This window comes from Streptomyces sp. NPDC054786, assembly GCF_053611685.1.
In genome coordinates this window covers 1-115,343 of the sequence record NZ_JBSHAW010000004.1, presented here as the reverse complement: position 1 = coordinate 115,343, position 115,343 = coordinate 1, and the positions used below count along the sequence as shown (strand labels likewise).

Annotated in this window: 101 protein-coding genes, 4 pseudogenes and 1 riboswitch (1 of these 106 running past the window's edge); of the genes and pseudogenes, 57 read left to right on the top strand and 48 right to left on the bottom strand. The window is 69.8% G+C overall.

Going from position 1 to position 115,343, the window contains the following annotated elements:
• Positions 1-21: the final stretch of a methyltransferase domain-containing protein gene (locus tag ACWGI6_RS05290; protein ID WP_453266227.1), read on the top strand. The gene continues 789 nt to the left of window position 1, outside the view; 21 of the gene's 810 nt are visible here — the last part of the coding sequence; the start codon falls outside the window, past its left edge; its stop codon occupies positions 19-21.
• Positions 22-31: 10 nt separating this feature from the next.
• On the opposite strand, the gene ACWGI6_RS05285 is transcribed toward ACWGI6_RS05290, so the two are convergent.
• On the bottom strand, positions 32-1,288 hold the full coding sequence (locus ACWGI6_RS05285) for an MFS transporter (RefSeq protein ID WP_453266226.1): 1,257 nt from the start codon (positions 1,286-1,288) through the stop codon (positions 32-34).
• A 58-nt stretch (positions 1,289-1,346) separates the two neighbouring features.
• Between ACWGI6_RS05285 and ACWGI6_RS05280 the strand changes: the two genes are divergently transcribed.
• Positions 1,347-2,405: an ArsR family transcriptional regulator gene (locus ACWGI6_RS05280; RefSeq protein WP_453266225.1), complete on the top strand. Its 1,059-nt coding sequence runs from the start codon at positions 1,347-1,349 to the stop codon at positions 2,403-2,405.
• Positions 2,406-2,618: 213 nt separating this feature from the next.
• Positions 2,619-3,563 carry an aminoglycoside phosphotransferase family protein gene (locus ACWGI6_RS05275; RefSeq protein WP_453266224.1) on the top strand — a complete coding sequence of 315 codons (945 nt, stop codon included), beginning with the start codon at positions 2,619-2,621 and terminating at the stop codon, positions 3,561-3,563.
• 436 nt (positions 3,564-3,999) lie between these two features.
• Here ACWGI6_RS05275 and ACWGI6_RS05270 read toward each other — a convergent pair whose 3' ends face one another.
• The 3 genes from ACWGI6_RS05270 to ACWGI6_RS05260 all read right to left on the bottom strand — a co-directional run bounded on the left by ACWGI6_RS05270 (position 4,000) and on the right by ACWGI6_RS05260 (position 7,158).
• Positions 4,000-4,311, bottom strand: a complete 312-nt coding sequence (locus tag ACWGI6_RS05270) for an SCO3870 family protein (RefSeq protein ID WP_453266223.1) — start codon at positions 4,309-4,311, stop codon at positions 4,000-4,002.
• A gap of 143 nt (positions 4,312-4,454) precedes the next feature.
• Positions 4,455-6,767, bottom strand: a complete 2,313-nt coding sequence (locus tag ACWGI6_RS05265) for a N,N-dimethylformamidase beta subunit family domain-containing protein (RefSeq protein ID WP_453266222.1) — start codon at positions 6,765-6,767, stop codon at positions 4,455-4,457.
• A gap of 13 nt (positions 6,768-6,780) precedes the next feature.
• Entirely contained in the window at positions 6,781-7,158 is a 378-nt protein-coding gene (locus tag ACWGI6_RS05260; protein WP_453266221.1) for a hypothetical protein, read from the bottom strand.
• Positions 7,159-7,674: 516 nt separating this feature from the next.
• On the opposite strand from ACWGI6_RS05260, the gene ACWGI6_RS05255 reads away from it, so the two are divergent.
• Positions 7,675-8,214 (top strand): hypothetical protein, encoded by a 540-nt coding sequence (locus ACWGI6_RS05255; protein WP_453266220.1) that lies wholly within the window; start codon positions 7,675-7,677, stop codon positions 8,212-8,214.
• Positions 8,215-8,359: 145 nt separating this feature from the next.
• On the opposite strand, the pseudogene ACWGI6_RS05250 reads toward ACWGI6_RS05255, so the two are convergent.
• Positions 8,360-8,542, bottom strand: a pseudogene (locus ACWGI6_RS05250) (EstA family serine hydrolase); the annotation flags it as partial.
• A 199-nt stretch (positions 8,543-8,741) separates the two neighbouring features.
• Here ACWGI6_RS05250 and cpt point away from each other — a divergent pair.
• Positions 8,742-9,275 carry a chloramphenicol phosphotransferase CPT gene (gene cpt, locus ACWGI6_RS05245; protein ID WP_453266219.1) on the top strand — a complete coding sequence of 178 codons (534 nt, stop codon included), beginning with the start codon at positions 8,742-8,744 and terminating at the stop codon, positions 9,273-9,275.
• A 450-nt stretch (positions 9,276-9,725) separates the two neighbouring features.
• Here the strand turns inward: cpt and rph are convergent, their stop codons facing one another.
• A complete protein-coding gene (gene rph / locus ACWGI6_RS05240; RefSeq protein WP_453266218.1) occupies positions 9,726-12,332 on the bottom strand; it encodes a rifamycin-inactivating phosphotransferase in 2,607 nt (868 codons plus the stop codon).
• A gap of 795 nt (positions 12,333-13,127) precedes the next feature.
• Between rph and ACWGI6_RS05235 the strand changes: the two genes are divergently transcribed.
• From ACWGI6_RS05235 to ACWGI6_RS05220, 4 genes are all read left to right on the top strand, one after another.
• Positions 13,128-14,210 carry an alpha/beta fold hydrolase gene (locus tag ACWGI6_RS05235; protein ID WP_453266217.1) on the top strand — a complete coding sequence of 361 codons (1,083 nt, stop codon included), beginning with the start codon at positions 13,128-13,130 and terminating at the stop codon, positions 14,208-14,210.
• A 265-nt stretch (positions 14,211-14,475) separates the two neighbouring features.
• Positions 14,476-15,189, top strand: coding sequence for an SDR family NAD(P)-dependent oxidoreductase (locus tag ACWGI6_RS05230; protein WP_453266216.1), 714 nt, complete (start codon positions 14,476-14,478; stop codon positions 15,187-15,189).
• 66 nt (positions 15,190-15,255) lie between these two features.
• Positions 15,256-15,627, top strand: coding sequence for an SgcJ/EcaC family oxidoreductase (locus ACWGI6_RS05225; RefSeq protein ID WP_453266215.1), 372 nt, complete (start codon positions 15,256-15,258; stop codon positions 15,625-15,627).
• A 186-nt stretch (positions 15,628-15,813) separates the two neighbouring features.
• Positions 15,814-16,104 carry a muconolactone Delta-isomerase family protein gene (locus ACWGI6_RS05220; protein ID WP_453266214.1) on the top strand — a complete coding sequence of 97 codons (291 nt, stop codon included), beginning with the start codon at positions 15,814-15,816 and terminating at the stop codon, positions 16,102-16,104.
• A gap of 71 nt (positions 16,105-16,175) precedes the next feature.
• Here the strand turns inward: ACWGI6_RS05220 and ACWGI6_RS05215 are convergent, their stop codons facing one another.
• Positions 16,176-17,354 carry an ABC transporter substrate-binding protein gene (locus ACWGI6_RS05215; RefSeq protein ID WP_453266314.1) on the bottom strand — a complete coding sequence of 393 codons (1,179 nt, stop codon included), beginning with the start codon at positions 17,352-17,354 and terminating at the stop codon, positions 16,176-16,178.
• Positions 17,355-17,731: 377 nt separating this feature from the next.
• On the bottom strand, positions 17,732-20,422 hold the full coding sequence (locus ACWGI6_RS05210; protein WP_453266213.1) for a SpoIIE family protein phosphatase: 2,691 nt from the start codon (positions 20,420-20,422) through the stop codon (positions 17,732-17,734).
• Between the two features lie 828 nt (positions 20,423-21,250).
• Between ACWGI6_RS05210 and ACWGI6_RS05205 the strand changes: the two genes are divergently transcribed.
• Positions 21,251-22,675, top strand: coding sequence for a histidine kinase (locus ACWGI6_RS05205; RefSeq protein ID WP_453266212.1), 1,425 nt, complete (start codon positions 21,251-21,253; stop codon positions 22,673-22,675).
• Complete coding sequence (locus ACWGI6_RS05200) at positions 22,672-23,328, top strand: response regulator transcription factor (protein ID WP_393904606.1); 657 nt, start codon at positions 22,672-22,674, stop codon at positions 23,326-23,328. Before ACWGI6_RS05205 ends, ACWGI6_RS05200 begins: the two co-directional genes overlap by 4 nt.
• Positions 23,329-23,330: 2 nt before the next feature.
• Here the strand turns inward: ACWGI6_RS05200 and ACWGI6_RS05195 are convergent, their stop codons facing one another.
• The 8 genes from ACWGI6_RS05195 to fae form a co-directional block, all read right to left on the bottom strand.
• On the bottom strand, positions 23,331-24,137 hold the full coding sequence (locus ACWGI6_RS05195; RefSeq protein ID WP_453266211.1) for an ABC transporter permease: 807 nt from the start codon (positions 24,135-24,137) through the stop codon (positions 23,331-23,333).
• 47 nt (positions 24,138-24,184) lie between these two features.
• On the bottom strand, positions 24,185-25,096 hold the full coding sequence (locus ACWGI6_RS05190; RefSeq protein WP_453266313.1) for an ABC transporter ATP-binding protein: 912 nt from the start codon (positions 25,094-25,096) through the stop codon (positions 24,185-24,187).
• A gap of 569 nt (positions 25,097-25,665) precedes the next feature.
• Entirely contained in the window at positions 25,666-27,000 is a 1,335-nt protein-coding gene (gene thiI, locus ACWGI6_RS05185; RefSeq protein ID WP_453266210.1) for a tRNA uracil 4-sulfurtransferase ThiI, read from the bottom strand.
• Positions 27,001-27,153: 153 nt separating this feature from the next.
• Positions 27,154-27,372, bottom strand: a riboswitch (cobalamin riboswitch).
• A 175-nt stretch (positions 27,373-27,547) separates the two neighbouring features.
• Complete coding sequence (locus tag ACWGI6_RS05180; RefSeq protein ID WP_453266209.1) at positions 27,548-28,717, bottom strand: iron-containing alcohol dehydrogenase family protein; 1,170 nt, start codon at positions 28,715-28,717, stop codon at positions 27,548-27,550.
• Between the two features lie 65 nt (positions 28,718-28,782).
• Entirely contained in the window at positions 28,783-29,718 is a 936-nt protein-coding gene (locus ACWGI6_RS05175) for an NAD(P)-dependent oxidoreductase (RefSeq protein WP_453266208.1), read from the bottom strand.
• 112 nt (positions 29,719-29,830) lie between these two features.
• Positions 29,831-31,354 carry an aldehyde dehydrogenase gene (locus ACWGI6_RS05170; RefSeq protein ID WP_453266207.1) on the bottom strand — a complete coding sequence of 508 codons (1,524 nt, stop codon included), beginning with the start codon at positions 31,352-31,354 and terminating at the stop codon, positions 29,831-29,833.
• Entirely contained in the window at positions 31,351-32,463 is a 1,113-nt protein-coding gene (locus tag ACWGI6_RS05165) for a mandelate racemase/muconate lactonizing enzyme family protein (RefSeq protein WP_453266206.1), read from the bottom strand. The genes ACWGI6_RS05170 and ACWGI6_RS05165 overlap by 4 nt, the downstream gene beginning before the upstream one ends.
• The gene (gene fae, locus ACWGI6_RS05160; RefSeq protein WP_453266205.1) at positions 32,460-32,999 is read right to left on the bottom strand and encodes a formaldehyde-activating enzyme; all 540 of its coding nucleotides are present in this window, start codon (positions 32,997-32,999) and stop codon (positions 32,460-32,462) included. The genes ACWGI6_RS05165 and fae overlap by 4 nt, the downstream gene beginning before the upstream one ends.
• A 310-nt stretch (positions 33,000-33,309) precedes the next feature.
• Here fae and ACWGI6_RS05155 point away from each other — a divergent pair, with 310 nt between their 5' ends.
• The 3 genes from ACWGI6_RS05155 (at position 33,310) to ACWGI6_RS05145 (ending at position 37,294) form a co-directional block, all read left to right on the top strand.
• A complete protein-coding gene (locus ACWGI6_RS05155; RefSeq protein WP_453266204.1) occupies positions 33,310-34,110 on the top strand; it encodes an IclR family transcriptional regulator in 801 nt (266 codons plus the stop codon).
• A 214-nt stretch (positions 34,111-34,324) separates the two neighbouring features.
• Positions 34,325-35,803 carry an NAD-dependent succinate-semialdehyde dehydrogenase gene (locus ACWGI6_RS05150; RefSeq protein ID WP_453266203.1) on the top strand — a complete coding sequence of 493 codons (1,479 nt, stop codon included), beginning with the start codon at positions 34,325-34,327 and terminating at the stop codon, positions 35,801-35,803.
• Positions 35,804-35,917: 114 nt separating this feature from the next.
• Positions 35,918-37,294, top strand: coding sequence for an MFS transporter (locus ACWGI6_RS05145; RefSeq protein WP_453266202.1), 1,377 nt, complete (start codon positions 35,918-35,920; stop codon positions 37,292-37,294).
• 159 nt (positions 37,295-37,453) lie between these two features.
• Here ACWGI6_RS05145 and ACWGI6_RS05140 read toward each other — a convergent pair whose 3' ends face one another.
• The 5 genes from ACWGI6_RS05140 to ACWGI6_RS05120 form a co-directional block, all read right to left on the bottom strand.
• Positions 37,454-38,095, bottom strand: a complete 642-nt coding sequence (locus ACWGI6_RS05140; protein WP_453266201.1) for a hypothetical protein — start codon at positions 38,093-38,095, stop codon at positions 37,454-37,456.
• A gap of 323 nt (positions 38,096-38,418) precedes the next feature.
• A complete protein-coding gene (locus tag ACWGI6_RS05135; RefSeq protein ID WP_453266312.1) occupies positions 38,419-39,801 on the bottom strand; it encodes an alpha/beta fold hydrolase in 1,383 nt (460 codons plus the stop codon).
• Between the two features lie 706 nt (positions 39,802-40,507).
• The gene (locus tag ACWGI6_RS05130) at positions 40,508-41,275 is read right to left on the bottom strand and encodes a hypothetical protein (RefSeq protein WP_453266200.1); all 768 of its coding nucleotides are present in this window, start codon (positions 41,273-41,275) and stop codon (positions 40,508-40,510) included.
• A 159-nt stretch (positions 41,276-41,434) separates the two neighbouring features.
• Entirely contained in the window at positions 41,435-41,668 is a 234-nt protein-coding gene (locus ACWGI6_RS05125) for a hypothetical protein (RefSeq protein WP_393904622.1), read from the bottom strand.
• A 279-nt stretch (positions 41,669-41,947) separates the two neighbouring features.
• On the bottom strand, positions 41,948-42,316 hold the full coding sequence (locus tag ACWGI6_RS05120) for a nitrilase-related carbon-nitrogen hydrolase (protein ID WP_453266199.1): 369 nt from the start codon (positions 42,314-42,316) through the stop codon (positions 41,948-41,950).
• Between the two features lie 268 nt (positions 42,317-42,584).
• Here ACWGI6_RS05120 and ACWGI6_RS05115 point away from each other — a divergent pair, with 268 nt between their 5' ends.
• Genes ACWGI6_RS05115 through ACWGI6_RS05100 form a run of 4 tightly spaced genes read left to right on the top strand, consistent with a single transcriptional unit; the run spans position 42,585 to position 46,991 of the window.
• Positions 42,585-42,938 carry a hypothetical protein gene (locus ACWGI6_RS05115; protein WP_453266198.1) on the top strand — a complete coding sequence of 118 codons (354 nt, stop codon included), beginning with the start codon at positions 42,585-42,587 and terminating at the stop codon, positions 42,936-42,938.
• On the top strand, positions 42,938-43,600 hold the full coding sequence (locus tag ACWGI6_RS05110) for an ABC transporter ATP-binding protein (RefSeq protein ID WP_453266197.1): 663 nt from the start codon (positions 42,938-42,940) through the stop codon (positions 43,598-43,600). The genes ACWGI6_RS05115 and ACWGI6_RS05110 overlap by 1 nt, the downstream gene beginning before the upstream one ends.
• The gene (locus ACWGI6_RS05105; RefSeq protein WP_453266311.1) at positions 43,600-44,349 is read left to right on the top strand and encodes an ABC transporter ATP-binding protein; all 750 of its coding nucleotides are present in this window, start codon (positions 43,600-43,602) and stop codon (positions 44,347-44,349) included. Before ACWGI6_RS05110 ends, ACWGI6_RS05105 begins: the two co-directional genes overlap by 1 nt.
• A complete protein-coding gene (locus tag ACWGI6_RS05100; RefSeq protein WP_453266196.1) occupies positions 44,346-46,991 on the top strand; it encodes an FtsX-like permease family protein in 2,646 nt (881 codons plus the stop codon). Before ACWGI6_RS05105 ends, ACWGI6_RS05100 begins: the two co-directional genes overlap by 4 nt.
• A 72-nt stretch (positions 46,992-47,063) precedes the next feature.
• On the opposite strand, the gene ACWGI6_RS05095 is transcribed toward ACWGI6_RS05100, so the two are convergent.
• Both ACWGI6_RS05095 and ACWGI6_RS05090 read right to left on the bottom strand, forming a co-directional pair.
• Positions 47,064-48,383, bottom strand: coding sequence for a HAMP domain-containing sensor histidine kinase (locus ACWGI6_RS05095; protein ID WP_453266195.1), 1,320 nt, complete (start codon positions 48,381-48,383; stop codon positions 47,064-47,066).
• Between the two features lie 2 nt (positions 48,384-48,385).
• On the bottom strand, positions 48,386-49,069 hold the full coding sequence (locus ACWGI6_RS05090) for a response regulator transcription factor (protein ID WP_453266194.1): 684 nt from the start codon (positions 49,067-49,069) through the stop codon (positions 48,386-48,388).
• 145 nt (positions 49,070-49,214) lie between these two features.
• On the opposite strand from ACWGI6_RS05090, the gene ACWGI6_RS05085 reads away from it, so the two are divergent.
• The 10 genes from ACWGI6_RS05085 (at position 49,215) to ACWGI6_RS05040 (ending at position 62,757) form a co-directional block, all read left to right on the top strand.
• A complete protein-coding gene (locus ACWGI6_RS05085; RefSeq protein ID WP_453266193.1) occupies positions 49,215-50,057 on the top strand; it encodes a COG4705 family protein in 843 nt (280 codons plus the stop codon).
• A gap of 257 nt (positions 50,058-50,314) precedes the next feature.
• A complete protein-coding gene (locus ACWGI6_RS05080) occupies positions 50,315-51,193 on the top strand; it encodes a COG4705 family protein (protein ID WP_453266192.1) in 879 nt (292 codons plus the stop codon).
• 311 nt (positions 51,194-51,504) lie between these two features.
• The gene (locus tag ACWGI6_RS05075) at positions 51,505-51,942 is read left to right on the top strand and encodes a hypothetical protein (protein ID WP_453266191.1); all 438 of its coding nucleotides are present in this window, start codon (positions 51,505-51,507) and stop codon (positions 51,940-51,942) included.
• Positions 51,939-53,120, top strand: coding sequence for a glycosyltransferase family 4 protein (locus tag ACWGI6_RS05070; protein ID WP_453266190.1), 1,182 nt, complete (start codon positions 51,939-51,941; stop codon positions 53,118-53,120). The genes ACWGI6_RS05075 and ACWGI6_RS05070 overlap by 4 nt, the downstream gene beginning before the upstream one ends.
• A gap of 29 nt (positions 53,121-53,149) precedes the next feature.
• Positions 53,150-53,533, top strand: a complete 384-nt coding sequence (locus ACWGI6_RS05065; protein ID WP_453266189.1) for a BlaI/MecI/CopY family transcriptional regulator — start codon at positions 53,150-53,152, stop codon at positions 53,531-53,533.
• A complete protein-coding gene (locus ACWGI6_RS05060; protein ID WP_453266188.1) occupies positions 53,530-54,426 on the top strand; it encodes a M56 family metallopeptidase in 897 nt (298 codons plus the stop codon). Before ACWGI6_RS05065 ends, ACWGI6_RS05060 begins: the two co-directional genes overlap by 4 nt.
• Positions 54,427-54,862: 436 nt before the next feature.
• Complete coding sequence (locus ACWGI6_RS05055) at positions 54,863-55,534, top strand: response regulator transcription factor (protein ID WP_453266187.1); 672 nt, start codon at positions 54,863-54,865, stop codon at positions 55,532-55,534.
• Entirely contained in the window at positions 55,531-56,898 is a 1,368-nt protein-coding gene (locus ACWGI6_RS05050; RefSeq protein WP_453266186.1) for an ATP-binding protein, read from the top strand. Before ACWGI6_RS05055 ends, ACWGI6_RS05050 begins: the two co-directional genes overlap by 4 nt.
• 263 nt (positions 56,899-57,161) lie before the next feature.
• Positions 57,162-60,536 (top strand): pyruvate carboxylase, encoded by a 3,375-nt coding sequence (locus ACWGI6_RS05045; protein ID WP_453266185.1) that lies wholly within the window; start codon positions 57,162-57,164, stop codon positions 60,534-60,536.
• A gap of 640 nt (positions 60,537-61,176) precedes the next feature.
• On the top strand, positions 61,177-62,757 hold the full coding sequence (locus ACWGI6_RS05040; RefSeq protein ID WP_453266184.1) for an alpha/beta hydrolase: 1,581 nt from the start codon (positions 61,177-61,179) through the stop codon (positions 62,755-62,757).
• Between the two features lie 211 nt (positions 62,758-62,968).
• Here the strand turns inward: ACWGI6_RS05040 and ACWGI6_RS05035 are convergent, their stop codons facing one another.
• On the bottom strand, positions 62,969-63,394 hold the full coding sequence (locus tag ACWGI6_RS05035) for a pyridoxamine 5'-phosphate oxidase family protein (RefSeq protein WP_453266183.1): 426 nt from the start codon (positions 63,392-63,394) through the stop codon (positions 62,969-62,971).
• Between the two features lie 588 nt (positions 63,395-63,982).
• On the opposite strand from ACWGI6_RS05035, the gene ACWGI6_RS05030 reads away from it, so the two are divergent.
• Together ACWGI6_RS05030 and ACWGI6_RS05025 are read left to right on the top strand one after the other, a co-directional pair.
• Positions 63,983-64,672, top strand: a complete 690-nt coding sequence (locus ACWGI6_RS05030; RefSeq protein ID WP_453266182.1) for a M24 family metallopeptidase — start codon at positions 63,983-63,985, stop codon at positions 64,670-64,672.
• A 20-nt stretch (positions 64,673-64,692) separates the two neighbouring features.
• Positions 64,693-64,839, top strand: a complete 147-nt coding sequence (locus tag ACWGI6_RS05025) for a hypothetical protein (RefSeq protein ID WP_453266181.1) — start codon at positions 64,693-64,695, stop codon at positions 64,837-64,839.
• A 72-nt stretch (positions 64,840-64,911) separates the two neighbouring features.
• On the opposite strand, the gene ACWGI6_RS05020 is transcribed toward ACWGI6_RS05025, so the two are convergent.
• On the bottom strand, positions 64,912-66,369 hold the full coding sequence (locus ACWGI6_RS05020; protein WP_453266180.1) for an ATP-binding protein: 1,458 nt from the start codon (positions 66,367-66,369) through the stop codon (positions 64,912-64,914).
• Positions 66,366-68,042, bottom strand: a complete 1,677-nt coding sequence (locus tag ACWGI6_RS05015; RefSeq protein WP_453266310.1) for an FAD-dependent oxidoreductase — start codon at positions 68,040-68,042, stop codon at positions 66,366-66,368. Before ACWGI6_RS05015 ends, ACWGI6_RS05020 begins: the two co-directional genes overlap by 4 nt.
• A 774-nt stretch (positions 68,043-68,816) precedes the next feature.
• On the opposite strand from ACWGI6_RS05015, the gene ACWGI6_RS05010 reads away from it, so the two are divergent.
• Entirely contained in the window at positions 68,817-69,080 is a 264-nt protein-coding gene (locus ACWGI6_RS05010) for a hypothetical protein (protein ID WP_453266179.1), read from the top strand.
• 475 nt (positions 69,081-69,555) lie between these two features.
• On the top strand, positions 69,556-71,136 hold the full coding sequence (locus tag ACWGI6_RS05005) for an alpha/beta hydrolase (RefSeq protein WP_453266178.1): 1,581 nt from the start codon (positions 69,556-69,558) through the stop codon (positions 71,134-71,136).
• A gap of 256 nt (positions 71,137-71,392) precedes the next feature.
• Here the strand turns inward: ACWGI6_RS05005 and ACWGI6_RS05000 are convergent, their stop codons facing one another.
• Complete coding sequence (locus tag ACWGI6_RS05000; RefSeq protein ID WP_453266177.1) at positions 71,393-71,845, bottom strand: VOC family protein; 453 nt, start codon at positions 71,843-71,845, stop codon at positions 71,393-71,395.
• A gap of 568 nt (positions 71,846-72,413) precedes the next feature.
• On the opposite strand from ACWGI6_RS05000, the gene ACWGI6_RS04995 reads away from it, so the two are divergent.
• The gene (locus ACWGI6_RS04995; RefSeq protein ID WP_453266176.1) at positions 72,414-73,091 is read left to right on the top strand and encodes an HdeD family acid-resistance protein; all 678 of its coding nucleotides are present in this window, start codon (positions 72,414-72,416) and stop codon (positions 73,089-73,091) included.
• 303 nt (positions 73,092-73,394) lie between these two features.
• Here the strand turns inward: ACWGI6_RS04995 and ACWGI6_RS04990 are convergent, their stop codons facing one another.
• Complete coding sequence (locus ACWGI6_RS04990) at positions 73,395-73,889, bottom strand: N-acetyltransferase (protein WP_453266175.1); 495 nt, start codon at positions 73,887-73,889, stop codon at positions 73,395-73,397.
• Between the two features lie 134 nt (positions 73,890-74,023).
• Entirely contained in the window at positions 74,024-74,692 is a 669-nt protein-coding gene (locus tag ACWGI6_RS04985; protein WP_453266174.1) for an ABC transporter substrate-binding protein, read from the bottom strand.
• 810 nt (positions 74,693-75,502) lie between these two features.
• On the opposite strand from ACWGI6_RS04985, the gene ACWGI6_RS04980 reads away from it, so the two are divergent.
• From ACWGI6_RS04980 to ACWGI6_RS04970, 3 genes are all read left to right on the top strand, one after another.
• Entirely contained in the window at positions 75,503-75,844 is a 342-nt protein-coding gene (locus tag ACWGI6_RS04980; RefSeq protein ID WP_453266173.1) for a DUF6191 domain-containing protein, read from the top strand.
• Positions 75,841-76,395 (top strand): DUF3995 domain-containing protein, encoded by a 555-nt coding sequence (locus ACWGI6_RS04975; protein ID WP_453266172.1) that lies wholly within the window; start codon positions 75,841-75,843, stop codon positions 76,393-76,395. Before ACWGI6_RS04980 ends, ACWGI6_RS04975 begins: the two co-directional genes overlap by 4 nt.
• A 192-nt stretch (positions 76,396-76,587) precedes the next feature.
• Positions 76,588-77,331: a class I SAM-dependent DNA methyltransferase gene (locus tag ACWGI6_RS04970; protein WP_453266171.1), complete on the top strand. Its 744-nt coding sequence runs from the start codon at positions 76,588-76,590 to the stop codon at positions 77,329-77,331.
• Positions 77,332-78,032: 701 nt separating this feature from the next.
• Here the strand turns inward: ACWGI6_RS04970 and ACWGI6_RS04965 are convergent.
• Both ACWGI6_RS04965 and ACWGI6_RS04960 read right to left on the bottom strand, forming a co-directional pair.
• On the bottom strand, positions 78,033-79,289 hold the full coding sequence (locus ACWGI6_RS04965) for an MFS transporter (protein ID WP_453266170.1): 1,257 nt from the start codon (positions 79,287-79,289) through the stop codon (positions 78,033-78,035).
• Positions 79,270-79,893 carry a mycothiol-dependent nitroreductase Rv2466c family protein gene (locus ACWGI6_RS04960; RefSeq protein ID WP_453266169.1) on the bottom strand — a complete coding sequence of 208 codons (624 nt, stop codon included), beginning with the start codon at positions 79,891-79,893 and terminating at the stop codon, positions 79,270-79,272. The genes ACWGI6_RS04965 and ACWGI6_RS04960 overlap by 20 nt, the downstream gene beginning before the upstream one ends.
• A gap of 40 nt (positions 79,894-79,933) precedes the next feature.
• Here ACWGI6_RS04960 and ACWGI6_RS04955 point away from each other — a divergent pair, with 40 nt between their 5' ends.
• From ACWGI6_RS04955 to ACWGI6_RS04930, 6 genes are all read left to right on the top strand, one after another.
• Positions 79,934-80,482 carry a MarR family winged helix-turn-helix transcriptional regulator gene (locus ACWGI6_RS04955; protein WP_453266168.1) on the top strand — a complete coding sequence of 183 codons (549 nt, stop codon included), beginning with the start codon at positions 79,934-79,936 and terminating at the stop codon, positions 80,480-80,482.
• 266 nt (positions 80,483-80,748) lie between these two features.
• The gene (locus tag ACWGI6_RS04950; protein WP_453266309.1) at positions 80,749-81,393 is read left to right on the top strand and encodes a DNA alkylation repair protein; all 645 of its coding nucleotides are present in this window, start codon (positions 80,749-80,751) and stop codon (positions 81,391-81,393) included.
• Positions 81,394-82,029: 636 nt separating this feature from the next.
• On the top strand, positions 82,030-83,325 hold the full coding sequence (locus ACWGI6_RS04945; protein WP_453266167.1) for an ABC transporter substrate-binding protein: 1,296 nt from the start codon (positions 82,030-82,032) through the stop codon (positions 83,323-83,325).
• Entirely contained in the window at positions 83,325-84,314 is a 990-nt protein-coding gene (locus tag ACWGI6_RS04940) for a carbohydrate ABC transporter permease (RefSeq protein ID WP_453266166.1), read from the top strand. The genes ACWGI6_RS04945 and ACWGI6_RS04940 overlap by 1 nt, the downstream gene beginning before the upstream one ends.
• Positions 84,307-85,176 (top strand): carbohydrate ABC transporter permease, encoded by an 870-nt coding sequence (locus ACWGI6_RS04935; RefSeq protein WP_453266165.1) that lies wholly within the window; start codon positions 84,307-84,309, stop codon positions 85,174-85,176. The genes ACWGI6_RS04940 and ACWGI6_RS04935 overlap by 8 nt, the downstream gene beginning before the upstream one ends.
• Before the next feature lie 6 nt (positions 85,177-85,182).
• A complete protein-coding gene (locus tag ACWGI6_RS04930; RefSeq protein ID WP_453266164.1) occupies positions 85,183-86,409 on the top strand; it encodes a Gfo/Idh/MocA family protein in 1,227 nt (408 codons plus the stop codon).
• Positions 86,410-86,473: 64 nt separating this feature from the next.
• On the opposite strand, the gene ACWGI6_RS04925 is transcribed toward ACWGI6_RS04930, so the two are convergent.
• Positions 86,474-86,974: a GNAT family N-acetyltransferase gene (locus tag ACWGI6_RS04925; protein ID WP_453266163.1), complete on the bottom strand. Its 501-nt coding sequence runs from the start codon at positions 86,972-86,974 to the stop codon at positions 86,474-86,476.
• Here ACWGI6_RS04925 and ACWGI6_RS04920 point away from each other — a divergent pair.
• Positions 86,855-87,238, top strand: a complete 384-nt coding sequence (locus ACWGI6_RS04920; protein WP_453266162.1) for a VOC family protein — start codon at positions 86,855-86,857, stop codon at positions 87,236-87,238. The genes ACWGI6_RS04925 and ACWGI6_RS04920 overlap by 120 nt on opposite strands.
• 448 nt (positions 87,239-87,686) lie before the next feature.
• Entirely contained in the window at positions 87,687-88,346 is a 660-nt protein-coding gene (locus tag ACWGI6_RS04915; protein WP_453266161.1) for a YceI family protein, read from the top strand.
• A gap of 251 nt (positions 88,347-88,597) precedes the next feature.
• On the opposite strand, the gene ACWGI6_RS04910 is transcribed toward ACWGI6_RS04915, so the two are convergent.
• From ACWGI6_RS04910 to ACWGI6_RS04890, 5 genes and pseudogenes are all read right to left on the bottom strand, one after another.
• On the bottom strand, positions 88,598-89,926 hold the full coding sequence (locus ACWGI6_RS04910) for a protein-L-isoaspartate O-methyltransferase (RefSeq protein ID WP_453266160.1): 1,329 nt from the start codon (positions 89,924-89,926) through the stop codon (positions 88,598-88,600).
• Positions 89,923-90,870, bottom strand: a complete 948-nt coding sequence (locus ACWGI6_RS04905; protein ID WP_453266159.1) for an NUDIX domain-containing protein — start codon at positions 90,868-90,870, stop codon at positions 89,923-89,925. Before ACWGI6_RS04905 ends, ACWGI6_RS04910 begins: the two co-directional genes overlap by 4 nt.
• Positions 90,867-92,885 carry an ABC transporter ATP-binding protein gene (locus ACWGI6_RS04900; protein WP_453266158.1) on the bottom strand — a complete coding sequence of 673 codons (2,019 nt, stop codon included), beginning with the start codon at positions 92,883-92,885 and terminating at the stop codon, positions 90,867-90,869. Before ACWGI6_RS04900 ends, ACWGI6_RS04905 begins: the two co-directional genes overlap by 4 nt.
• Before the next feature lie 698 nt (positions 92,886-93,583).
• Positions 93,584-94,756, bottom strand: coding sequence for an FAD-dependent oxidoreductase (locus ACWGI6_RS04895; RefSeq protein WP_453266157.1), 1,173 nt, complete (start codon positions 94,754-94,756; stop codon positions 93,584-93,586).
• A 112-nt stretch (positions 94,757-94,868) separates the two neighbouring features.
• Positions 94,869-95,079 (bottom strand): annotated as a pseudogene (locus ACWGI6_RS04890) (transposase family protein); the annotation flags it as partial.
• A gap of 162 nt (positions 95,080-95,241) precedes the next feature.
• Here ACWGI6_RS04890 and ACWGI6_RS04885 point away from each other — a divergent pair.
• Positions 95,242-95,370, top strand: coding sequence for an LPFR motif small protein (locus ACWGI6_RS04885; RefSeq protein WP_268240241.1), 129 nt, complete (start codon positions 95,242-95,244; stop codon positions 95,368-95,370).
• 151 nt (positions 95,371-95,521) lie between these two features.
• On the opposite strand, the gene amaP is transcribed toward ACWGI6_RS04885, so the two are convergent.
• From amaP to ACWGI6_RS04860, 5 genes are all read right to left on the bottom strand, one after another.
• Positions 95,522-96,118, bottom strand: a complete 597-nt coding sequence (gene amaP, locus ACWGI6_RS04880) for an alkaline shock response membrane anchor protein AmaP (RefSeq protein ID WP_453266156.1) — start codon at positions 96,116-96,118, stop codon at positions 95,522-95,524.
• Between the two features lie 42 nt (positions 96,119-96,160).
• Positions 96,161-96,571, bottom strand: coding sequence for a DUF6286 domain-containing protein (locus tag ACWGI6_RS04875; RefSeq protein WP_453266155.1), 411 nt, complete (start codon positions 96,569-96,571; stop codon positions 96,161-96,163).
• A gap of 287 nt (positions 96,572-96,858) precedes the next feature.
• Positions 96,859-97,161, bottom strand: a complete 303-nt coding sequence (locus ACWGI6_RS04870) for an Asp23/Gls24 family envelope stress response protein (RefSeq protein ID WP_453266154.1) — start codon at positions 97,159-97,161, stop codon at positions 96,859-96,861.
• Positions 97,162-97,271: 110 nt separating this feature from the next.
• The gene (locus tag ACWGI6_RS04865; RefSeq protein ID WP_453266153.1) at positions 97,272-97,532 is read right to left on the bottom strand and encodes a hypothetical protein; all 261 of its coding nucleotides are present in this window, start codon (positions 97,530-97,532) and stop codon (positions 97,272-97,274) included.
• Between the two features lie 74 nt (positions 97,533-97,606).
• Complete coding sequence (locus ACWGI6_RS04860; RefSeq protein ID WP_453266152.1) at positions 97,607-98,086, bottom strand: Asp23/Gls24 family envelope stress response protein; 480 nt, start codon at positions 98,084-98,086, stop codon at positions 97,607-97,609.
• Between the two features lie 301 nt (positions 98,087-98,387).
• Here ACWGI6_RS04860 and ACWGI6_RS04855 point away from each other — a divergent pair, with 301 nt between their 5' ends.
• From ACWGI6_RS04855 to ACWGI6_RS04830, 6 genes are all read left to right on the top strand, one after another.
• Complete coding sequence (locus tag ACWGI6_RS04855; RefSeq protein WP_453266151.1) at positions 98,388-98,924, top strand: RNA polymerase sigma factor; 537 nt, start codon at positions 98,388-98,390, stop codon at positions 98,922-98,924.
• Positions 98,915-99,571 (top strand): hypothetical protein, encoded by a 657-nt coding sequence (locus ACWGI6_RS04850; protein ID WP_453266150.1) that lies wholly within the window; start codon positions 98,915-98,917, stop codon positions 99,569-99,571. The genes ACWGI6_RS04855 and ACWGI6_RS04850 overlap by 10 nt, the downstream gene beginning before the upstream one ends.
• Positions 99,568-99,984 carry a hypothetical protein gene (locus ACWGI6_RS04845; protein ID WP_453266149.1) on the top strand — a complete coding sequence of 139 codons (417 nt, stop codon included), beginning with the start codon at positions 99,568-99,570 and terminating at the stop codon, positions 99,982-99,984. Before ACWGI6_RS04850 ends, ACWGI6_RS04845 begins: the two co-directional genes overlap by 4 nt.
• 300 nt (positions 99,985-100,284) lie before the next feature.
• Complete coding sequence (locus ACWGI6_RS04840; RefSeq protein ID WP_453266148.1) at positions 100,285-100,929, top strand: ABC transporter ATP-binding protein; 645 nt, start codon at positions 100,285-100,287, stop codon at positions 100,927-100,929.
• Entirely contained in the window at positions 100,926-101,798 is an 873-nt protein-coding gene (locus tag ACWGI6_RS04835; RefSeq protein ID WP_453266147.1) for a metal ABC transporter permease, read from the top strand. The genes ACWGI6_RS04840 and ACWGI6_RS04835 overlap by 4 nt, the downstream gene beginning before the upstream one ends.
• Positions 101,747-102,571, top strand: a complete 825-nt coding sequence (locus ACWGI6_RS04830) for an ABC transporter substrate-binding protein (protein WP_453266146.1) — start codon at positions 101,747-101,749, stop codon at positions 102,569-102,571. The genes ACWGI6_RS04835 and ACWGI6_RS04830 overlap by 52 nt, the downstream gene beginning before the upstream one ends.
• Before the next feature lie 57 nt (positions 102,572-102,628).
• Here the strand turns inward: ACWGI6_RS04830 and ACWGI6_RS04825 are convergent, their stop codons facing one another.
• Complete coding sequence (locus ACWGI6_RS04825; protein ID WP_453266145.1) at positions 102,629-104,329, bottom strand: class I adenylate-forming enzyme family protein; 1,701 nt, start codon at positions 104,327-104,329, stop codon at positions 102,629-102,631.
• A complete protein-coding gene (locus ACWGI6_RS04820; protein WP_453266308.1) occupies positions 104,326-106,122 on the bottom strand; it encodes a CoA transferase in 1,797 nt (598 codons plus the stop codon). Before ACWGI6_RS04820 ends, ACWGI6_RS04825 begins: the two co-directional genes overlap by 4 nt.
• A gap of 167 nt (positions 106,123-106,289) precedes the next feature.
• Here ACWGI6_RS04820 and ACWGI6_RS04815 point away from each other — a divergent pair, with 167 nt between their 5' ends.
• Entirely contained in the window at positions 106,290-107,498 is a 1,209-nt protein-coding gene (locus ACWGI6_RS04815; protein WP_453266307.1) for an acyl-CoA dehydrogenase family protein, read from the top strand.
• Between the two features lie 54 nt (positions 107,499-107,552).
• Here ACWGI6_RS04815 and ACWGI6_RS04810 read toward each other — a convergent pair whose 3' ends face one another.
• Together ACWGI6_RS04810 and ACWGI6_RS04805 are read right to left on the bottom strand one after the other, a co-directional pair.
• Positions 107,553-108,632, bottom strand: coding sequence for a sugar ABC transporter permease (locus tag ACWGI6_RS04810; protein ID WP_453266144.1), 1,080 nt, complete (start codon positions 108,630-108,632; stop codon positions 107,553-107,555).
• Entirely contained in the window at positions 108,629-109,801 is a 1,173-nt protein-coding gene (locus ACWGI6_RS04805) for an MFS transporter (protein ID WP_453266306.1), read from the bottom strand. Before ACWGI6_RS04805 ends, ACWGI6_RS04810 begins: the two co-directional genes overlap by 4 nt.
• 463 nt (positions 109,802-110,264) lie before the next feature.
• Between ACWGI6_RS04805 and ACWGI6_RS04800 the strand changes: the two genes are divergently transcribed.
• The 3 genes and pseudogenes from ACWGI6_RS04800 to ACWGI6_RS04790 all read left to right on the top strand — a co-directional run.
• Positions 110,265-110,987, top strand: coding sequence for a hypothetical protein (locus ACWGI6_RS04800; RefSeq protein WP_453266143.1), 723 nt, complete (start codon positions 110,265-110,267; stop codon positions 110,985-110,987).
• A gap of 372 nt (positions 110,988-111,359) precedes the next feature.
• A complete protein-coding gene (locus ACWGI6_RS04795; RefSeq protein ID WP_453266142.1) occupies positions 111,360-111,980 on the top strand; it encodes a sigma-70 family RNA polymerase sigma factor in 621 nt (206 codons plus the stop codon).
• Between the two features lie 2 nt (positions 111,981-111,982).
• A pseudogene (locus ACWGI6_RS04790) lies at positions 111,983-112,285 on the top strand (transposase family protein); the annotation flags it as partial.
• A 66-nt stretch (positions 112,286-112,351) separates the two neighbouring features.
• Here ACWGI6_RS04790 and ACWGI6_RS04785 read toward each other — a convergent pair.
• Complete coding sequence (locus ACWGI6_RS04785; RefSeq protein WP_453266141.1) at positions 112,352-112,780, bottom strand: VOC family protein; 429 nt, start codon at positions 112,778-112,780, stop codon at positions 112,352-112,354.
• 230 nt (positions 112,781-113,010) lie between these two features.
• Between ACWGI6_RS04785 and ACWGI6_RS04780 the strand changes: the two are divergent.
• Positions 113,011-113,151: pseudogene (locus ACWGI6_RS04780) on the top strand (flavin reductase family protein); the annotation flags it as partial.
• 183 nt (positions 113,152-113,334) lie between these two features.
• On the opposite strand, the gene ACWGI6_RS04775 reads toward ACWGI6_RS04780, so the two are convergent.
• The gene (locus ACWGI6_RS04775; RefSeq protein WP_453266140.1) at positions 113,335-114,393 is read right to left on the bottom strand and encodes a PucR family transcriptional regulator; all 1,059 of its coding nucleotides are present in this window, start codon (positions 114,391-114,393) and stop codon (positions 113,335-113,337) included.
• Positions 114,394-114,642: 249 nt separating this feature from the next.
• Here ACWGI6_RS04775 and ACWGI6_RS04770 point away from each other — a divergent pair, with 249 nt between their 5' ends.
• Complete coding sequence (locus ACWGI6_RS04770) at positions 114,643-115,152, top strand: hypothetical protein (protein WP_453266139.1); 510 nt, start codon at positions 114,643-114,645, stop codon at positions 115,150-115,152.
• Positions 115,153-115,343 lie beyond the last annotated feature (191 nt).

Here is a 115,343-nt window from a genome sequence, read left to right as displayed (position 1 = left end):
CCCTTGGAAGACAGCCCGTAGGACCGGTCCGTCATCCCCCGGCTGCTTCGGGAGCCTTGCCGGAAACCGTCACGTCAGGCGCTTCGGCCTGGGCGTGCGGGAGCCGACGGACTGCGGTGGATGCCAGGGGCAGGACGGCCGCGACGGCGTAGATGATGCCCGCGGTGGTGGTCACCCGGAAGCCGCCGAACGTCTGGGCAAGGGGACTGACGCAGAGCTGGCCGATCGGGATCGTCAGGTAGGACAGCAGATCGTTGCAGGACGAGACACGTGACAGTACGTGCGTGGGAACGTGCTCCTGCAGCGAGGTGTCCCAGCCGATGCCCGTGAGGGAGGAGCCCAGCCCGGCAAGGAAGGCTCCGGCGATCAGCCAGGGGGCGTTGAGGTGCGCGCCCAGCACGAGCAGGGGCAGGGCGCCGAGCGTGCTCGCCAGCTGCCCCAGACGGAGCAGGTGCGTCACCGTCAGCCGGTACATCAGCACACTCATCACCAGCAGGCCGATGGCGCGGGCGCTGAGCACCAATCCCCATGTCGCCTCGCCGCTGCTCTGCCGGGTGAGCGCGGGTCCCAGGATCTGCCAAGTGCCGGTCTGCACCAGGTTGATCACACAGAAGGACACGGCGCCCCTCCAGACCCAGGGGATACGGCGGAACTCGGTCCAGCCCTCGCGGATGCCGGTCAGCAGGGCAGTGGGCCGGGTCCTGGCTGCCGTGGCGGCGACGGCCAGGCGGGTGAGGCATCCCGCCGCCAGAAGGTAGGTCAACGCATCGAAGGCGAGGGCCGGGCCGCTGCCGGAAGCCACGACGAGGAGGCCCGACAGGCTCGGCCCGAGAACCTTCGTGGCATTGCGTACCGACCCCAGCAGCGCGTTCGCCTGCCGGAGCTGCGTCCTGTCGACGAGCTGGGGCACGACACCGCGCAATGCCGGTGTGGTGAACGCGGCGAGGACGCCGCCCATGGCTTCCAGCGCGGCCACGAGGGGCAGCGAGTAGTGGCCGGTCAGCAGGAGCCCAGCGGTGCCGCCCTGGGCGAGCGCACAGCCCAGATTGGCGGCCACCAGCACCGTCCGGCGCGGGAACCGGTCGGAAGCGGCTCCTCCTACCAGAAGAAAGACCAGCAGGGGCGCCATGCGGGCAGCGAGGACGATGCCGAGATCGCCGGTATTGCCCGAGGCGTCCAGGACAGCGAAGGCCAACGCGACCGGTGCCATGGAGCTGCCGAGCAGGGACACCAGTTGCCCGGTGAAGAACCAGCGGAAGTCTGCCTGTTTCAGGAGAGAGGAGTGCACCGGCAAGACTCTCCGGGCGCTTCGAGGCGGACACTATCGTTTCGGCAGGAGGCGAAAGATGACGATGTTGCGCTTGAGTACGACGGCCCTGTCGCGGTCCAGGTTCGCGCTGTCTCCACTGGCCGAGACACTGGGCACGATGATCGTGTTGGGCAAGCCGTGCTCCGACCCATGGCTGGCCACCTGGCACACCCGCCACCGGGACGCATTCATGGCCACTCTCGATGCGGACCCCTTCGCCAAGGGCATGGTCCACTTGTTCGGCTCGACCAAGTGGCTGCCCGAGTTCGTAGCGATCCCCCCGTCGGGCGGTATGCGCACCACTCTCACCAGCGAGCTCAAGGACGTCGCCCGGGTACCCGACGCGGACATCCGCGCGGGGCTGGAGAAATCAGTAGCGCACAGCTGGAAGCGTCACGACCTGAGCTGGCTGTCCGGGCGAGGGTGGGCAGCCAGGACAGCAGACCTGCTCCATGCGGTGTGGAAATCCCATGTCTCCCCGGACTGGACGCGCCGCCGGGCACTGCTCGAACGCGATGTCACCTACCGGGCGGGATTGCTGGCCGCCCACGGCTGGCCCCGTGCCCTGGAGCACATGAGCCGCCGAAGCGCCTGGGTCGGTGCCGACGCGATCCGCTTCAGCGGCCGGCCCGGTCCGGACCGCATCATCGGCGACGAAGGAATGTTGTTCGTCCCCGTGAGCGTGTCGAGCGGTACCTGGCTGTGCGCGACGCCGGAAGGCCGGTACGCACAGGTCTACCCGGCCCGCGGGTCTGCCGCAAGGCCCTTGCCCGGAAGGCCGGTTCACGCCCTGGCGCGGCTGATCGGCACCGGCCGCGCAGCCATCCTCCTCGAACTCCAACACCCCGCAACCAGCAGCGAACTCGCCGCACAACTCCATCAGTCGCTCGGCACCATCGGCGGCCACCTGGCCGTACTACGCGACGCGGACCTGATCAGTGGGACACGAGTCGGCCGTCGCGTGGTCTACCGGCGCACCGAAGCAGGCGATCTTCTCGTCCGACCTCACGAAGCGGCGGGTTCCGGACAGTTGCCCAAGGCCCGCCTCCCCAAAGTTGACGGGACCAGTCCGGCTCCCGACACAGCGGCCCAATGATCGCCGTCGAGAGGGTCACCCACGCACGGTGGCGCCGAGGCGCCTGGTGGAACAGACGGCCGACTCGGGGCAGGGTGAGGCCACGACCTTGTGAAGTGCAGAGCGGGCGGTGCGGAGGACACCGTACGCTCGCACGACGGCGGCCCGAGGGTCTTGATGACGAGGACGGTCAGGCACGCCGGCATCCTCACACCGTTGCTATTCGGGAGCGTCGTGGACTTCAGCCGACCGCAGTCCCAGGTCCAAGTGCCGGCGGCCCTGACCGCCTCCCAGAACGGCGATGCCTGGCGAGCATGGACCGCTGCCCTGCCGACTCTGGCCGAGGAGTTCTTGGACCGCTGGAGTCTGCGACTGGATGGCCCGCCCGCGCACGGAGCCGTCGCACTCGTACTGCCTGTTCTCCAGGCGGACGGCTCGCCCGCGGTACTCAAGCTCCAGCCCGTCGATGAGGAGACACAAGGCGAGCCGCTCGCCCTGCGCGTCTGGGGCACCCGCCACGCGGTCGAACTACTGAACTGCGCCCCGGACTCCGGGGCCATGCTTCTGGAACGTCTCGATGCGACTCGGAGCCTTGCGACGGTGCCCGACGGCACGGCGGCTCTTGAGCACCTTTCCGGGCTGCTGGCGCACCTGGTCGCCGTTCCGGCCCCCGCCGGCCTGCGGCCATTGGCCGATATCGCCCGGGCCATGCTCGACCGGGTTCCCACGTACTGCCGCTCTCTGGCGGACTCCTCCGAGCGCCGACTGCTGGCTACGTGCGCGGCCGCGGTGCGGGAACTACTGGACGAGCCCGGCGACCGGCTTCTGCACTGGGATCTGCACTACGACAACGTTCTCGCCCCTCTTCCGTCCTCACAGGTCTCGGGACGGGCACCCTGGCTCGCCATCGACCCCAAACCCCTTGCCGGCGACCCCGGCTTCGAACTGCTGCCTGCATTGCGAAACCGGTGGGACGACGTGATCGGCACCGCGGACGTGCCGCGGGCCGTACGCCATCGCTTCCACCTCATGACAGAAGTCGTCTGTCTGGACCGCGAGCGGGCCGCCGGATGGACACTCGGCCGCGTCCTGCAGAACTGCCTCTGGGACATCGAGGACGGCGCGGTCACCCTCCAGCCCGAGCAGACAGCCATCGCCCACGCGCTACTCGGCTCCTGACTGTTGCGGCCTCGGGCCACCGGGCCAGTCGGCTCTGGTACTTCAACGAGCGTGCTCGTGCGTTCTACCGAGCCGTAGGCTTCAGCCCAACGGACGTGCTCCTGGATCAGCAGCTCTGACTTCGAAGCTGCGCGCCGCGGAGAACCTCTTGCGCACGGTGGGGGCGGAGGCTCCGGTGGCCGCTGAGGTGATCACGAGATGACGGAGAAGGGCATGCAGCCGTATGCCGAGCTGCCCACCGTCACCGAAGCATTTGCCTGGCCGGCGGTCACGGCCGGGCCGCAGAAGGGCCACGGCCTCGCCGCGCAGCTCGCCGCGACCGAGGCCCGCCGCAGGCAGTACCCCGGCCGGACCACGACCCCCGAACGGCCGCGTCCCCGAACGGTGAGGGGCGCCAGGACGTCAGCCCTGGCGCCCGTCACCGTGCCCGAAGAACTCAGCTTGAGTGTGTCCCGCGAGCACGGAACCACGTCACCACAGTCATGATCGCGGTGAAGTACATCATGGTGGCCGTGAAGGTCACGTCCCTGACGTACGGCTCGTAGCCTTGTGTGCGCAACTGGATCGCGAGGAACCCAAGCGCCGTCGCGAGCCCCGCGAGCGCCATGGTCAGGGCGCCGAATGGGACCTTTTTCATTCCATTTCCTCCAAGCAGTGAAACAACCTGGTCACCGACGACCCTACGTGTCCCGGCCGTCAACTGGCCCCCATCCGGCCCGAATAGCGTCACACCCTGGTGCTGGTTCACGCGTGCTTGCCCTGGCGCACCTTCACGAGGGGCAAGCACGGTGATGGTGGCGGGGAGGCCGAGCTTTCCGTGATCCAAGCCGGCCCCGACACGGTTGTTCCGACCTCCCACCGGTGAGCGTGCCGCCTCGGTTTGCCGAGGCGTCAGGAGGTCCGGGTGGCTTGCGTCGACTGCTTCTCCGAGCCGGCTCCGAGTGGTGCGGGTTCGTCGGACAGGAAGCGGTTCAGTACGTTCGCCACCAGTTGCGACACATTGTTGTCGTAGTGGTTGTGCGACAGCGAACCGCAGTAGGCGATCGAGCCGGCCGACCATACGCCGCCGCCGTTGGGGGTGGGGAAGTACACCATGTCGGCACGTACGCGCGGGTCTTCGGTTCCGCCCGTGCCCGGGGCGTTGAAGTACAGCTCCTCCAGTACTTCGAGGTAGATGTCGGTGTGGTCCTGCGACGCGGCCGCGATCACCGTCTCGGGGGGCGTGCCGAGTTCGGCGCTGTAGATGTCGAGTTCCAGGCCTGAAGCGCCGTCCCCGACGAGCCCGAAGTCGCCGAGGTTCCCGTTCTCCTCGATGCCCTCGAACATCCAGGAGGCACCGTTGAGGCTGTCCGGAGTCTGCCGGTAGTAGGTCGAGACGTCGAAGCCTTGTGCCACGAATCCGACACCGACGAGGCGCTGTGGGGCTCGTCCTCGATGCCGCCACAAGGTGCCGTACTCCCCGGTGAACGAGAGGTGGAACTCACCGGGTTTGCAGCGCCACGCGTTCGAGCCGTGTCCCTTGCGGACCTCAATGATGTTCTTGTTCTCAGGGTCGTAGTTGATGACCCAGTAGAACCCGTTGGCGCCGAGATACATCATGCGGCCACCGGTGTCGAGGTAGCCGTTCAGGGCGTCGAGCATCTGCTCCGAGTAGTACTCGGGATGGGACCCGGTGAGGACCACACGGTAGGGCTTGAGCGCGCTCACACCTTCGTGGTGCAGGTCCTCATCGGTCATGACATCGAAGTCGTACCCCTTCTCGATCAGCCAGTCGATGAGGTGCAGGTCCGCGTTGAACTGCCATAGCGACGGGGAGAGCCAATGCCGGTATCCCGGGCGCATGTTGAGGACGGGGCGCAGACGGGTCGAGTAGGCCACCCCGGAGCCGTCGCTGTGGGCGTCATACGTCGAGCGTCCGAACTCGCGGCGCTCACTGAGCACGATGTTCTGCTGTTGAAGGACGGGTGCTCGCGCGATGAGCATCTGGGCGAGCGGGGTCGAGAGGGCGACGTGGTCGTTGGCGTAGGCCATATAGCTCGCCGTCGGCGCCAGAAAGCAGACCTTCTTCTCCTGGCCTTCGCGGGGACGCACATAGAACGGTACGTAGTCGGTGTCGCCGTCGGCGCGCAACCGAGCCGCGTACAGGCCGGAGGGAAGGTCTTCCGGGACGGTCAGTGTGAAGCTGACTCGCCACCTGGCGTCGTCGAGATCGTCGTCGTGGAAGTGGATGGCGCCGTACTGCTCCGGCGCGTGGATGAAGTTCTGCTCACGCGCCTGCCAGTTGTAGCCGGTGACCGCTCTGGTGGGCACGTTGACCGTACGGCCGTGCAGTCGGTTCGGGGAGACGTCGGTGATGGTGCGGGTGCCCCGGATACCGGAGTCGGTGATCTCCTCCTGGAAGTTCCACGCCGCCGCCAGTGCCGCCCCGCGGGGCGCGTCGACCTGCGAGACGATCTGTTGCGGGGAGAGGGCTTCGCGGTGCATGCGCGGACGGTCCAGTTTGCCGTTGTAGTGGCCTGCGACCACGACGCCGATGAGTTCGTCGGTCAGCGCCTCCACGTATCCGGCCATCACCAACGGAACGTCGTTGTCCGAGGCCGGCGTGACCTGAGACCGCCCGGTGACCACCGCGGTGGTGGACTCCAGCGACGACGCGAGGGTGAACCGCCCGTTGGCCGGGGTCACGAACGGCTCCTGGCGGAGCTGGATCTCGCCGTCGGTGTTCACCGATCCGGACGCGAGGTACCAGGTGCCCGCGAGCAGCGGCTTGCCGGAGGTGACCTTCTGTACTTCGCCGGAGCCGTCGCCGAGCCAGAGCTGCAGACAGCCGTCGTCGCCGATGAACAGGCCGTAACCGGACTGCCTGCCTTCGTGCCACTTGGTGACCAGACCTTGGACCCCCTTGTGCGGGGTGGTGGGGGCGAGGAACACCTGCAGTGTGAGGGGCGCGTCCGTCTGAAGCGTTGGGTGATTGCCCACGAGTATGTGCGAGCCGGCGTGGACGCGTTGGACCCGGCCGGGGAAGTCGGCGTCGACCTCGGTGTGCACGGGCTCGATCTTGAAACCCGGACCGTCGGGATGGGTGTCCCCGTGGATCAGCTTGACGATGTCCGCGTGGTACCGCTCGGCGTCGCAGCTGACGAGGAAGTCCACCCGTTGGCCGGGGCGGATGCTCAGTTGCTCGCTATAGCCGACGACCTTCATCGGAACTCATCCCTCACTCCGTGAGCAGCCCGGCGTCGCGCAGACGCTTGAGGAAAAGTGCATGCTCCGCCTCGTATCGGTCAGGGAACGCCTCGTCGAGGAGTTGCGGCGGCAGGCCGTCGCGGAGCACTGCGATGCGCCACTCCTCGTGCGGTTTGGTGCAGACCAGGATGTATTTGCCGGTCATCTCGAAGTGGTGCCTGCGCAGATAGGTGAGGACCCGCTCAAGGTCGTCACTGTGCTTGCCGATCGGGCGGCGTCGATGCTCCTCGACGATCTCCGGCCTGACGCGCGGCTTGATCTCGGTCTCGAAGAGGTGATTCTCGACTTGGCGGTAAACGGCATGTTCGCGTGCGTTCTGCTCGTCGAGCGAGGGGAGAACAACGCTCATCGATTCCTCCCGGAGGTGCAGAGCGATCGATCGAGTGCGGGAGGCCGACAGCCTCCACGGTGGGCCGCGACCCTGGTCGGGCGGTCGCGAGGCGTCCGTGTGCGAACAGCGCCCGCCCGACGCATCCGTCTACTCGGCGCATCCGCCTCGACACACGGCGCTCGTCGTGGGGCAGAACACCGGCACTACCCACCAGTGTGTTGGGTGCCCCGGCATGACGCACCTTGTCCACGTCCCGGGGACCACCGGCTGTGCGCGTGAGGACCACCCCCTGTGCGCACGGCGCAACGATGCTGGTTGAGCAGGACGACGTCCCGTGCGGCACAGACTCTCTGGCCTGCGGCAACGCCACTCGCAATCTGACTATGTACACGTTTCGCCCGTCCGGGTCGACTGTGGTGCAGAAGAACCCCGACCGTCCGCCGATCCCTTCGGCCACTCGCCCGGACACCTAGGGTGCGATCAGCCCCGGGGGCGGAAGTCGGCCCGCCGGGCCTGCCTGAAATGGAGCGCGACGTGACATTCTCGCCCCTGGTTCGAAAAGGGATCTGGATCGCACCCCTTCTGCTGGCGACTGTGGGTATCGGCGTCGCCGTCGTCGTAGGCATTGCGGATGCCAGCAGCACGACACGGACCGAGCGGGCCGCCCCCGACAGTCCGTTGCTTGCCGAGATTGCCGAGCAGATCGCGTTGCCGGCGCGGACCTGGACGGCGTCGGGTATCCACACGGCCAAGGGATATACGACCGAGGCGGCCGAGACCATCAACGTCCAGGGCATGACGGCCGACTGCGACAACATCAACCTGAACAGGAAGCTGGCCGCCGACTACCGCAGGGATGTGTTCGGTCCTGGCATGAAGGGGTTCTTCTACAAGTGCCAAAAGGTCGGCCCGGACACCAACAAGTACTGGTTCACCATCAGTTCCGCGGACCGTACCCAGATTGACAAGCTCTGCGAGCCGAGCACCAAGTACCCGGTCGTCCACGACGAGCAGCACCACACCTACTGGATCGACAAGCCGTTCACCTGCACCAGCCGGGCCGAACCTTCGTAGGGCGTCTCGACGCCCGATCAGCCTGGTGCTGCGGCAGAAGACTCTCGGCTGGGGCCAGGCCCCCGGTTCGGCTGCCCAGCAGGCGGGTGAAAACCTGCAACCTGCCTGCTGGGCGGACGATCACGGTGCTGCTCCTCCTGCCGCGTTATGCGGTCGCGGCCTCGTAGACCGCCTTCGACAGACGGGCGTTCTCCGGCGCCGCGCCGCCCGGGAAGGCGAACCGGCGGCGTGTGTAGCCGTATGCGAGCCCCGAGCGCGCGTCGCCGAAGGCGAGCGAGCCGGCCGCGCCGCTGTGGCCGAAGGCGTTCGCGCCGAGCGCAGGGAAGAACGTGCTGACGGCCGGGACGTTGCCGCTGAGTGTGCCAGGACTGTGACGGCAGCTGGGACGTTCAATCAACGGGCGGGTCTGACGGCACGGTTGAGCCGAGACGTTGCCGTGACCGGAAAGGTTCACCGGGCTGTGGCAGTAGCGCAGTGTCAGCTGAAATTCGGTTCGTGCTGTGTGGCAGGCGCTCTATTGTGGCGCGGTGACGACTCAGATGATCATTCTCAACGGTGGGTCCAGCTCGGGGAAGTCCGGGATCGTACGGTGCCTACAGGCCGTACTGCCGGATCCGTGGCTGGCGTTCGGGGTCGATTCGCTCATCGACGCGATGCCGGCGAAGATGCAGATGTCGGACCAGGGGATCGAGTTCGACGCGGACGGCGGGGTGAGCGTCGGGGAGGACTTCCGGGTGCTGGAGGCAGCCTGGATGGAAGGCGTCGTGGCGATGGCCCGTGCAGGCGCCCGGGTCATCATTGATGAGGTTTTCCTCGGCGGAGCGGCGTCCCAGCAGCGGTGGCAGAAGGCTCTTGGCGGGTTGGCCGTGCTGTGGGTCGGCGTCAGGTGTGAGAGTGCGGTAGCCGCCGACCGTGAGGTCGCACGGGGAGATCGGGTCCAGGGAATGGCCGCCTCGCAGGCACATCGGGTTCACGAGGGCGTGATCTATGACCTGGAGGTGGACACCACGCACACCGAGTCCCTGGTGTGTGCGCGAACCATCGCCGCACAGGTCGGCTGATCGACGGATCCGCTCCCAGCCGCCTGGCCTGCAACTGCACTGGCGCAGGTCATCGCGGTCAGTATCCGGAGCGCCTGTGGACATGTTGGTGGGTCCTCGGCCGCGCACGCGGACGACGGGTGTGTGCCCGACGCGGCCCCGGCGGACCCACCGTCGTCAGGCGAACGACTCCGACAGCGCCCCATCAAGTTCAGTGGTGCTTCAAGCCTCGGGCTTTCACGAGGGGCGCTGTCCGGTAGGTGTCCGAGAACGTAGAAAGTGCCTCCGAGCTGCAACGATAGGACGTGCTGAGGGTCCTGTACGTGGTAGCGGAAGAGGCACTTCCCAGGTGACGAACAGTTACGGGCCGGGTCCGCGTGTCCGCGTTGCGGGCGGCGGTCGTGGGGTGGTCATCAACTGCTTGGCGTTGTTCAGTCGGAAGCTACGGATGGGGCTTCTCGGTGTGGTCGGTCAAGGCAGGATCTCGATGTACCCGTCGGTTCCGTGCACGCGGATCCGCTGCCCGTCGCGGATCAGCCGGGTGGCCTGCTCCACGCCCACGACGGCCGGCAAGCCGTACTCCCGGGCGATCACTGCGCCATGGGTCATCAGGCCGCCCACCTCCGTCACCAGGCCCGCGATTCCGACGAACAGCGGCGACCAGCTGGGGTCCGTGAAGGTCGTGACCAGGATGTCGCCCGCTTCGAGATCGGCCTCCGCCATGTCAAGGATGACGCGGGCCCTTCCTTCGATGGTCCCGGCGGAAACCGGTAGGCCGGTCAGGGCGCCGGCCGGCACGTCGTCGCGCCGGTACGCCCCGGTGACGGCCTCACCATCCGATGTGAGCACCCGGGGCGGTGTGAGCGCGTGGTACGACCGGAACGCGTCCTTGCGCTGCTGGATGAGCCGGTCATCCACCTGATTCGAGCGCACGACGTCGTGGAGTTCCTGGAACGTGAGGTAGAAGATGTCCTCCTTCTCAGGAAGCACGCCTGCCTGCACGAGGCGCTCGGCCTCCTTCAGCAGGGCCTGCTTGTAGACGAAGTAGCGGCTGACGATGCCGTACTTCGGGTACTCCCGGTACCCGATGAAGGTTCTGACCCGGTCGATCATCCGCTTGGCCTCGTCGGCTTTCCGGTCCCCGTCCGGCAGGGCCCGCAAGCGTGACAGCACGTCCTGTTCCTTCTTCTGCGCCTTCTGCCGCCCTTGCTCGAAGCGCCGCTCGGCGGCGCCCGGTTCGAAGTTCCTGACGTTGTCGAGGATCACGGGCACCAGCGTGGTGGGGCGCTCGCGCCAACGCGGCCTCGTGATGTCGATCTCGCCGACGCAGCGCATGCCGTACCGGTCGAGGTAGGCCTCGATGGCGTCGCGCGCTGCGGTCCCGCCCGCGCGCTTCGCCAGCTCGTCCAGGAAGGCCGGGTATTCGACGCCCTCGACGCCCTGCAGGAACGCCACCACCTCCGACTGCGGGCGGATCACGTCCGCGACGTCAAGCAGTGCCAGTCCCATCTCCGACGTGACGTCGCCGGGGGCGGACAGCGTGAGCGTGTCAGCCGCGTTCTTCTCGCCCAGCCACTCCAGCAGCTTGTCGTTGAGCCACCACGTGGCCTCCATCCCCGCCATGATCGCCTGAAGGTTCAGCGGATCACTGAGGACTCTCTTGTGCTCCTCGAAGGCCGCCAGCAGGAAGTCGAACAGTGCCGGTCCGGTCTTCGTCCGGATGTCGCGCTCCAGGGCGGCGATGGACACCCGGCTGCGCTCGATCAGCTCGGTGACGATGGCCGGATCGGTCTCGGTCGGGGCGGGCGCACCGCCGGCCGGCGGCCCGCCGGGACCCGTGTCCGGGAGCGACGGGACGAAATCGTCACGGTCGAGGACGGTCTCCAGGGCGTCCCTGACCAGCGGATCGCCTCTCCCCATGAGCTCCAGGAGGCCGGCGCGGCTCGCGGGCGAGGACAGGCGCCGGGTGACGTCGACGAACAGCCTCCCGCCGGCCGTGTGCATCGGCACCATGGCCGTCAGCTGCCACACGGAGAGCCCGAGGGGCTTCATGGGGTCGGTCATCATCTGCTGGTGGCCGACGGAGACGTAGAGGTGATTCTCCTGGTCGCCGGCCTCCGGGATGGGGAACAGCGTCGTGATCGGCCGGCTCTGAACGATCTGGAAGCCGTCATCGGCCAGGCACCATTCGATGTCCTGCGGGCGGCCGAAGTGCGCTTCGATCCGCCGCCCGAGCTGCACGAGCCGCACGACCTGCGCATCCGTCAGCGCCGGCCGTTCCTGCCGCTGCGAGTCGATCGCCACTTCCTGCGTACCGCCGGCCGGCAGGGCGTGCACGGCACGCTGTTTGGCGGCGATCGCCTTGGCGACGACCTCGCCGTGTCGCACCGTGAAGACGTCCGGGTTCACCAGGCCGGAGACCAGGGCCTCGCCGAGGCCGAAGCCGGCGTCCACGGTGGCGACCTTCCGGTTGCCCGTGACGGGGTCGGCCGTGAACAGGATGCCGGCCGCATGCGGGAACACCATCTGCTGCACGACCACGGCCATCTGGACCGTACGGTGGTCGATGCCGTTCCGCTGGCGGTAGGTCACGGCCCGCTCGGTGAACAGCGAGGCCCAGCACCGGCTGACGTGCTGGAGGATCGCCGTCGGCCCCACGACGTTCAGGTACGTGTCCTGCTGGCCGGCGAAGGAGGCCGTCGGCAGGTCCTCTGCCGTCGCGCTGGACCGGACGGCGTAGGCGGCTTGCTCGCCGAGCTGGGCGAGCGCGCGGGTGATCGCCGCCGCGAGATCGCCCGGGATGGCAATCCCTTCGATGGTCCGGCGAATCTGCGCGCTGAGCGTGCGGATCGCCTCCCGGTCGTCCGGGTTCAAGCGCGACAGCTGATCGAGCCGATCGTCGATCGACGGCGCTTCCGCCATGATCCGCCGGAAGGCGTCCGTCGTCACGCAAAAGCCACCCGGCACGCGGATGCCTTCGATCCGCGACAGCCCGCCCAGGTGCGCGCCCTTACCGCCAACGACCGCGACCTGCGTCTCGTCAACCTCTTGAAGACCCAACACGTACTGCTCGATCACTGCGATACCTCCGAGGCAGCCGTGCTCCGCCCCACTGCGGTGGCCGATCGAATCACCGGCGCCTCCAGCCCTGCCGAACCTCTTGCCGGGCACGTCCTCATCCCTGGCTGCCTTCCCTCCGACGAGCCGGCCGGCCACACCGCCCAGCCGGGCGGCGCGCACACCCGCCGCACCTCCGCCCCGAGCGCCTGCCACCGCACTGCCGGTCCCACCCCTGATTCGACGTCACCGCGTCCCCCATACGTCGACAACAACACACGCACGTACTGCCCCCATTTCCGCAGGTTGTGGCCTCGGCCGACGATTCTGCGCCCCGACCCGGGCCTTGCCGCAAGCCCCCCAGTGCGCTATAGCTTGGTAGTGGCAGGGAGAGAGATCTCCTTGCCTTTGCTTTTTGGCGTCCGCTGGAACGGACAAGCTTCTCGCGAAGCGGTGGCGCGCCGCGTACGGGTACGCGGCGTTGGCCCAGGCGGATGTCCCGTCGGCCTGCGGATGCAGCCGCGGAACCAGGCGTTCTTTCCCTTGTCGGCAAGGCCGAACACCGTCGAGCGCGCCGCCATCTCCCGGAGGTCGTCGCGCCACGCGAGTGCTGGGCGAAGCTCCGACAGCCGGGCCACGATCTGGGCGGGGTGGCGCGGGGCCGTTCGCTTGGATGCCGGCCGATGTGAGCAACGGATGGCCTGGCATTCGCGTGATCGGCGAGGTGAGGGGTGCCGGACCGGGTAGGGGATTTTGTGTATTCACCCATGACGAACCCGGGTTCCTGGTGGCCGCGGCTTCACGGGAAGATTTCAGATGATCAGCAGGCGAACCTTCGGAAAGGCCCTCGGTACGGGAGCGGTGGTGGCTTCAGCTGCCGGCCTTTCCTGGGCATGCTCGAAGGCCGTGCCCAATGACAACGATCAGGGTCCGCCGACGATCGCCCAAGGAAGGGAAGAGCCGGGGAAGGAATCGCCTTTCGGCACATTGAAGCAGGTCAGGGCCGGCGTCCTCAATGTTGGATACGCTGAGGCAGGGCCGGCCCATGGTCCCGCGGTCATTCTGCTGCACGGCTGGCCTTACGACATCCACAGCTATGCCGCTGTCGCGCCTTTGCTGGCGGCGAAGGGCTACCGCGTCATCGTCCCGTATCTGCGTGGCCATGGCACGACGCGTTTTCTTTCGAGCAAGACGTTCCGCAACGCACAGCAGTCGGTATTCGCTCTCGACATCATCGCTTTGATGGACGCATTGCGGATCGACAAGGCGATCCTCGCCGGCTACGACTGGGGATCACGGACGGCGGACATCATCGCGGCACTCTGGCCGGAGCGGGTCAAGGGCCTGGTCTCCGTGACCGGCTATCTGATCACGAACCGTGAAGCCAATAAGAAGCCGTTGCCGCCGAAGGCCGAATGGGCGTGGTGGTATCAGTTCTACTTCGCCACGGAAAGAGGCCGGCTCGGCCTGGAGCAGAACCGGCATGACCTTGCGAAGTTGATCTGGAAGTTCAACTCACCTACCTGGAATTTTGATGCTGCCACATTCGATCGCACCGCGGCAGCATTCAGCAATCCCGATTACGTCAGCATCGTGATCCACAATTATCGCTGGCGGCTGAGCCTGGCCCAGGGCGACCCACGGTACGACGGCCTCGAAAGGCGCCTGGCCCAAGGCCCTGTCATCACCGTGCCCACCCTCACCCTTGATGGCGCGGCAGATCCCTTCACGCCTGCGGGCGGCGGCTCCTCCTATCGCGACAAATTCACCGGCCGATACGCGCACCGCACTCTGCAGGGCATTGGCCACAATGTGCCCCAGGAAGCCCCCAGAGCCTTCGCGCAGGCCGTCGTGGACGTCGACCATTTCCGCGCACCCGAGCGGAATCCCGCCAAGTGACACGCCGGCCTCTTCTGAACCGCAAATCCACCCACGGCACCTGAATGGGCGTGGCAATCCGCCCAACTGCTCCTCCACGGGCGCGCGTTCGGCGCAGACCGGGAAGGCTGGCCTACATCTCGCCCGTGCTGCGAAGGAGAGCTGCTGTGATGTCGTCCCTCGCCAGAACGGGTGCCGCCCTTACGCTCGGCCTCATCAGCGCCGCCGGCGGCATCGTGGGAGCGGGACTCACCGCGGCCGGCCGCAAACTGTCGGCCTTCCTCCTGTGAAGACCGTACAGAAGGCCGCCGTCATCACCGGTGCTTCCCACGGTATCGGGGCCGCGCTCGTCACCGCGTACCGCGCGCTCGGGTACGGGGTCGTCGCGATCTCTCGCACCATCGGCGAATCCAGCGACGCCGGGATACTGGCCGTCCGCGGAGACGTGGCCGAGCAGGGCGTCGGCGCCCGGGTCGTAGAGGCGGCCCTGGCGCGCTTCGGCCGGATCGACACACTGATCAACAACGCCGGAACCTTCCTCGCCAAGCCGTTCACCGACTACACCGACGAGGACTACGACGCCATGACCGGGGTGAACCTGCGCGGATTCTTCGAGCTCTCCCGCAGCGCCGTCGCCGCCATGCTCGCGCGGGATGGCGGGGGCCATCTGGTGAACCTCTCCACCAGCCTGGTCGACCACGCCGACTCGCAGCAGCCGTCGGCGCTCGCGTCGCTGACCAAAGGCGGGCTGAACGCGGTCACCAAGGCACTGGCGATCGAGTACGCGGGGCGCGGCATCAGGGTCAACACCGTCGCGCTGGGCATCATCCGCACGCCGATGCACCCGGCCGCGACGTACGAGGGCCTCGCCGCGTTGCACCCGCTCGGCCGGACGGGCGAGGTCGACGACGTCGTCGACGCGATCGTCTACCTCGAGAACGCCTCGTTCGTCACCGGAGAGATCCTGCACGTCGACGGCGGCCAGAGCGCGGGGCGTTGAGCATGCGAGGGCCAACGCCGGCTCGCGGCGCGTGACCGATGCCCGATCCGTCATCAGGGAGGTTCGATGAACAGCACGGCAGACAGCGAGGGGATCCTGCGTGGCGTCCTCGACCGGTGGAAAGCAGCCGTTGACGCACATGAGCCCCAGCGCGTCGCTTCCCTCTTCACCGAGGACGCGATTTTCCAAGGACTGCACCCCTACAGTGTCGGACGGCAGGGCGTCGCCGACTACTACGCGTCCCAACCCCGCGGGATGACGGCCGCTTATCGGATCCTCGAAACGAGACAGCTCGCCGACGACCTCGTGCTGGGGTACCTCAGCGTCGACTTCTCCTTCACCGACCGGCCCACACTCAGCGTCCGTCTCAGCACGCTGTTGAAGCGCGCGACCGACGGCTGGTACATCAGCCACTACCAGGTTTCCCGTCTCGACTGAATTCGGTAGCAGTGCTTCGTCAGGCGCTGGATCTGCTTCTTCCGAGGGAGCGGCCGCAGGTGGGGCAGGTGCCGGTCCACTCTGTGTCGCGCGCCCGGCGCGGCGCGCCCGCACGTCATCATCCACACGCTGCGGCCGACGCTAGGGTGTGCGGTATCGGGGCTGACGTGATGAGAAGAGCCGCTCATGGAGTTCCTGGTCGACATGGTGACCACCGTTCCGGAGGGCACGTCGAAGGAGGCCGTGGAGGAGATCCGGACCCGGGAAGCGGTACGGTCGGCGGAATTGGTTGCGCAGGGAAGCCTGGTGCGACTGTGGCGTCCGCCGCATGCCACGGGTGAATGGCGCACCTGGGGTCTCTTCAGCGCGGACGACGCGGAGCAGTTGGAGCGGGTGCTCGCGTCGATGCCCCTGCGGGTGTGGCGGCACGACACGGTGACGCCGCTGTCCCCGCACCCGAATGACCCGGGCCATTAGAGGCCAGCTCGTGTGGCGAGCCGGCAGTAGCAGATGAGGGTGCGGGCGGCCGAGTGGCCGGCGCTGACGGGTCAGCTGCCGACGGCCTTGGCCCAGTTCTTCCGCACGGTGCGCAGGGCCTTGGCGAGCTGGGCCTCGTTCGGGAACTGTGGTGTGCCCTCGACTGTCGGCAGCCGGGCGGCCAGGGCCTTGTTGAGTGTGCCGTTCTTCGCCATGGCGGCCAACAGTACCGGGCGGGCGTAGTCCACGAGGCGGAGGTTCTGGCCTTCCGGACTGAAGAGGTACTCCTCCCACAGTCGTGCCGCGGCCGGGTGGGGGGCGTCCTTGTTGATCGCCTGCGCGTAGTACTGCGAGAAGCTGCCGTCGAAGGGAATGGAGACCTTCCAGTGCACGCCCGTCCCGTGGAGCTGGTCGATGTGTTCCAGGTTGAGGTAGTCCCACTCGATGCTGATCGGTGTCTTGCCCTTGGCGATCGCGGCCGGGTTGGGGTCGGCCCGGTTGTAGTTGCCGACCTTGTCGAGCCGGGCGAAGAAGTCGATGCCCGGCTGGATGTTGTCGAACGACCCTCCGTTGGCGAGCGCCGCCGCGTACACGGCGGCGAAGGCCGATCCCGCGCTCGTGGGTTCGCCGTGCATCGCGACCATGCCCTTGTACGCCGGCTGGAGCAGATCTGCGAAGGCGTCGGGGCAGGTCCGGACGCGGGCGTCGTCGCAGCCGATGGAGATGTAGCCGCCGTAGTTGTTGTACCAGCGGGCCTTGGAGTCCTTCTGCTCCGGTGGGATCTGGTCGAACTGCGCGACCCGGTAGGGGGCCAGCAGGTTCTGCCGCGCCGCGGACTGGGCGAAGGAATCCCCGATGTCGAGCACGTCGGGGGCGCGTTTCTGGCCACGGTAGCGCTTCGCCGCATCGATCTCCTGGCGGCTGTGGCCATACGGATTGTCGACGACGACCTTGATGCCGTACTTCTTCTCGAAGCCGTCGATCAGCCCGCCGTAGCTGGCCCACTGGCGCGGCAGCGCGATCGTGTTGAGCCTGCCCTCCTTCTTCGCCGCCTTGATCAGCGCAGCCGTCCCGCCCACCTCCGCGGCGGACCCGGCCCGGGAGGGCGCGACCGGCCGAGTGGTTCTCCCTTCCTCGCACCCACCGAGACCGAGCGTCGCAAGGCCGAGACAGCACAGGAGAGCGCCTGCGCGGACCCGATGATGTGTAGTCACGGCGCCTCCAACAGGGCCAGGTGGGGGAGCGGTCAGCCGGGCGGGTGGCGGACGCGGACCAGGGCAAGCCATGACACGGTGCGGTCGCATGGCCCGTACAGCGGCCCCGTCGCCAAGGACGGCGCCCGCCAGGAGGTGGGGCGGAACGCCGACGGCCTCGCAGGCTCACCGAGCGGACGTCCTCGGCACTCCCGCAGGGCCGCCGACGCCTGCCACGTGGGCGGTCCTGGCGCCACCCCGTCGCGACGGGTCACCGCCCAAGCTTCTCTCAAAATGGTCCAAACCAGCGTACTCCGCGCCATTGCGCGCCTCTGGCAGGACGGTGATCGGGCCAGGTCATAGCGGCGAGTAGGCACCACGCGCGTAGGGAGGCACCACGCTCGGCCCCGGGCGCGGGGCACCGGGCCGCGGCCTCACCACTCCCCGCCCTGCTCCCAATGGTTCAGGAGATGCTCCCGCAGCTCCTCTTCCGAGGTCACGGCGTCGGGGCCGACCGGCTGAGCGGCCCAGATCGTCTTGCCCCTGGGGGAGTAGCGGGTGCCCCAGTGTTCGGCGAACTGCGCGACGAGGAAGAGGCCGCGGCCGTCCTCGTCGGTGGCCTTCGCCTGGCGGATGTGCGGGGAGGTGCTGCTGCCGTCGGAGACCTCCGAGATCAGGGTGCTGCGGGTGTGCAGGAGCCGCACGTGGATGGGCTCGACGCCATAGCGAATGGCGTTGGTGATCAGTTCGCTGAGGATGAGCTCGGTGCCGTAGGCGATGTGCTGCAGACCCCAGTCCGTCAACTGGCGGACGCAGGCGTTGCGGACCGGGCCCACCGCTGCCGGGTCGCGGGGCACGTCCCACTCGGCGACATGGGCCGGGTCCAGCCGCCGGAGCCGGGCCACCAGCAGCGCGACGTCGTCGGTGGACCTGGCGGGCAGCAGCGTTTGCAAGACGGTGGCGCAGGTGTCCTCCGGCGTACGGTCCGGTCCGGTGAGGGCCGCATGCAGTGCTTCCAGTCCCGCGTCCACGTCGCGGCTGCGGTTCTCGACCAGCCCGTCTGTGTAGAGCACCAGCCGGGAGCCCTCCGGCAGCGACAGCTCAGCGGTTTCGAAGGGCAGGCCGGTGCCCAGACCCAGCGGCGGGGAGACCGGCGGGTGCAGGAACTCCACGCTCCCGTCCGGGTAGGCCACGGCCGGCGGCAGATGGCCGGCCGTGGCCGCGGTGACCTGCCCGGAGACGGAGTCATAAACGACGTACAGACAGGTGGCGCCCGTGATGGTCGGTCCCTCATCGGTGTCCTCGGCCTGGACGTCGAGGTGGGTCACCAGCTCGTCCAGGTGGCCCAGCAGCTCGTCGGGGGAGAGGTCCAGGGCCGAGAAGTTGTGCACGGCGATGCGCAGCCGGCCCATGGTGGCCGCCGCGTGCAGACCGTGTCCGACCACGTCGCCGACGACCAGCGCCACCCGGGCGCCGGGCAGCGGGATGACGTCGAACCAGTCCCCGCCCACTCCCGCCTGGGCGGGGAGATAGCGGTGCGCCACCTCCAGGGCGTCCTGGTCGGGCAGGCTGCGGGGCATCAGGCTGCGCTGGAGCGTCATCGCCATCGTGCGCTCGCGGGTGTAGCGCCGGGCGTTGTCGATCCCCACCGCGGCCCGCCCCGCCAGTTCCTCGGCGAAGGACAGGTCCTCGTCGTCGAACGGAGGGGAGCTCCCCGACCGCCAGAAGTCAACCAGTCCCAGCACCACCCCCCGGGCGCGCAGCGGTACGACCGCCAAGGAGTGCACCCCGTGGTCCAGGATGCGTCGGGCGCGTTCCGGGTCCTGGGACCGCCAGGCGGGAGAGCCGGCCAGCTCTGGCTCCACCACGGAGCGGACCTGGTCCATACTCGCCGCCATCGGGGTGCCCGGGGCGAAGCGGATCAGCTCGCCGACGGGGTAGAGCGGATGGTCCGGCGCCAGGCCGGCGATGGCGGTCCGGCGCAGCTCGGTACCCGACACGGCAGGCTCCTCGCCCTTCAGGACCGGGTCCAGCAGCTCGACGGTGACGATGTCGGCGAACCGGGGGACCGCCACCTGCGCCAGTTCCTCGGCAGTGCGCACGACATTCAGCGTGGAGCCGATCCGTACCCCAGCGTCGTAGAGGAGTCTCAACCGCTCCCGCGCCACCTCGGCGCGCCCCGACAGCCACCTCAGTTCGGTGGTGTCGCGCAGGGTCACCACGCTTCCCTGGTGGGATCCGTAGGGGGTGGTGGACCGCTTGTTGACGGCGAGCAGTCTGTCCTGGGCCAGGTGCACCTCGTCGGTGGCGCTCCGGTCCGACGCCAGCAGTTCGGCGGTGCGGTGGTCCAGCCCCAGGTCGCCGACATGGCGTCCCTCCGCGTCCGCCGGCAGGTCCAGCAGCCGCCGTGCCTCGTCATTGGCCAGCAGCAGCCGCCCGTCGCGGCCGACGATGAGGACGCCCTCCCGTACCGCGTGCAGGACCGCATCGTGATGCTCGTACATCCGGGTCATCTCGGCCGGTCCCAGACCGTGGGTCTGCCGGCGCAGCCGACGGCTCACCAGCCCCGCACCGCCTCCGGCGAGTGCCAGGGCCCCGACTGCGATGCCCAGGAAGATGGGCAGCTGCCGGTTGACCGATTTCTGCACCTTCTCCACCGTGACCGGTGCGGCGACGATGGCGACGACCTTGCCCGAGGAGTCCTTGACGGGGGCCGCAGAGATCACGGAGAGGCCCAGGGCGCCCTGGAAGGTCCTGGTGAAGGGCTTGCCCCGGGCGGCGTCGGCATACGGGCCGATGACGTGCTTGCCGATCTGCCCCGGGTCGCTGTGAGTGAGGGTGATCCCGTCGAGCTTGTAGACGATGATGGCGTCGACGCCCGAGGCCTTCCGGGCCGCCTCGGCGAGCGGCTGGAGCTTCGCGGTCGGATTGTCGCTGTTCAGCGCCTGCTGGAGCCCCCAGGAGTGCGCGAAGGACTCAGCGGCGGCGATCGTCCGGTGCCGGGCGTCGGCCATGGTGTCCCGCCGGGTCTGGACGACGAGGGCCACCACTGCTGCCGCGACGAGCAGCACCACGAGCACCAGCTGGAGGAGGAAGACCTCCCGGGCGACGCTGCGCGTGGTCAACGAGCTCCGTATGCGCTGGGGATCTCCGGCCCCCGCAGGGCGTTCGTCCTGTCGGTCGCCGGTGTCGTTTCCGGCAGGGGTAACGCCCGGAGAGACGGAACGGCCGGGCGCGCGGCTCAGCCAACGCCGGAAACGACCCGAATTTCCGCTCATGGTTCATATTTACCCTGGTTTGCCGGGGTGCTGGCAAGGCGTGCTACGGCAGCTGCCGCGCGGGCCGACGAGGGGCCGCCGGGTTGCGTCAGTACCGGCCCTCGCCGCGCGACGGCGTACGGGGGCCGGGGGCCGGGCCGAGATCACCAGGGTCGAGGCGGGCCGGCCGAAGCGGTCGGCGGCCTGCTCGTGGGAGACGCTCGCGACCGGCAGGCCCAGGCGCCGGCCGATGACCACGGCGATGTCGCGAACGGGTATGCCCTCCTCGCCCGTCCCGTGCCACCGGCTGCCCGGGGGCCCCGACTCCCGCCAGCCGGAACAGGGGCGCGGCGTCCAGCCGGTGTACTGCCGGCCAGCGGTTGGAGCCGTCGCCCGGATAGGCCGAAACGCCCTTCTCGTGTGCGAGGTTGATCAGACTCGGAACGAAGGCGTGATCGCCCTCGCCGTGCACCGACGGGGGCAGCCGCACTGCCGACACGCGGATGCCTCGCTCGGCGAACGTCAGGGCCACTTCCGAAACGCGGGGCAGGTCAGGGGTGGGCACGGCCGCGTCCTCCTCCGTCACCAGACGCCCCGGCGCGACGACGCTCCCGGACGGGGTACACACCAGGTCGGTGCCGTCGTTGTACCCGCCGGTACGTCGATCGGCTGATGCAGTGATGGCTGGTTTGCTGCATGCTGAGCCATCGACCACCGAGCAATTGGTTGAGCACTGAAACACCCACGGGTGACCAGGCGGGCAGGGGCAGGGCACCGGCTCCCACCGCTGGTGACAGCCCCCTCACACCGCTGGAGGATGGAGCCGCCATGCGACTTCGCGATGTCGCACGGGCCGAGCCGCGTGTTCCAGGACCGTCTCCAGCCCTGCCAACCTCGCCCACCAGGGCGCCCCGCCCTGTGACCGCCGATGGGCGTCGACGATTCCCGGCGTTCATTCCGGCGCGGCCGTTCTGGTGGGAGAACCGCCGGGGCATGGCCTTCGACGTCCTGGTCGCGCTCGGCTGTGCCCTGTTCCCCACCGTCCTCGTAGACGTCCAGGAGAGCTATCCGCTCGGGCTTCCCGCACCGGTCTACTTCGCGCTGGCGGCCTTGACCGGGCTGGCGATGGTGGTGCGGCGGCGCTGGCCGGTGGGGCTGTGCGTCGCCGTGATCCTGGCCATACCCGCCGAGATCTGCTTCCCGGCGCTTCCCGTCTGCCTGTACTCCCTGGCGAAATACGGCCGCAGTCGACGCGCCCTGGCTGTGCTGTCCACCGTTGCCACCGCCGCCACTGCCGGCTACGTACTCCTCACCGACAAGCGCGAGTTCAGCGTCGAAGAACTGGTGTCCGGCATACCGCTCATGGGCTTCCTCATGGTCGTGCCCGTCCTGTCCGGCATGTACGCGGGGGCGCGGCGGATGGTGGTGGAGAACCTGCGTGAGAAGGCCGAACGCCTGGAACGTGAACAGCACTTGCTGGCCTCGCAGACCCGGATGGAAGAGCGGGCACGGATCGCGCGGGAGATGCATGACGTGGTCGCCCATCGGGTCAGCCTGATGGTCATCCACTCCGGCGCCCTGGAAGTCGGCACGGCGCATGGCGAGCACACCACCCAGGCCCGGCTCATCGGCGAGATCGGCCGACAGGCTCTGGACGAGCTGCGCCAGGTACTCGGCGTACTGCGGGTCGACGAAGGCGAGGAGCCCGCACCACGCGCGCCGCAGCCGACCCTGAACGACCTGTCCAGGCTGGTCGACCAGTCGCGCGCGGCCGGCATGCGGATCGAACTGGCCACGTCCGGCCCCTGCCGGCCGCTGGACACGACGGCCGAGCGCACCGCGTACCGGCTGGTCCAGGAAGCGCTGACCAACGTACACAAGCACGCGGGGACCGCCGCCACCCGCATCCAGCTGCGGTATGTGCCCGATGAGCTGCACATCACCGTGGACAATGAGATGCCCACCGCGCCGTCGACCGCACGTCTGCCCAGTGGCGGCCACGGCCTGGTAGGGCTCCGCGAACGCGTCACCGTCCTGGGCGGAACGTTCGAGGCCGGCCCCACACCCGACGGCGGATTCCGGGTCTCGGCCGTGATACCCACGAGGGAAGAAGCACCATGAGCATTCGCGTCCTGCTGGCCGACGACGAGGACCTGGTCCGGTCCGGCTTGAGCATGATCCTGCAGGCCGACCCCGGGATCAGCATGGTGGCCGAGGCGAGCAACGGGGTGGAGGCCGTGCACCTGACCCGCATGCACCGGCCCGACGTGGTGCTCATGGACATCCGTATGCCGGTCATGGACGGACTGGCCGCGACCGTGGAGATCAACCAGCTGCCCCACCCGCCCAAGGTGGCGGTGCTCACCACCTTCGATCTCGACGAGTACGTGCACGCGGCCCTGGAGGCGGGAGCGATGGGCTTCCTGCTCAAGAACACCCCGCCCCGCGATCTCGCCCGCGCGGTCCGGACCGTCCACGACGGGGATGCCATGCTGGCCCCTTCGGTGACCCGGCGGCTGATCTCCAACTTCTCCGCCCGCGGCACGTCGAGGGCCACCGCCGCGCGCCGCCGCACATCCGCCCTGACGGAACGCGAAGGCGAGGTGCTGCGCCTGGTCGGCGAGGGCATGTCCAACGCCGAGATAGGCGCCTGCCTGCACATGAGCGAGTCCACCGTGAAGACCCATATGAGTCGGCTTCTCGCGAAACTTGAGTGCACCAACCGCGTCCAGGCCGCGATTCTTGCCCACGATGCCGGCCTCCTTGAGGCGTAGCGTCAGGCGTCCCGCTTGTCCAGCAGATACACGGCTCCCGCCATCGCGACCGCAGCCCAGGCGCACAGCACCCCGAAACCGGCCCACGGGCCGAGGCCGCCCAGCATCGGGCCGGGCTGCATGATCGCCCAACCGGCGCTGCCGGGCGCGAGGCTGCCGGGCAGGAGATGCGCAAGATCGCTGAGCGCCGGGGCGGACGCGAGCCCCGGCACAACGAAGATGAGCGTGAACATCACGACGATGCCGCCGACGGTGTTCCGGAGTATGGCGCCGACGGCCAGCGAGAGCACGGACAGCACACTCAGGTAGAGCCCGCCCCCGAGAACCGCCCGGACGACTGCCGGATCCGTGACCGAGCCGGAAACAGCGGGCGCGGACGCGTACTCGATGCCGAAGGAGACGATGCTCAGCAGCATCCCGGTGATCAGCACCAGCGCGGCCATGACCAGGGTCTTGGCCGCGAGCCACGGCCCGCGCCGCGGTACGGCCGTCAACGAGGTGCGGATCATCCCGGTGCTGTATTCGCTGCCGATGGTTGTCACCGCCAGGACCATGACGGCGAGTTGGCCGACGCCGAAGCCCATGTGACTGTTGATCACCAGTCGGCCGATGGGCTGGGGACCCTCCTTGTCGATCGCCGTTGCCACGATGACGGCGATACCGACAGCCACCGCAGCGGTGGCGAGCAGGCAGCACACGGTGGCACGGACGGTGCGGAACTTGGCCCACTCGGACCGGAGCAGGTGGGCGAACACGGGCTCGGTGGGAACGTCGGAACGGCGCTCGGCCGCGGGGATGGTCACGGACATGGGGATACCTCCTGGGTCGGGATGGGGCTGCGGCTCGGAACTCAGACCTACGGCAGCGACTCGGTGCGGTACTCCACGCTGTCCTCGGTGAGCTGCATGAACGCCGTCTCCAGCGAAACGCGTTGCTGCGACAGCTCGTGCAGGGCGGCCCCGCACTCCGCCGCGGCCTCCGAGACCTGGACCTGGTCCAGGCCGGTGACCAGAAGCGCGCCTTCGTCATCCGCGGTGACCTGCCCGCCGGCTGCCCGGAGCCGTCCGGCCAGCTGGATGGCCTGCGGGGAGCGCACCTTGACCATGTTGCGTGAACTGCCCGCGATGAATTCGCGCACGCCGGTGTCGGCGATCAGCTTCCCCCGGCCGATCACGACAAGATGGTCGGCCGTCACCTCCATCTCGCTCATCAGATGGCTGGACACGAACACGGTGCGGCCCTCGGCCGCGAGCCCTCTCATCAGGTTGCGGATCCAGCGGACGCCTTCGGGGTCGAGACCGTTGACCGGCTCGTCAAAGAGCAGCACCTGTGGATCACCGAGAAGAGCTGCAGCGATCCCGAGCCGCTGTCCCATCCCCAGCGAGAAGCCGCCCACCCGCTTGTGCGCCACCTTCGCGAGGCCGGCGATCTCCAGGACCTCCGCCACCCGCCGGCGGCCGATCCCATTGCTGTACGCAAGACCCAGCAGATGCCCGTACGCACTGCGCCCGGGATGGACGGCCTTGGCCTCGAGCACGGCACCGACCTCGTGCATAGGGTGACGCAACTGGTGGAAGGGCGTGCCATTGACCAGCGCACTGCCTGACCCCGGGCGGTCCAGGCCCAGAAACATCCGCATCGTCGTGGACTTGCCCGCCCCGTTCGGGCCCAGGAAACCGGTCACCCGGCCGGCCCGGACCGCGAAGGACAGGTCGTCCACCGCCGGCTTCGCCCCAAATCGTTTGGTCAGCCCCCTGGCCTCCAACACCCCTACGCTCACGAGCACGCTCCGTTCCCGCACAACTGCCATGGTCTTCCCGGTCCTGAGCACCGTACGGACGCAGCCCGGCCCAGCGGGACGCCAGAAAGTCGGAACTCCAGCACCTCCATCGTCCCGATGCGTGACCCGCCCACTGCGACCATCGACCGACAACCGGGTACATCGATCGGACCGGCGAGGGCGAGGTGGCGCGCGCAGGCTTCACGCTGCCGTTCGTCAGTCTGCGCACACGGACAGGCTCGGCCACCGCACCTCCAGCAATCGGAGCGGGCCTCACCGCACATCCAACCGCCACGACCACCAAATTCCGGCGAACCTATGCGGTCACAGCACTAGCAGGACTCCGGTGGAACGGCACCCGCCGACGGTCCGGGAGCGTCGGCGCGCAGCAGGCAGGCATCCATGATCCAGCCATGACGCTCCCGGGACGCGGCACGCAACTCCAGCACCCGGTCGGCAACTTCGGCCGGCGGGCCGGAGACCGGCGGCCAGCGTCACATGCGCCGGATCCCCCGAGCCGATCCCGATCACGAGGATCCGTCGACGGTCCTCTCCGGTCATGAGGACACCGCCCCGGACGGCCTCGACGCACACACGGCCGGACCAGGGCGGCCGGGCGCGGGGCCGCCGTCAGGGCTGTCCGCGCCGGGCTCCGTCTCTCCGTCGGTCTCACCCGGGTACATGACCTGGACGTCGCGCAGCAGACTGTCCACCACGTCGTCCAGGTCGAGGCGCTTCTCCACCGAACGCAGGTCGGTCAGTCCGGCCCGGAGGGAGACCCGGGACGGTGCGAGGAGCTTGCAGCAGTCCTCGTCCGGCAGCACGGAGATCTCCGCGGTGCCGATGGACCGGGCCTCGTCGATGATCTCCTGTTTCTCCCAGCCGACCAGCGGCCGCAGCACCGGCAGGGCGGCGGCCTCGTCGACGGCGGCCATGTTCGCCAGGGTCTGGCTGGCCACCTGTCCCAGGCTGTCACCCGTCACCAGGGCCTCCGCTCGGGTCCGGCCCGCCAGCGCGGAGGCGGCACGGACCATCAGCCGTCGTTGCGCGACGACCTGGAGCCTGCCGGCCCCCGCGATGGCCAGTTGCTTCTGGGCGTGGCCGAGCGCGATGACATGCAGCCGCCCACCGGGCTGGTAGCGGTTGAGTTCCCGGGCGAGGGCGTAAGCCTTGTACACGGAAGCGGCGTTCGTGTACGGAGCGCCGGTGAAGTGGACGAAGTCGCAACTCAGTCCGCGACGCATCGCCCGGTAGGCCGCCACCGGCGAGTCGTACCCGCCGGAGAGCAGCACCAGGGCACGTCCGCCGGAACCGACGGGGAGTCCGCCAGGCCCCTGGTGACGGATCCAGGAGAGATAGCTCTCCTTGCGGTCGATCTCGACCGAGACCCGCACGTCCGGGCTGGTGAGGTTCACCGGCACGGGCCCCAGGGCCTCCTGGACGCGTGCCCCGAGAAAGCGCTCGAACTGCGACGAGGTCATCTCGAAGGTCTTGTCCCGGCGCTTGACCCGCACGGCGAAAGTGATTCCGGGTCGCTCGGCACGGGCGCCGGCCAGCGCTTCCACGGCTGCCTCGGTGAGGTCCGTAACGGTGCTCGGGACGCGCAGGGCGGGCTCCACCGAGTTGAACCCGATCACCCGTCGGGCGCGCTCCACGAGGACATCCAGAGGGACCTCGCCGCCGAGCACGGTCACGCTCTGGCCGGACTTGATCCACGTGGAGCCGCCGACGTCCCGCAGCGCGCGGCGGAGGTTGTCGTGCAGCCGCTCGGTGAACAGGTGCCGATTGCGGCCCTTGAGGAAGATCTCACCATGCTTGAGCAGGACACAGGGCCCGCTCGGGCGGGGCGTACTGGGGGAAGGGACGGAGGGAACGCTCGCTTCGCCGGGCACGAAACTCTCCTTCGCGAGTCGTCGTGAGGACCGGTGCCGGGCCGCGAACGGGATGCGGGCCCGCCCCGCGCACCACGGGCACGGTGGGGTGAAACGCACCACTCGCTCGGCGGTCCCGCTACCGGGTCGCCATGGAGGCGTGCGTGGTGATCGCACCGCGCACGAGCAGTGGCAGGTCTTCGGACTCGTGGGCACATCCCGGAGGACGGGACGCCTACTGGCCGTCGCTTCCCAGGTCACACGCGGACCCAGTGCTTCATGACGGCGGTCGTTCCCACTCACCGCTGCGAGGCAGTCCCGGACTTCCACCGGGTTCCCTCTTGCGACACCCCGTCTGGCGGGCGGGGTGAACCAGCTGCGGGTCCAGGGTAGACAAGGTGGCGCGCGGCCCGTGAACGAGGCGCAGCTCGACCGGCCCCAACCGTCGACCGGCGCGAGCCGTGCCGCCCCCTTGTCCGAGGAACAGCGAGGGGGCGGGGTCGCGCCGCGGGCCTCGCAGCCCGGGGACGAAACTCCGCATCCGCCTCCCGCGATCCCGCGCCGCCCGTCAGTACACCCGGGTGAGGATCTCCAGCACCTCCGCCTCGCTCGGCAGCAGCGGAGCGTTCTTGGTCACCGCGTCCGCGACCGCTCCCGCGGCGATGGCCGGCAGCATTGCGCGGTCGGCGCCCAGTTCGCGCAGGGGCCGCTTGAGGTCCAGTGTTCCGGAGATCTCGCGCACGGCCTGCACCGTGGCCCGTGCCCAGTCGCCGTCCGCGGGCGGGGTGCGGCGCATGGCCCGTCCCACCTGCTCGAACGCGTCCCGGGCCGCCGGAGCGCTGAACACCATGACCTCCTCCAGTACGGCGGCCAGGGCTACTCCGTGCGGGGTTCCGGTGTGAGCGGTGAGCGCGTGGCCGATTCCGTGGACGAGGCCGAGTCCGGAGAGGGTGAGGGCCTGGCCGGCGAGGTGGGCACCCAGCATCAGTGCGGCGCGGGCGTCGAGGTCCGAGCCGTCCCGGTACGCAGTGGGCAGCGCGCCGCTCACCATCGTCACGGCCTGCGTGGCGTAGGCGACGGAGACCGGGTTCGCGCCGCGTGAGGCCAGCGACTCGATGCCGTGGACGAGTGCGTCGATGCCGGTGGCGGCGGTGGCCGGGGCGGGCAGACCGAGCGTCAACTCAGGGTCCAGCAGGGCGATTCGGGGCTTCACGGAAGGGTGACCGAGGTACACCTTGCGGCAGGCTTCGGCGTCCTCGATCACCCCGAAGCCGTTGGTCTCCGCCCCCGTGCCGGACGTGGTGGGGATCGCGATGAGCGGGAGTCCGTCGGCCGCTTCCCATAGACGGCCGGCGTCGGCGGCTACCGCGTCCGGATTGCCGACGAGCAGGGAGATGCCCTTCGCCGCGTCGAGAACGGAGCCGCCGCCGAGTGCGACCACCGCGGCCGGGCCGAAGGCGCGAGCCCGCCTGGCGCCCGCGTCGACGTCGCCGGTGGAGGGGTTGGGCGCCACCTCGTCGTGAACGGCGTACTCGATCCCGCCGGAGTCGAGGATCTTCAGGACGCGTTCGACGACGCCCGCTGCGCGCAGACCCCGGTCGGTGACGACGAAGGCGCGGTGCCGGCCCGTGGTCGTGATCAGCTCGGGGAGCCGGCCGATGTGTCCGGGCCCGAACTCGATGCGGCAGATGGGGTCGATGCTCAGCGGCGCGAGGCTGTCGCGCTGAGGAGAGGCCATGGGTGCGGCTCCTGAGGTGGGTGAGTGTGAGCGTGGGAGCGTGTCCGGCGGTGCCTTCCGGCGGCTCAGAGCACCAGTGCCGCGTCGTCCAGCGCGGCGGCCGGATTCGGCAGACGGAACTCCCGGCCGGCGAGGGACTCGTAGAGGCGGACGGGGCTCATCTCGCCCGCGAGGTCGCCGTGCTCGGCCTTGGCGCGGCGGTAGATCTGCTCGACCAGGGCCGACAGCTCGGTGGACACACCCAGGTCCCGGCCGAGGTCGATGGCGAGCCCCAGGTCCTTGCAGGCGAGTGCCATCGCGAACGAGTCGTCGTAGTCACCGTCGGCGAGCACGCACATGATGTCGCTCTCCAGGAAGTTCGAGGCGGCCGGGCTGGCGAGCAGCGAGCTGCGCAGCACCCCCAGGTCGACGCCCGCCTTCACGCCCATGGCGAGCACCTCGGAGGTGGCGACCAGATGGCTGAACCACAACAGGTTGATCATGAGCTTGACGCTGTATCCGGCGCCGATCGGGCCGACGTGCAGGATCCGGTCGGGGTCACCCATGGCTTCGAGGACCGGCAGCGCGATCCGGAAGTCGTCGTCCGCGCCACCGGCGAAGATCTGCAGCATGCCGGCCTCGGCGCCCCGGGCCATCCCGCTGACCGGCGCGTCGAGTCGGCGCACGCCCCGGGCATCGAGGACCTCGGCGGCTACTCGTTCGGCGGCCGCGGGCGTCGACGTCGACATGTCGATCCACAGCGCGCCCGGCGCCAGCGCCTGCGCCGCACCGCCGCGCAGCAGCACCTCCTCGACGATCCGCGGGTTGGGCAGCATGGTGAGCAGCAGCTCCGCGCCCTCGGCGCAGGCGGCGGGGGAGTCGGCCCAGGTGGCGCCGAGCGCGAGATGTTCGGCGGCCGCCTCGGGCCGGGTGTCGTGCACGGTGACCAGGTGTCCCGCGTGAATCAGATGGCGGGCCATGTGGCGACCCATATTGCCCAGGCCGATGAAACCGATCCTCATCGTTGTCCTCGCTGCGGTGAGAAGAGAAGAAGGGAGAAGAGAGAAGGAGGGAGAGGGGAGAAGGGGGGCGGCGAAAGGGGAAAGAGGGGGTGGGAGGGAGAGGGGCCCGTGTTCAGTCCCCGAGGTTGATCCAGGTGGTTTTGAGTGCGGTGTACGCGTCCAGCGCGTGCAGGGACTTGTCGCGGCCCGCGCCGGTGGCCTTGAAGCCGCCGAAGGGAGTGATGACGTCGCTGGCATCGAAGGTGTTGATCCAGACGGTGCCGGCCCGAAGGCGCCTGGCCGTGCGGTGGGCGACGGCGATGTCCCGCGTCCAGACCGAGGCGACGAGTCCGAAGTCCGTCTGGTTGGCGAGGCGTACGCCCTCGTCGACGTCTCCGTCGTAGGTCACCACGGCGAGGACCGGGCCGAAGATCTCCTCCTGGCCGACGGCGGAGGTGTTCGCCACCCCGTTCAGCACGGTCGGTTCGATGTAGCTGCCGCCGGACTCGGTGAGGGTGCGTCCGCCGCCGAGGAGGACGGTCGCGCCGTCCTCCCTGCCGCGTGCGATATAGCCGAGGATCTTGGCCAGCTGGTCCTCGTCGACGATCGGGCCCATGACGGTGGCCGGGTCGAGCGGGTCGCCGACCCGGAAGGTTGCGGCGGTGATCCGGCGAACGGCCTCCAGGAGCCGTTCCTTCACGGAGGCGTGTACGACGACCCGGGAACCCGCGTTGCAGGTCTGGCCCGCGTTGTAGAAGATCCCCCAGGCCACGGCGGAGGCGGCGGCCTCGATGTCGGCGTCCGCCAGGACGAGCTGCGGGGACTTGCCGCCGGCCTCGACGGCGACCTGCTTGCCGTTGGACTCGCCCGCGTACACCTGGAAGAGCCGCGCCACCTCCGCCGAGCCGGTGAAGGCGATCTTGTCGACCTCGGGGTGACGGCCGAGCGCCTGCCCCGCCACCTCGCCCCGCCCGGGGATCACGTTGAACACGCCGTCGGGCAGTCCGGCCTCGCTGCCGAGCGCGGCCAGGCGCAGGGCGGCCAGCGAGGTCTGTTCGGCGGGCTTCAGAACGACGCTGTTGCCGGTGGCGAGCGCCGGGCCCAGCTTCCAACTGGCGATCAGCAGCGCGTAGTTCCACGGAACGACCGCGCCGACCACGCCCAGCGGTTCCCGGGTGATCAGCGCGAGCGCGTCACCGGGAGTCGGCGCCACCTCGTCGTATGTCTTGTCGATGGCCTCCGCGTACCAGGCGATGGTCTCGGCCGCCTGGTTCACGTCGATCCGCACCGACTCGGTGATGGGCTTGCCCATCTCCAAGGTGTCGAGAAGGGCCAGTTCCTCGGCGTTCGCGCGGATGAGTTCGGCCCAGCGCAGCAGGACGCGCTTGCGCTCCCTGGGGGCGAGGTCGCGCCAGCGTCCGTCCTCGAAGGCCGCGCGGGCGGAACGCACCGCCCGGTCGACGTCCTCGGCGGACGCGGCCTGCACCTCGGCGAGCAGCGCGCCGTCGCGCGGCGAGACGCTCGGGAAGGTGTCGTCGGACGTGGCGTCGGTGAAGGCGCCGTCGATGAACGGCCGCGTCTCGAACCTGAGCTTGTCCGCGGCGGCCCGCCACTCGTCGTACGACCGGTGCAGCAATTCCTCGATGGTGCAGGTCACGTGAGCCTCCAGTGGTCGATCGCTTCCTCGTCGAGCTCGATGCCGAGACCGGGCTTGTCCGGCACTTCGAGATCGCCCTCGGCGTTCACCCGCACCGGCTCGGCGAGCATGAAATCGCGGCGCTCGGGGGTCCAGCCGGGCGGGTCGTAGGGGAACTCGAAGAAGGGGCCGCCGCCGACGCCCGCCGAGACCTGCAGATTGGCCAGGACGCCGATGCCGTTGGTCCAGCTGTGCGGGGTGAACTGACGGTGCTTCAGTTGGGCGAGTTCGGCCAGGGTGCGGGCGCGGTACATGCCGATCGCGAGCACCACGTCCATCTGGTAGATGTCGAGGGCGTCCTCTTCGAGGTAGCGCAGCAGCTCGGTGGGGGAGTGGTGCATCTCGCCGGCGGCGATGCGCACCCCCGGATTCTCGGCCCGCAGCCGCTTGAAGCCTTCGAGGTCGGCGTAGGGCAGCGGCTCCTCGACCCAGAACACATCGAGTTCGGCGAGGCGCGCGATGACCTTGTGGGTCTTGGCGAGGTCGGAGGCGGGGGCGGTGTCCCCCGCCATCCGCCAGGACTGGTTGAGGTCGACCATGATCTCGAAGCCGGTGCCCAGCTCCTCCCGGACGGCCCGGACCGCCGCGACGCCCTCGTCGACGCGGTTCCGGTCGATCCGGATCTTCATGGCCCGGAAGCCGGCCTCGCGTACCTTCAGCGCCGTCGCCACGCGCTCCTCGGGGGACTTGAGCTCCCCGCACGACGCATACGCCGGCAGCCGCTTCGCCGCATTGCCGAACAGCTCCGCGACCGGGCGGCCGTGCACCTTGCCGATGATGTCCCACAGCGCCGCCTCCAGCGGCCAGTAGGGGGCGCCGTGGAAGTTGGCCGTCTCGATCGCCCGGACGTGCCGGGTGATGTCGAGCGGGTCCTCGCCGACGAACAGGTGCTTGTACGTGTCGAAACCGTCCATGAGGTCGCCGGAACCGATGCCGGTGATCCCCTCGTCGGTGTGCACCCGGACGAGGGTGGCGTCGAAGTGCCGGCGTGGTTCGGGATCCCAGGCGGCGCGGAAGGGCGGGTCCAGCTCCAGACGCAGCCGGTCCAGGGTGATGTCAGTGATCTTCATCGGGCGAGCACCTCGGGAGTGGGCGTGTAGAAGGGGTTCTCCGGGCCCTTCACCGCCGCGGCCAGCACATCTGCGACGGACGGCGCGCCGGTCACCGCGGCCCGCACCGCGCCGTATCCCGCGGCGCGCTGGTTGCGGAACGAGACGTCGAGGTCGTCGACCGCCGGGTTGACCCACACCGCGGCGACGATCAGCAGGTCGTCGGCCGTCTCGGCGGGGATCAGGCCCTCCTCGACGGCGTCCATGACCCCGCGCGCCAGTCCCGCCTGGGCGGAACCCCAGGTCGCGCGCTGGTGCAGCTCGCCCCCGGCGACGGCCTTGTTCACGAACAGCGTCTGCGGCTTGACCGGGACCGACGGCCGCACGACGGTCATGAACGGGACGTGTCCGGCGCTCGGGGTGGCCAGCGCCGTCGCCCAGGCCGTTTCGACCGGGCCGCCCTTGCGGCCGATCACGACGTTCGTGTGCGCGGCGTTGGCACCGTCACCGACGAAGGATTCGCCGATCAGTGCGGTCGCGGCAAAGGGGGAGGGCATCGGAACTCCTGGACCTCGGGAAGGGGCGTCATCGAGTGACCGGCGGGAAACTCGAATGAACGGCAATGAACGGCAATGCGTGGTGAGGAAAAGCGAGAGCGGCGAGAAAATCGCCTGAAAGGGCTGTTACTCGGGTGAACGAGATGAACCTCGCTTCCTACGCAGTTCATCCGGCCCGATGCGGCGAATCTAGGTCCGCCACCACCCCCTCGCAAGGCCGCAGGGCGAATCGAAATGCCGGTTGCTCTCATGACAACTCCGGCCTTGACCTGGGGCTTCCGCGTACGGACCGGTGCCTAGGATGGCGCGCGTGACGGACACCCCCTCGCCGGCCCCCGCGACCCCACGCGGACACGGCCTGCGCCGCGACATCGACCTGCTGGAAACCCTCGCCTCCGACGAGGCACAGAACGCAGGCGGCCTCGGCGTCGTACGCCTCGCCCAACTGGTGGGACGCGAGAAGACCCAGGTCTCCCGCGCGCTCAAAGCCCTCGCCGCCGAGGGCATCGTCGAACGCGACCCGGACACCCTGGAGTACCGACTCGGCTGGCGACTCTTCTCGCTGGTGGCCCGGACCTCGGAAAGCCGCCTGGTGCGCATGGCCGAGCCGCTCATGCACGCGCTGTCGGCGGACCTGGAGGAGACCAGCCACCTGTGCGTACTCAGCGACCGCGAAGTGCTCACCCTGCTGTCGGTCTCCGGGCACTCCTTCCGGGTACACGGGTGGGAGGGCCGCGGGGTACCTGCCTGGCAGACCTCGGCCGGCCGGGTACTGCTCGCCGACGCCACCCCCGACGAGCTGTACGTCCGCTTCGGCACGAGCGGAGAGATGCCCGTCCCCGACCTGTGGGCCCTGATCCAGGAGGCCAAGAGGCAGGGTTATGCGCGAGTGAGCGAGGAGTTCGAGGCCGGCCTGGTCGGCGTCTCGGCGCCGGTACGGGACTTCCGGGGCCGGGTGGTCGCGGCCCTCAACATCTCCGCGCCCGGGCCCCGGCTCGGCGACCGCCTCGACGAAGCCGGCCGCACGACGGCCAGGGCGGCGGCCCGGGTCTCCGCCCTCCTCGGCTGGGAACCACGCCGCACGGCGACCCCCAGGGCGCGGCTGACCTGAGCTCTCCTCCCCCCACGGTCCTCCGCTCCGCGTGGGCGCGGGCTCGCCGTCGGCTTGCTCCCCCATGGGCCGTACTCCCGCGGGCGACCTGGGAGTTGCCCTGACAGCAACCCCCATTGCGATCCGGGAAGCGGCCTTGTCGCCCGTGTGACCCGCTCGTAAATTCGCCGCGAACCGGACGAGCCCGGTTTCGGAACGGAGAAAAGAGCAGCTCATGAACCTCGTCGGCATCGACACCCTCGCCAAAGCACCGCTCGCCGCAGGCGATGTGTTCGTCGGCGGCTGCTGGCGCGCCGCATCGGACGATCGGACCTTCCCCCTGTACGACCCGGCGACCGGTGACCTGGTCCGCGAGGTGTCCGCGGCGAGTGCGGACGACGCTCTCGCCGCGGTCGAGGCGGCCACGGCGGCCGCGGCCGGCTGGCGTGCCACACCGGCCCGGCGCCGTTCCGAAATCCTGTATGAGACGTTCCGGCTGATGCGCGAGCACACCGACACGCTCGCCCGGCTGATCGTGCTGGAGAACGGCAAGGCATACCGGGACGCGGCGGCCGAGGTCGGCTACGCGGCCGAGTTCTTCCGCTGGTTCGCCGAGGAGGCCGTACGGATCGGCTCCTCGTTCGGCGACGCGCCCGGCGGCGGCTACCGCCACGTCGTGCGCAAGCATCCCGTCGGCGTCACCGCCTTCGTCACGCCCTGGAACTTCCCCGCCGCGATGGCCACCCGCAAGATCGCCCCGGCGCTCGCGGCGGGCTGCCCCGTGCTCCTCAAGCCCGCCCCGGACACCCCGCTCACCGCCCTCGCGGTGGCCGCGCTGCTCACCGAGGCCGGCCTGCCCGACGGCCTGCTCAACGTCCTGCCGACCGACCGCGCCCCCGAGGTCGTGACCGCCTGGCTCGACGACGAGCGCGTCCGCAAGTTCTCCTTCACCGGCTCCACCGCCACCGGCAAGCTCCTCCTGGAACAGGCCGCGCAGCACATCGTCAACGTCACCATGGAGCTCGGCGGCAACGCGCCCTTCATCGTCTGCGAGGACGCCGACATCGACGCCGCCGTGCGCGGTGCGATGGACGCCAAGATGCGCGGTGGCGGCGAGGTCTGCATCGCCGCCAACCGCTTCTACGTCCATGCCTCCGTCGCGGCCGAGTTCACCGAGAAGTTCGGCGCGGCCATGACCGAGGCGCGCACCGGACCCGGCCTGGAGGACGGCGTCACCCTAGGCCCCATGATCAATGAGGCGGCCGTCGAGAAGATCCGTTCCCTCGTCGACGACGCGCTCGCGCGTGGCGCGCAGGTCGCCGCGCGCGGCACGATCCCCGACGGGCCCGGCCACTTCCACCCGGCGACGGTCCTGACCGACGTACCCGATGACGCCCGCATCCTCCATGAGGAGGTCTTCGGGCCCGTCGCGCCGCTGACCACCTTCACCGACGAGGACGAGATGCTGGCCCGCGCCAACGCGACGGTGCACGGCCTCGCCTCGTACGTCTACTCCCGCGACGTGGCCCGGGCACTGCGCATCGCCGAGCATCTGGAGGCCGGCATGGTCGGCCTCAACCGGGGCCTGCTCTCCGACCCCGCGGCGCCGTTCGGCGGCGTCAAGCAGTCGGGCCTGGGCAGAGAAGGCGGCCGCGAGGGCATCGAGGCATTCCTGGAGACCCAGTACGTCGCCCTCGACTGGCCCACCGGCTGACCCCTTCCCCGCCCGTTTCCTCTCCCTCTTCTCCTTGAGCTCTTCCCCGCTGTGCTCCGCCGCGGGCCGCGGCGCGCCCCGGCCTGTCCCGACACCGAAAGACAAGGACCGCACATGGCAACGACGCCTGCGACCGAGCACCACCAGCCCGGCGCCCCACCGGCCCCCGGCGGCGCCACCCAGCGCCAACGACGCCTCGTGCAGACCAAGTTGAAGCTCGCCACGCAGATCGGCCAGGGCATCGACGGCTACATCATCGGCGGCATCGGCATGGCGATGGCCGCGCTCACCGCCGACCTCCACCTCTCCCCACTGATGCAGGGACTGGTCGGCGCCGCTCCGCTGATCGGCATCTTCGTCGGCGGCCCGCTGTTCGGACGGCTCGCCGACCACTTCGGGCGACGGCCGGTATTCCTCGTCGACATGCTGATCTTCCTGATCGGGTCGGTGCTCCAGTTCTTCGTCACCGACGGTCTCCAGCTCTTCCTCATCCGGCTGCTGATGGGTGTGGCGATCGGCGGCGAGTACGCGATCGGCGCGCCACTGCTGTCCGAGTACGCCCCGCGGCAGGGCCGCGGCCGGCTGCTGGCCAGTCTGGAGATCAGCTGGTACGTGGGCTATGCGCTGGCGACGGTGGTCGGTGCCCTGTTCGCGGACGTCGCGGGCGGCTGGCGCTGGTCGCTGGCCAGCAGCGCGGTCATCGCCGCGGTGTGCGTGGCGCTGCGCGGCGGTATCCCGGAGTCGGCGCGCTGGCTGCTGAGCAAGGGGCGCCGGGAGGAGGCCGAGGCGCTGATCACCAAGTACGGCATCGAGATCGACATCACGGCCGAGCTCGACGAGCGCGCCCAGGGCCAAGGCCAACGGGACGGCTTCCGCGCCCTGTTCAGCCGCCGTCACCTGCGCAGCACCGTCTTCGCGAGCGTCTTCTGGGCCGCCCTCGTGCTGCCGTACTTCGCCATCGGCACGTTCTGGACCCAGGTCTTCGAGGCGCTTCACATGGGCGACAACGCGGTCGCGGCGCTGCTGGTCTACTCCTTCACCGCCGTGGCGGGGGTGACGGCGGGATGCCTGGTCGTGGACCGCATCGGCCGGCGCAAGCTGCTGATTCCGCCGTTCTGGATCACCGCGGTCTGCCTGGCCCTGGTCGCCGTGTGGCCGTCCTCCACCCCCGTCATCGTCGTCGGCTTCCTCTTCTTCATCTTCCTCAACGCCGCCTCCAGCGCGCTGACCGCGGTCTATCCGCTGGAGGTGTTCCCCACCTCCCTGCGCACCACGGGCGTCGGCTTCGCCACCGCCATGAGCCGGGTCGGCGCCGCCGTCGGCACCTTCCTGCTGCCGATGGGCCTGGACCGTTTCGGTGCGGAGTTCGTGCTCCTGGTCGGCGCGGGTGTGCTCGCACTCGGCGGCCTGGTATCGCAGTTCCTGGCCCCGGAGACCACGGACATGGACCTGGCCCGCGCGGCCCGCGCAGCCCGCGAGGGCGCGGTGTGAGCTTTCCGCTGCTCACCACGGTCGGCGCATGACCGTGGTGAGCACGTCGGCACCAAGGCTCAGCAGCAGCTCGGCGTGCAGCCGGTGGTGGACAGTCCGCCCCTCCCGCTGCGAGGCCCCCCCCGACCCTCGATATTCGCGTCACCATAGGGGCGGCGCTCATTTCCTGCGGCTTGACTCAAGGTATTCGAAGGACCGCTCGTCCATGGCCTGCTCCCGTGCGTCCCACGAGTAGACCCGGCGGATGTCATAACCCTTGTCGGCCGGCTCCCGCACGATGACGTCACGTCCCGACAATTCCACCGACAGCGGGCGCTCGGCCTGGTCGAGGATCAGGCTGACCTGGCCATCCTTGACGGTAAAGCCCCACAGGAACAGAAAGTAACGCCCCGATGTGATGCCGAGCAGCAATTCGTCCTTACCGTCGCCGTTCATGTCCCGGTACTGCGGCTTCTGGACGGGGCACGGTTTCTGCCCGGCGGTCTTGCAGTCCTTGATCTTCTTGTCGGTGCCCTCTTCGTCGAGTGGGCTGGTCATCGTGGTGAGCCGGGCCTTGGCGAGGGCGAGCGCCGAGACCTGGTGGATGTCGCCGGACGGCACGCGCGGCACCCCGCGCACGGGTGACGGCACACCGTCCGAGATCTTCGCATTGGGCTCGGCGAGCGGTGGCGGGGGCTTGCTGGGGGCCCACAACTGCCTGGGGGCCGAAAGGGGCGGCGTCGTTCCCGCGCTCTTGGGCTCACCGCCGCCGGCGCAACCGGTCAGCAGCAGCAAGACAGGCGCCATGGCGAAGGCGAGCACCGGCAGCGCCGCCCTGGCGCGCCCCGCGGAGGCCGGCAGAGGGCGAGGCGCCGGCACGTCATTTCCAGTCAGGGCGGGGGGCGGTTTCACAACGCACATGATGCTGTCTGTCCTGCGTGTGCGGCAATCCATCGGTGCTCTCACGGCGTGCGGTCGGGGCAGAGGCAGTGCGGCCGCACGGCGAGGCGGCCCCCGGCCACGGAGTGGCGCATTGCGATCATTTGATCGACCTGTGACAACCCGCCGGAATCCGGCTCCGCCCGGTGTTCCGCCGCGGAGGCGGCGCTGAGGAGGCCGGAGTGTGGCGGGGGAGTCCCACATCATCACTTCTGAGATGCGGGGCAGCCGGCATCAGGTCGCGGCAATGAGCCATGGACCAGGTAGCGGTTTACCGCGTTTATGGTGCACTTGGTGCCGATGGCGCCGTGCCCCCATCCGCCAAAGCTGAGCAGTCGGGTCTTCTTTTGCGCTTGCCTTTGTACGTTGAGGGCCCAGGCGTACCCGGTTACGGGGTCGTGGCGGGCGTTGGCCAGCAGAATGACGGGTGCGTGGGGGCCGACGCGCAGGGGGTGCTGCGGATTGTTGGCGTGCTTCGGCCATCCGACGCAGCTCAGGATGGCTTTGCGCATTTCGGGAGAGGTGCGCGCATGCGGCGCGGCTGCTCTCTCGGCACGAACGAGGGCGTGGAGTTCCCGGTAGTCGCTTATCCGCGTCTGCCAGTCCTGGCAGAACACGGCGTCTCTGCCGGGGGGTTCGGTTCCGGAGGTCTGACTGGTGCGGGGTGTGTCCCCCTGCGAATGCGGTCGGCCGATCCGCAATGTGGTCAGCCACTTGGCGAGCTGAGACCGCTCCGGTGGGCCGGAGCTGAAGGCGTCGTAGGCCCGGCTGGTGATGTCGTCGGCGGAGACCGGGGCGTTGGACTCGTACAGCGCGCCGCGGTCGGCTGCTGCCAGCAGACGGTCCCAGCGGAGCAGGACGTTCTGGCCATGGAGCGCGCACGTCGGCGTGGTCTTGCACCACCGGACGAATTCCTTCAGAGAATCTTCGACCGAAGCCGCTGCGGAGACAGCCAAGTCCTTTGTCTGCAGGCTGTGGTCCATGTTGCTGTCGAGGACCATGCTCCGGATATGTCCGCCAAAGCTCTCCGCGTACTGTTGGCCGATGAGCGTGCCGTAGGAATGGCCGAAGTAGTTGATCTTCTCCTCGCCGAGCGCGGCACGGAGCGCGTCCATGTCCCGGACGACGTTGAGGGTGTCGGCGTGGTCGAAGAGCGGACCGCTGTGCTTGCGGCAGTCCTGGCGGAGTTCACGGTGGTAGGAAACGAGTCGTTCGAATTCGCGCTGGTTGCGTGGCAATCCACGCGGGGGATTGTCGACCAGTCGTTTCGAGCACTTGACTGGATGACTCTTGCCTATCCCGCGTGGGTCAAACCCGACAATGTCGAAGCGCTCCCTGAGCTCGGCGGGAAATTGGCTGTCCAGCGCCATGTTGACGCCGGATCCTCCGGGCCCGCCGGGGTTGACCAGCAGAACCCCGATGCGTTTGGCCGGGTTGGTGGCCTTTCTTCTGGCTACCTCCAGCTTGAACGTCTCGCCAGGGGCGGCCCAGTTGACCGGGAGAGGCAGCGTGCCGCACTGAGCATGACGGTTTCCCGCGCAAGGCCGCCAGGTTATGCCGGCACTTGCCTGACCCCGTTCCGGAAGCATGGGAAGCGCGAGGAGTGCGGCGGCGCAGGCCGGGATTGCCCAGGTACCCCAGCGTTTCCATGACCTTCTGCGCCGATGTGTGTTTCTCATGACTGACAGGAAGATTTTCTTGTTCCTTTCCCTCGGGCGTCGACCGCTTGACCCGAACTCCACAAAGACAGAGTCGAGGGCGATGAAGCGGGTGTTGCCCTCGCCGTAGACGTGCGTCAGCCCGTCGCGCGGGCGGCGACACCGGAGAGAGCCCTAAGGCCGGCGGCAAGGGTGGTGGGCTGCGTCATAAGTGCTCCTGGAAGAGGTGCGAAACTCCCCACCATCGTGGCTGCGAGACACCCCCGAATCCGTCGCCCTCAGGTCGGGAAAGCGCCGCCTGCCCCATGGCAGACCCGCCGCAGTCGCGTCGCCCTCACGGACCACGGCCCCTCTGCCCAAAGGCAGAGCCGACAGCTCTGCCCGCGGGAGAGAGCCAACGCCGTGAAGTTCCGAGGAAGGCGGTATCGGTTCAGCCGACGTGAGCCCAAGAGAGAGCTCCAGCAATGGATGACGCCGAACCCCCTTCCACGGCCGGACGGTGCCCGCTCCGGGGACGATGAAGGCGCAGCAGACCTTCCACCCAGCCTCGGGTCGGGCGCGCCGACGACCGAGGCGTGCGTCGGTGCGTCCGTGCGTCCGTGCGTCCGTGCGTCCGTGGAGATGTTCAGGGAACGGTCTATTCGCCGTCCCACTGCACCGCGGTCAGGACGGCTCCGCCGTGCCGACGTGCGTAGCGGCAACTCACGGGGAGGTCGAACAGCACCTCGGCAACTCCGGCGACCGGTCGCAGGTCCGCGAGGAGAGCGTCGTCCGGCAAACCGGCCGCCGCGTCTCGCAGCACCGGGTCGTCGGCCGACCTGGCCTCGTTCGCACGGACGGGTGTGACCGGTACCGGATCCCCTGCGGGCTCCCACCACCGGTCGGTGAACGCCATCCCGAAGGCATTGGTGTCCTCCGTGCCTGCCTCCGCAACGGCTTGGTGCACGCAGTCCCCCAACCGTTGGAGCCAGTCGGGCAGCGAAAGCGCCAGCCGGCGGGTGTCGGTGTCGTCCCAGAACTGGAAGACCGGGCCCCAGTCACCGGTGTCCCGGTCGACATCGACATAACAGTGTCCGTCGCCGTGGTCCAGGTGGACGAACCAGTGACTGCCCGGGCCACCGGCGTGCTCCAGGTACCAGCTGACGTCGTGCCCGAGGTACTCACCGTTGTTGAAGGATTCGGTGAAGTCGACGTGCTCGGCCGAGGTATGTCCGTTCACCACGGAACGACGCACGGTGATCCGGATGCCGCCGACGGAGCGGAACAGCACGCGCATCTCTGGCGGCACCGGAACCGGCCAGGAGTCCATCCGGGCGTCGTCGATCCCGGGATCCAGCCGCACCAACCCACCCGAGACGTCCGGCAGTTGGCGCAACCGAGCCACCACCGCGTCGATGTCCGTCATCGCAGGTCCCCCCTCCGTGCCACGGCAGGACTCTACCGACCGGGCCGGGCCCGGTGGCCGCAGGGGACCCGACGAGAGCGGATGACCGTGACGAGGGAATGACCGTGGCGAGGGAATGACCGTGACGAGGGAATGAGCGCGACCGTGGGGGGCCGGTGATTACGAGGTGTATGTGCAGCCATGCTCGCTGTAATACCACTCGTACTGGCCCATCACCCATGGGTCCGCCGTGATCGTGAAGGTGCCGCGCGGAGCGGGACAGTGGAACGTCGTGGTGACGGTGTCACGGCCCGGCGGAGGCCCCGGCGACGCGGGGGCCGCGGAGGCGATGCCGGCGCCTCCGGCGCCGAACAGTGCAGTGACGAACGCTATCGCGATGATCTTCTTCATCATGTCTTGTCTCCCACCAGTTCCATCGCGTGCGGGAACTGCCTCTGAGGACGATACACGCAACCACCCATTTCGGAAGAAGAGGAAAAAATCCCCCGCCGTCCGGGACAGGTGCGCAGGCCAGGACGCTGCCGGGCCTGCGGGCCGGAGCGAGGCCGGGCCCTGAAGCGGTTCCTGGCGACGACGGGCCGATAGTGAACGGATCACTGTTTCCATGGACCCGGCCGCGTGCGCTCGCCGCGCGGCCTGGGTGCGTCCAGCGGCGAGCGCGGCTCGCACCGATCACCCCGTCCGGCCGCTGCCTACCGGGCAGGGGGTGCGGGGATGGCGAGGACACGGTCCCGGAGGACCGGCAGCTCTTCCCGGATCGCCCCCACCACGTCCATCGACGTCCGCCGTGAGAACTTCCTCGCCCTCGCCGGCCTCGGCGAGCACCGTGCCCCACGGGTCGACGATCAGGCTGCCGCCGGCCTGCTTCATCTCGCTGTGCGTGCCGTCGGCGCAGCAGGCCAGGACGACGGCCTGCTCCTCTGTTAACCGGGCGCTAACCGTGCACAGCGGAGGCCCTGGCCGGGCCCCTCCTAGCGTCGAGGTGTGGGGGAAACCTGCGGCGGCGACCGGCCGCCGCCCTCGCCGGGAGGTGTCGACCATGCGTCGTCCGTTCGCCGCCGCGGCGGCTGCCCTGCTGCTCGTTTCCGGTGCCGCGGCCGGGGCGGCGGCCTGTTCGTCCCCGGCGTCGTCTTCGCACAATCCGCCAGGTGCGGCTGCGCCGGCCGCCACGACGCCTTCACCAGCCGACTCGAATCCTCCGGGCGACATCCCTGACACCCAGGTGTACGTGCCGTGGTCTCCGCCCGGCGGGGGGTTCACGGTCAAGGTGCCGGAGGGGTGGGGGCGGACCACCCGAGGCGCGGCGACGGTGTTCAGCGACAAGTTCAACAGCGTCACGGTGGAGCGCGTCCACCGGGCGAGCGCCCCGACGGTGAACTCCGTGCGCAGCAAGGACATCCCGGCGATCCGCGCCGCGAGCACGCACTTCTCGCTGGTCAAGGTGGTCGAGGTACAGCGCGGGGGCGGCAGGGCGGTGCTGGCCGAGTACCGCGCCGACTCCGCTCCTGACCAGGTAACCGGCAAGCGGGTCCCCCTGGACGTGCAGCGGTACGAGTTCTATCAGCCGGGCAAGGGGGCGGCCCTGCTGACGCTGTCCGGCGCGGTGGGCGCCGACAACGTGGACCCCTGGCGGACCGTCACGGACAGCTTCCGGTGGTCGTGATGGCTCTCACCGTGCTCACTGCCCATTCCCTGTACCGCTTCTTCCGGGCCGGCGAGGAGGAGACCTTTGCGCTCCGAGGCGTCGGGCTGGAGGTCCGCTGCGGTGAGACCGTGGCAGTGACCGGGCCGTCCGGTTCGGGCAAGACGACCCTGCTCAACTGCCTGGCGGGTCTCGACGAGCCGGACGGCGGCACGGTGCGAGTCGCCGGCGAACGGCTCAGCCACCGCCCCGAACGCGAGCGGGGACGCATCCGGGCGCACCGCATCGGCGTGCTGTTGCAGTCGGGCAATCTGCTGGACCACCTCAGCGTGCGGGACAACATCGCGCTCGTGCAGCGGCTCGCGCCCGCCCGGACCCGTATGGCGCCGCAGGAACTCCTCGACCGGGTGGGTATCGGCCGGCGCTCAGGGGCCCTGCCAGGTGAGCTGTCCGGAGGGGAGGCGGCCCGCGCAGGTCTGGCCGTCGCGCTGGCGAACACCCCGGATGTGCTGCTCGCCGACGAGCCGACCGGCGAGGTGGACGCGGGGACCGAACGGCGACTGCTGGACCTGCTGCGCGAGCGCGCCGCCGACGGAGCCGCTGTCGTCGTGGTCACCCACAGCCGCGCTGTGGCGGGGGCCGCCGACCGCGTGCTGCGGCTGCGCGACGGGAAGTGGGCGTGATGGACGCGCAGGAGACGCTCGGCACCACGGCCCCCCGGAACACCGGTACACCGCTGGTCCGTTGTGAGAACGTGGCCCGGACCTACGGCAGGGGCCCCGGCGCCGTGGTCGCCGTCCACGGCCTGAACTGCTGCGTCCCGCCCGGTGCCCGGATTGCGGTGGTGGGCCCTTCGGGGTCGGGCAAGTCCACGATGCTGCACCTGATGGCGGGCCTGGACCAGCCCACCACCGGCCGGGTGTGCCACCCCGCCCTCGACGGCGGGCCAGGCGACACGGGAAGCTTCGCCCGGTACATCGGTGTCGTCTTCCAGGGGCCGAGCCTGCTGCCCCCGCTCACGGCAGCCGAGAACGTCGCACTCCCGCTGCAGATTGACGGTGTACCGGAGGACGAGGCGGATGGCCGGGCGCGGGCGGCGCTGGCGAGCCTGGAGCTGGAGGCGCTCGCGCAGCGGCTGCCGGACGAGCTGTCGGCGGGACAGGCCCAGCGCGTCGCGGTGGCCAGAGTGCTGGCGCGCCGGCCCCGGCTGGTGCTGGCTGACGAGCCCACCGGGCAACTGGACCGGGAGACCGGCCGCCAGGTGCTGTCGGTGCTGCTGGGCGCGGCCGCGCGGCTGCGCGCCGCAGTACTGGTGACCACTCATGATCCGCGCATCGCCCGTGAGTTGGAGGTCCGCTGGTACATGACCGACGGGCGCCTGATCCAGCCGGAGAAGGACCCGGGGACGGGGCGAAGGAGCGGGCAGCCATGATCAGGATCTGGCTGGCCGGGCTGCTGCGACGCCGCGGCGGACGGCTCTTCGGGGTCGCGGCCGGGGTCGCCATGGCGGTGGCGCTGCTGGCGGCGCTCGGCGGCTTCCTCGGGGCAACCCAGGCGACCATGACCGCGCAGTCGGTACACGGAGTCGTCGTTGACTGGCAGGTACAGGCGGCGAACGGAGCCGACGCCCGGCAGGTGCTGTCCGCCGTGCGACACACTCCGGGCACCCGGGCCGCGCTACCGGTCGGCTACGCCCGGACCAGCGGTCTGGGCGCCAGCGCCGGCGGCACCTCGCAGACCACCGGACCTGGCGCCGTACTGAGCGTGCCGGCCGGATACCGCTCGGCGTTCCCGGGCGAGATCCGGGTGCTGGCCGGACGCGGCGACGGAGTGCTGCTGGCCCAGCAGACCGCCGCGAACCTGCACGCGGCGCCAGGTGACACGGTGGCCGTCGGGCGCGCGGGACTGCCACCGGTGAAGGTGCGGGTGGACGGGGTGGTGGACCTGCCGCAGGCCGACTCGCTGTTCCAGAAGGTCGGCGCACCGCCGCAGTCGCAGCCCACGGCGCCCCCGGACAATGTCGTCCTGTTGCCGCCCGCCCGCTGGCAGGCGGCCTTCGGCCCGCTGGCCAAGCTCCACCCCGACCTTGTTCATCAGCAGGTCCACGCACGGCGCAGCCACGCCCTGCCGCCGGACCCGGCCGCTGCCTACGCTGCGGCGACCGGCAGTGCCCACCACATGGACCTGCAGCTGGCGGGCACCGGCCAGGTCGGCGACAACCTGAGCGCGGTGCTGGACGCGGCCCGCTCGGACGCGCTGTACGCGCAGCTGCTGTTCCTGTTCCTCGGGGTCCCCGGTGCGGTGCTGGCCGGAGCGCTCACGGCGGCGGTCGCCGGAGCGGGGGCCACCCGGCGGCGCCGGGAGCAGGCCCTCTTGCGCACCCGTGGCGCCTCCGCGGGGCGGCTGCTGGCCCTCGCGGCCGTGGAGGCCGGGGTGGTGGCCGTCGCCGGTGGGGCCGCGGGACTGACAGTGGCGGCGCTGCTGGCGCGTACGGTTTTCGGCACGACGGGTAGCTTCACCGTCGGTTGGGCGCTTGCGGCGCTCGCAGTGGGCGCGGTGATCGCCGGTACGACCGTGCTGTTGCCGGCGCGCCGCGACATCAGGGCCGCCACGATCGTGGCCGGCCGGGCGACGGGGGAGCGGCGCCGGGTGCCGCGCGCCGCATGGTGGGTACTGGCCGCCGGGCTGCTGGCCGGCGCGCTGGCGGTCTTCCAGATCACCAGCCGTACGAACTACGCCTTGGTCCTCGCGCCCGAAGGCACGCCCACGCTGTCGGTGGACTACTGGGCGTTCGCCGGCCCGGCCCTGCTGTGGACCGGCGGGGCGCTGCTGACCTGGCTGCTGATGGACCTGCTGCTGCGGCGGGGCCGGCCGGTGCTGGCCCGTCTGCTGCGGCCGGCGACCGGGGCGCTGTCCGGTACCGTCGCGGCCAGCCTGTCCCGGCAACGGGGCACCGTGCTGCGGGCCGTGGTGCTGCTCGCCCTGGCCATCGCCTTCGCCGCCTCGACCGCCGTGTTCAACTCCACCTACAGCCAGCAGGCCGGGGTCGACGCGGTGCTCACCAATGGCGCCGACGTCACCGTCACCGAGTCGCCCGGCACCACCACGGGCGCGGCCGACGCGGTGCGGGTGGCGGGGCTGCCCGGCGTGCGCAGTGTGGAGCCGCTCCAGCACCGCTTCGCGTACGTCGGCCCCGACCTCCAGGACCTGTACGGGGTGCGGCCGTCCACCGTCGTCGGCGCGGGCCGGCTCCAGGACGCGTACTTCTCCGGAGGGACCGCCGGGCAGCTGATGGACCGGCTGCGGCGGCAGCCCGACGGGCTCCTGGTCAGCGTGGAGACCGCCAACGACTTCCAGCTGCAGCCCGGCGACCGGGTCCAGCTGCGCCTGCAGGACAGCCGCACCCACCAGCTGCGGCCGGTGACGTTCCGGTTCGTGGGCGTCGCCAAGGAGTTCCCGACCGCCCCCAAGGACAGCTTCCTGGTGGCCAACGCCTCCTACGTGGCCCGGACGACCGGCAGCGGCGCGGTCGGCACCCTGCTCGTCAACACCGGTGGTGCCAACCAGGGCGTCGTGGCGCGGCACGTGCGGTCCGTGCTCGGCCCGGCCGCCCACGTCACCGACCTGCCGACCGCCCGGACCGTGACCGGCTCCAGCCTCACCGCGGTGGACCTGGGCGGGCTGACCCGGGTGGAGCTGGGGTTCGCGCTGGTGCTGGGCGCGGCGGCCGGCGGCCTGGTGCTCGCTCTCGGGCTCACCGAACGGCGGCGCACGCTGGCGCTGGCGTCCGTATTGGGCGCTCGGGGGCGGCAGTTGTCCGGATTCGTGTGGAGCGAGGCCGTGCTGGTGGCGGTGGCCGGTGCGGCCGGCGGGGTGCTGCTCGGCTGGTCGCTGTCCCAGGTGCTGGTCAAAGTTCTGTCCGGGGTGTTCGACCCGCCGCCGGCGGCGCTCGCCGTGCCGTGGGGTTACCTGGGCGCGCTCGCCGCGGCCGTCGCGGCAGCGCTGGCCCTGGCGGCGTGGACCGCGGTGCGCCACGCCCGGCGCCCCCCGCTCACCGAGCTGCGGGAGCTGTGAGCCGGGCTTCCGGGTACCGGACGCGAACAGGAAGCCGGCGGGGAGCGGACGGACGGTGAGGGCGTTGGCGCGTCATGGTTCCGGCTCCTCGCGTGCGCCGGCGATGAGCCAGGTGAAGCGGGGGTGCGGCGCTCGCCTGGAGACGATGAGGCGCCCGCCTTCTGCGTCCACCAGGGACCGGGCGAGCGCCAGCCCGATCCGATGGCCGCTGTCGTGGCCGCGACCGGTGTCGCCGTACCGCCGGGCAAAGACGTCTTCGCCCGCGGGAAGGCCGGGGCCCTCGTCCGCCACGTCCACGGCGACCACCCCGGTGGCGTCCCGGGCGGTGACGGTCACAGCGCCGACGCCGTGGTTGAGCGCGTTGGAGAGCAGGACGTCCAGGACCTGGCGCCCGGCACGGGCCGAGCCGACCGCCTCGGGCAGCTGCTCGACGACGGTGATCCGCAGCGGCCGTCCGGCGGCCGCCAGCTCGCCATGCCAGCGCCGTTCGGCGTCCGCGAGCAACTCCCGCACGTCGAGCGGTGCCTGCTCGGGCACGTCCCGGGCCAGGGCGAGCAGATCGTCGACCGTGGTCTCCATGGCGGTGAGCGAGTCCAAGGCGGCGTGCAGGGCGGCGCGCGGGTCCGCGGACGCCTCGCCGTCCGCGGCAAGCGCGCTCTCCAGCTCCAGCCGCACCCGTGTCAGCGCTGTGCGCAGCTGGTGCGAGGCGTCCGCGCTGAAGGCCCGCTCCCGCCGCAGCAGTCCCTCGATGCGTTCGGCGGCCCGGTTGAGCGCGGTCGCGACGGCGTCGGCCTCCGGCAGGCCGGACGGGCCTGCCCGGGCAGCCAGGTCTCCGGTCTCCAGCCGGCCGGCGGTCCGCGCCAGCGATTCCAGGGGGCGGGCCAGCCGTCTGCTGGATCGGGTGCCCAGCACCGCTCCCACGCCGACTGCGACCGCGGCGAGCGCGAGCATCGCCACCCAGGTCAGCACGGCCCGCTGGAGCGGTCGGGCGGCCGGTGAGCTGGCCCGCACCACGGCCCGGACCCGCTCGCCCGAACCCACCGGTACCGCCACCACCAGCCGGTTGCCCAGCCGCTGCGCGGAGACCCGGCCCGCCAGCGCGTCGCGCACCGAGCTGTCCCCGCCCGCCGGCCCCGATCCGGTCACCAGGCGCGCGCCGTCGTCGTAGACGCCGATCCAGGTATCGGATTCGACGGGCGGCAACTCCATGGGATCGCGGGGATGCCGTACGTCCGCCGGGACGGTCACGGCCACCCGTTGGGCCAGTTGTTGAAGTTCGCGCGTCTCGTCCTGCCGGTAGAGCCGAAGCGTCGCCACGGCCAGAGGTACGGAGAACAGCACCACCGCGCACACCACCGCGATGACCACCGCGCGGAGGATCCGGCGGCGCACGGTCAGGGCTCCTTGGGTGGTTCGAGCCGGTAGCCGAAGTGCCGCAGGGTCGCGATCCGCACCCGGTCACCGAGCTTGTGGCGCAGCGCGGCCACGTGGACGTCGAGCGTCTTGGTGGGACCGAACCAGTTCTCGTCCCATACGTCGCTCATCAGGTCTTCCCGGCTCACCGCGCGGCCGGCCGAGACGGCCAGCCGGACCAGCAGGTCGAACTCCTTGGGCCGCAGCTCCACCTCGCCGGCCGGGGTGAGGCAGCGCCGGGCGGCGCGGTCGATCAGCAGGGTGCCGTAGCGGATCCGGCTCGCGCCGTCCGACCGGCCCGGACCGGCGCGCCGCAGATGGGCGGCGATCCGAGCCTGCAACTCGGCGAGCCGGAACGGCTTGGTCAGGTAGTCGTCGGCGCCCGATTCCAGCGCCTCGATCACGTCCATCTCGCCGGTGCGCGCGGTCAGCACGACGAGCACCGCGCCGGGCAGCAACTCCCGCATGGCGCGGCACAGCTCGAAGCCGTCCACGTCCGGCAGCCCGAGATCCAGCAGCACCAGATCGGCCGGCCCGTGCCTGGCACGGGCCAGCGCCGAAGCTCCGTCGGGGCACCAGTCGCATTCATGGCCTTGGGCGCGCAGCGTCGCCGCGAGCCGGCCTCCGATGGCGTCGTCGTCCTCGACGATCACGATGCGCGCCACGTCATCACGCTAGCCGGAGGTGGGGCCGCGGACGACCCGGCGAGGTGGGCACGGCAGCCATGATCCCGCCCGATGCGGCGCGGCACAGTGCGGCGCGGTGCGTGCTCAGGATGCGTTCAGGTTGCTGATGGCACGGTCGGGCACCATGACAGCTGATATCCCTGGGGCAGTCGAGGCGCACGAGGCGTCCGGCACTGCTTCCGCCCCCACTGGCCGGCGCCTCCGCTGGAACAAGGTTCCCGAAGTCACGGCGTACTTCTGGGTCATCAAAATTCTCTGCACCACCGTCGGCGAGACCGCGGCCGACCTGCTCAACGCGAAGCTCGGCCTGGGCCTGACGGGTGTGTCGCTGCTGATGAGCGTCCTGCTCGTCGCGGTCTTGGTGGCGCAGTTCCGCACCCGCGCCTACCGGCCCGGTATCTATTGGCTCGCCGTGGCGCTGATCAGCGTGGTGGGCACGCTGATCAGCGACAACCTCACCGACAATCTGGGCGTACCGCTGGAGACCAGCACGGTGGCCTTCGGGGTGGCCCTCGTCGTGGTGTTCGTGGCCTGGTACCGCAGTGAGCGGACCCTGTCCATCCACCATGTCGACACCACCCGCCGCGAGTCCTTCTACTGGCTCGCCGTGCTGTTCACCTTCGCCCTGGGCACCGCCGCCGGTGACCTGGTCGCCGAGCGCATGGACCTCGGGTACTGGCTCTCCGCCGGCCTGTTCGCCCTGGGGATCGCCGCGGTTGCCGTGGCGCACTTCGCCCTTGGTCTGGACGCGGTGTGGAGCTTCTGGATCGCCTACATCCTGACCCGGCCGCTGGGCGCTTCGATCGGCGACTACCTGTCCCAGCCGACTTCGGACGGCGGGCTCGGCCTGGGCACGGTGATCACCAGCGTGCTGTTCCTCACCGTCATCCTCGGCCTGGTGGTGTTCTTGACGGTCACCCGGCGAGACGTCTCCGAGCCGGAACGGCTCACCGCACGGGCGAGCTGAGCGCGGGCTCGCCCCGAACGACGGCCGGTCCCCGGGTTCCGGGGGCCGGCTTTCACCCGTCCGGGGGTGCTTCGTGGGTGCGGTCGGTGGCGTTCAGGATGTGTTCAGGCTGCGGCTGGGAGCGTTGGGCGGCGTGCGGCGTCATCGCTGAGCGCGGTGTACCTCGTACTCGCCATTTGCCACCATTGTGCGTACTCCGCAGGGCCCCACGGCACGACGTGTGGCGATGCGGAGGCGCCTCCCAGGAGGGATCGACCTTGCCTGAGCCCGAAGTCCTGACCGACATGGACGTCGCCGGTACCGACAGGTACGTGCTGCGGAAGCTCCCCGAGGTCACACTGGCCTTCTGGGTCATGAAGATCGCCGCGACGACCCTCGGCGAGACGGCCGGTGACCTCTTTGCCCAGACCCTCAAGCTCGGCTACTTCCTGACCACCATCGCGCTGTTCCTGATCTTCGTGGTCACGCTGGTCGTGCAGCTCCGGTCGCGGCGCTACAACCCCTTCTTCTACTGGACGGTCATCCTGTCCACGAGCATGGCGGGCACCACGATGTCCGACTTCATGAACCGGGACGCCAGCGCCAAGTTCCTCACCGACGGCGCGAAGTCGCTCGGCTGGGGACCGCAGGGCCTGGGGCTGGGCTACCCCACAGGGGCCGCCATTCTGATCTCGCTGCTGCTCGCCATCTTCGTCATCTGGAAGCGCACCGGCCTGACGTTCGCCATCCGCGACATCGTCACCTTCCGCGCGGAGGCCCTCTTCTGGGCGGCGATCCTCGTGTCGAACACGCTCGGCACCTCGATGGGCGACTTCCTCTCCGACAGCTCCGGGCTCGGATACGCGGGCGGCGCCCTGCTCGTCACCGGTGTGCTCGCCGTACTCGTCGTCCTGATGCGGGTGCCGGCCGTGCCGAACGTGGTGCTGTTCTGGATCGCCTTCGTGCTCACCCGGCCCCTCGGGGCGACCGCCGGCGACTTCCTCACCAAGCCGCTCGCCAAGGGCGGTCTCGACCTCGGCACGGCGGGTTCTTCGGCGGTGCTCCTGGCGGTGCTCATCGGCCTCATGGGTTATGCCCACGTACAGGAGCGCAGGACCGCGGTCCCCCAGGACAAGACCCTCACGGGTGTTTCCTGAGCATCACCGGGACAGGCGCGGTGTCCGCAGCTGTCCCGCCTGGGGGCGTCGGGCGGGACAGAGGCATCCGGCGGGCAGGCTGACCACGAAGCGCGTGCCCGGGGTGTGCCCGGCGTCATGGGTCACTTCACCGCCGGCGGAGCCCTCCTCCCCACATCGGCCCGCCCCCGCACGCCCGTCCTCTCGGTGCCCCGTCCCGGCCTTCCCGCTCTCCCACCGGAGGTGATCGACCTCTCCCCTCTTCCTGCACTACAACATGTAGGGTTTAGGGACCCTACGGGCTGTAGGGCGGATTGTGGGAGGTGCTTTTGGTGGACGGGGCGAATGCCGTCTTCATACCCGCGCAGGCGGAAGTGGAGGAAGTCTGGCCGCGCGACGGCCAGATCCTCATCCGCGGAATGGTGGCGGGCGGGGGCTCGCGGGAAGACGGGACGCTGGTCGTCCGCTCCCGGGAATCCACAGGCAGCGAACTGCGTCTGTCGACCGCTGGTACGGGCGGCCGGTTCGGGGCGTCCATCGGCCTCGACGAGCTGGCCGCGGCCTGCTCCGGAGCCGAGCAGACCTGGGATCTGTATCTGAAGCTTCCCGGCCGGGCCGAGATCCTGCGGCTGGGGCGCCACCTGGACGACATCGTGGGGAAGAAGAAGATCTTCACCTACCCGGCCCAGGCGGTGGCGGGCATGTGGATCGAGCCGTACTACACGGTGAAGGACAACCTGTCGGTCGTCTGCCGTCGGGAGGCACCATGAAGATCCGCTTCCTGCTGCTCAACGCCTACACCGTCGGCGGCACCGTACGGACGGTGATCAGTCAGGCGAACGCCCTGGTCGCCGCCGGCCATGAGGTGGAAGTCGTCAGCGTGTGGCGCCGCCGGGAGACTCCGGTCTTCGCCCTCGACCGCCGCGTGCGCCTGCGCCCGCTGCTCGACGTATCCGCTGCCGCGCCCACCTGGCGCCGGCGTTGGGAGTCACTGGCCATGCGGGGGCCAAGTCGCCTGGTGCCGAAGGCGGAAGTGCGCTACCACCGGTTCAACCGGCTCACGGACCGCCGCATCGTGCGCTATCTCCAGTCGCTGGAGGACGGGATAGTCGTCGGGACCCGGCCGGCCTTGAATCTGCTGATCGCGCGGTATGCGCCGGAGGGCGTGGCGAGGGTGGCGCAGGAACATCTGCACTACGCGCACCACAAGCCCGAGCTCGCCGATGCCATCCGGGAGTTCTACCCGCAGCTGGACGCGGTCACGGTGCTCACCGATGCCGATGAGCGCGCCTACCGTTCGGCGCTGACCGTGTCCGATGTGCGGATCGCGCGCATACCCAACCCGCTCCACGGCGCCACGGCCCAGCGTTCGACCCTGCGTCGGCCGGTGGTGGTCGCGGCCGGGCGGCTGGTCAGGTCCAAGGGGTTCGACCAGATGATCACTGCCTTCGACGAGGTCGCCCGCGAGCATCCCGACTGGCAGCTGCGGATCTTCGGCTCGGGGCCGGAGAAGCAGCGGCTGCGCGACCTCATCCACGCCCGCCACCTGTACAACCACGTCTACTTGATGGGCGCCACCACGCATCTGGACGAGGAACTCGCCAAGGCCTCGCTGTTCGTCCTGAGCTCCCGGCACGAAGGCTTCGGAATGGTCCTCGCCGAGGCGATGAGCCATGGCGTGCCGGTGATCAGCTATGACTGCCCGCAGGGTCCGAGGGAGATCATCACCGACGGCGAGGACGGCCTGCTCGTCGCCCCGGACGACACCGGCGGCCTCGCTGCCGCCATGACCCGGTTGATCGAGGACGAGCCGCTGCGCGACAAGTTGGGCGAACGGGCCGTCGTCTCCGCCCGCCGCTACGACATGGATCTTCTCCGGCCTCGATGGGAGCGGCTCTTCGCCGAGTTGCTCGATGCCAAGCACGGTTCCGAACTGCTCGTCGCCTGAGCGCCCCTACGCGCCGTAAGGTGGGGGTCATGGTTCCCGGCAATTCCCGTGGCGAAGGCGAACGCCGCAGCTCTGGTGAGCTGGAGAGCGAGGTCCTCGCCGCGCTGTGGGCGTCCGAGCGGCCGATGACCCCCACCGAGGTCCAGACGGACATCGGCGGACTCGCCTACAACACGGTGCACACCATCCTCAAGCGCCTGTACGACAAGGGCCTGGTCGTGCGCGGTGCCGACGGCCGGCGAGGGGCGTACCGTCCGGCCAAGAACGCGGCGCAGCTGACGGCCGAGGTGATGCATCAGGCCCTGGACCGCGGCCCCGACCCCATCGCCGCGCTCCAGCAGTTCGTGACCGGACTCAGCCCGGCGGAGGAACGGGCGCTGCGGGAACTTCTCGGCGGGGGCAGCGACACATGAGGGTCGATGTGTACGTGCCCCTGGTCCTCGCGGTGCTGCTGGCCGTGGCGGCTCCGGGGGTGGGCCGGGTGCTCGCCCCCGCCTACGCGGCACGGGCCCTGGTCATCACCGGTGGGGTGACGGCAGCGGCCTCGGTGTGGGCGCTGATGCTGCTGGGCGGCACGCTCCTGGACGACGCGCCGCCAGTGATAGCCGAGGCGCAGGAGGACCGCCTGCACATCCCCGAGCCCGTCCCGGAGGTCATCGCCGTACTGGCCATCGCCCTGCTCGTATGGGGCGCGTACCGAGCCCACCGGGTCCTACGGGCCCATCGCGCCACCCTGCGGAACCTGAAGCGACTGCGCGAGACGCATCCCGCGGACAGTGAGCTCATCGTCATCACCTCCAGCACCCCCCAGGCGTTCGCGCTGCCCGGCACGGACGGCCGGATCGTGGTCACCTCCGCCATGCTCGCGGGCCTGGACGCGCACGAGCGCCGGGTCCTGCTCGCCCACGAGCGCGCCCATCTGCGGCACCGGCACGACCGGCTCCGGCTGGTCGCCGACCTCGCCGCGGCCGTGGTCCCGGTGCTCATACCCCTGCGGGAAACGGTCACCTTCCTGCTGGAGAGGTGGGCGGACGAGGACGCGGCCGAGACCGGCGCCGGACGCGAGACCACGGCCCGGGCCGTCGCCCGCGCCGCGCTGCTCTCCCACCGCAGCCGTCTCTCCTCCGCGCTGCACCTCTCCCAACTGGCCGTCACCCGACGCGTCGCGGCCCTCCAGGCCGCACCCCTTCCCCGCGCCCGGCTGCTGGCCGTCGCGGTACTCGCCTCGGCGATCCTCCCCGCCGTCGGAGCCGCCGACGCGACCAGCGACTTCCTCCACTTCCTGGGGAGCGCCCTCACGCCTTAGGGCCCGACAAGGTCTGGTGAGCCGCGAGCGAGCCGGGCGCGGCTACCTCTACTGACCGGTGCGTGACGAGGCCGGACACGCCGCAGCCGGTATGCACGACCTGTTGGAGCAGGGCGGAGACCGCGCGGTATTCCGGCTGACTCATGTCCGCTGGCCGAGTGTTCCCCATGCGTCATGCCCTGTCCGCGCTCGTTGCGGCCGGGCACGCGCGGTGTGGCGATGAGCCGGCTGCCGATCATCGGGGCGTCCTCGATGACCATGAGGTGTGCCACCGATCACGCGACCGCGGGCCCGTTGAGCGGGCCCGGGCTCTGCGCCCCTCCCTCCGCTCCCCGCCGCGCGAGACCGGGCCGGACCTGAACGGAACCTGAACGCGTCCACCGATGCCCTCGTCCTCGTTCACGGGGGCGGGGCGGGCCGGGGTAATACTGGCGAGGTGACCGCTGCCCGCATTCTGATCGTCGAGGACGACCACGGCCTGCGCGACGTCCTCGCGCGCGGCCTGCGCGAGGAGGACTTCGACGTCGTGACCGCCACTGACGGTGCCGCGGCGCTGCGCCGCGTCGACGCGGCGGTGGACGCGGTGGTACTCGACATCGGGCTGCCGGATTCCGACGGACGGGATGTCTGCCAGGCGATGCGCGGTGCGGGCATCACGGCACCGGTGATCTTCCTGACCGCCCGCGGCAATCTCACCGACCGGCTCGCCGGGTTCGCCTCGGGCGGCGATGACTACCTCCCCAAGCCGTTCCATCTGAGTGAGCTGGCGGCCCGGATCCGGGCGGTCCTGCGCCGCGGGGGCAGCGGCAACGCGCTCGCCGACAGTGCGGGCGCGCTGCGTCTGGACCCAGTACGGCACGAGCTGACGGTGCACGGCGAGGCGGTCCCGCTGACCCCTACGGAGTTCCGGCTGCTGGCCTGTCTCATGGCGGACCCGGGAGCCGTGGTACGCCGCAAGGCGCTGGTGCGGGCGGGCTGGCCGGAGGGGGCGCAGGTCAGTGACAACACCCTGGACCAGTACCTGGCACGGCTGCGGCGCAAGCTGCGCGAGGCGGACAGCCCGCACGGCATCAGCACCGCACGCGGCGTCGGCTACCGCTTCTCATGAAACGCATTCCCGGGAAACGCTTCCCCGCCCCACGCACCCTGCGTGGCCGGCTGGCGCTGATGGCGCTGGCCACCGGCGCGCTGTGGGTCGCCGTGCTGACGACGGTGTTCAATCTGGCCCTCGACAAGCGGCTGCACGAGCAGGCCGACGACGTGCTCCGTACCCGGGCGGAGGCGGTGGCGGCCACCGTGGAGGCACGGCCCGGCGGGCGGCTGCTCGTCCACGAGCCCGCGCAGGACCAGGCATTGGACACCGGCGTGTGGATCTTCCAGGGCAACCGCGCGATCGAGAAGCCGCCCGGCGTGCCTGCCGGTCTGCAACGGCAGGCGGCGCTGCTGGCGGGCCACGGCGAGGCGTTTGCCGAGACCGGCGGGCCCGGAGCGACCCGGCTCTATGCCTTCCCGGTCAAGGCCCCCGACGGCCGCCGGCAGGCGGGCACCGTGGTCTCGTCCGTGATCCTCGACCCGTATCGCAGTACAGCGGAGGCCGCCCTGGCCGGGTCGATCGCGCTGGCGGCGCTGCTGCTGGGCACCATCTATCTGCTGACCCGGCTCGTGGTGCGCCGGGCCCTGCGGCCCGTCGCCGCCATGAGTGACCAGGCCGCGCGGTGGAGTGCGGCCGGAGCCCCGGAACGCTTCGGCGCCGTCGGCCGCCCCGACGAGCTCGCTTCCTTCGCTACCAGTCTCGACGCCCTGCTGGACCGGCTCGCCGCCGTGTTGCGACATGAGCAGCAGCAGGCCGCCGAGCTGTCCCACGAGCTGCGGACGCCGTTGGCGCGGATCACCGCGGAAGCCGACTGGCTGACCCGCCGTCCGCGCGATGCGGACGAACAGGCGGCCTCCCACGAAGCCATCGCGGGCGCCGCCGCCACCATGCAGCAGATCTGCGACACCCTGCTCTCCGAGGTCCGGACGCGCAGCTCACAGACCCCCGGGCGCTGCCGTTTCCCCGACCTGGCGCACCAGTTGGCCGAGCGCATCGCCGCCGCACACCCCGGTGCCCCCACGGTCGGCGTGGTCGGTGAGGCGGTGGACATCGGTGTCTCGCCCGCCGTCGCCGAGCGGATTCTGATGCCGCTGCTGGACAACGCCCTCCGGTATGCCGAGCACTCGGTCACCCTCGCCTGCACCGCGGCGGCCGGTGCGGTCACGGTGGAAGTCAGCGACGACGGGCCCGGTGTGCCCGAGGAGTTCGTCGCCTCGCTCTTCGAGCCCGGCCGTCGTGCGCGGCCCGAGGACGGACACGACGGCGCGGGGCTCGGCCTGGCGCTTGCCCGGCGTCTGGCCCGCGCGGCCGGCGGCGACATCACCCTGGCCGGCGGCGGGCCCGGGGCACGCTTCACCGTTACTCTTCCCGCGGGCTGACCGCTCCGGCTCGCTGGTGGTACCGCGCTCACCACACCTGCAGTCTTAGCGGGCTGACCGGTGTTTCTGCAGTTCAGAGGGGTTCGGAGGGCGACACCGGTGGGCAGGTGTCGGCGTCTTTCCACACCTCTGGCAGGGTGCATGCTGACCCATTGCTGAGATACATGGCGCCTGGTCAGGTAACAAGTCACTACGGGTCCGGCGTCTGATCTGCCCGTAGCGGACACCATGGTGTCCGCTACGGCAGGCTGAAGGGATCGAGAATGTTCCGCAAGGTACTGGTCGCCAATCGTGGTGAGATCGCGATTCGCGCATTCCGTGCCAGCTACGAGCTGGGCGCGAAAACCGCTGCCGTCTTCCCGCACGAGGACCGCAATTCACTGCACCGGCTGAAGGCCGACGAGGCACATGAGATCGGCGAGCCGGGACACCCGGTGCGTGCCTACCTCTCCGTGGAGGAGATCGTCCGTGCCGCGCGCAGGGCGGGAGCGGACGCGGTGTACCCGGGCTATGGGTTCCTGTCCGAGAACCCCGAGCTGGCGCGTGCGTGCGAGGAGGCGGGCATCACGTTCGTCGGGCCGGGCACGGACACGCTCGAACTGACCGGGAACAAGGCCCGCGCGGTGGCCGCCGCGCGCGCGGCCGGCGTACCGGTGCTCGGTTCCTCGGAGCCCTCCACCGACGTGGACGAACTGGTACGTGCCGCCGAGGACATCGGCTTTCCCGTGTTCGTCAAGGCGGTCGCCGGCGGCGGAGGGCGCGGTATGCGGCGCGTCGAGGACCCCGACATGCTGCGCGAGTCCATCGAGGCGGCGGCCCGCGAGGCCGCGTCCGCGTTCGGCGATCCCACCGTCTTCCTGGAGAAAGCCGTCGTCGACCCCCGCCACATCGAGGTGCAGATCCTCGCCGACGGGCACGGCAATGTCATCCACCTCTTCGAGCGCGACTGCTCGCTTCAACGCCGGCACCAGAAGGTGATCGAACTCGCGCCCGCGCCGAATCTCGACCCGGCACTGCGCGAGCGGATCTGCGCCGACGCCGTGACGTTCGCCCGGCAGATCGGCTACCGCAACGCGGGCACCGTGGAGTTCCTCCTCGACCGCGACGGGAACCACGTCTTCATCGAGATGAACCCGCGCATCCAGGTCGAGCACACGGTGACCGAGGAGGTCACCGACGTCGACCTCGTGCAGGCGCAGCTGCGTATCGCCGCAGGTGAGACGCTGCCCGATCTCGGTCTCACGCAGGACACGGTCGTCCTGCACGGCGCCGCGCTGCAGTGCCGTATCACCACCGAGGACCCCGCCAACGGCTTCCGCCCGGACACCGGCAGGATCAGCGCCTACCGGTCGCCGGGCGGCTCGGGGATCCGGCTGGACGGCGGCACCACGCACGCCGGTACGGAGATCAGCGCGCACTTCGATTCGATGCTGGTCAAACTCACCTGCCGGGGACGGGACTTCAGCACCGCCATCGGCCGGGCCCGGCGCGCGGTGGCCGAGTTCCGCATCCGCGGTGTCGCCACGAACATCCCGTTCCTGCAAGCCGTGCTCGACGACCCGGACTTCCGGGCCGGGCGGGTCACCACGTCGTTCATCGAAGAGCGCCCGCACCTGCTCACCGCGCGCCACTCCGCCGACCGCGGCACGAAGCTGCTCACCTACCTCGCGGACGTGACGGTGAACAAGCCGCACGGCGCACGGCCCGAACTGATCGACCCGATCACCAAACTGCCACCCCTGCCCGCCACCGAACCGCCCGCCGGCTCCCGGCAGCGGCTTGCCGAGCTCGGCCCGGAACGGTTCGCCCGGTGGCTGCGTGAGTCACCGGTCATCGGAGTCACCGACACCACTTTCCGGGACGCCCATCAGTCGCTGCTCGCCACCCGGGTCCGTACCAGGGACATGCTCGCCGTGGCCCCGCTGGTGGCACGGACGGTGCCGCAACTGCTGTCACTGGAGTGCTGGGGCGGCGCCACCTACGACGTCGCGCTCCGCTTCCTCGCCGAGGACCCCTGGGAGCGCCTGGCCGCACTCCGTGAAGCCGTACCGAACATCTGCCTGCAGATGCTGCTGCGCGGCCGCAACACCGTGGGCTACACGCCGTACCCGACCGAGATGACCGACGCCTTCGTGCAGGAGGCCACGGCCACCGGTATCGACATCTTCCGGATCTTCGACGCGCTCAACGACGTCGGGCAGATGCGGCCCGCCATCGATGCTGTACGGGAGACCGGAAAGGCCGTCGCCGAGGTCGCCCTGTGCTACACCTCCGACCTGTCCGACCCGTCCGAGCGGCTGTACACCCTGGACTACTACCTCCGCCTGGCCGAGCAGATCGTGGAGGCCGGCGCTCATGTCCTGGCCATCAAGGACATGGCGGGGCTGCTGCGGGCGCCTGCCGCCGAGACGCTCGTATCAGCCCTGCGGCGCGAGTTCGACCTGCCGGTGCACCTGCACACCCATGACACCGCGGGCGGCCAGCTGGCCACCTACCTCGCCGCGATCCGGGCCGGCGCGGACGCGGTGGACGGTGCGGTGGCGTCCATGGCCGGCACCACCTCGCAGCCTTCGCTGTCGGCGATCGTGGCCGCGACCGATCACTCCGCACGGCCCACCGGGCTGGATCTGAAGGCGATCGGGGACCTGGAACCGTACTGGGAGAGCGTCCGCAGGATCTATGCGCCGTTCGAGGCGGGCCTGGCCTCGCCGACCGGCCGCGTGTACCACCACGAAATCCCGGGCGGGCAGCTCTCCAACCTGCGTACGCAGGCAGTCGCGCTCGGCCTGGGGGACCGCTTCGAGGAGATCGAGGCGATGTACGCCGCCGCCGACCGGATTCTCGGCCGTCTGGTGAAGGTGACCCCGTCGTCCAAGGTGGTCGGGGACCTGGCTCTGCACCTGGTGGGCGCCGGGGTGAAGCCGGAGGACTTCGAGGCGACGCCGAACGAGTTCGACATCCCCGATTCCGTCATCGGTTTCCTGCGCGGCGAGTTGGGCAACCCGCCCGGCGGGTGGCCCGAGCCGTTCCGCGCCATGGCGCTGGAAGGCCGCGCCGAACCCAGGCCCGTGCAGGAACTGACCGCGGAGGACCAGACGGGACTGGAGAAGGACCGGCGCGCGACGCTCAACCGGCTGCTGTTCCCCGGTCCGGCGCGCGACTTCGAGACACACCGCCAGGCCTACGGCGATACGAGCGTGCTGGACAGCAAGGACTTCTTCTACGGGCTGCGTTCCGGGACGGAGTACGCCGTCGACCTCGAGCCGGGCGTACGGCTCCTGATCGAGCTGGAGGCCGTTGGCGAGGCCGACGAACGCGGCATGCGCACCGTGGTGTCCACCCTGAACGGCCAGCTGCGGCCGATCCAGGTTCGCGACACCGCAGCGGCCGCCGACGTACCGGTGACGGAGAAGGCCGACCGGGGCAACCCCGGCCATGTCGCCGCGCCGTTCGCCGGAGTGGTGACGCTCGCGGTGGCCGAGGGCGACGAGGTGGAGGCCGGCACCACAGTGGCCACCATCGAGGCGATGAAGATGGAAGCCGCGATCACCGCCCCGAAGACCGGGCGGGTGGCCAGGCTGGCCATCAACCAGATCCAACAGGTGGAGGGAGGCGATCTCCTCGTCGACATCGCGTGAATCGCCTCTCGCCGCGGCGGTCGCTCAGCCGAGCTGACGCGCTTCCGTAAGGGACTCCGGCGCACGGAGATCAGAGGCGCTCGGCCGACACCGAAGAGCGGTCGATGAGCGTCGGCGTCCTGCCGGACTCGCCAGGTCATGGCTCGCCGCCCGGGAGCAAGACGTACCGTGACGGGCCCCGCCGTCCATCACTGCGGCGGCGGGGTATCCGGCACACGGCACCTCGGCAGGCCTCGCCTGTGGTGGCAGCCGGGCCGCCCCGCCGGGCGGGGAGCCTGCGGCGATCTGTTGCCTGCAGACGGGCGGCGCCAGAGGGCGGGCCGGCTCGAAGCACCACCGGATCACCCGGTGAGTGCAACCCGACACTCACCGTGTTCCTGGTTCGTGGCAAACCACACCATTGTCACCCAGCTCCTTGCCGCTGCTGGATGCCGTCCCGCCCTTCCGTGGCCGCGCGGTCGGCCACGAGGCAGAGCGGTCTCGCTCTTCGCCGACCGTGGCATCGCCCCGAATGACGTCGATGCGTGTTCGCCCGCCGACGCTGCGTATGTCTCATGCCCGATTGTGACGGGGCCAACTGCGGGATGGCGACGCCTGTGCGCATGCTTCCCGGCGGAGTAGCGAGAGAGCGAGAACGGCGATGTCCAAACCCCGCAAGTCCATGGCCTTGACCACCGGTGTCCTGGCCACCACCACGTTGGTGGTGGCGGTCTGCGGCGTCAGCGGCGCCGCCGCGTCCCAGCCCGACGACGCCAAGGGCAGGAACACATCCGTCCCGGTGCTGCCCGCGCGCTTCACACAGCAGAAGGTCCAGTGGACGGCCTGCGGCGCGGATGTCACCCCCAAGGCCGTGCCCGGCGCGGAGTGCGGCTGGGTGACGGTGCCTGTGGACTACGCCGCCCCGGACGGGAAGACCGTCAAACTGCGTGTGTCGCGGGTGCAGGCCAAGGACCACAGTCATCGACTGGGGTCACTGCTCTTCAACCCAGGCGGGCCCGGCGCGGGCGGTGCGGCCGACGTGGCCGACGGAAACTGGCAGGCCGGCAAACAGGCGCGGGCCCGCTACGACCTGGTCGGCTTCGACCCTCGAGGCATAGCCGGGTCCGGGCAGATCAAGTGCCCCGACGGCGTGGCACAGGAGCCCGAGAATCCGCCGCGTACCGAAGCGGAGGCCAAGAAGGCGTTCGCCGACGCGACCAAGCGTGCCCAGGCTTGCCGGCGGGCGAGCGGCGCGGTTCTCGGGCACATGGACAGCGTGAGCGTCGCGCGCGACCTGGACGTGCTGCGTACGGTCCTGGGCGACACCAAGTTGAATTACACCGGCTTCTCCTACGGCACCTTCATCGGCCAGCAGTACATGAAGCTGTTTCCCGGCAAGGTGGGCCGGATGGTGCTCGACGGTGTCGTCAACCCCGCCGCCGACATGCAGCAGGTCGCCCGCCGCGACGTCAAGACGTCCGATGACGCGATGCGTCGATACGCCCAGGACCTCGTCGCGCGCCGGGACGACCGTCTGGGAGCCACGGCCGAGGAGATTCTGCGGAGGCTCACCACGTTCGCCAAGAAACTGGCACAGAAGCCACTGCGAGGCGCCGACGGTGAGAAATTCACCGACGCCACCCTGTCCACGTATCTGGACACGGCCGTGACGGCCGAAGAGAACTGGAAGCCACTGACCAAGGCGCTGGTAGCCGCCATGGACGGGGACGGGGCCGCCTTCGACCGCTTCGAGGCCGGGACGGCCGGCGGGAGCGGTGGCGAGAACCCGACGCCGCAGGAGGAACGGACCGAGGAGAACGAGTCGATGAGCATGCCGGCGGTGCTGTGCCTGGACTCCCCGTCCGCTCCGAAGTCCCCGAAGCAGATGCTCGACACCGCCGACGCGTTCGCCAAGCAGTCGCCGCTCTTCGGGCGCTCCTACGCCTGGCAGATGATCGACTGCGCGACCTGGCCGATCGCCCCCACCGGTGGGGCCGAGCCGATCAAGGCATCCGGGGCGGCGCCGGTGCTGCTGGTGTCGTACACCGACGATGCGCACACTCCGCTGGAGAACGCGCAGGCGGTGCAGCGGCAGTTGGATCACAGCTCGCTGCTCGTACGCAAGGGCGAGGGGCACGGGGCGTACGGCTCGGAGCATCCGTCCACGTGCACCGACCGTGCCGTCGACAGATATCTGGTCGGGGGAAAGCTGCCGGGCAAGACTGCCAACTGCCCGCGCTGACACCTGCAGGCCTGCGAAGTTCTGACGAAAGCGGTAGCGGGTCGCTGACGTCAGCCCAGGTGAGCGAGTCCAGCTACAGCCCCAGGAGTTCAAGCGGATCGCCGAGCTGTCCGTGCTGATCTGCGGGCCCGCCCGGTCGCCCGGATCCGCACGAACCTCGGGATCCGGTGCCGGTTCCGGCAGGGCGACCTGGGCCCGGGTGTCATTGCGATCAGGAGGACCCCAGGTCGGCGGACAACCAGTGTTCCGGCTGCAGGTAGATGGCGATATGCTCACCGAGCTGGGTGCGGTCGTACTCGACGAAGTCGGCGACCTTGTCCTGTGGGAGGTACCGCGCGGCCATCTCCCAGGATCGCTCGCGGCTGTCTGATTCCGTCCTGGTGACCGGTCCCTCCACCGACACGTAACGCACTGTCGGCTCGGTCCGCTGCACCATCAGACTGAAGCGCCCTGCAGAGCGAATTGCTCGCGCTTTCCGAGAATCAGGCCCGGTACGCACCCACAGTTCGCCGCCGGGCGTGTAGTGATACCAGATGGGCACTGTCAGCGGTGCGCGGTCTGGCCGCTCGACCACCGACAGCGCACCGATGTGAGGTTCCGCCAGAAACTGTTCTCGTTCTCGCATCGATAGCGTCATGTGCCCGACCGTAACCCGACCGACCGCTCACAGAAAGGCAGAAACAGGGAATGTCGAGGCCGGACGAGCCGGCGAACAGTGGGCGCCTGCGGACCACCATGGACATCACGAGGACAACGAACATCGCCCCGACTCTTCTTCCGGTACCTATCTTTGCGGTCACGAAGTAACCCCTACTCCCTCTCGACGAAAAGCGGCGGAGCGCCGCGTGCGCCTCACCGGCGGCACAATGGGATGCACGCCGGTTTGGCATGCCGTAATAGAGCAGCAGCAGCTCCCAGGCAGACAAGGAAAGACTGCAAACTTCGTGGTCGTTCTCACCAACTGCCGCCACACCCACGAGCCTTACACCGACGACCACGAAGTTCTGGCACGGACAGAACGGCACCGGCAAACGGGGAGCGCGACATTACCGTGAGAAGGCGGCCCTTCCACCGCAGCGCCAGGCCCTCGCAGCGCCGGACACCGTCCCAGGCCGTGGAACAGGCCCGGCACCTGCTCGCACGCCACCGCGCCGGCCCATACCTGCGGCCGACCCGCGGTAATCCGCTTCGCCGTCCTCGACGCAGGAGCCTTAGATTTTGTCGCATGACGAATGAACCCGTACGCGCCGAGCGGCTGCTGGAAGCCCAGGCCAAGGCCGAGGCACTGTTCCATGAGATCGCGGCCCGCGGCCTGGTGGCCTCCGGCGAGAGCGAGCGTGCAGTCAGCGACCGCATCCGCGACCTGGCGAACGACATGTTCGGCACCACCCGCCACTGGCACAAACGGATCATCCGCTCCGGACCCAACACCCTCCAGCCGTACCGGGAGAACCCACCGAACCGCACCATCGGCACCGACGACATCGCCTTCGCCGACTTCGGCCCGATTTTCGAGGAGTACGAAGCCGACTTCGGCCGCACCTACGTCCTGGGCGACGACCCCGCCAAACACCGCCTCCGGGACACCCTTCCGCAGGTCTTCGCGGCAGGACGCCAAGCCTTCGAGGCAGCCCCGGACATCACCGGCAAGCAGCTGTACGCCGAGGTCGAACACCTCGCCGTCGAAGCCGGCTGGACCCTGGGAGGGTGGCACGCGGGACACCTGGTCGGCGAATTCCCCCACGAGACGATCGACGGCGCCGACATCGAGTCCTACATCGCCCCGGGCAACGACACCCCGCTGCGCCGTACCGACAAGGCCGGCCGGCGGTGCCACTGGATCCTGGAGATCCACCTCATCGACACAGAACGAGAAATCGGCGGCTTCTACGAGCAGCTGCTGGACCTCGGCTGACGCACCATCTGCTCGGCCCGGTGGTCTGGGACGGCCTCACCGCGCGTGCCGTCGGCGGTCACGGATCCGCGTTCCTGCACGGCGCGGCCCTCGCCGACGCGCTCGCCGCCGTACCGTCCGAGTGGCGGCCGGGGGAGCCGGTGCCGCTGATCCTTCCGGCAGGGTGAGCGGTGGCCGGTCGGTGGTCGACTTTGTGCGGTGGGGTGGAGGGGCCGAGGGCTCGATTCCGTTCGGGGAACTCAGGACGGCTCCTCTGGGGCATGGGGGTCGGCGGAGGCCAGCGGAAGACGTACCTGGAAGCGGGTGTCGCCGGGGACGGAGTGGAACCGCAGGTCCCCTTTGTGTTTGTTGACGATGATGCGCCATGAGATGTCCAAGCCGAGACCCGTGCCCTCACCCATCGGTTTGGTGGTGAAGAACGGGTCGAAGACGCGGTCGCGGATCTCCGCGGGGATTCCGGGACCGGTGTCGCAGAACTCGACGAGCAGATGGTCTCCCTCGCGTGCGGTTCGTACGGTCAACGTGCCGTCGGCGCCTGTGCTGTCCATCGCCGAGACGGCGTTGTCGATCAGATTCGTCCAGACCTGGTTGAGCTCGCTGGGGTAGGCCGGGATCTTCGGCAGGCTGCGGTCGTAGTCCTTGACGACGGTGATGTGGGGACCGATCTTCGCGGAGACCATCAGCAGTGTGCTGTCCAGCAGTTCATGCACGTTTGCGACCTGGTAGGGCGCTCGGTCGATTTGTGAGTACTGCTTGGCCGCGGTGACGAGGGCCGAGACGCGGGTGGTCGAGTCCTCGATCTCGTTCATCAACAGTTCGGTCTCGACGGTGTAGTTGAGCCACCGCATGGCACCTTCGAGGGTGTCCCCGTCCACGGCTGCGGCGATCTGGTCCAGCCAGTCGGTGTCGAGGCCGGCCTGTACGAAGGTCGGCGCGAGCTGCCATCCGTCCCCGATGCCGTGGTCGTCCAGCCAGTCGGAGATGGTGTCCTCCCGGTCCGAGGCTTCCAGCGGGCTGAGGGTGGTGGCCTTGGCGACGCGCTCGGCCGTGCGTTCTTGGACCTCGATGAGCGTCTCCAGGCTGTCGCGCCGGTACGGGCGTGCCGCGATGATGCCGAGCTTGTGCCGCATCCCGGCCACACGCTCGCGGAGCGCGGACGTTGCTCGCACGGCCGCGGTGGCGGGGTTGTTCAGCTCATGGGTCAGCCCTGCGGACAGCGACCCGAGAGCCAGGAGCCGTTCTCGCTGGCCGACGGCCTCCTGGGTGCTCTTCGCGCCGAAAAAGAGGCCTTCCAGCAGGTGCACGGCCATGGGAAACCACTCGCGCATGATCGCGGCGAACGTCTCCGCGGGCAGCAGGAAAAAGCGTGAGGGCTCGGTGACACGCAAGGAGCTGTTGTACACCTGCCGCAGGCGGTCACCCAGGTAGGCCTGGAAGGCACCCGCGTACACTCCGCGGCTGGAGCTCCGGGTGATCTCCACGTCGTAGTCCCCGATCCGGCGCGAGAGAACGACGGTCCCTTCGAGCAGCACGTAGAAGCATGTGGCGTCGTCGCCCTCCCCGTACACGGGCCCGGGTTCGAACTCCTCCACACGGCCCTCGCGGCAGAGCAGGGCGATCTGGTCGGGGGCCAGCTTCTCGAACAGGAACAGCGAACCGAGTTCCTCCTGACTGCATGGCATCGGCCGGCTGCTCATGACTGCTCCAGATATCGATGGGCGAGCATGACCGCCATGGCTCCCTCTCCTACGGCGGAAGCGACACGCTTGGCGGACTCGGCGCGGGCGTCTCCGGCCACGAACACGCCCGGGACGTTTGTTTCCAAGTGGTAGGGCGGCCGGTCCAACTCCCAGCCGGCCGGCGGGCGCCCGTCCGCGGTCAGATCGGGGCCGGTCAGGATGAACCCGCGGGAGTCCCGGAGCACCGTGCCCTCCAGCCAGTCGGTCAACGGAGCTGCGCCGATGAAGACGAACATCCACTGGGTGTCGACGAGTTCGGTGTGGCCGGTCGCCGTGTCGCGCAGGGTGATCTGTTCCAGTTGACGCGAGCCGTGGGCGGCGTCGACGACCGTGTTGGTGCGCACGGAGATCGTGGCCGTCTCGTCGACCTGCTGGATGAGGTAGTGCGACATCGAAGTGGACAAGGACGGTTTACGCACCAGTACGGTGACCGACTTGGCGCTCCGGGCCAGGTATATCGCGGCCTGGCCGGCGGAGTTCGCGCCGCCGACGATGTAGACGTCATGGCCTTGGCACGCGGCCGCTTCGGTCAGGGCCGAGCCGTAGAACACTCCGCAGCCGGTCAACTCGGTCACGTGGGGCGCATCCAGTTGCCGGTACGACACGCCGGTCGCGAGAATCACGGAGTGCGCGGCGACAGCGGAACCGTCCGAGAACCGGACGACGCGCGACGCACCATTGATCTCCAGCCCGGTGACCTCGCGCGCGGTCAGTATCTCGGCACCGAACTTCGCCGCCTGACGCCGGGCCCGGTCGGTGAGCTGCGCCCCGGACACTCCGTCCGGAAAGCCGAGATAGTTCTCGATGCGCGAGCTCTGACCCGCCTGGCCTCCGGTCGCGGAGCGTTCCACGAGGACCGTCCGCAGGCCCTCGGAGGCTCCGTACACCGCCGCACCCAAACCGGCTGGTCCGCCCCCGATGACGACGAGGTCGTAGAAGTCGGTTGCCGGGTTCGTCGCGAGGCCGACCCGCGCGGCGAGCTCCCGGTCCTCGGGCTCGATGAGAGCCGTGCCGTCCGGAGTGATCACCAGCGGGAGCCGCAGGCCCTCCTGGCCCGCGGCACACAGCAGCCGCCGGCCTTCCGGCTCGTCGGACGAGTACCAGCGGTACGGCACCTGGTTGCGGGCCAGGAACTCCCGTACCGCCGACGAACGCGCCGACCAGCGGTGTCCGACGACCTTGGTGATGGCCACCGGCTGACGGTCGGTGGCCCGCCAGGCCTGCAGCAGATCGTCGAGGACGGGATAGAGCTTCTCCTCGGGGGGCTCCCAGGGCTTGAGGAGGTAGTGGTCGAGGTCGACGACATTGATCGCGTCGATGGCCGCGCTGGTGTCCGCGTACGCGGTCAGCAGCACCCGCCGGGCGCCGGGGTAGATGTCGAGAGCCTGCTCAAGGAACTCGATGCCGTTCATCTTCGGCATCCGGTAGTCGGCCACGATCACCGCGACGGGGCCGCCGCGCAGCTTCAGCTCGCGCAGGGCGGCAAGGGCGGACTCGCCGGACTCCGCGCGCACGATCCGGTACGACTCTCCATAGTGTCGCCGCAGATCGCGGGCGACAGCACGTGATACGCCCGGGTCGTCGTCCACAGTCAGGATGACGGTCCGCGCCGGACTGGCGGCCTGATCCATAGACATCCCGTCCCCGGGTCGATCGCCCTTCCGCACCGCTTTCACGTGCCTGTCTGGCACGCCAGTGCGCCAGCAATGCCCATCCTATGGGTGAATATCATGCTTTGCTACGCAAGATCAGGAGTACGGCTCCTTGCCGATGGCTGCCGGGATCGCTCCCGCCGCGCGGCGCCATGACGGCGATCGCCGTGCGGCCGCATCCACATCGCCGCGTCACCGGCCCGGTCGGCGCCATGCCCGCCCGGCGAACGGTTCCAGCGGCGCGGCAACCGAGTCTTCGGCAGTCGCGGTCCGGCGCGGTCCCCATGCACGGACGGTCGGTGAGCCGGGCGGCAGCGCTACCCCTGACCAGGCAAAACGCATGAAGGATCACAAGAAGGGGGATCGGAACGGGCTGTGACGGACGGGTGGCGGACAGTCCACCTGCTGCGGGCGGTGCCGTCACGTCTCCTCGACATCCACGAGCGGGTTGATCACCAACGTCCTCCGGAACTCACCGACGAACGCTGTTTCCGCAGACCCGCCCCGTCCGGCTTGAGCTACTCAACGGTGACGATCACTCAGCGGCGGTGAACCTGCGGTACCGCCCGGTCACGACCAGCTGATGGCGCGATTACTCAAGCTTCGATGGCACTGGTCAAGGTTCGATGGCACACAGCATCAGACCCACCTGGCCCGCCTCGACCCCGAGCATGCTCGGTCGCGGGCCGCTTTGCCACCACCTACCGTGCGCCTGTCCCACGGCTGGTGGCACAGGCACTTAAATATCGGAGTGTGACTACAGAGCCGCAGCAGCGCTTCACGATTTTGTTGGTCCCCGAACATGTTGAGGACAGAGGCGGTGCCTCCGTGGAGGACTCAGCCGTGCGATCGGCGGTCGTCGAGGCGACGGGCGAGACGGGCGCCTCGGGCTACCCCCGCTACGTCGGGCACGGGATCGTGGCCGACATCGACCCCAGTACGCGCACGGTCGAGGCAGTGCTCGTCGATGGTTCAGAGCTGGACTACGGGCTGATCGCTACGGTCACTTCTCCCTGATCGCGGGGTCGTGCCGCAGAAACCGGGCGGACCGGCGCGGGACCTCCGTGAGCGAGATCGCCCAGGCGGAGGCGCTCGCGCCGGCCGCCCATTCCGTGCGAGGTGGGCGTCGCGCCGGCCGCGGATGACCGGGGCTTGATGCCCTTGACCGTCCGCACGGCTGCGCGGCCTCACCGGCCTCGGTGAACTGATCAAGCGTCAGGACGGCCGCGAAGGACGCCGAACCGGCGCCACGTTGTCTTGGCCCACGCACGGGGCATGCGCCGCAGTGACGCGTGCCGAGATGCCGGTGGGTGCGCTCGAATAAGATGTCGTGGGAGATCGGCGCACCGTGTACGACTCCAGGACCATATGCCCCAGTAGTCCGTCCACCCTCAGTTGGACACACTGTGTCCTACCGAGGGATTCGTCCCAACTGCCGTGTGCGCAAGGGTGAGTGCGTCCCACACGTACTGACCCGAAGGGCCATCCCCACGTGCGAAGCAGACGAATAGCCCCTGTCCTGGCGGCGAGTGCCGTCGCGGCACTGGTTCCGGCACTCGCTCCGGTGACCGCCTCCGCGGCCGAGAAGCCCCTCCCGCAGGACCTCAAGCAGAGGCCGGCATGGCACCGCTGCAGCAGCGCAACCCCTGCCTCCTTTCAGTGCGCCACCATCAAGGTCCCGTTGGACTACAGCCGTCCAGGCGGCAAGAAGATCGACCTCGCGATATCGCGGAGCAGGACGAGCAGTCCCGCCGAACGCCGCGGTGTCCTGCTGCTCAATCCCGGGGGACCGGGGGGCCAGGGCCTCGATATGCCGCAGGCGTTGTCGTCCGAGCTCCCCAAGTCCGTGAAGAGAAAGTACGACCTCATCGGCTTCGACCCGAGGGGTGTCGGCAAGAGCTCCCCCCTCAGCTGCGGTCTGACCGCCGAGGAGGAGAACTGGCAGCGTCCCTACAAGGCCGCATCGTTCGCCAAGGACGTCAAGTGGGCCCGGACCGTCGCCGAGAAGTGTGACGCCAAGCAGGGCGACAAGCTGCGCCACATCACCACCCGCAACACCGCCCGTGACATGGACGTGATCCGGGCCGTGCTGGGCGAGAAGAAGATCTCCTACCTCGGGTACTCGTACGGCACCTATCTCGGAGCCGTCTACACGCAGATGTTCCCGCAGCGCAGCGACCGGATCGTACTGGACAGCGCCGTCGACCCCGCACGGATCTGGCGGGGCATGATTCAGGTCTGGGCGGAGGGCAGCGAGCCCGCGTTCACGAGGTGGAGCGAGTGGACCGCTCAGCGGAACGCGACCTACAAGCTGGGCAACACCCCGGACAAGGTCCGCAAGACGTTCTGGTCTCTGGTCGCCCGGGCCAACCGGAAGCCGATCGAGCTCAACGGCACCTCCATGAGCGGCGACGACATCCGTGCGGGCCGCGCCATGTTCTTCAGTGTGCGCGAGGCCGCGGAGGAAATCGTGGAGCTGAAGAAGGCCGCCGACGGCAAGGGCCTGTCCTCCACCCCTGGCACCGGGACGCCCGAGCGACCCGCACCGCCGGCATTCGGCCGTGCCGCGCCCTCGGACAACGCCGGCGCCGCCTTCTGGGCAGTCCTCTGCTCCGACACCCGCGCCTGGCCGCGCGACCCCGAGCAGTACCGCCGCGATGCGATCCGGGACAAGGCCAAGTACCCGCTGTACGGCGACTTCGCGTCCCACATCAAGCCGTGCGCGTTCTGGAAGAAGAGCGGCAGCGAACCCGCCACCACGATCGACAACAAGGTCGGGGCACTCACCCTGCAGAACGAGTGGGACCCCCAGACGCCGCTGCCCAGTGGCCTCGGTATGCACCGGGTCATGAAGGGCTCGAGGATGGTCACGGTCGCGGGGGGCGTCGGACACGGGATCTACGGTTCCAAGTCGTGCGCAGACAAGACGGCCACCGCGTACCTGACCACGGGCAAGCTCCCCGCGAAGGACGTGACGTGCAAGGCACCCGCGCCCGGACGTGAGCGCAGCAGCGTCGGCAAACTGCCGCTTCCCGCGCCTCCGGGCATCCCCGGGATGCCCGGCCGCTTCTGACCCGTTCCGGACGAGGTGAGGTGAGGTGACGTGGGGCTTCTGCCGAGCGGAGGCCCCACGTCGTGTGAAGACCGCGCAGGTGGCGGCCGTGACGTACGGCCGCCTGAGAGCCGCCGAGGCTTGCCCGACGGGCAACCGTGGCGGGGAGCCCTCGACCGCCCCTGACGCCTGGTGGCCTGCGCGAATCAGAGAGTCGGCGGCGTGACGGGACCTGCCTGGGCGGACAGCGTCATGGGACCCGTCTGGGGAGGATGAACTACCCAGGATTGTTGTCGGTCCGGGCGAAGATACCTTCCAGCATTCCGGTGGCCTGTCCGACCTCGATCAGGTAGCCATCGGGATCGCGCAGGTAGCAGCGGACCTCGGCACGCCGGTCGATCGGCGGAGTCAGGAACTCCGCTCCCTTCGCGCTCCATTGGGCGTAACAGGCCTCGATGTCGGCGACCCGCAGGTTCATGAAGCTGGAGACGGTGTGCGGTTCGCTGGGCGGGACCAGCGTCACGTCGGGCTTGTCCGGGGTCGGGCCGCCGCCCGGATTCATGATGATCCAACTGTTGGCGAGTTTCACGATGCACGGGTTCTCGTCCAGGACGACCTGCCCGCCGATCACCTCGCTGTAGAACCGGCGCGAACGCGCCACATCACGCACCGTCAAGAAGTGCGTCACCAAAAGACCCTCACTCGGGGCTGGAATACCGTCGTTGTCCATCTCAGGCCTCTCTCCGCCGACCGCAATAACCGGCGCATTATCAACTTTCACGAGCCCGAAGCCGCCGAGGCGCACGCCGCTGCGGGCGCCGTTACGCCCGTACAGTTCAGTCCGGTGCCGTCCAGGGAGCCGAATCCACTGGCCTGGCCTGGGCCCTGCCGGTTGGTGAAGACACCGCGGTAGGTGGTCGGCATCAGCCCCCGAGGGCGTGTGGCGACAACTAGCGGGACCGGCGGCGGCGCACCCATTCACCGGGACGGAGAGAAGCCGGAGGCGATCGATGCCTTGGCGATGGCAGCGAGCCCTGTGGCAGTGAGCCCCGTGGCGGCGCTTCCCTGGAAGACGGCTCCGTCTTCCATGCCATCGCGCCACGGTGCCCGCTGCAACCCGTGGGCGCCCGGCCGGCGCCCGAGCGGCCCCTCTGCCTGCTCGGGGCTGCTCGGGGGAGGTATGGCACCTGCGGTCACCGACGGGACCCGTGAGCGCCTGCCAGGCGGGACGGGGCCAGGCAGGTGACGATGGAACTGGATCCATCTGACCGTGCTCTTTCCTGGAGGAGGCAGACGGCATGACATACCCCTCCGATTTCTCAGGCACCGGCCCTCCGCACGGCACGGAGCCCAGAGATGTCTCCCCGGCCGGGGGCCTGGGCGCCCTGGCGAACATGGGATGGCAATTCCTGCTCACCATGGGCCTGGCTGCGATCGCCCTGGGTGTCGTCGTCCTGGTCTGGCCCAGCCAGACCCTGCGGGTCGTCGGCGTAGTCTTCGGCATCTATCTGCTGGCCACCGGTGTCTTTCAGCTGGCCGGTGCCTTCGGCACACACGTCCCCCGGCATCTGCGGGTGTTGCACTTCGTCGCGGGCGCGCTCTTCATCCTGCTGGGCCTGGTCTGCTTCCGGGGCACCCTGGAATCGATTCTGTTGCTCGCGCTGTGGATCGGCTTCGGCTGGGTGCTGCGCGGCATCATGGTGACCGCCACGGCGGCCTCCGCCGAGGACATTCCGGCGCGCGGCTGGCAGCTCTTCTCGGGGATCATCACCACTCTGGCAGGCATCGTGCTGATCGTGTCGCCGTTCGGCTCGATCGCCGCGCTGACCTTGGTGGTGGGCATCATGGCCATCGCCCTGGGCGCTGTCGAGGTCTTCCACGCCATCAAGATGCGCATCGAAGTCGGCCGCCTCACCCAGGGCACTGCCACCAAGCGGCGGCCCATGTTCCACTCCCGCCCCCACCCGCAGCACTGATCACGGAAAGTGCCGGCCACCCGGGCAGCGAAGCTTTTTCGAGCACGTCGCGTGCCAACTGGCCGGTGCGGTCCGTGTGGTGGTGGTCGCTGCTGGCGCACTTGGGAGCTCAGGAAAATGGAGCCGGCCCGCGAAGCATCGGATCGACGTCGGCAGCCGGCGCAGTAATCTGCGGCATAGCAGGTCGGAGCGCTGCGGATCGCCACCGATCCGAGAGATCACAGGTGCAGCCGCGCTGGGTCGGGCGGCCATGGTGTCGAACGGGACCTGCGTGCTGAGCGAGCTGTTGTCGACGGGCTCCCGTCAGGCGAGGTCGGGCAGGGCCATCCAGTTCTGCCAGGAGATGCCCCGTCCTACGTAGCGGGGCCGTTCGAAAGGCCAAGTGTCTGAGATCCACTGGGGGACGAGGGCGTCCAGGGCGTGCTGGAGGTCGGTGTTGACCTGGTCGTCCACCACCCACCATGAGATTTCGGCGTCGGCCCCGGCCTTCCGCGGGGGGTCGATGTAGACGCAGCCCAGCAGGGCCGTGCCCGCGTCGTCGAACAGCGCGTAGTTGAAGGACTCGTGCGCTGCTATCTCCACCTCGTGACGTATCAGGTCCGTCCGGTCCTCCTCCAGAGTCATGGTGGCCTGCGGCCAGCCCCATGCCTCACCGTAGATGGACCACAGGCGCTGCCGTGAGCCCATCACGGCGGGGTAATCGAGCTCGGTGTCTGCGCCGGAGATGGGGCGCAGATGGTGGCCGTCAGGGAGGTCCACGCGGGTGGGATGGACGAAATCAGCAGGAAGCCAGGTCATGGGCTGGAGGCTAGCCGTAGGTCCATGAGCCCGCAGCCGAATTCGTTGCGGAGTCGCAGCGCCGGAACTCCACTTGGCCCAGAAGGGGTTGCGGTATCCACATGCACAATCCGGGACCGGCTTCGCCTCGGCCCTCAGCCCTCGGCTGCCGACAGGCGGGTTGCCTCGCCCGCCTTCACGGGGTCGCCCGCAGCGACGGAGTGCAGGACGTGGGCCAGGACCTCCGCGCCCCGGACCACCCTGGGGCCCGGCCGGTTGAAGTAGGCAGGACCGTCGAGAACCCAGACGGCGTCGTTGCGCACGGCGGGCAGCTCGTCCCAGCCAGGCAGTTCAGTGAGCAGACTGCGCTCCCGCAGCGTTCGTTCGGGGCTGAAGCCGCAGGGCAGCACGAGGATGACGTCGGGGCGTGCGGCGCGTACCGCAGCCCACTCCATCGGCTTGGTGTGCTCGCCCGGCGCCGCGAGCAGCGGCGTGCCACCGGCGCAAGTGACCTGCTCCGGCACCCAGTGGCCCGCGGGCCAGAGCGGGTCGAGCCACTCGATGGCCACCACGCGCGGCCGCGGCCGCCCGGCGGTCAGCCGCTCCACCTCCGCCAGACGTGCGCGCAGGTGCTCCCGCCGTCGCTCGGCGCGTTCGCGTACGCCCAGCAGCGTGCCCACGGTGACCAGGCAGTCCAGTACATCGCCCAGCGTCCGCGGCTCCAGGCTCAGCACCCTGGTGCCGGCGTCCATGACCCGGACGGCTTGGGAGACGCTGCGGTACGACACCGCGCACACGTCGCACAGGTCCTGGGTGAGAACCACCTCCGGAGCGAGGGCGGCCAGCGCCTGCGTGTCGAGGGTGTAGAGCGACGAGCCCGCGTGGGAGGCGCCCCCCCACCGCGTCGGAGATCTCCCGGCTGCTCAGGGTGTCCGCGGAGAACTCGGCAGCCGTGACGACGGGTACACCGGCGACAGTCTCCGGCGGCCAGTCGCATTCGTGGGTGCGGCCCACCAGGTCGGCGGTCAGACCGAGCTCGGCCACGATGTCGGTGGCCGCCGGGAGCAGCGAGACGATGCGCATGCTCCGACCTTAGGCCCCATGGGGCGACGGGACGGGTGGGCTGTGCGAGGGCATCCACTTACCGGTTACCGGTTCGTGAGTAGGGCTCGTGGTCCCGGGAAGTCGGTGTGCATCCGGCCTGGTCCCGCCACGGCCGGATGCAATAGCGGCGCTGCTGCGTACTCAATGCATTGGCATCGCGGCGCCTCCGCCGCATGGGGGAAGCGGATCATGCGCCGGTCTGATTCCTGCGCGCCGCGGATCCAGAACAGTGATCCCATGGCAAAGCGAGACGAGTCCAACAACGGCGGTCGAGGGGACCGAGCGGCCTGTGCCGCTCTGGGCAGAGCGCATCGCCCGCGAGATGGGGAGCCGCCCCTGTCGGCTGACGTACGACGCTGCCGGGATGGGTGCAGGAGTGTCTGGGCGAGTGGTCCACGCGCGGACCGATGTATGGGCCCTGAGTTCTCCCGGTCCGCACGTCCGAGGACAACGACGCCCGACCCCTCCGTCGATTCCCGGCAGTCAACTGTGTTGAGGACGATGGGGGACCATCTGTGACGCTTTGGCTCATGTCGTTCCCCGCGTTCGGGTGTCTGCTGGTCTTGTTCGCCCTGGTGGAGAGCGCGTGGCGATGGTTCACGGGGCTGGGCTTGATCCCGTGGCTACGCAGGCGCACGGGGGAGTCGTTGTCGAACATTGCCTTCGATGAATTCACGGTGGTCGTGAACGGAAACAAGACGGTGGAGCTGGAGCAGCGGCGGGTGGAGCTGCTGGTGCGGGACGACGAGAGCGACGGTGCGCCGCCCCGCTCCAGCATTGACCTGACCGAGGGCACGGCGTTCATCGTGTTGCCACAGGAAGCGGACGGCCCGTGCGCTGACAGGCCCGATGTTCTTGAGGGCCGACGGTGAGACGCGAACCGGAGGGAACAGGTGCAGAACCGTCCACGCTGTGGGGGCGTATTGCGTGCCTGTGGGCGGTCGCGTTCGCCGGGCTGCATTTCTACTGGGCCGTCGGCGGTGATGTGGGGTTGAGCATCTCCGCCGGTCCACTGGCCACCGAGCGCCCGGTGTGGTTCATCGTAGCCGGTCTGTGGGGTGTGGGTGCGCTCTGCCTCCTCGGCGCCTTGCTGGCATGGCTGCTTGCCCGGTCCAGGCTCTGGGGTGTTCCCGCTCTGATGGCAAGGTGGCTGGGGTGGGGCGTCAGTGCCCTCCTGCTGGTCCGGGGCGTCGGTATCGAGGTGCTGCTGCTGACCAACACGACGCACCTGGACACCTCGGTGAGCGTGGGGCAGCGGGCCTGGACGCTGGCTCTCTGGAACCCCTGGTTCATCGCCGGAGGACTGGCCTTCGGCCTCGCCGCCCTTCGGTCACGCAGGCATACCGCCAATGGCCGCTGCCTCAACCGCAGCAGCGAGGACGGCGGACCCGCAGGTTTCGACCAGGCACGGCAGGCTCGCTGACCCAACGGACAAACCCTGGCCAATTCGTTCGGATGACGCGCAGTGGGTGCGGACCGGGCCGTTGTTGCCCGATCGGATGGCTCGCTAAATGCGTGGTGGTGCAGGGAACTTCGGCGGTAGGGTCCGCCCCGGACACGAGAGCTTTCGGCAGGCTTGGCCAAGCGATTCGGCTGATTATGGGAGGGGCGTTCCGTGGAGGGGTTCGATCCCAAGACGAGCTTCGGATATGAGGTGTCTCGGCGGTACGACGACGATCCACGCGGTGATGAGGCCGAGACCGTCGCGTTCCTGGCCAAGCTTGCAGGGCAACAGAACGCGCTGGAACTCGCAGTGGGCACCGGCCGGGTCGCACTGCCCCTGATGCAGGCGGGGGTACACGTGGACGGGATCGAGCTGTCGCAGGACATGGTCGATCGGATGCGTGAGAAACCAGGTGGCGATCAAGTCGACGTGACCATGGGCGACATGTCCCGCGTCACCACCGGCCGCACCTACGGGCTGGCCTACCTGGTCTTCAACACGATCGGCAACCTGCTCACCCAAGAAGACCAGGTCCGGTGCTTCCAGAACGCCGCCAACCATCTCACCGACGACGGCGTGTTCGTCCTCGAATGCCGCATCCCCACTGCGCCCTCACGCTCCGGTCATCAGTACCTCGACACCGAGCAGGTCGGCCTCGAACACGTCGACCTCGATGCCGGCCGGTACGACCCACTGACGCAGGTACTCGACCTGAACCACATCCGCATCAGCAGCGGCGGTATCAGGCTCTCTCCCATCAGGCTACGCCTGGCCCACCCGCCCGAGTTCGACCTGATGGCCCGTATCGCTGGACTCCGGCTGCGCAAACGGTGTGGCGGGTGGAACGGCGAGCCGTACACCGCCACAAGCTGGCGCCACATCAGCGTTTACGAACGCGCGGACAGCGCTGCGTAACAGCCCCGGACCTCGCTCGCTGGTCGTGTCTCCCGCCGTGAGTCCGGGCGCCACTTCTCACGACGGGTGTGTGGGATCCCCCGCAACGGCCGGCTCCGGTTGAGTTCGACGACGAGTTCGCTCGACAATCTTGCCCCGGAGCCCGACGATGATCCCCCGCCACCTCGTCAGCAAGGGCGCCAGGCCGGTATCGTGCTTGATCTCGCGACCGGCCCGGCCCGCGATCCGAACGAGGGGCCAGGCAAGGCGTCTTCTTCTCCGACCGGCTTGCCGTTAATCCGTCTGACCCACGTGCGGCAGGACGTCCTCCAGTTCCTGCATCAGCCGCCGCTTCGGCCGCGCGCCGCCAGAACTCGACGAGGACGGGCCGCGCGCTTCGCAGCACCAGATGGTCGAAGGTGTCGTCGGTTACGGTGACGACGGCGGGGGCGGTGGTGGTCATCAGGGCGTCCTTTGCTCTCGGGCGGGCAGGTCTGGATCATCCGGAAACTCAAGGGGAGAACTCGCAGCGCGGATCGGCCAACCGGGCCACGACGGCCCGCTCCAGTTGCCCGGCGACCCGCTCGCGCGCCTCGCCGAGGCGGGTCATGCATGCGTCCAGCTCGGCGAGCGGCCGGTGTGTGTCGGCCGGAGTGTCCGCTGTCTGTTCTCGCCGGGGTCGGCCGGCAGAGCCGGGAACAGATGGCGCATGCTTTCGGCCGTCAGGTCGTGGCCTCCTGAGGAGCGGTGGTGGTGGCTTCGCGGGCACTGACCACGTGTGCCGGCAGCACCCGCTCGGCGTACAGCAGGACCGCCGCGCCGGTCAGGACCATCAGTGCCAGGACCGTCCACAGTTGCCATTTCCCGGCGTCGAGCAGGAATCCCAGCAGCAGGGGCGCGGTGGTGCGGCAGACCGACCAGGACAGCTGGTAGATCGACAGGTAGCGTCCCCGCAGGTGATCGGGGGCGGCCTGGACCGACAGGCCCTGCGAGGGTGCGGAGTGGACGAGTTCACCGGCGGTGTAGAGGGCCGCGATCGCCAGGACGGCGACGATGGCGTCGGCACCGCTGATGAGCTGGGGAAGGGCCGCGAAGGCGGCGAAGGAGAGCGCGAAGATGACGGCGCCGAGCGCGGCCACGCGTGTGCGCCTGCCGCGCATGGTCAGCCGGGCGGTGGGGACACCGAGCGCGGCGACCAGAGCGGTGTTGACCGCGAATACGGCCCCGGCCAGGGCATCGGGCAAGCCGACGTCGCGGGTGAGGAAGACCGGCAAGGCGATCGCCTGGGTGGTGTAGCCGAAGGCGATCAGGAAGTTGGCAGCTGTGATGAGCAGGTAGGGCCGGTCGGCGAGCACCTGCCGGTATCCGTCCCGTGGCCCCTCCGGCCGCCTGACGCCGCCCTGGACGGCCGAGATCCGGGCCACCAGCACCGCGGCGATGACGAAGACCGTGGCCAGAACCACCGCGCCGCCGATGAAGCCGACGCTGCCGTTCAACGCCAGCATGCCCGCCGCCGCCAGGCTGCCGCATCCCATGCCGGCGTTGCGCAGGCTGCGGTCCCACGCCAGTAGCCGGTCACGCTCGGCGCCTTCGGCGATCTCACCGATGAGAGCGTGCTGGCTGGGCGAGGAGGCCCACATCCCCACCGCTACCACCAGGGCGATCGCCAGGAACGCGGGGTAGGAGTCAGCGAACGGGTAGGCGGCGAAACCGGCCGCACGTAACGCGAGCGCGGCGATGAGCAATCGTCGGCCGCCGAACCGGTCGATGAGGACGCCTGTGGCGGGCATGAACGCCAGGGCACAGAGGCCGGCGACGGTCAGGCCCGCGCCGATCGACGTCAGCGACAGGCTGGTGAGCGAGTGGATGAACAGCATCGTCAGCGGCACGTATATGCCGTCGCCGATCGAGCTGACCAGGCTTGCGGCGATGAGTCGGCGGCGGGTGCGAATGGCGGGTTCAGCGGAAGTCGAGCGCACCGCGTCCCCGCTTCAGCTCGGCGAACGCTCCCATACCGGCCAGGGTCCGAGTGGCCTGGAACAGCCGGGTCGCCTCCTCGCCTTTCGGTATGGAGGTGAGGACGGGGCCGAAGAAGCCGGCACCCTCCACGGTGACGACGGGTGTCCCGGCCTCTTCACCGACCGCTTCCTGCCCGGCCTGGTGGCCGGCGCGCAGGGTCGCGTCGAATTCGTCGGTGTGAGCGGCCTTGGCCAGAGATGCGGGCAGCCCCACCTCGTCGAGGGACTCGGTGATGACCACGTCGTAGTCCTTGTTGCGTTCCCCGTGGACGCGGGTGCCGAGCGCCGTGTAGAGGTCGCGCAGGACCGCATTTCCGTGGAGAGCTTCGGCGGCCGCGCACACCCGGGCTGGGCCCCAGGCCCGGTCATTGAACTCGCGGTACCACGGCTCGAGTTCGCGGTGCTCGTTGAGCACGGACAGGCTCATGATCCGGAAGCGCAGGTCGATCGGCTGAAGCCGTTCGACTTCGAGCAGCCACCGGGAGGTGACCCAGACGAAGGGGCAGGCGGGGTCGAAGTAACAGACAACCGCCACGGCGGCTTGAGGAGCAACACTATCTTCCATGGAAGATAAATTATCATCCTTGGAAGATATAGTGGAAGCCATGCAGCCCGACCCCATCGCCGCCATCGTCGAACAGTGGAAACGCGAGAGGCCCGATCTCGATGCGACACCGATGCTCGTCATCGGCCGACTCTTCCGGCTCACCGACGCACTGGACCAACGGCTACGCCCGCCCTTCGGCGCCGCAGGACTGGGGAGCGGCGACTTCGACGTACTTGCGGCGCTTCGACGTTCAGGGACGCCCCATGCCCTGTCCGCAGGTGAACTCAGCCGCACCGTCCTCGTCACCACCGGCGCGATCACCAAGCGGGTCGACCGGCTCGAAGCCCGTGGCCTGGTCAGCAGATCCGTAGCCGAGACCGATTCGCGCGGACGTCTCATCACCCTCACCACCGAGGGCGTCAAACTGACCGACGACCTCATCGACGTCCACCTGGACAACCAGCGTCGGCTTCTCGCCGGGCTCAGCGGGGATGAGCAAACTCAGCTCGCCGGCCTGCTCGAACGACTCGCCTCAACGCTGGCCGCGGGGGATCGGTCACCCGAAGGCGAGGCATCGGTCGTCCGCAGGCGAGGTGACGGGACGTAGACATACCTGCCCCCCCATGAGCAGCTCCCCGAAGCGGGAACACCCGCTTGGGCTCCCTGCGGTCGGCGAGCGCCACCCCTGGCTACTCGGAGTGAAGGGGAGGGCCAGTGCCGAGAACCGCTGCGAATTCGTGAAGACACGGGATTTCGTGTCCGCGGCTTCCGCCGAACCGGCGTGTACATCAGGAGGCCGACCTCCGTCGTAGGCTGAATTTCGCACGTGATGGACAGGAGGCTGAGGTGGCCGAGACGACGGTGGCCGAGGTGATGGCCGAGCTGGCCGAGCTCGAGGACCCGAAGACACGCGAGGTGAACCAGAAGCACGGTGACGATCACGGTGTGAACCTCAGCAAGCTGCGCGCGCTCGCGAAGCGGCTCAAGACGCAGCAGGAACTCGCGTGCCGGCTCTGGGCGACGGATGACACCGCGGCGAGACTGCTGGCGATCCTGATCTGCCGCCCGAAGGCGTTCGAGCGTGACGAGTTGGACGTCATGGTGCGCGAGGCGCGGACACCCAAGGTGCACGACTGGCTCGTGAACTATGTGGTGAAGAAGAACCCGCACTCCGAAGAGCTGCGCCTGGCCTGGTCCGCCGATCCGGATCCAGTGGTCGCGAGTGCCGGCTGGGCGCTGACCACCGAACGCGTGTCGAAGAAGCCCGAGGGCCTCGACCTCGCAGGACTGCTCGACGTCATCGAGGCGCAGATGAAAGACGCCCCGGATCGACTGCAGTGGGCGATGAACCACTGCCTGGCTCAGATCGGGATCGAGCACGCCGAGCACCGCACCCGTGCCATCGGCATCGGTGAGCGCCTGGCGGTGCTCAAGGACTACCCGACTTCCCCGGGCTGCACGTCTCCGTTCGCGCCCATCTGGATCACCGAGATGGTGCGCCGACAGCACGACAAGTAGGCGGAGCAGCGCAAAGCCTTCGGCAACGACCTCAAAGACCCCCAGCTCGTCGTCGCCTCCGAGTCCTCCAAGGGCTCCGGGAGCGACGGCGTCCCGGCCGACCGGAAGCCGACCAACCACGCCTTCTGGTGCACCTGCGCCGAGGACAGACCGCCCTGACCTCCATGACCCGCTCCGAGGTGAGCGGCGCACGGGGCGGAATCAGGCACGGCATACGGATCTCCTCAACTGACGGTACGTGTGGATCACGGCGACTCCCCGGAGCGTGCAGCCGCGGGCCGGTGGACGGAGGGGGCGGCCGCGTACCGCTCCGAGCACGGGCATGCCCCGCATCAGCTGGGCACGCCGAAATGGGCTCTCCGCGGCTGGCTCGTGCTCACCACGACGCCGCGCCCGGGTGATGAGCCGGATGCCCGGCCGGCCGTCGGCGCGGGCGAGAGCGCTGTGGCCCAACGGCCCCATCCCAAGCATCCCGATGCAAGAAGATGATTGGAAGGGTCTTGACCCCGTCAACTTTGAGCAAATACCGTCCGGGTGTCTCGGCAGTGGGAGGGCGTCCCCCACGGGCGACCTCCGCCGACTTCACGGCCTCGCCCGCGCGGTGGGGCCGACGGCACCACCCCAGGAAGGCTCCGCGTGCGTAGACGTTCCCTCCTCACGGCGGCCGCCGCCTCAACGCTTGCGGCGGTCCCGCTCGCGACCGGCTGCGGCCCCACCTCGTCGTCATCGGCCTCCGGCGGCGGCTCCCGGCGCGGCCATCTCACCTACGGCGTCTGGGACGTCTACCAAGTACCCGCCATGAAGCGGGTGGCGCGGGAGTTCGAGCGCTCCCGGCCGGGGGTGACCGTCGACGTCCAGCTCACCCCCAATGGGACGTACTGGACCAAACTCCGCACCGCGTGCACCGGCGGCGCCGCTCCGGACGTCTTCTGGATGAACGGCCCCAACTTCGGTCTCTACGCGGATGCGGGGCAGCTGCTCCCGCTGGAGACCGACGGGCCCGACGCGGTGCTGCGGCCCGCTGACTTCCCGCCCGACCTGGTCTCCCTCTACCACTGGAAAGGCACCCAATACGGTGCCCCGAAGGACTTCGACACGGTCGCGCTGTGGTTCAACAAGGAGATCTTCGACCGGGCCAAGGTCGACTACCCGGACTCCACCTGGACCTGGCAGGACCTGATATCCACCGCGCAGCGGCTCACCGACCGCAAGCGAGGGATCTACGGTGTCGGGGCCCCGGTCCGCGCGCAGGAGAACTACTACAACTCCATACCGCAGGCCGGCGGCTGGGTCATCTCCCCGGACAAGGGGCACTCCGGCTACTCCGACGAGCGCACCCGGGAGGGGCTGCGGCTGTGGATCGACCTGATCCACCGCTACCGCGCCTCGCCGTCCCTGCAGCAGATGACCGACACCGACCCCACCCAGATGTTCCAGTCCGGGACGCTGGCCATGACCTACGAGGCGTCCTACAACGCAGCGACGTTCTACGCCGACCGCGAGCTGCGCGCCAAGGTGGACGTCGCGCCGATGCCCAAGGGACGGCGGCGCGCGACCGTCCTGCACGGCCTGGCCAATGTCATCTACGCCCGCACGCCGCAGCCCGAACTGGCCCGGGATTTCGTCCGGTTCCTCGGTGGGAAGCACGCCTCGTTGCTCCAGGGCAAGTACGGCACCGCCATTCCGGCGCGCAACGGCACCGCCGAACCGTGGGCCGCCGGCATGCCGCGCTTCGACCTCCAGGTGCACCTGGACGCACTCGACTACGCGGTGCCCTTCCCCAGCTCCGCCAACAGCGCCGCCTGGTCGCACAAGGAGCAGATGTGGCTCGCCAAGGCGTGGAGCGGCGACGAGAGCCTCAAGGACGCCACCGGCTCCCTGACCACAGCGATGAACCAGCTTCTCGCGCAGGAGAGAAAGGGCCGGTCCTGATGACCCTCGATGTGCCTACGGAATCCGCCGTACCAGGACAACGCACCCACCCGGATGCCGTGGACCAGCGGGAACTGCGCCGCCGCGAGCGCCGCTTCCAGCACCGGGACAAGTGGTGGGGTTACGCGTTGATCGCCCCGGCCGGGCTGGGCCTCGCGGTCTTCTACCTGTGGCCCGTGGTGCAGACGGTGTACTACAGCTTCACCCAGTGGGGCGCCTTCGGCGGGACGACCTGGATCGGCCTGTCCAACTACCGCACGCTCGTGGACGATCCCGAGTTCTGGCAGTCGCTGGGCAACACCGGCATCTACACCGGACTGGTCCTACTGGGCATCCCGCTGTCGATGGTGCTGGCGGTGCTGCTCAACCTCAAGGGCCTGCGCGGCACCGGCATCTACCGTACGTTCTACTTCCTGCCGGTGGTCACGATGCCCGCCGCAGTCGCGGTGGTCTGGCGCTGGCTCTACAACGGCGACGTCGGCATCCTCAACCACGCACTGTCCGCGATCGGCATCGACGGAACCTACTGGGTGTCCGACCCGGACACGATCCGCTTCGCGGTCGCCATCGTCGGCGTGTGGATGACCGTCGGCTACAACATGATCCTGCTGCTGGCAGGCCTCCAGAGCATCCCCAGCGACTACTACGAGGCCGCGTCCCTCGACGGTGCGGGGCGCATCCGGCAGTTCTTCTCGGTCACCCTGCCGCTGCTGAGTCCCACGCTGTTCTTCACCACCGTGCTGTCGATCATCCAGTCCCTGCAGGTCTTCGACCTGGTGTATCTGATCATCGGCGCCAACACGCAGAACTCGCTGCAGAACCCGGCCTACGGCGATGGCCAGACCGTTGTGATGCTCTTCTTCCAGAAGGCGTTCTTCGACAACCAGCGCGGCTACGGCGCGGCGATCGTCTGTGTGCTGTTCGTCCTGATCATGGCGCTGACCGCCGTCCAGTTCCGGTTGCAGAAGAGGTGGGTCCACTATGCCTGAGACGATGCGGGACACCCGGGGGCCCCTGAACCCCCGGCGCGGAAGCCGTGTCGGCAAACTGTGGCCCGCCCACGTCCTGCTCGCACTGGGCGCGGTGATCACCGTCTTCCCACTGGTGTGGGAGGTGCTGACCTCCTTCAAGAGCTTCGGCGAGTCCGTACGGGTGCCGCCGACGATCCTGCCCGCGCACTGGGACTGGTCGAACTACTCGAAGGTCTTCGAGGCGATTCCGTTCGGGCAGCAGTTCGTGAACACGGTCGTGATGGCGCTGCTGCGCACCGCGGCCCAGCTGCTGCTGTGCGCGATGGCGGCCTACGCCTTCGCCCGCATCCGCTTCCCGGGGCGCGGGGCGATCTTCCTCGGGTTCCTCGCCGTGCTGATGGTGCCCGGCCAGCTCTTCCTGCTGCCGCAGTACCAGATCATGCAGAGCCTCGGCTGGCTGGACTCCATGCAGGCGTTGGTGGTCCCTGGGATGTTCTCCGCCTTCGGAACCTTCCTGCTGCGGCAGTTCTTCATGGGGCTGCCCGCGGAGTTGGAGGAGGCGGCACGGCTGGACGGCGCCAATCCCTTCACCGTCTTCTGGCGGATCGCCCTGCCGCTGGCCCGGCCGGGGCTGCTGGCGCTGGGCATCCTCACGTTCCTGTGGTCCTGGAACGACCTGATGTGGCCGCTGATCGTCAACAGCGACCCGGCCAAGATGCCGCTGTCGGCCGGGCTGGCCTCCCTCCAGGGCGCCCATCTGACCGAGTACCCGGTGCTGATGGCCGGGTCTCTCCTCGCCACGCTCCCGGTGATCGTGGTGTTCGTCGCGATGCAACGCCAGTTCATCCAGGGCATCGCGTTCTCCGGAATGAAGGGCTGAGCACACATGACCGACACCTCCGTCGATGCGGCGGACCATCGCCCGCACACCCGCGACCTGCGGCTGGGCGTCATCGGGCTCGGCCTGCGCGCCACCCTTGCCAAGGAGGCCCACCACCCCGGCGAGGGCTCCGTGGTGGTGGCCGCCGCCGACACCGCGCCCGGCATGTTCGGCCGGGCCCGCGAGTGGTTCGGCGACGACGTCCACGTCTACCCCGACCACCGTCAGATGCTGGCTGCCGAAGACCTCGACGCGGTCTTCGTCATCACCCCCGACCACACCCACGAGGCCCTCGCGGTCGACCTGTTGGAGGCCGGGGTCGCCGTCTTCGTGGAGAAGCCGCTCGCCATCACCACCGAGGGCTGCGACCGCGTCCTGGAGGCCGCGCGGACCGGCGGCACCCGGCTGTACGTGGGCCACAACATGCGGCACATGCCGGTGGTGCGGGTCATGCGCGACCTCATCCGACGCGGCGAGATCGGCGAGGTCAAGGCCGTGTGGTGCCGGCACTTCGTCGGCCACGGCGGCGACTTCTACTTCAAGGACTGGCACGCCGACCGCCGCAACACCACAAGCCTGCTCCTCCAGAAGGGCGCCCACGACCTGGACGTCATCCACTGGCTGGCCGGCGCATACACCGAGCGCGTCACCGCGCTCGGCGGCCTCACCGTCTACGGCGACATCACCGACCGCTCGGGACAGCCCCCCGGAGCCGTCATGCCCGACTGGTACGACCCCGAGCACAACTGGCCCCCGCTCTCCCTCACCGGTCTCAACCCCGTCGTCGACGTCGAGGACCTGTCGATGATGGTCATGCGGCTGGAGGGCGGCGTCCACGCCAGCTACCAGCAGTGCCACTACACGCCCGACTACTGGCGCAACTACACGGTCATCGGCACCGAGGGCAGGCTGGAGAACTTCGGTGACCACGGGGAGAGCGCCGAGGTCCGCGTGTGGAAGCACCGCAGCGGCTACCGCACCGACGCCGACCTCGTCGTCCCGATGACCTCGCCCGGCGAGGGCGGGCACGGCGGCTCCGACCCGATGCTGGTGGCCGAGTTCCTGCGCTTCGTCCGCTCCGGCGGCCCGACGGACACCAGCCCGATCGCTGCCCGCGAGGCGGTCGCCGCCGGGGTCGCGGCGACGGAATCACTGCGCGCCGACGGCCGCCCCGTCACCGTGCCTCGTGTCGCCCCCGACCTGGCCGACTGGTTCGCCAACGGCCAGAGCTGAGTACGTCGAGCAGCGGCGATGGCCCCGCCTGTCTCTCAGGCGACCCCGCCAGCAAGAGCGCGGCCTACGGCTGGGGTACCAGGTCGCGCTGATACCAGCTGCCTGGCTTACCGCCGAGGTCGGCCGGGTCAGCTGGGCCGACCAGAACGAACCCGGCTTTGGTCAGCACCTTCTGGGACGCGGCATTCCCGTGCGCGGTGGCCGCCCGCAGGGTGCGCAGCCCGTGCCGCGACGCCGCCAGCCGGCACAGCTCCCGAACGGTCTCGGTCGCCACGCCGCGGCCGGCGACGTGCTGCGCGACCCGGTAGCCGAGTTCCGCGGTGCGATCCTCGATGTCGACCAGGTTGAACCTCCCGAGCACCGAGCCGTCTTCGGCGACGAGCACGTGGAAGGCGCAGATGCCGGCCTCCTGCTCCGCCAGCAAAGCGTTGTACCGGTCGGTGAAATGGTCGAAGAAGTCGTCGCCGCGGTCGGGGACCGAGGCAGCGAAGTAGGTGCGGTTCGCCAGCTCGAAGGCCAGGACCGCCGGGGCATGACCACCATGCAGCTGCTTCAGTTCGGGCACCGCCCGACTCTACCCAGTTGGCGGGTGAGGCCACCTGCGTTCCGCCGGCGGCAGACGGTCTCAAGACCAGGACCAGGGCACCGGCTTCATCTCGACGTACGGGTCGGCACCGGGCTCGTGAGCGAGGAGCGCCTCGCCGCACTCGAAGCCGAGTGCGCACGCCTGGTCCCGCTCGGCGCGGTACGCGTGCGGCTACTGTATGACGGCAACGACTCGTGCATCGCGATGCAGGACGTCGAGGGCAACGAGTTCTGTCTCGACTGAACATTCTCCGAGACGGCGAGGTGGAGGGCCGTCTCCCTTGAGCCTCTCTCAAAGGTGGTCCCGTATGGAGCGGGAGTATATCCGTGAGGGAGAGGTGGTGAAGTTGCGCCTCGACAGCAGTTGCAGCGGGCCGCGGACGGCAGACGGGTGTCGATGGCCGGGGTGGCGGCCTGCTCGGTCAAACCTCGCCGGCGGGGCAGGGCCATGGGACTACGGCGCCTTCCATGGCGCGGCCCGCGGCCGGCGCCACCTCGCGAGGATCGAGCGGCGCTGGGAGGACATCCTGCGGATCATGGACTGTCCGTCAGTGCATCCATATTCGTGTCGATCCTGTGCATCTTTGCAGTCGGGGACATGGAATCCGGACGAGGCCGCCCATCTCGCTGTGTAGCGCTTGTCCATGCCGTGATAGCACGGAGCAATCCGATTCGAAGGAGGCTACGACCGCATGGGTATCTTCAGCCGTCGCCAGAGCACGACTATCGAGCCGACGCAGGCTGTTGGCCCCCGTACCCCTTTCCCGGCGGCCGACGCCACCGGAGTCGCGCTCGACCCCGCACTTCGTGCGCTGACCGGGCAATGGACCATCGACCGCCCGCACAGTCGCATCGGATTCTCCGTGCGGCACGCGATGGTCACCACGGTGCGGGGTGCTTTCGCCGATTACGACAGCACGCTGTATTTCGACGGAGCTCGGCCCTCCCAGTCCCGGGCCGTCCTCGTCATTCGGGTCGCCAGCGTCGACACGGGCGTAGAACAGCGGGACGCACACCTCATCGGCACGGACTTCTTCGACGCGAACCGCTACCCGGAGATGGTGTTTCGCAGCACCTCCACGATCCACGAGGGTGCGGAGAGCTTCCGCATGACAGGGGATCTGACTATCCGCGGCATCACCCGGCCGGTCGAGCTGCAACTCGACTACCTCGGCTCGGTCGTGGACCCGTTCGGCTATGAGCGAGCCGGCTTTGACGCCACCACCACCATCGACCGCACCGAGTGGGGATTGGTCTACAACCAACGCCTGGAAGCGGGCGGCGCCATGGTGAGCGAGAAAGTTCGGCTGCAGTTCGACATCTCCGCGATCCGGGCCATGCCCGTGGCGTAATTGCCCCGGAAGGTCCCCTGCGTTCCGTACGCCCACGCCTACCCCTACGCCCTCGACGAGGCGAGCGCGTGCCGTCCACATCCGGAGGTTCGGGGCGGATCAGCGCAGCGCAGCGGTGCGGGCAACTGCAGGTGTGGGGATAGCCAGCCGCGCCTGGGACGGTGAACCGGATGGTCCGGCACAGGCGTCTGCCGGGCCGGAGGGTGCTGTCGGGGCTCGTACTCATCGGCTCCTCTCCTGTGGTGGTGCGGTCATTGCGCTGCCTCCCCGGCGGCGGGTTGTGCAGTGGGCAGCCGCCATGTCAAGGCGGCCTGCCCGCGGCCGGCGCTCACCCGCTGTCCGCCATCGGGCTCAAGATCGAGCCGGTAGACCTCCGGCTTGCCGGCGGCCCGCCATCGGACGGTCGTCTCGTGGATCTCGGCCCAGATGTCCCGCGGTCCACTGGCCGTGACCACCCACGTGCCGGGGCCATCCGGGCGGGCGACCATCCAGGAACCGCAGCCGGGCGCGCCGATCACCAGGTCTTCGACGCCCCGGTGCCGCACCAGGCCCGGGTGCAGGGCATCCAGCGCGAGCCAGAAGCCGCGGGCCGCATCCGGCGGCGGCACCTCGGAAGACCGGAAGGTCCGCGCCTGCGCGCTACCGGCGGACCGCGCTGCGATGCGCTCGCGGAACGCCACGGACAGGAAGATCTGCTTCCGGCCGTGCCCTGCCCGGTGGGCGAACTCCACGGCCCGCAAATGCGAGGTGATCCGGCCGTCCGGGCTCCGGGAGATCACCGCCAGCGCGGGCCACGACGGCGACGCGGTCGTGATGTGTAGTAGCAGCCGCCCGCCTGGCGCGAGTTGATCCAGCAGCGTTCCCGGCACGCAGGGGAGGGCGAAGGAGACGAAGATCCGGTCGTACGGGGTGTGCTCCGGCCAGCCGTCCTCCCCGCTGCCGCTCACCACGGCGGGCCGGTACCCGAGCGCACCCAATCGAGCCTGCGCGGCTACCGCGAGGTTCCGGTCCCGGTCGAGGGTGACCACTCCGGCGTCCCCGCAGAGGTGACAGGCCACCGCCGCAGTCACCGCGGCGCCGGTGCCGACATCGAGCACCCGATGCCCGGGCCGCAGGTCCAGCTCCTCCAGCAACGAGGCGGTCAGGCTCATCACGGTCGACATGGACGTGATCGCCCCGCCCGACCGGGCACGGCCCGTCCGGCCCACGAGGGATTCCCCGTCATGCTGGATCGGCACGCTCTCGCCGCCATACAGCACCGCGAGCAGTTCCTCGCGATCACGTGCATCCGACCAGTCCAGCAGGTCCCAGCGCGGCGGGCGTTCATCGAGCGCGCTGCGCCTCACGTATGCCTGCGGCATCAGCACCTCGCGCGGTAGCGCGAGCAGAGCCTCGCGCACCGGGCCGGCGCCGAGGGCACCGGCTGCCTCCAGCCGGGCGACCATCGCCGTTCGCGCGGACGCCGCTTCACCTGCGGGGCCGGTCCTGGGCCGGCTGCCCCCTTCGGCCGGGCCCTGCCGGGGTTGCGCGCCGCCTTGCGTGCCGGTTCCGTCCGTTCCTCGGCTTGTCTCAGCGGTCATGACCAGCCCATCTCCGTGTAGAGGCGGCCTGCGCGGATGCCGTCGATGGCGGCCCGGGTGTAGGGGACGCTCGGCGCCGGGAGTTCGTCCGGGTGCCACCAGCCCCAGCCCGTGCACTTGTCGGGCTCCCGGACTTCCGGAGTTCCCGACCACTGGCGAGCCCGGAAGATCATTTGCATTAGTGGCCGGCCGCCGGGGGTGTCCACGAGGTGGACGACATGAGTGAGTTCGACGTCGCCGGGCTCGATCAGCAGCCCCGATTCTTCCCGTGCCTCGCGGACGAGGCAGGCGAGGGCCGACTCCTGCTCGCAGTGGCCTGCCAGGAAATGCCATGTCGATCCGGCGTAGGCGGAGTCGGGGTGACGCAGACCGAGCAGTACCTCGCCATCGGCGTTCTCCAGGTAGAGGTGGACGCCAACGCCATTGAGTACGGTGCTTCCGCCCGCGGTCGCCACACGAGCGGGACGCGGGCGCGGGGTGCGGTGAGCGGCGGGATGCGTCTCGGCGTGGCGGCGGACCAGATCGAGGGTGGACGGGGCCATCCGCAGGCGCGGCATGACGTCCGGCCGGAACCAGTGCAGCATGACGCCCTCGGTCAGCGGCAGCGACGCGGGGTCGCCGGTCCACCGGCCGGCGAAGATCTGAATCGGGACGACGGTGCCATCGCTGCTCCGGGCTTCCTCCACGGCGTAGGGGACGAGGCTGGGAATGTCGAGGCCAGCCTCCTCCCGCAGTTCGCGCCGGACCGTCTCCTCCAGGGACCGGTCGCCCGGTTCACGGCCGCCGCCGAGCAGGGACCACGACCCCGGCTCCCAGATCCCGGGAATCTCGTCCCGCAGGTGCAGCAGGTACGCCCCGGCCCCGTCGTGAATCAGCGCCGAGGCGTTTGCCCGCTCATGCTCCGGCAGCAGAGCGGAGTTGAGCTGTGAGGTCTCCTCGTTCACGGGTGCACCGTCCTGGAGTCGGAGGCTGCGGACGTGGTCTCGTAGCCGGCCGCCTGGAGGGTGAACATCTGGGCGTAGTCGCCCCCGAGGGCCATGAGTTCTTGATGGGGTCCCGCCTCGGTGATGCGCCCGCCGTCGAAAACGTAGATGCGGTCGCAGTCGACGACGCTGGCCAGCCGGTGGGAGATCAGCACGGTGATCTGGTCGTCGCGGAGCTTGCCGCGCAGCACGGCCTGATAGACGTCGTGTTCGGCGCGCGGGTCCATGCTCGCAGTCGGCTCATCCAGCAGCAGTACCGGCGCGTCCTTGTAGAGTCCGCGGGCCACGGCGATCTTCGCCCACTGTCCGGCCGACAGCTCTTGGCCATCGCGGAACCGCTTGGACAACAGCGCCTGCCAGGTGCCGGGCAGGTCGGCGATGACCTGTTCGGCACCGGAGGCCCTCGCGGCGTCCAGCGCCCGCTGGGGATCGGCCTCGGTGGTGCCGCGCGAGACCGTGAGGTTCGCCAGCGTGCTGAAGGGAAAACGGACCGGATCCTGCAGCACCGTGGCCACACGCCGCTGGAGGGATTCGGTGTCCAGGTCCGCGGCATCCACTCCGTCCCACAGGACCGACCCTTCCTGCGGATCGTAGAGACCGGCGATCAGCCGTGAACAAGTGCTCTTCCCGGAGCCGTTGAGGCCGACGAAGGCCACGGTCTCCCCGGCGTGCAGGGTCAGGGAGATGTCATCGAGAGCTGGCGAGTCCTTGCCGGGGTAGGTGTAGCTGACGTTCCGCAGCGTGATCGCTGTGACGGTTTCGGGTGCCGTCCGCTTTCCGCGGCGGGGCTGCAGGGTGCGGCATCGCTCCTGAAAAGCCAGGAGGTCGCTCACCCACATCGCGTGCTCGTAGACCAGGTGGGCGATATCGACAAACCGGGTCAGGGAGGTCTGACTGACCTGGATGGCGATCACCGCGCCCGCGCCGGCCGCCAGCGGAAGCCACCCGGCGATCAGCATGGCCCCCAGTGCGACGTACGTGACGCCGGCCCCGACGCCACCCAGGCCACGACCGGCCAGCGTGAGGAGGGCCGCGCTCACCCCCAGGCGGGTGTCCTCCTCGGCGATACGTGTCGTGAGGCGATGATGCTCGTCGAGCAGGGCCCGTTGGGCGGTGTCCGCACGCAGCTCGGCGGCCGAGTCGCGGTCCAGCAGGAGCCAGGAGAAGACCCGCACCCGTCGCTGCAGAGCATTCCACCGCCTGAAGCTGTGAAAGCGCGCCCGCGCGGTGCGCACGGCCGCCGCTCCCACGGGCAGGACGGACAGCGGAAGCAAGGGCAGCAGCAGGGGGTGCAGGACGGTCAGGACGCCGGCCGTGCCGATCAGCCCGAGGAAGGCGGAGGCCAAGGAGACGACCTGGCCGACGATCTGACGGGCGTAGAAGAGCCCGCGGTCATTGGCCCGGTAGACGTCGTCGTGCCAGTCGGAGTCGTCCACCACCTCCAGGCTTACATGGGCCGTCAGTTGGAGGAAGTCGCTCTCCAAGGCGGTGCGGATCTTCGGTGTCACGCGGGCCTGCGCGACGGCTACCCCGGCTTCGAGCAGAGCCCGGGCGGAGAGGAAGGCCACCACGAGCAGGATCTGCGGGACGGCGGAGCGGACCTTGTCCGGGGTCGGGCCCTGGGCGAACAGCTGGTGGAGGACGGCGACGGACGCTGCCAGTCCGAAGGCGGACATCGCCGCGGACACCAGCTGGAGCACCACCACGGCCACGGTCGCCGGCCGGTCGGCCCGCCATGCCAACTCTCCGATCTGGCGCACGATACGGGGGAGCCCGGCGAGGATCTGGCCGACCGTCGCCTTGGCGGCGGCGCCGTCGTAGATCGACCAGTACGCCTCTTTCATGTCGTCGGCGATGTCGTCGCTCGCGGGACCTGCGGGCATCGCCGCCGGCGGCAGCGCCAGGGGATCGCGGCGGGGTGCGGGCACCTTGCCCCGCGGGCCGGGGATGTCGGCTGAGGAGGTCGACTCGCTCATGCCCCCCACCTCGGATCCGGTCGTGATGAGCGCGAAGCGCCACGCTCGCAAGCGTCAACCCCATGCACCGCGGAGCCCTGGGGCAGGCAGACGAAGGCTGGGCGATGTTCGAACGCGGCGGGTCCATTCACGAATACGGCTACGGGATTCACGGTTCCTCCGGGAGGGATCGATGAGTACAGGTGCTCTAAGAACGGCCCGGATCCCGCCCCGTAACGGGTACTTGGGGAGCAGATGGTGAACGCATGTTCCAGTAGTTGGCGCAGGGCGCATGACAGTTGACCTGTGAGGGTCTGCGGGTACTCGAACAGCGTGGGTCGCCCTTTCGGGGTATTGCGCCGCCAGTGGGTGGCTTCGCGAAGGGCGGGGTTGTGGGCATGGCTGGGAGGGCACCGGCGGATGTCTGCCGCTGCCTTGGGGCGGAGCAGGTTCGGTCGGCTGAGGTCTCCAGGGTCCGGCTCCACGCGTCGAGCGCGTCCGGGGCGAATGCCGTCATTGAGGCGATCACCGCGGGTGCGGGGAGCAGACGTCGAAGCGCTCGAAGGCGCGGTTCACGGCGGGCCATCCCCGAAGGCACGGGGAGCAGGGCCCAAACGGCGGCCAGACGAGATACGAGCCGACCTGCACCAGGGGCCCCCGAACTCGCCTGCAGCATCATCTGCTTGAGGGGACTCCGCCCCTCATTCTGAAACGATCAGTTAGTCCGTGTCGCCGGAGACGGCGTTCATATCGAGGTCCCAGTCCAGCTGGCGGGCCAGCGTGTCATCACCGGGACGCTGAGGGGAGGGTGCCCGGCCGGTGCGTGGCGGGGTGCGGGTGCCGCGGGAGATCTCTCCGCTGGCGGTGATGTTGTGCTCCACGCGTGGGCGGCGGCATGCCTCGTAGAGAGAGAGCGCGCTGTCCAAATCGGGCGTGTCCCGCAGGGACTTGGCGAGGATGACGGCGTCCTCCAACGCCATCGAAGCCCCTTGCCCCGTCGCCGGTGAAGCCGCATGCGCCGCATCACCGATGATCAGCGTCCGCCCGGAGCGCCAGGGCGTTCCGAGTGGGATCTCGGTGGCGTTGGTGGCCATGATGCCGTCGGTGGAGGCCGCGACGATGCTCGCAGCGGGGGTGGCGTCCTTGCGCAGCAATTCGACGAGTTGCTCCCGCCAACGGGCGGGCGCGGGGTGAGCGAGTTCATCGGCGGGGAGGGCTTGACCGGCGACGCGGGCGAACCAGTACGTCTCCGCGTCCGGCGAGACCGCGTAGCCGAAGGCGGCGGTGCTGCCCCGCACCATGGTGATGTGCCCCGTGTCCTCCGCCACCGGGGTGCTGCGCGTGTAGCCGTAGAAGACGCTCTGCCCCGCGTAGACCGGCTCCGCGCCGGGGGCGATCGATCGCCGAATGGTCGAATTCAGGCCGTCTGCGGCGACGAGCAGATCACCGGTCGCGACACTGCCGTCGGCGAAACGCGCGGTCACGTTGTCCGCGCCGTTCTCGACGGACACCAGCCGCGCCCCGTGCGACAGCCCGATGCCCCGGCGGATGACCTCGGCCTGCAAGGCGGCGTTCAACTCGCCACGGCGCAGGCACCGGTACTGCAGGAACGCGTCATCGGCCTCCCCCAGTGGCACGTGGGCCGCCTCACCACCCTGGTCGTCGAGAACACGCATCGAGTGCAGCGGAAAACCGATCGCGGTGACCACATCCGAGGCGTCGAGCTGCGCCAGCGCGCGCATTCCGTTGCTCGCCAAGGTCAGAAACGCCCCGATGTCCTCGGCTGTGTCGGGATGCGCCTCGTGCACGGCGACGTCGAATCCTGCCTTGTGCAGGGCCAGCGCGGTCGCCGTACCCGCGATCCCGCCGCCGATGACCAGTATGCGTGTCACGTGCCACTCCGCTCTTCCGGAACAGCCCCCATCGGGCGTCCAGATCAATGATGTACCCGGTCGGGCCCGATAGTTCAGTGTTCAGGCGGCGATGCCTGGTTTCTCGCCTCCGGCCGGTACGGCCAATGATGCGATCGGCCGCCGACTTCGAGATCCCAAAGCGCGGGACGAATTGGCGCGGGCTCCGGTTGGTACGCCAGAAGGCCGCGACCAGCAGTACCCGGTCCTCCAGCGGCAGACTCCATGGCCGGCCACGGCGGGGTATGACCTCTTGCATGCGCCGCAGTTGGCGCATTGGCTTGGCGAACACGCAGGGGGCTCAGCCCGGTGAACGAGGCTGTTCAAGACGACTCCGACGCCGTGATCACACACCGGATACTGCAAGGCCATCTCAGGCGCGGCAGGCGGTTAACGGGACAGCCTTCGAACGGTGGCTGACGAGACACCGCTGCCCAGGGCCCGGGGGCCCGGCTTTGAGGACCGTCATGCTCACGGCCATCGCAGACGTGCTCAGGTCTATCGGCGGGGCCATCGCCACCGTCGTCACCCTCCCTTTCCGTGCCGTCGCCCGGCTGTTCGGCGGAGCTTCCGACAGCGCCCACGGTCACCACTGACACCCCTCGCCCTGCCCCAGGCCGCGCACTGGAACTTCTCGGTGGGCAGGAGCGCGGCGTTCCCAACTGCGTGACCAGCGCGGCCTGCCAGCGAAGAGACCGGGCTCGAGGGCCCGCTCGTTCGCTCCCGGACTGCGAACGGGACGTGATGTCATTCGACGCGGTGCGGGCTGTGGCGGGCGACGCTCAGGTCGACACGTGTGGGGAGGTTGTCCCAGCCGGCGGATCGGCGTGCCCGTTCGACGGCGTCATGCAGGCCCTCCAAGATCTGCTCCGGACTGGTGCCCGGTCCAAGGGTGAGGCCGATGCGGGCCTGTGGGTGCGTGTGTTTGCCGTAGAAGAGCGCGTGACTGTCCCGGACGCCCGGCAGCATGTTGAGGTCGGTGGTGAGCGCGTCGCTCAGCGCGTGGTTGCTGACCGTTACGGTCTCCTCGGAGGAGTCTGCGACGGTCAGTTGGCGGGGGTGGCGCCGACGTTGGGACAGCAGCCACGCCAGGGCGAGCAGCAGGAGCAGGGCCAGTGCCGCGATGGTGGCCGGCCACCACCAGCTCATGTCCGTCCACCGGTTCCGATCGGCTGACGGGACCAGGACGTTGTGCGAAGCGGTGAGGGGCCAGCTGGCCGGCGGCATGAGGTGGAGGCGCCGGTAGATTTCGGCACCGCCGGCGAGCACCAGGAGGCCGCCGCCCAGCAGCACGAGTCCGAGCAGGGCGAGCAGAGTTCGGTTGGTCTTGGCGTGTTCCCTCATCGTGTTCTCCAGGAAGTCGCTGCGTACCTGGTCCGGCGCTCGTTACTTCGTGCTCCGGCGTACGCGGACCCTCAGTCGAGGGAGGCGTGCCAGAGCGAGTTGGTCGCGTTCTTCGCGGCGGAGGGTGTCAGTGAGGTCGTCCTTGACGTCGGCGGTGTCACGAAAGCCCACGCCGGCACGGGCGGTGACGCGGCGGCGGCGCACCCGGACGTGCACCGTGCTGACCCCGGGGACACGCATGGCCGCGTCGCGCAGAAGGAGCGCGGCGCCTTTGCGTTCGAGTACGGCACGCATCTGTCCGTGGCCTTCGGCAGGTACACGCAACGGCAGTTGGTGCCGCAGGCCCGGGGTGAGGGCCAGGACCACGAGCCACAGGCCCAGGACCGCGACGACGGCGGCGCCGGTGAGGATCCATGGGTTGCCGAGCGGGCGGGTGGCGAGTTCGGCGGTCAAGGTTGTCCACCATGCGGTGTCGCGGTGCCCGGTGCGTATCCAGATCGTTTCGGAAAGCAGCGCCCCGGCTGCGAGCAGGATCAGCGAGGCGGCCAGGCAGGCGGGGATTCGACGGGCTGACCAAGGACGGCGGGAGCGGTCTTTCGACGGCACGCTGTGCTGCGCCGGTCCAGCGGGCCGGGCACGTGTGGTGGCCGACTGTGATCGCGGCAGATCGCCGTCATGGCCGGGCGGGGCGTGTGGAGTGGGGGAAGTCATGATCTTCCTGTCGTGGTGCGGGCGTCAGGTCATTCGGCCCGGCCGCGTCGCGGGCCTTCGCTGGAGACGAGCCGCTGGACGGAGACGGTGAGGTCGTCGATGCGCAGGCCGGTCAGGTGAGAGACCCGGTCGGTGATGTACTGCCGGATCTCACCGCAGGTGCGGGCGATATCGACCGGGTAGGGCAGGTCCACGGAGACCTTCAGGCGGGCCGAGCCTTCGTGCACGGCGGCCGTGGAGTGGGCAGGGCCCAGGCCGAGACGAGCGGGTGGCGGGCCGGCGTGCCGGATCAGGGCTTCGCGTGCCGCCCGGACCGCGATGCGGGCCACCACGGTCTCGGGGATCAGCGTCGCGCCGCGCCGGGCGGGCGGGGGAAGCGAGGGCGTACGTGTGCTCTCACCTTCCGGGCCGCTTCGGAGGGGAGGCGACGGGAGTTGGGTTGTCACCGGACTCGCCCGGCGTGCCCGGTGCGGGGCGGTCCGGGGCTGTATGTGCTGCGGGGGCGGTCGAAGGTCTCGCGGCGCCCGTCGCCCTCGCGGGTGTGTACGTAGTCGCTGACGTGTACGTCACTGCGCGCCAGGTGGCCGATGATCAGGCCCACCAGGCCCATGGCGGCGACTACGAGGAAAGCCCCGAAGCCGCCGAAGTAGCCCGCGAATCCCAGGGTCAGACCGGTCAGGAGCCCCACCACGGTGGTGTTCATTGTTCATTCACCCGTCTTACGTTGCTGCTCTTCCCGCGCGCCGTGCAGGCGCCGCCGGGAAGAGAGCGGGGAGGTCATTCCACCCGCTGCTCGCTGTCGTCGTCTTCGTCCCCCGGTATGTCGATGTCATTGACGGCGATGTTCACCTCGACGACCTCCAGGCCGGTCATCCGTTCCATCGCGGCGATGACGTTGGTGCGGACCTCTGCGGCGACCTCGGTGATGGGGTAGCCGTAGTCGACGACCACATCCAGATCCACCGCCGCCTGGCGCTCGCCCACCTCGACGCCGACACCGCGGGTGGCGCTGGGCTGCCCGCCGGGCATCCGCTCACGGACGCCGCCGATGGCGCGGGCCATGCCGGAGCCGAGATTGTGGATGCCCGGTACCTCGCGGGCTGCCATCCCGGCGATCTTCGCCGCGACGGTGTCCGCGATCGTGGTCCGGCCGCGGCTCTCCGGCGAGACGGTGCCTCGCTTCGGATCTTGCTGCGCAGTGGTCTCGTCGGTGGGCCTGCGTCCTTCCGAGGCAGGGTGGAATGTCGCGTTCGTCATGGCGTTCTCCTGGGCGAGTGGCGCGGGCGCCGGATCGCTGCCCGTCGCAAGATTGGACACGCATGGGGCTAAATCGTCACACTTTATTGTGACCTGGATCACGTAGGCTGGTCGGTGGCTGCCTGACGGCACCCGCCATCAGGGAGCCAGGGTGGGGGACGGCGGGCCTCGCGGTCCGCGAGACGCATCACGTAGGAAGCGACCAGTGGATGTGGAGCACGAGGGATTCTCGTCACCCCAGCGCGCGGAGCCGCCTCCGTCCACCGGGGCGGAGCGTCCCGGCGAGCCGGATCTCGAGGACGTGGACGACCGGATCCTGGTCGCCCGCGCCGGCGAAGGCGATGATGACGCCTTCGCTGTGCTCGTGCACCGCCACAGCGGGCGGCTGCTGGCCCTGGCGTATCACATGCTCGGCAACGTGCCCGATGCCGAGGAGGCTGTGCAGGACGCCTTCATCAGCGCATGGCGGCGCCTTCCCCAGTTCCGGGGGGACGCGGCGTTCCGTACGTGGATGTACCGCATCGTCACCAACCGATGCCTCAATGTCCGCCGTGCGCAGGCCCCTTCCGTCTCCCTCAACACTGTTGCTGAGCCCACGGCCCACGACGCCGGCGGCGAACCGGCCCGTGCTGTCGAAAGCACGGCAGCCACCGCCGCGTTGGCCCAAGCACTCGCAAACCTGCGGCCCGGACAGCGCGCCTGCTGGATCCTGCGGGAGCTGCACGGGCTGTCGTACGAAGAGATCGCGCAAGTGGTGGGGGAGAGCGAACAGACCGTACGCGGCAGGCTCTTTCGCGCACGACGCACGCTGATGAAGGAGATGGCCTCATGGCGCTAGAAGATCCCCGTGCCACCTCCCCGCCCAGAGAGGTGACCACACCGCACCGGGACACCGACCCGGCACGGCTCATCGGCGACGAACGGCTGCCCTGCGGACGGCTGGTCAGCCACGTCTGGGAGCAGGCCCGCGCCGGAAGCCAGCAGCCCGACGCTCACACGGCCGACTGCACGTACTGCCGGCAGGCAACCGAGGGACTGACAGCCCTGGACGCCACCACCCGCACCCTGCGGGCGGAGAGGCCCAGCGCTCGCACGGTCGCCGACCGGGTCGTGCGCGCCGTACGCGCAGAGGCACGCCTCGGCCGGATGCTGCCCCTGGACGACCCCGCACACGAACTGCGGATCGCGGAAACCACCGTGGCCAAGATCCTGCGCCGCGCCGCCGACCGCATCCCCGGAGTACGCGCCGCCAGCTGCCGCCTGACCCCTGACGACGCGGGCACCACCGTGACGATCACCATGACCCTCGCCGTCACCCTCGACCAACCCCTGCCCAGCCGAGCCGCCCAGGTGCGCCAGGCCGTCGCCGACGCCTCGGCCCACGAGATCGGCCTCGCCGTCAGCAGCATCGACCTGCGCATCGTGTCCGAACTGGAGCCCTTGACCTCCGCCGAGCCCACCCCACGGAACGGAACCGGACCATGACCACCGTCGACACGGCCGGCGTCGAGCAGACAGCGGCCCGCGCCGCGCTGGCAGTCCCCGGCGTGCAGGAACTACAACCCAGCCTGCGCCACTCCCTGGCCGACGCCGCAACCTACATCCGGCGGACCTTCGGCTCGCTCACGCCGTCCTCCGAAGCCGGCATCCACGCCGGCCACACACCCGAAACCGACGCCTGGCACCTCGAAGTCCGCTGCGCACTCAACGACCACCGCCGCGCCCTCGACACCGCACGCGACGTCCGCGAAAGCGTCCAAGCAGCTGTCAGCTCACACTTGAATTCCCGCGGCAGAACAGGAAGCGTCACCATCGTCGTCATCGTGACCCGCATCTGCGGAGGTCGAGCACCGCTCCGCCTGCGCCGACCTGTAAATCGAAGATCCTCACCTGAGTGAAGTACCGACGTCGGGGGCTGCCCGGCCAGGAGGCGGCCGACGGTCAGGTTTCGTCCGGCCGGTCATGTGGCTGATGCCTGGCTCGTTCTCCGGACCAAGGGCCGGGGACTGGACGGACGCCGAGTGGGTGCGGTTGCGGCCGCCCCGCTCGTGACCACCGGCCGCTGAGACCACCGGTCGGACTGTGGCAATCGGGGTTCTGGGACGTTTCCCGCCGTCGGGAACTCCGGACGCGTTCGATCCGACTAGTGGGTTGTGGAGCGGAGCGAGGATTGGTCAGGGCCCCCGGAGGGGCGGCAGGTGAGCGGTGCGGGCGGTCTCGATGTGCGGCTTCGGGGTGTGGTGTGCCGGCATGGCCGTCTGGAGGCGGTGAGCGGGGTCGATCTGGAGGTGTGCACGGGTGAGCGGATCGCTCTGACGGGAACGAACGGTTCGGGCAAGACGACACTGTTGCGGGCGGTGCTCGGGCTGCACCGGCAGGTCGACGGGGAGATCGTGGTCGGTGGGCGGGGCTGCCGTAGCGCTGCGGAGTGGGCCTGGCGGCGGCGGGCGTGCGGGTGGATTCCGCAGCGGCCGGCGGCCGGACGCTTCCCGTTGCTGGCCAAGGAGTTGCTGGCGAGCAGCGGTGACCTGGCGGTGGCGGAGCGTGCGGCAGAACGGCTGGGGGTGGGCAATCTGGCGGGCCGGCCGGTGAGCAGTCTTTCGGGTGGCCAGTTGCAGCGTATGCACCTGGCGCGGGCGGTGGGGTGCGTGGCGGCCGGGGCTGGTGTGCTGCTCGCGGACGAGCCGACCGCGGCGCTGGACTTCGCGGGGCAGGAGGAGGCCGCGGACCTGCTTACCTCACTGCCGGTGACGCTGCTCGTCGTGACGCATGACCGGGCGATGGCAGCGCGGTGCGACCGGACGCTGGAGATGGCTGCCGGCCGGCTGCGGGAGGTGTCGTGAGCGCGCTCGGGCAGGTTGGTGACCTGCTGCAGCTGGTTCCGGTGCAGCGGGCGGGGGGCGGGCTGCTGCTTGCCGCCTTCGGGCTGCCGGTGGTCGGTGTGGTGATCGTCGGCCTGGACATCATGCCGGTGCGCTTCGCGATGATGCATGTGGCGCTGCTGGGCATCGCGGTGGGGCAGTTGGTGGGTCTGGATCCGGTGTTGTGTGCGCTGGTGGCGTGTGCGCTTGCGGGTGCGGGGGTGGCGCCGCTGGCCCGTACCGCCGACGGACTGTCGGGGGCGATGGGGCTGCTGATGAGCCTGGCGATCGCTGCCGCGTTGCTGATGCTGGCGCTGTCCGGGGTGAATGCCAGTGGGGCGTTCGCGCTGTTGTGGGGGTCGATTCTGGCGGTCCGGCCGGCCGACCTCGTCGTGCTGGGTGTGCTGGCGGTGGCCGTACCGGGGCTGTTCATCTGGCGGCGCCGCGATCTGGCGCTGCTGCTGCACGACCGGGAGCTGGCGATGTGCTCCGGGGTGGCGGTGCAGCGGCTGACGGTGGTGCTGCTGGTCCTGGTGGCGGTCGCGGTGGCCGGTGCCATTCGCCTGACGGGTGCGCTGCTGGTGGACGCGCTGACTCTGCTGCCGGCCCTGGCCGCCCGTCGCCTCGGCCGGTCGCTGGTGTCCATCACGCTCTGGGCGATCGGCATCGGCGTCGTCGTGAACGTCGCCGGCTTTCTGATCTCGCTGGCCTGGGACCTGCCGCCCGGCCCGGTCCTCGTCCTCGCCGCGGGGGCGATCGCCCTTGCCGCGCATCTCATACCCGAACGGAGAACCTCATCATGGCGCACGTCCGCGTCCTCTTCCGCCCCGTCGCCGCAGTCACTGCACTGAGCGCGGGGCTGGTCCTGCTGACCGGCTGCGGTGGCGGTTCCGACAACGGTGGTACGGACAAGTCCTCTGGCAAGGCGGGGGCGTCGTCGTCCGGACCCGTAGTGGTCGCCACCTCCACATGGGAGGCGGCGCTCGCGAAGGCTGCCGGGGCGAAGAACGTCAAGTACATCGTCCCCGCGTCGATCCGCCACGCACCCGACTACGACCTCAAGCCGTCCGACCTGACGGCAGTCGCCGGGGCCGACTACGTGCTGTACGCCTCCTTCGAGCCCTGGGCCGGGAAGATCAAGGACTCGGCGGGCTCCCAGGCCAAGCTGGTGGAGGTCAACCTGGACAACACGCCTGCCGCGGCCAAGGCCGAGGTGACGAAGCTGGGCAAGAAGTTCGGGACGGAGCAGGCCGCGGCCAAGTGGAACACCAAGTTCGGTGCGCAGTGGGACTCGCTCGCCAAGCAGGTCAAGGCCACGTGGCCGGGCGGTAGGTCCCCGGCGGTGGCGTCGCAGATGTTCACGACGTGGGCGGCCAAGCTGGCGGGGGCGAAGGTGGTTGGTACGTACGGGCCCGAGGCGGTCACGCCGGCCCAGCTGTCGGCGCTTTCGGCGAAGAAGCCGAAGTTCGTGCTGGACAACGAGAACATGTCGACCGGGACCGTACTGCCGGGCTCGGGGGCCAAGCAGCTGAACATCGTGAACTACCCGGGCCCTGACCTCGACCTGCTGGCGGTCTACCGCAAGGCGGCCGGCCTGATGGAGAAGGCGTTCTCCGGTTCCTGACCGGTCGCTCGCACGGTGAGGGAGGGGACGCTGTGTGCGGCCCCTCCCCTCGTGGCATCAGCCCGCGTGTGCGGCGTCGGCGGGGAATTCGGCGGCCGCTCTCACGCGGAGTGCGGCGCGGTCGGGCTTGCCCGCCGGGGTGAGGGGCAGTTCGTCGGTCACCAGCAGCAGACGCTCCGGGTGTTTGCGGCGTTCCAGGCCGCGCGCGTCCAGATGGGCGCACAGGCTCTCAAGGTCGGGCTTCCGCCCGGGCCTTGGTACGACGCAGGCTGCGAGACGTTCGCCCATGAGCGGGTCGGGGACGCCGACACACATCACGTCGCGTATGTCCGGATGGGCGGAGAGCTGGCCTTCGACCTCGGCGGGGCTGATGTTCGCGCCACCCCGGATGACGATGTCCTTGAGGCGGCCGACGACGCGCAGCGTGCCGTCGGCTTCGAGCGCGCCGAGGTCCCCGGTACGGACCCAGCCGTCGGCGGTGCGGTAGCGCATGTTCAGCTCGGGAGCGCCGACGTAGCAGAGAGGGGTCATCGGGCCGCGGGCGATGATCTCTCCGGGCTCGCCTGAGGCGCTTCCGGGCAGTTGGGCGATGCGGATCTCACAGACACCGGGGTCGGGCCGGCCCACCTTGATCCCCGGGGCGTTGTCCGGGCCGTTGCAGGGGCTGTTGTCGTGGGTGTTCCGGTCGGGCAGGCCGCCGTGGCAGTTGATGCCGTCGGCGGAGCCGTAGAGGTTCACCACCGCACAGCCGAACACTCGACGTGCTTCGTCGCGGGTGGCCGGGTCGAGCGCGGAGCCGCCGAGCACCAGGGCGGCCAGCCCCGTCGGCATATCGCCAGTGTCGGGCTGACGGTCGAGCATCATGCGCACCATGGTGGGCACGCCCAGTACGTGGGTGGGGCGGTGCGCGCGGATCGCGTCCATGGCGGCGTCGGGCGTGAAGCGGTCGAGCAGGACGAGAGACCCGCCGTGCCGGGCGAGGGTGACGGCGGTTCCGGCGCTTCCGAAAGCCGAAGCCAGCGGCACCAGGAACAGGCAGCGGGGCCGTATGCCGTCGCGGACCAGCGGCGCGAGCGAGTTCCCACGGCCGCCGGCGAGCGCGTTGTGCGAGTACGCCACCATCTTGGGCTCGGCCTCGGAGCCGGACGAGACCAGGATCCGAGCCGCTGTATCGGGGTCGGGGCGGACGGGAGCGAACGCGGTCGCATCGCTGCGCAGGAGCTCGGCCAGCGAGAGACAGCCGTCGGGAAGCGGGCCGGGACCGGCTGCGATCACTGCACCCAGGGCCGGGAGTTCGCCGGGCTGTCCGGACAGTTCGGCCAGCTCCCGCGCGTGCTCGACGCCTCGGTGCTCGGTGGCGGCGATGACCGCGCGGGCTCCGGATCGGCCGAGCAACGACAGAGCCTCCCGCCCGCCACGTCCCACCGGGAAGGGCAGGACGACGGCACCGAGCGCGGCCACGGCAAGATCGGCTGCCACCGCCTCCCTGCTGTTGGGGAGTTGGACGCCCACGACCTCACCGGGACGGACGCCTGTTTCGGCGAGCCCGGTGGCCAGACATCGCGCCTGGTGGTCCAGTTCGGCGTAACTGACCTCGCCGCGTGCGTCGATCACGGCGGTGGCGTGGGGGTCGGCGATCCGTCGTGCCCGGAACAGCGCGTACAGGTCGAGGTCGGGGCAGTGGCCTGCGGCGGCCCAGGACCGCCGCAGGATTGCGGGGACCAGATCGTGGAACCGGGAGGGGAGCTGAGCTGTCATGCGAACCTCCAGGGCGAGGGGACGACGAGGGAACCGTGGGAATCGCGGGTGAAAGCTGCGCGCAGGCGAGGGTCCGCCGGCAGCGCGGCGAGGTCGGTGGTGACGGCGGTGGCGGACCGGCCCTGCTCGTGCAGGGCGGCGACCGCCTGGTCCGTGGTCAGAGCTGCCAGGGGCGCCGACTCGAGACCTGCCACGGGGGAGGAGTCGTCGGCCGGTGCGATCCATCCGTCGGCGGTCGGCACCGGGCGGCGGAATCCGGCCGGGCGGCGCGGGTCCTGGCCTGTCGCGGCCCGTCGCAGGGCAGGTGCGGTGAGTGTCTCGGCGGCGCCGAGCAGCGAGGACTCCACGTGTACACCGCAGCCGGTGCGCTCCCGCAGCAGCAGGCCGGCCAGTACGGCTTCGGCGCCGACGAGTCCGCCGAGTACGTCGATCAAGGTCATCAGGGAGGGGGCAGGCGGTTCGTCGGCGGCGCGGGCCGCTTCGCCGACGCCGGTGCGGGCCTGCACCATGAAGTCGGTGCCCATCGGAGCGTCGGGCAGCCGCCCCGCCCAGCCGCTGGTGTACGCGTACACCAGGCCCGGGTTGACGGATGCGAGACGGCCGGTACCCAGACCGAACTGTTCCGCCTTGCCCGGGGCCCAGTTGTGCAGAAAAACGTCCGCGCCGGCCGCCAGCTCGCGCAACTCGGCCTGCCCGACGGGCGACTTGATATCGATCTCCACGGCTCGCTTACCCCTGTTGAGGGCGAGCCAGCGGGCGGAGACGCCCGACGCGCAGGGGGGCATGCCGCGCAGCGGGTCCCCGCCCGGCGGTTCGATCCGTACGACGTCCGCGCCGAGCAGGCCGAGCAGATGGGCGGCGAGTGGTGCCTGGATACGGCGGCCCGCTTCCAGGACGGTCAGGCCGGAGAGGGGGAGGGCGCCGGTGGGAGGTGAGCCGGCGGCGGGTGTGGTCCCGGCTCCGGCGTACGGCGTCAGGGTCCACGGCGCGGCGAAAGTCGCTTCCGTCACCCGTGCAGCCAGCGTATGGAGTGCGCACACTTCGGCACCGGATGTGGCGGCAGCCTGCTGGATCCGGGGCCAGGAGGCGGCGCGCGCCGTTCCGTGCAGTGCCTCGGGCAGGGGCGCGCAGGCGGTGGCGTAACGGAACTGGAAGGCGGGCCAGCCGGTGCGTATCGCCTCCTCGGGCGCGCCGAGTGCGCGCCAGAACCGGGCCCAGGGGGCGGGCTCCAATGCCTCCAGCTCGAAGCGGGTGCCGCATGCGGCGGTGAACGGCGGGCCGCCGGGAGCCGTGGGCACGGCCTCCGACTCCCGCGCGTTCGCCGCCGCGAGGTACTGGGAGATCGTCAGCAGCGCGGCCCGGTCGGCCCCGGTGGTGATGTCCACGGCGCCGCCTGTGCCACGTGCCCGGCCGAGCAGCCCGGCGAGCAGGCCCTGCACGGTGAGGACCGACGCACAGGTGGCGGCGTAGTCGACCGCGAGGCCACGCGGTGCGCCGTCGCGCCTGCCGTGCACATGCATCATTCCGGTGGCCGCCTGGACGGTTGCCTCGTCGGCGGCGTCCACGGCCGGCAGCACATCGGCCCAGGCCGCGTGCGCGGTGAACTCGCCCGGCCCGGGGCCGGTTGCGGTGAAACGGGCGGGGCCTGGCTGCCCGGCCGGCGGCTCCTGTGCCGTCGCGCCGAGTGCCCGCAGGTGGGCGAGCGCCGGTGCGGTGAGTGCGGCGGGGCCCGAGACCTGTACCTCCACCTCCTCCAGCGGCCTGTTCGTACCGATGACGGTGGGGTGGCCCACGGCATCCACGGCATTCCTCTCCGGCGGCGCCAGTGCGCCGCGTGTCTCGTACGGACGTGGACGTACGGGAACCAGACGACGTCCAGGGCCGACCAACTCCACGGCCAGTAAGTCGGACCGTCCGTTCACCGAGTTCCCGGTGGATGCGGAGGAAAGCCGTGAACTCTATGAATCCCGTGCAGAGCGCTCCTACTGAGAACCCGGTCTTCGGCCCCACCTCCTTCGGGTCGCCGGACTGTCCGCCCGACGTCGCCGAGCTGCGCAGGCGGGTAGCGGGGTTCGTGCGGGAGCGGGTGATGCCCGCCGAACCGGTGCTCGACGCGGGCGGACCGGCCGCACGCGACGAACTGGGCAGGCTCCGGAGCCAAGCGAAGGACGCCGGGCTGTGGGCGCTGCCGCTGCCCGTCGAATGCGGGGGACAGGGACTGCCGTTGGCTCGCTACGCGCATCTCGCCGAGGCCGAGGGGGCCAGCGACCACGGCCCCGCGGCCCTCGGCTCGGCGTCGCTACTGGACGTTTTGATGCTCAGCCGTCACGCGCCCGAGCCAGTCCGGGCACGCTGTCTGCTGCGTATCGCGGCGGGGGAGTTGCGCACCTGCTACGCGATGACCGAGCCGGACACCCCCGGTACCGACCCTGCACTGACGGCCACCCGTGCCGAAGCCGGGCCCGACGGGGCATGGACCCTGCACGGCCGCAAGTGGTTCATCACGGGTGCGGGTGACGCCGATCTGGTGACCGTGATGGCCCGGACCGGGGACGACCTGTCCCTGTTCCTGGTGCCCACGTCCAGGCCCGGGTTCCGAGTGGTGCGTGAACTGCCGGTGCTCGGAGTGGGTGGCCAGTGGGAGGTCGAGCTGGAGGGTGTCACCGTGCCCGCGGGCCACCTGGTCGGCGAGCGCGGGCAGGCGCTGCGGATCGCCGGGGAGCGGCTGCGGCTCGGCCGCATCCTGCGATGTCTGCGCTGGCTCGGACAGGCCGAGCGGGCCTTTGACCTGATGTGTGTCCGAGCCCGCTCGCGGAGCCAGTCATCCGGCCCGCTGGCCGACCGCCAGCTTGTACAGCAGCTGGTCTTCGACGCGTTGCTGGCGATCCGCACGACCAGGCCGCTGGTATACGAGGCGGTGGCCCGCCTGGAAGCGGGCGAGGATGCCCGGCTGGAGACCGGGCTCGCCAAGGTCGCGGCGGCCCGGATGCTGCAACAGGTCGCCGACGCCGCGATCCAGGTGCACGGCGCGGCCGGGCTCGGGCCGGATACCGCGCTGCCAGGGCTGTTCCGTATGGGCCGCGCGGCCCGGCTGCTGGACGGCCCGGACGAGCTGCACATTGCCGCGGTGGCCCGTCGTGTCCTGCGCGATGGCGACGTCTCATCATGAATTCCATCGGCCACGCCGCGAACTCAGCCGCTCACGCAGCGATCCCCGCTCCGGTCACATCGTGAACGGCTCCGTCAGCCCGGTGAGTATTGCCAGCCCCCACGCGAGGAAGAAGTCTCCCCAGATCAGCTCATGGCGTGTGGCGAGGCCGCGTCCGGCGTCGTAGCAGCCGTCCAGCAACGCGCCCGAGTGTGACAGGTGCGCCTCGGTCAACTGGCGCAGGATCAGGTGTCCTCGGCTCGTCAGGCGGTCGCCTTCCGGCCCGTCGCCCGCTGCCCGCGCGAGCGCGGCCAGCTTCAGCGCGGCCACCGCCTCGATCGCGGCGGCAGACGTGTCCACCGGGCCGAGCGGACACCCGTCCTGACCCGGAGCAATGAGCCGCGCACCGGGCGCGAGGCGCAGCGCGGCAAGCCGGCCTGTCGCCTCCCGCAGCCGGTCGTCGTCCCCGAGCCAGTGGAGCCCATCGGCGACCCCCAGCAGTAGCCACGCCGCCGTACGGCTCCAGCCGGGCGCGGGCTCGGAGCAGGCCGTCCAAGCGCCGTGCGGCCGGGCCTGCCACGCAGGGCGCGGCGGGTCCTCGGCAAGGCACAGTTCCAGATGCCGGGTGAGATGCCCATACGCGGCGGCCCGACCATCGCCCGTCGCGCGGGCCAGCAGCGGCACGAGCCCCGGCACCCCATCCGCTCGGGCCAGCAACCGTGGCCCGCCGAAGGCATCGCCCCACGGCACCAGCCCCAATTCGCCGTCGTACGCGGCCAGGCAGGCCCGCACCGCCTCTTCTCTCAGCCCGTCCGCCGCCTCGTCGCCACCCGGACCGGCGGCCAGAGTGGTGCCGTACCAGAGCACCAACCCGCGGGTGGCGGTGTCCTGCCCGACCCAATACCGCAACCGCTGGGTGCAGTCGGACGCCGCCGCCCGGTGCTCCGGGTCGCCGGAGGAGAGGGCACGCAACCACAACAGCCCGGCCCAGAAGCCCCCGGTCCAGGAGCCGCGTGAGGTGGACTTCCACGAGCCGCTGTCCCGGTCCGCGTACAGCGGGAAGCGCGAACCGATCTCGTCCGCTGTGACTGAGACCCGCTCCAGCAGGGACGCGAGAGCCTGGTCGGCCCAACCCACCGCTGACGACGCATTCATCCCGTCTCCCCTTGGCGACGCGATCGCAGCGGCACGGCAACCATCGCCGCCACCGCGAACTCGACCGCCACCAGCAGCCATCCCGGCCCATAGCCGGCGGCCGAGACCAGCGCACCGAACAACGGCGGGCCGACCGCGAACCCGGCGAAGAAGCCCGCCGACACCAGCGCCGAATCCTGCCCGGCACGCCCAGACGCTGCCCGTTGCAGCACCAGGACCATGGACACCGCGTTCGCCGACACCGCGAACGACCCGACGGCGATCGCGGCCACCCACACCAGCGGATGCGCCAGGACCGCGCCGGCGAGAAGCAGCGCCGCGCCCACCGCCCCGGCCGCCAGCAAGGCGGGCAGCGCCTCGGCTCGTCCCGGCCGCCCTGCCACACGCGACCACGCCATGCGCCCGACTATGCCGGCAACACCCAAGACCGCCACCAATGCGGCAGCAGTGGTCGGCGAAAGACCCAGACGCTGCGAACCGAACAACGCCAGGTAGGTGTTGACCGAAGCGATACCGCAGCCGAGCAGCAGGGAGAAGACCGCCAACTGCCTCGTCAAGCCGCGCACGGGCAGTGGAGGGCGCCTGCTCGGAGCCGCTGCGACCGCGTCGGGCGGCAGCACGAGGGCTGCCCACATCGCGGCCAACGCGGCCGTGCCCGCTGCCGTCCACACCGCACCACGCCAGCCCACCCCCGCGGCCAGCAGCGACAGCGGCAGTCCCGCTACGAAGGCACCGAACTGGACCCCGGACTGCTTGAGCCCGGTGACTCCACCCCGCCGCTCAGCCGGAACGGCCGCCAGGATCAGCTTGTTGGTCGCCGGGTTGGCCAGGGCCTGCGGCAGACCGCCGAGCGCCACCGCCAGCAGCAGCACCGCTGCCCCCGGAGCGGCCCCGATCAGCGCCAGCGCGACGGAGGCGAGCAGCAACAGCGCCACCAAGCAGCGCCGTGGACCCACCCGGTCCACCAAGCGCCCCGCCGCCGGCGACAGCAAGGCCGCCGCGCCAAAACCCGCCGTCGTGGTCAGGCCCAGCACCGTACGGGAGATCCCCAACTCACCGACCAGCCGCGGCCCGAGCGCGCCGATCAGGAAGAGCTGCATCATCGAGAAGGCCATCGCGGACGTCAGCAGCACAGTCACCGCCGGGCCCGCATCCGGCGACCGGGCCATATCGCCGTCGGGCCCAGCGGCTCCCGATTCCGTCCCACGCTTCACCCGCACCGCAGCCCTCCCGAAAACACCGGTCGGGCCCCTTATGAGGCCCAGCCCAGTCAGTCGTACGGGCCGGGCCACCAGTTCCCGGTCACCGGTTCCCTGACGGTTTCGTGCGTCAAGGACGATGATGAAGATCAGCGCGCGGGCGGATGCGGCCGGAGTGACCTGGCGGATCTATCAGGTGCGTCGCCAGACGGACACGGTGGGATCCGGGACCCGCGTGGTCGATGACCCGGCTGCGGGATTGCTGAAGCACTGCACAGCAGAGGAGACCCCCCGAGCGGAGGTGCAACGTCCACCCTCCATCTCAGGTTCTCCGCCCCTCAGTTGACCGCCCACAAGGTGGTTTAGCAGATCTGGACAACAACTGAGCCCGAGGCGCCATGCCCCCTCCCGAACGGATGAACCGGCTGGCACGATGGCCAACATGACTGCCGGGTCGGTTTCACGAGCTGTACGCGCCGCAATCTTCGCGGTGGTGTGCGTGACGACCGCAGCCCTGGGACATGCGTTGTTGTCCGCGCAGCCGTTGCCTCCGTGGGCTCTCGTTGCCGCCCTCGGGGCAACGGGCTCGGCGGCTTGGTGGTCGGCAGGGCGGGAACGCGGCGGGTTCGTCGTGACCGGTTCTTCCGTCGTTGCCCAACTGGCTCTGCACTCCCTGTTCGGCCTGGCGCAGTCGTGCCAGGCCGGCCTCGGCCTGGAGACCGCAGCCCCGGGCTCGTCATCGACGCCAAGGGGCGACATGGCGGGGATGAACCATCTGGCGGGCATGGCTGGCATGCTCGCAACCTCCACCGCACACATAGGCGATATTGGTGCCACGCGCGGCGACATGAGCCAGTTGCAGATGATGCACTCCGGCCACGGCACCTTCGGCATGTTCCTTGCCCACGCGCTGGCCGCGCTGGTGTGCGGGTTGTGGCTGTGGCGCGGGGAGGCGGCCGCCTTCCGGCTCGCTCGCAGTGTGGCCGCGGTGTGGTTCGCGCCCCTGAGGCTGGTCCTGGCGACGCTGGGCTGCACCGGCTTGAAGCCGACCGCTCGTTCGGTGGCCGGTTGCAGTCACGTCCGGTGCCTGCGCGGGGTGTTCCTGCATCACGTCCTCTCCCGCAGGGGCCCGCCGAGTCCTTCCTCCTGCTGCTGACCGCCCGTCCCGGGAACTTTCCCCGGCACGTCCGGGATTCTGCAATGCCGTCATGGACGCCACTGCTGTCAATGACGCGATGTTGTCGAAGTCGTCCGGGATCCCCACTGTCCCTTTCTGCAAGGCGCATTGAAGCGGTGGCGGGCGGAGTACCGGCGTATCCGCGCGGCTGCCACCCTCGTCCCTCCGTGAGCGCCGCCGGACTACACGCCGGCCCCTTGACCCTGCGGCTCTTCGGCCTGCCCGTACCCTCCGCCGACCGTCGCCCCTAGACGTCGTCACCGGCCTTCGCACGGGTTCCCGGAATGCCGCTCACCGACGAGGCCGTGCCATGCCTTGGTACGGCCCGCACCATCCGAAGGACATGTGGCGATGATTCCTGCCCTTTTTGATCCGACCGGTGGCAAGCGGACCGCCGCGGACGACGAGCAGTTGACCGCCCTGGCGCTGGCCGCCCGGAACGGTGACCCCGCTGCCGTCGAACACTTCATACGCGCCTCCCACCGCCATGTATGGCGATTCGTGGCGCACCTGAGCGGCGAAACGAACAGCGCCGACGACCTCGCCCAGGAGACGTTCCTGCGCGCCCTCACCAGCCTGCCGAGATTCGCCGGCCGCTCCTGCGCCCGTACCTGGCTTCTGTCGATCGCCCGCCGTGTGGTGATCGACCGCTACCGGTCCGCCGCTGCCCGCCCGCGCATCGCCGACGTCGACGACTGGCAGGCGGTCGCGGAACACCGCCAGCCCAGCGGACTGCCGGGCTTCGACGACGGCCTGGCACTGAGTGAGCTGCTCGAAGCACTGGATGTCGAACGGCGCGAGGCGTTCGTGCTCACACAGTTGGTCGGGATGCCGTACGCGGATGCTGCCGCGGTCGTGGGCTGTCCCATCGGCACGGTCCGCTCTCGGGTGGCCCGCGCCCGCGCCGACCTCACCGGCTGGCTGAGGTCAGCCGAGATGTGCGCACGAGTACCTGAGGTGGTTGCGGCGTGACCGACTCCCGCAGCTGGGAAGAATCCGGCGCCAAGGCCGCCGTCGGTAACACAACGACCATCGCCGACGGCGGCTGTCAGGGCACCGGACTGGTCATTCCGCGCCGTCGCCGCAAGGGCGAAGAACTCCTGGACTGGAAGGAGGAACACAACCGGCCCCACAAGCAGGTCCGCGCCCGCGTCATGCACGTCTTCGCCCGGATGAAGACCTGGAAGATTCGTCGTGACTGCCGCCTGAAAGGCGACGGCGTTCACACCGCCATGCTCGGCATCGCCCGACTGCACAACCTCGCCCGCACGGGGTAGCTGCCGCCCCATACGAGACCGGAGAGGCCCAAGGGAGGCGGCCCCCGACCCCGGCTCAGAGAATGCTCAGTCGATACAGAACTCGTTGCCCTCGATGTCCAGCATCGGAATGCACGCATCATGACCGTCATACAGCGTTTGCACGTGTACCGCACCGAGAGGGACCAGCCGTGCGCACTCGGTCTCAAGCGCGGCGAGACGCTCCTTACCCACGAGACCGGTGCCGACCCGCACATCAAGGTGGACCCGGTTCTTGACGGCCTTCCCCTCGGGAACGCGCTGGAAGTACAGTCGCGGGCCCACGCCTGAGGGATCTATGCAGGCGAACCATGAATCCCGCTGCTCTGGTGGCTGCGCACGCTTGAAATCGTCCCAAGTGGCAAACCCCTCCGGAGGAGGCGGTACGACGTACCCCAACACCTCGCACCAGAAACGAGCGAGACGCTCAGGTTCTGCGCAGTCAAAGGTGACTTGGAACTTCTTGATCGCTGACATCGGCGCACCGTAGCAGGCGGACTGGGTTGGGGGCGCTGCGGTGTCGGGTGGGGCGGGTCGCTGCGCTGTGCTCGTTGTCGGGTGCGCCGGGCCGGGTGGGCCGGTGCGGGTGTGTGGGCGTGGCGGGGCCGCGAGGTCCTGCTGCGCTTTCCGGGTCCTCCATGCGCGCCTCGGCGGCTGCCGTGGATCCGCTGTACGATCCGCGGCCTCCCGTGTGGATACTGATCACCATGCGCATTGACTTTGATCCCGCTGTCATGTCCCGCAACGAGTTCTACAAGCTGCTGACCGCCACCGTGGTGCCGCGGCCGATCGCCTGGGTGTCCACCGTCTCGGCCGACGGCACGCACAACCTGGCCCCTGCGAAGTTCTGAGGAAAGTGGTATCGGTCCGGGGGACGTTAGCCCAGGTCAGAGAGCTAATGCAATGGCTGGCGTCGGAGTTGAAGCGCTGGCACCGGTCTCGACTTGGCTGCGGGCTCTTCTTGTCTTTGTCTCGCGCCGAAACCGGCCCGCCCCCCTTCTGCGGTCAGCTCCCGGTGGAGAAGCACGGGTTCACAGAGCTTTGGCCGGCCAGTCGAGCAGTCGGGCGCCGATCACTGCGGTCTGGAGCATGTAGCGGTGGTCCGGGTCGGCGGGGTTGGCGCCGGTCAGCTGATGGATACGTTCCAGGCGGTAGGTCAGCGCGCGCACGCTCAGCGAGAGACGCCGGGCGGCTTCGGCTGCGATGCAACCGGAGTTGAAGTAGGCGGTGAGGGTGTCCAGCAGCGGCTGGGGCCCGCCGCGGGCGGTGGTGAGGGGGCCGAGTGCGCTGTGGACCAGGTCGGCCATGGCCTGCCGGTCACGGGTGAGGACGGGGTAGACGAGGAGGTCGGCGGCGCGCAGTACGGGGTCGTCGAGTTCCATGCGGTCGGCGAGGTCGAGGGTGTTGAGTGCTTCCTCGTACGACTGGACCACGCCGCCGGGGCCCGGCTGGGGGCGGCCGATGGCGACCCGGCCGCCGTCCGTGGCCGCGTACGCCTGCTTGGCGAAGTGGAGGAGGATCTCGTCCTGGTCGCCGGGCGCGACGCACAGCATGCGGCCGCCTTTGGTGGTCAGCAGGATGCTGCGGTCGCCGAACCGGGCGATGAGGGACCGCTCGACCCGTCGCAGCACCGCGTCACCCTCGTCGTACGTGGCCGGTCCTTGTGCCACAGCGACCGCGTGCGCGTGGGAGAGGCGAAGACCGAAACGTCCGGCGCGTTCGGCAAGGCTGCCCAGGTCGCTGCGGCCGTAGAGGAGATCGTCGATGAACTCCCGGCGCGCGGTTTCCTCCTGGCGTACCGCCAGATGCTGGGCTCGCTCATAGCCCTCGGCGAAGGCGTCGATGGCCTGCTGTACGGCACTGAGCACACCGTCGGTCGAGGTGGGGGAGTGGGGCCAGGCGGCGCGGGTGGCTGCCAGATGTCCGCTGACGAGGTTGCGCAGGCGGAGGCCGGACTCGGCGGCCTGCTCGCCGAGGGCGCGGCGGGAGGTGATCTCGTCGCGCGTCAGCCGGCGGCCGGTTGCCGCGACGTCGACGAGGATCTGTGCGTAGCCCGCCAGATAGTCCTCGGGTATCTCGTACTCCGCCACGGTTCCCCCGGTTTCTTGATGCGCCGGTGACGCTTTCTTAGCGACAACCTGGCATGGAGACCCTAATGAAGATTGCCGGGAACCGGCAATGCGGGAGTGATGGGTGCGGGGGCAGGATGGTCGTGGGGGAGCAACAGGGGACGGTCCCGATGCCGGATACCGGCAGGCACAGCGTGCCGCGGGACCGTCTCCCCTCGCTGCCGCAGAGAACGGGGCACAGACCGAAAGAGACGATCGGGGAGGGTGGGCATGGGGACGGTTCTCGCCGCGGCTGCAGGCTTTCCCACCCTCGTGTTCACCACCGCCCTCGTCGTGGTCGTGGTCTTCTGGCTGCTGGTCGCCGTCGGCGTGACGGACTCCGGCAGCTTCGACGCGGATGCGGACTTCGATGCCTGGGGCATGGGGGGAGTGCCGGTCACGGTGGCCTTCTCCGCGATGACGGTGCTCGCCTGGATCGTGAGCCTCACCGGAACCGTGCTGCTGGATCCGGTCGCCCCGCCGGGCGTGGGCCGGGCGCTGAGCCGCCTGGCTGTACTGGTTGCGGCGCTGCTCCTCGCATGGCGCGGGACCCGGGTGCTCGTACGGTCGCTGCATCGCTTCTTCCCTGGCGAACCCGGGCCGTCCCGGGCCGGGTTCACCGGTCCGGCCCGCACCATCCGAACGGGGTGGGTGGACAGACAGTCCGGCCGGCCGAGGCGGTTGTCCGGGACGGCTCCACCACGGCGATCCAGGTCCGCGGGCCGGGCGCCGAACCCCTGACGTACGGCAGTACCTGGCTGCGGTATGCCTAAGACGACACCGGCGAGTACTTCTGGGTCGCGCCCCATGTCGCGGCCCTCGACCCGGGCGGCCACGCTAGGGCGTGTCGTTTGGATCATGGCGGGCTCGCGGGGTCTGGCACGCACGCTCGCCGCGTTGTCGTCACTCGCCGACGCTCCGCGTCGACTCCC

Coding starts and splice junctions, on each gene's coding strand:
- ACWGI6_RS05280 (WP_453266225.1), top strand. CDS start 1,347: ATGACGATGTTGCGCTTGAGTACGACGGCCCTGTCGCGGTCCAGGTTC.
- ACWGI6_RS05265 (WP_453266222.1), bottom strand. CDS start 6,767: ATGAAGGTCGTCGGCTATAGCGAGCAACTGAGCATCCGCCCCGGCCAA.
- ACWGI6_RS05260 (WP_453266221.1), bottom strand. CDS start 7,158: ATGAGCGTTGTTCTCCCCTCGCTCGACGAGCAGAACGCACGCGAACAT.
- ACWGI6_RS05235 (WP_453266217.1), top strand. CDS start 13,128: ATGATCAGCAGGCGAACCTTCGGAAAGGCCCTCGGTACGGGAGCGGTG.
- ACWGI6_RS05225 (WP_453266215.1), top strand. CDS start 15,256: ATGAACAGCACGGCAGACAGCGAGGGGATCCTGCGTGGCGTCCTCGAC.
- ACWGI6_RS05220 (WP_453266214.1), top strand. CDS start 15,814: ATGGAGTTCCTGGTCGACATGGTGACCACCGTTCCGGAGGGCACGTCG.
- ACWGI6_RS05205 (WP_453266212.1), top strand. CDS start 21,251: ATGCTGAGCCATCGACCACCGAGCAATTGGTTGAGCACTGAAACACCC.
- ACWGI6_RS05200 (WP_393904606.1), top strand. CDS start 22,672: ATGAGCATTCGCGTCCTGCTGGCCGACGACGAGGACCTGGTCCGGTCC.
- ACWGI6_RS05195 (WP_453266211.1), bottom strand. CDS start 24,137: ATGTCCGTGACCATCCCCGCGGCCGAGCGCCGTTCCGACGTTCCCACC.
- ACWGI6_RS05180 (WP_453266209.1), bottom strand. CDS start 28,717: ATGGCCTCTCCTCAGCGCGACAGCCTCGCGCCGCTGAGCATCGACCCC.
- ACWGI6_RS05175 (WP_453266208.1), bottom strand. CDS start 29,718: ATGAGGATCGGTTTCATCGGCCTGGGCAATATGGGTCGCCACATGGCC.
- ACWGI6_RS05165 (WP_453266206.1), bottom strand. CDS start 32,463: ATGAAGATCACTGACATCACCCTGGACCGGCTGCGTCTGGAGCTGGAC.
- fae (WP_453266205.1), bottom strand. CDS start 32,999: ATGCCCTCCCCCTTTGCCGCGACCGCACTGATCGGCGAATCCTTCGTC.
- ACWGI6_RS05150 (WP_453266203.1), top strand. CDS start 34,325: ATGAACCTCGTCGGCATCGACACCCTCGCCAAAGCACCGCTCGCCGCA.
- ACWGI6_RS05145 (WP_453266202.1), top strand. CDS start 35,918: ATGGCAACGACGCCTGCGACCGAGCACCACCAGCCCGGCGCCCCACCG.
- ACWGI6_RS05135 (WP_453266312.1), bottom strand. CDS start 39,801: ATGCTTCCGGAACGGGGTCAGGCAAGTGCCGGCATAACCTGGCGGCCT.
- ACWGI6_RS05130 (WP_453266200.1), bottom strand. CDS start 41,275: ATGACGGACATCGACGCGGTGGTGGCTCGGTTGCGCCAACTGCCGGAC.
- ACWGI6_RS05125 (WP_393904622.1), bottom strand. CDS start 41,668: ATGATGAAGAAGATCATCGCGATAGCGTTCGTCACTGCACTGTTCGGC.
- ACWGI6_RS05120 (WP_453266199.1), bottom strand. CDS start 42,316: ATGGTCGACACCTCCCGGCGAGGGCGGCGGCCGGTCGCCGCCGCAGGT.
- ACWGI6_RS05110 (WP_453266197.1), top strand. CDS start 42,938: ATGGCTCTCACCGTGCTCACTGCCCATTCCCTGTACCGCTTCTTCCGG.
- ACWGI6_RS05105 (WP_453266311.1), top strand. CDS start 43,600: ATGGACGCGCAGGAGACGCTCGGCACCACGGCCCCCCGGAACACCGGT.
- ACWGI6_RS05100 (WP_453266196.1), top strand. CDS start 44,346: ATGATCAGGATCTGGCTGGCCGGGCTGCTGCGACGCCGCGGCGGACGG.
- ACWGI6_RS05085 (WP_453266193.1), top strand. CDS start 49,215: ATGACAGCTGATATCCCTGGGGCAGTCGAGGCGCACGAGGCGTCCGGC.
- ACWGI6_RS05070 (WP_453266190.1), top strand. CDS start 51,939: ATGAAGATCCGCTTCCTGCTGCTCAACGCCTACACCGTCGGCGGCACC.
- ACWGI6_RS05065 (WP_453266189.1), top strand. CDS start 53,150: ATGGTTCCCGGCAATTCCCGTGGCGAAGGCGAACGCCGCAGCTCTGGT.
- ACWGI6_RS05060 (WP_453266188.1), top strand. CDS start 53,530: ATGAGGGTCGATGTGTACGTGCCCCTGGTCCTCGCGGTGCTGCTGGCC.
- ACWGI6_RS05050 (WP_453266186.1), top strand. CDS start 55,531: ATGAAACGCATTCCCGGGAAACGCTTCCCCGCCCCACGCACCCTGCGT.
- ACWGI6_RS05045 (WP_453266185.1), top strand. CDS start 57,162: ATGTTCCGCAAGGTACTGGTCGCCAATCGTGGTGAGATCGCGATTCGC.
- ACWGI6_RS05040 (WP_453266184.1), top strand. CDS start 61,177: ATGTCCAAACCCCGCAAGTCCATGGCCTTGACCACCGGTGTCCTGGCC.
- ACWGI6_RS05035 (WP_453266183.1), bottom strand. CDS start 63,394: ATGACGCTATCGATGCGAGAACGAGAACAGTTTCTGGCGGAACCTCAC.
- ACWGI6_RS05030 (WP_453266182.1), top strand. CDS start 63,983: ATGACGAATGAACCCGTACGCGCCGAGCGGCTGCTGGAAGCCCAGGCC.
- ACWGI6_RS05020 (WP_453266180.1), bottom strand. CDS start 66,369: ATGAGCAGCCGGCCGATGCCATGCAGTCAGGAGGAACTCGGTTCGCTG.
- ACWGI6_RS05015 (WP_453266310.1), bottom strand. CDS start 68,042: ATGGATCAGGCCGCCAGTCCGGCGCGGACCGTCATCCTGACTGTGGAC.
- ACWGI6_RS05000 (WP_453266177.1), bottom strand. CDS start 71,845: ATGGACAACGACGGTATTCCAGCCCCGAGTGAGGGTCTTTTGGTGACG.
- ACWGI6_RS04995 (WP_453266176.1), top strand. CDS start 72,414: ATGACATACCCCTCCGATTTCTCAGGCACCGGCCCTCCGCACGGCACG.
- ACWGI6_RS04990 (WP_453266175.1), bottom strand. CDS start 73,889: ATGACCTGGCTTCCTGCTGATTTCGTCCATCCCACCCGCGTGGACCTC.
- ACWGI6_RS04980 (WP_453266173.1), top strand. CDS start 75,503: ATGTCGTTCCCCGCGTTCGGGTGTCTGCTGGTCTTGTTCGCCCTGGTG.
- ACWGI6_RS04960 (WP_453266169.1), bottom strand. CDS start 79,893: ATGGAAGATAGTGTTGCTCCTCAAGCCGCCGTGGCGGTTGTCTGTTAC.
- ACWGI6_RS04955 (WP_453266168.1), top strand. CDS start 79,934: ATGCAGCCCGACCCCATCGCCGCCATCGTCGAACAGTGGAAACGCGAG.
- ACWGI6_RS04950 (WP_453266309.1), top strand. CDS start 80,749: ATGGCCGAGCTGGCCGAGCTCGAGGACCCGAAGACACGCGAGGTGAAC.
- ACWGI6_RS04940 (WP_453266166.1), top strand. CDS start 83,325: ATGACCCTCGATGTGCCTACGGAATCCGCCGTACCAGGACAACGCACC.
- ACWGI6_RS04935 (WP_453266165.1), top strand. CDS start 84,307: ATGCCTGAGACGATGCGGGACACCCGGGGGCCCCTGAACCCCCGGCGC.
- ACWGI6_RS04930 (WP_453266164.1), top strand. CDS start 85,183: ATGACCGACACCTCCGTCGATGCGGCGGACCATCGCCCGCACACCCGC.
- ACWGI6_RS04920 (WP_453266162.1), top strand. CDS start 86,855: ATGGTCGAAGAAGTCGTCGCCGCGGTCGGGGACCGAGGCAGCGAAGTA.
- ACWGI6_RS04915 (WP_453266161.1), top strand. CDS start 87,687: ATGGGTATCTTCAGCCGTCGCCAGAGCACGACTATCGAGCCGACGCAG.
- ACWGI6_RS04910 (WP_453266160.1), bottom strand. CDS start 89,926: ATGACCGCTGAGACAAGCCGAGGAACGGACGGAACCGGCACGCAAGGC.
- ACWGI6_RS04900 (WP_453266158.1), bottom strand. CDS start 92,885: ATGAGCGAGTCGACCTCCTCAGCCGACATCCCCGGCCCGCGGGGCAAG.
- ACWGI6_RS04885 (WP_268240241.1), top strand. CDS start 95,242: ATGCTCACGGCCATCGCAGACGTGCTCAGGTCTATCGGCGGGGCCATC.
- amaP (WP_453266156.1), bottom strand. CDS start 96,118: ATGAGGGAACACGCCAAGACCAACCGAACTCTGCTCGCCCTGCTCGGA.
- ACWGI6_RS04865 (WP_453266153.1), bottom strand. CDS start 97,532: ATGAACACCACCGTGGTGGGGCTCCTGACCGGTCTGACCCTGGGATTC.
- ACWGI6_RS04860 (WP_453266152.1), bottom strand. CDS start 98,086: ATGACGAACGCGACATTCCACCCTGCCTCGGAAGGACGCAGGCCCACC.
- ACWGI6_RS04850 (WP_453266150.1), top strand. CDS start 98,915: ATGGCGCTAGAAGATCCCCGTGCCACCTCCCCGCCCAGAGAGGTGACC.
- ACWGI6_RS04845 (WP_453266149.1), top strand. CDS start 99,568: ATGACCACCGTCGACACGGCCGGCGTCGAGCAGACAGCGGCCCGCGCC.
- ACWGI6_RS04830 (WP_453266146.1), top strand. CDS start 101,747: ATGGCGCACGTCCGCGTCCTCTTCCGCCCCGTCGCCGCAGTCACTGCA.
- ACWGI6_RS04825 (WP_453266145.1), bottom strand. CDS start 104,329: ATGACAGCTCAGCTCCCCTCCCGGTTCCACGATCTGGTCCCCGCAATC.
- ACWGI6_RS04815 (WP_453266307.1), top strand. CDS start 106,290: ATGAATCCCGTGCAGAGCGCTCCTACTGAGAACCCGGTCTTCGGCCCC.
- ACWGI6_RS04810 (WP_453266144.1), bottom strand. CDS start 108,632: ATGAATGCGTCGTCAGCGGTGGGTTGGGCCGACCAGGCTCTCGCGTCC.
- ACWGI6_RS04805 (WP_453266306.1), bottom strand. CDS start 109,801: ATGGCCCGGTCGCCGGATGCGGGCCCGGCGGTGACTGTGCTGCTGACG.
- ACWGI6_RS04800 (WP_453266143.1), top strand. CDS start 110,265: ATGGCCAACATGACTGCCGGGTCGGTTTCACGAGCTGTACGCGCCGCA.
- ACWGI6_RS04795 (WP_453266142.1), top strand. CDS start 111,360: ATGATTCCTGCCCTTTTTGATCCGACCGGTGGCAAGCGGACCGCCGCG.
- ACWGI6_RS04785 (WP_453266141.1), bottom strand. CDS start 112,780: ATGTCAGCGATCAAGAAGTTCCAAGTCACCTTTGACTGCGCAGAACCT.
- ACWGI6_RS04770 (WP_453266139.1), top strand. CDS start 114,643: ATGGGGACGGTTCTCGCCGCGGCTGCAGGCTTTCCCACCCTCGTGTTC.